The organism is Bradyrhizobium sp. USDA 327, from assembly GCF_041262065.1.
Lineage (GTDB): Bacteria > Pseudomonadota > Alphaproteobacteria > Rhizobiales > Xanthobacteraceae > Bradyrhizobium > Bradyrhizobium liaoningense.
This window is the reverse complement of sequence record NZ_JBGCCW010000001.1, coordinates 4489795-4602131: the sequence shown is the minus strand read 5'-3', so window position 1 is coordinate 4602131 and position 112337 is coordinate 4489795. Positions and strand designations below refer to the sequence as shown.

At 63.0% G+C, this 112337-nt stretch carries 107 protein-coding genes and 4 pseudogenes (2 of these 111 only partly in view); 63 read left to right on the top strand and 48 right to left on the bottom strand.

Going from position 1 to position 112337, the window contains the following annotated elements:
* A protein-coding gene (locus ABIA42_RS21615) for a MoxR family ATPase (RefSeq protein ID WP_035678446.1) crosses the window boundary here: on the bottom strand, window positions 1-347 show its beginning. It extends 601 nt beyond the left edge of the window; only the first 347 of its 948 coding nucleotides appear in the window; it begins with the start codon at window positions 345-347; its stop codon lies beyond the left edge, outside the window.
* A 147-nt stretch (window positions 348-494) separates the two neighbouring features.
* Window positions 495-695, bottom strand: a complete 201-nt coding sequence (locus tag ABIA42_RS21610) for a hypothetical protein (RefSeq protein ID WP_018319162.1) — start codon at window positions 693-695, stop codon at window positions 495-497.
* 225 nt (window positions 696-920) lie between these two features.
* Here ABIA42_RS21610 and ABIA42_RS21605 point away from each other — a divergent pair, with 225 nt between their 5' ends.
* Window positions 921-1895 carry a quinone oxidoreductase gene (locus ABIA42_RS21605; RefSeq protein WP_271533428.1) on the top strand — a complete coding sequence of 325 codons (975 nt, stop codon included), beginning with the start codon at window positions 921-923 and terminating at the stop codon, window positions 1893-1895.
* 43 nt (window positions 1896-1938) lie between these two features.
* Here the strand turns inward: ABIA42_RS21605 and ABIA42_RS21600 are convergent, their stop codons facing one another.
* Together ABIA42_RS21600 and ABIA42_RS21595 are read right to left on the bottom strand one after the other, a co-directional pair.
* Window positions 1939-2214: a hypothetical protein gene (locus ABIA42_RS21600; RefSeq protein WP_271533427.1), complete on the bottom strand. Its 276-nt coding sequence runs from the start codon at window positions 2212-2214 to the stop codon at window positions 1939-1941.
* A 110-nt stretch (window positions 2215-2324) separates the two neighbouring features.
* Window positions 2325-2933 carry a S24 family peptidase gene (locus ABIA42_RS21595; protein WP_027576185.1) on the bottom strand — a complete coding sequence of 203 codons (609 nt, stop codon included), beginning with the start codon at window positions 2931-2933 and terminating at the stop codon, window positions 2325-2327.
* Window positions 2934-3098: 165 nt separating this feature from the next.
* Here ABIA42_RS21595 and ABIA42_RS21590 point away from each other — a divergent pair, with 165 nt between their 5' ends.
* Both ABIA42_RS21590 and ABIA42_RS21585 read left to right on the top strand, forming a co-directional pair.
* Window positions 3099-3632, top strand: a complete 534-nt coding sequence (locus ABIA42_RS21590; RefSeq protein ID WP_370121389.1) for a GcrA family cell cycle regulator — start codon at window positions 3099-3101, stop codon at window positions 3630-3632.
* Between the two features lie 46 nt (window positions 3633-3678).
* The gene (locus tag ABIA42_RS21585; protein WP_271533425.1) at window positions 3679-4254 is read left to right on the top strand and encodes a hypothetical protein; all 576 of its coding nucleotides are present in this window, start codon (window positions 3679-3681) and stop codon (window positions 4252-4254) included.
* 45 nt (window positions 4255-4299) lie between these two features.
* On the opposite strand, the gene ABIA42_RS21580 is transcribed toward ABIA42_RS21585, so the two are convergent.
* The gene (locus ABIA42_RS21580) at window positions 4300-4656 is read right to left on the bottom strand and encodes a hypothetical protein (protein ID WP_370121392.1); all 357 of its coding nucleotides are present in this window, start codon (window positions 4654-4656) and stop codon (window positions 4300-4302) included.
* Window positions 4657-5280: 624 nt separating this feature from the next.
* On the opposite strand from ABIA42_RS21580, the gene ABIA42_RS21575 reads away from it, so the two are divergent.
* Both ABIA42_RS21575 and ABIA42_RS21570 read left to right on the top strand, forming a co-directional pair.
* Complete coding sequence (locus ABIA42_RS21575) at window positions 5281-5466, top strand: hypothetical protein (RefSeq protein WP_131871037.1); 186 nt, start codon at window positions 5281-5283, stop codon at window positions 5464-5466.
* A 132-nt stretch (window positions 5467-5598) separates the two neighbouring features.
* Window positions 5599-5940 (top strand): phasin, encoded by a 342-nt coding sequence (locus ABIA42_RS21570; RefSeq protein WP_271533423.1) that lies wholly within the window; start codon window positions 5599-5601, stop codon window positions 5938-5940.
* Window positions 5941-6130: 190 nt separating this feature from the next.
* Here the strand turns inward: ABIA42_RS21570 and ABIA42_RS21565 are convergent, their stop codons facing one another.
* The 3 genes from ABIA42_RS21565 to ABIA42_RS21555 all read right to left on the bottom strand — a co-directional run bounded on the left by ABIA42_RS21565 (window position 6131) and on the right by ABIA42_RS21555 (window position 9516).
* Window positions 6131-6448, bottom strand: coding sequence for a cytochrome c (locus ABIA42_RS21565; protein WP_370121396.1), 318 nt, complete (start codon window positions 6446-6448; stop codon window positions 6131-6133).
* A gap of 291 nt (window positions 6449-6739) precedes the next feature.
* Window positions 6740-7570 carry an alpha/beta fold hydrolase gene (locus ABIA42_RS21560; protein ID WP_271533420.1) on the bottom strand — a complete coding sequence of 277 codons (831 nt, stop codon included), beginning with the start codon at window positions 7568-7570 and terminating at the stop codon, window positions 6740-6742.
* Between the two features lie 149 nt (window positions 7571-7719).
* Window positions 7720-9516 carry a ShlB/FhaC/HecB family hemolysin secretion/activation protein gene (locus ABIA42_RS21555; protein WP_370121400.1) on the bottom strand — a complete coding sequence of 599 codons (1797 nt, stop codon included), beginning with the start codon at window positions 9514-9516 and terminating at the stop codon, window positions 7720-7722.
* A 130-nt stretch (window positions 9517-9646) separates the two neighbouring features.
* Here ABIA42_RS21555 and ABIA42_RS21550 point away from each other — a divergent pair, with 130 nt between their 5' ends.
* Window positions 9647-10906: a FecR domain-containing protein gene (locus ABIA42_RS21550; protein ID WP_370121403.1), complete on the top strand. Its 1260-nt coding sequence runs from the start codon at window positions 9647-9649 to the stop codon at window positions 10904-10906.
* A gap of 61 nt (window positions 10907-10967) precedes the next feature.
* Window positions 10968-13709: an EAL domain-containing protein gene (locus tag ABIA42_RS21545; RefSeq protein ID WP_370143636.1), complete on the top strand. Its 2742-nt coding sequence runs from the start codon at window positions 10968-10970 to the stop codon at window positions 13707-13709.
* Between the two features lie 15 nt (window positions 13710-13724).
* Here ABIA42_RS21545 and ABIA42_RS21540 read toward each other — a convergent pair whose 3' ends face one another.
* Window positions 13725-13985 (bottom strand): hypothetical protein, encoded by a 261-nt coding sequence (locus ABIA42_RS21540; protein ID WP_028178916.1) that lies wholly within the window; start codon window positions 13983-13985, stop codon window positions 13725-13727.
* Window positions 13986-14195: 210 nt separating this feature from the next.
* Between ABIA42_RS21540 and rocF the strand changes: the two genes are divergently transcribed.
* Both rocF and ABIA42_RS21530 read left to right on the top strand, forming a co-directional pair.
* Window positions 14196-15173, top strand: coding sequence for an arginase (rocF, locus tag ABIA42_RS21535; protein ID WP_370121413.1), 978 nt, complete (start codon window positions 14196-14198; stop codon window positions 15171-15173).
* Window positions 15174-15314: 141 nt separating this feature from the next.
* Window positions 15315-15599 carry a hypothetical protein gene (locus tag ABIA42_RS21530; RefSeq protein ID WP_035676369.1) on the top strand — a complete coding sequence of 95 codons (285 nt, stop codon included), beginning with the start codon at window positions 15315-15317 and terminating at the stop codon, window positions 15597-15599.
* Between the two features lie 3 nt (window positions 15600-15602).
* On the opposite strand, the gene ABIA42_RS21525 is transcribed toward ABIA42_RS21530, so the two are convergent.
* From ABIA42_RS21525 to ABIA42_RS21500, 6 genes are all read right to left on the bottom strand, one after another.
* Complete coding sequence (locus ABIA42_RS21525; protein ID WP_370121416.1) at window positions 15603-16817, bottom strand: mandelate racemase/muconate lactonizing enzyme family protein; 1215 nt, start codon at window positions 16815-16817, stop codon at window positions 15603-15605.
* Between the two features lie 137 nt (window positions 16818-16954).
* Complete coding sequence (locus ABIA42_RS21520) at window positions 16955-18241, bottom strand: NRAMP family divalent metal transporter (protein WP_370121419.1); 1287 nt, start codon at window positions 18239-18241, stop codon at window positions 16955-16957.
* A gap of 229 nt (window positions 18242-18470) precedes the next feature.
* Window positions 18471-18656 (bottom strand): hypothetical protein, encoded by a 186-nt coding sequence (locus ABIA42_RS21515; RefSeq protein WP_035676373.1) that lies wholly within the window; start codon window positions 18654-18656, stop codon window positions 18471-18473.
* Between the two features lie 229 nt (window positions 18657-18885).
* Window positions 18886-19536: a hypothetical protein gene (locus tag ABIA42_RS21510; protein WP_370121422.1), complete on the bottom strand. Its 651-nt coding sequence runs from the start codon at window positions 19534-19536 to the stop codon at window positions 18886-18888.
* Between the two features lie 12 nt (window positions 19537-19548).
* Window positions 19549-19869, bottom strand: coding sequence for a hypothetical protein (locus ABIA42_RS21505; protein WP_271533412.1), 321 nt, complete (start codon window positions 19867-19869; stop codon window positions 19549-19551).
* 153 nt (window positions 19870-20022) lie between these two features.
* A complete protein-coding gene (locus ABIA42_RS21500; protein WP_370121425.1) occupies window positions 20023-20220 on the bottom strand; it encodes a hypothetical protein in 198 nt (65 codons plus the stop codon).
* A 129-nt stretch (window positions 20221-20349) separates the two neighbouring features.
* Between ABIA42_RS21500 and ABIA42_RS21495 the strand changes: the two genes are divergently transcribed.
* The 3 genes from ABIA42_RS21495 (at window position 20350) to ABIA42_RS21485 (ending at window position 21697) form a co-directional block, all read left to right on the top strand.
* Window positions 20350-20577 carry a hypothetical protein gene (locus ABIA42_RS21495; RefSeq protein ID WP_028178924.1) on the top strand — a complete coding sequence of 76 codons (228 nt, stop codon included), beginning with the start codon at window positions 20350-20352 and terminating at the stop codon, window positions 20575-20577.
* Window positions 20578-21009: 432 nt separating this feature from the next.
* Entirely contained in the window at window positions 21010-21258 is a 249-nt protein-coding gene (locus ABIA42_RS21490) for a hypothetical protein (RefSeq protein ID WP_370121429.1), read from the top strand.
* Window positions 21259-21427: 169 nt separating this feature from the next.
* Window positions 21428-21697 carry a hypothetical protein gene (locus ABIA42_RS21485; RefSeq protein WP_271533409.1) on the top strand — a complete coding sequence of 90 codons (270 nt, stop codon included), beginning with the start codon at window positions 21428-21430 and terminating at the stop codon, window positions 21695-21697.
* Here ABIA42_RS21485 and ABIA42_RS21480 read toward each other — a convergent pair.
* A complete protein-coding gene (locus ABIA42_RS21480; protein WP_370121432.1) occupies window positions 21691-21918 on the bottom strand; it encodes a hypothetical protein in 228 nt (75 codons plus the stop codon). The two genes, ABIA42_RS21485 and ABIA42_RS21480, sit on opposite strands and share 7 nt — an antisense overlap.
* Complete coding sequence (locus ABIA42_RS21475; protein ID WP_271533407.1) at window positions 21915-22115, bottom strand: hypothetical protein; 201 nt, start codon at window positions 22113-22115, stop codon at window positions 21915-21917. The genes ABIA42_RS21480 and ABIA42_RS21475 overlap by 4 nt, the downstream gene beginning before the upstream one ends.
* A 384-nt stretch (window positions 22116-22499) precedes the next feature.
* Here ABIA42_RS21475 and ABIA42_RS21470 point away from each other — a divergent pair, with 384 nt between their 5' ends.
* Window positions 22500-23084 (top strand): hypothetical protein, encoded by a 585-nt coding sequence (locus tag ABIA42_RS21470; protein WP_370121435.1) that lies wholly within the window; start codon window positions 22500-22502, stop codon window positions 23082-23084.
* Between the two features lie 151 nt (window positions 23085-23235).
* On the opposite strand, the gene ABIA42_RS21465 is transcribed toward ABIA42_RS21470, so the two are convergent.
* Window positions 23236-24759, bottom strand: a complete 1524-nt coding sequence (locus ABIA42_RS21465) for an FAD-dependent monooxygenase (protein WP_370121438.1) — start codon at window positions 24757-24759, stop codon at window positions 23236-23238.
* A 511-nt stretch (window positions 24760-25270) separates the two neighbouring features.
* Here ABIA42_RS21465 and ABIA42_RS21460 point away from each other — a divergent pair.
* The 6 genes and pseudogenes from ABIA42_RS21460 to ABIA42_RS21435 form a co-directional block, all read left to right on the top strand.
* Window positions 25271-25477, top strand: a pseudogene (locus tag ABIA42_RS21460) (hypothetical protein); the annotation flags it as partial.
* A complete protein-coding gene (locus tag ABIA42_RS21455) occupies window positions 25474-25773 on the top strand; it encodes a hypothetical protein (RefSeq protein WP_370121441.1) in 300 nt (99 codons plus the stop codon). The pseudogene ABIA42_RS21460 and the gene ABIA42_RS21455, both read left to right, overlap by 4 nt.
* A gap of 63 nt (window positions 25774-25836) precedes the next feature.
* Window positions 25837-26265 carry a GNAT family N-acetyltransferase gene (locus ABIA42_RS21450; RefSeq protein WP_370124014.1) on the top strand — a complete coding sequence of 143 codons (429 nt, stop codon included), beginning with the start codon at window positions 25837-25839 and terminating at the stop codon, window positions 26263-26265.
* A gap of 238 nt (window positions 26266-26503) precedes the next feature.
* Window positions 26504-27772, top strand: coding sequence for a CaiB/BaiF CoA transferase family protein (locus ABIA42_RS21445; RefSeq protein WP_370121444.1), 1269 nt, complete (start codon window positions 26504-26506; stop codon window positions 27770-27772).
* Between the two features lie 90 nt (window positions 27773-27862).
* Window positions 27863-29068, top strand: a complete 1206-nt coding sequence (locus tag ABIA42_RS21440; protein WP_271533391.1) for an acyl-CoA dehydrogenase family protein — start codon at window positions 27863-27865, stop codon at window positions 29066-29068.
* Between the two features lie 9 nt (window positions 29069-29077).
* Window positions 29078-29641 (top strand): flavin reductase family protein, encoded by a 564-nt coding sequence (locus ABIA42_RS21435; RefSeq protein WP_370121448.1) that lies wholly within the window; start codon window positions 29078-29080, stop codon window positions 29639-29641.
* 15 nt (window positions 29642-29656) lie between these two features.
* On the opposite strand, the gene ABIA42_RS21430 is transcribed toward ABIA42_RS21435, so the two are convergent.
* Complete coding sequence (locus ABIA42_RS21430) at window positions 29657-30574, bottom strand: NAD(P)-dependent oxidoreductase (RefSeq protein WP_370121451.1); 918 nt, start codon at window positions 30572-30574, stop codon at window positions 29657-29659.
* Between the two features lie 166 nt (window positions 30575-30740).
* Here ABIA42_RS21430 and ABIA42_RS21425 point away from each other — a divergent pair, with 166 nt between their 5' ends.
* The 6 genes from ABIA42_RS21425 (at window position 30741) to ABIA42_RS21400 (ending at window position 37058) form a co-directional block, all read left to right on the top strand.
* Window positions 30741-31724 (top strand): ABC transporter substrate-binding protein, encoded by a 984-nt coding sequence (locus ABIA42_RS21425; protein WP_370121454.1) that lies wholly within the window; start codon window positions 30741-30743, stop codon window positions 31722-31724.
* Window positions 31725-31798: 74 nt separating this feature from the next.
* Complete coding sequence (ilvD, locus tag ABIA42_RS21420; protein ID WP_370121457.1) at window positions 31799-33493, top strand: dihydroxy-acid dehydratase; 1695 nt, start codon at window positions 31799-31801, stop codon at window positions 33491-33493.
* 94 nt (window positions 33494-33587) lie between these two features.
* Window positions 33588-34433: an ABC transporter ATP-binding protein gene (locus ABIA42_RS21415; RefSeq protein WP_051393937.1), complete on the top strand. Its 846-nt coding sequence runs from the start codon at window positions 33588-33590 to the stop codon at window positions 34431-34433.
* Entirely contained in the window at window positions 34430-35215 is a 786-nt protein-coding gene (locus ABIA42_RS21410) for an ABC transporter permease (protein ID WP_370121460.1), read from the top strand. Before ABIA42_RS21415 ends, ABIA42_RS21410 begins: the two co-directional genes overlap by 4 nt.
* Complete coding sequence (locus ABIA42_RS21405) at window positions 35212-35979, top strand: ABC transporter permease (RefSeq protein ID WP_271533385.1); 768 nt, start codon at window positions 35212-35214, stop codon at window positions 35977-35979. The genes ABIA42_RS21410 and ABIA42_RS21405 overlap by 4 nt, the downstream gene beginning before the upstream one ends.
* Before the next feature lie 32 nt (window positions 35980-36011).
* Complete coding sequence (locus ABIA42_RS21400) at window positions 36012-37058, top strand: peptidase M29 (protein ID WP_370121463.1); 1047 nt, start codon at window positions 36012-36014, stop codon at window positions 37056-37058.
* On the opposite strand, the gene ABIA42_RS21395 is transcribed toward ABIA42_RS21400, so the two are convergent.
* The 5 genes from ABIA42_RS21395 to ABIA42_RS21375 are packed head-to-tail and all read right to left on the bottom strand — an operon-like array spanning window position 37055 to window position 42773.
* The gene (locus ABIA42_RS21395; protein ID WP_370121466.1) at window positions 37055-38047 is read right to left on the bottom strand and encodes a 3-hydroxybutyryl-CoA dehydrogenase; all 993 of its coding nucleotides are present in this window, start codon (window positions 38045-38047) and stop codon (window positions 37055-37057) included. The two genes, ABIA42_RS21400 and ABIA42_RS21395, sit on opposite strands and share 4 nt — an antisense overlap.
* Before the next feature lie 3 nt (window positions 38048-38050).
* Entirely contained in the window at window positions 38051-39139 is a 1089-nt protein-coding gene (locus ABIA42_RS21390; protein ID WP_271533382.1) for an NAD/NADP-dependent octopine/nopaline dehydrogenase family protein, read from the bottom strand.
* Window positions 39136-40671 carry a class I adenylate-forming enzyme family protein gene (locus ABIA42_RS21385; protein WP_370121469.1) on the bottom strand — a complete coding sequence of 512 codons (1536 nt, stop codon included), beginning with the start codon at window positions 40669-40671 and terminating at the stop codon, window positions 39136-39138. The genes ABIA42_RS21390 and ABIA42_RS21385 overlap by 4 nt, the downstream gene beginning before the upstream one ends.
* Before the next feature lie 2 nt (window positions 40672-40673).
* Window positions 40674-41963, bottom strand: coding sequence for an acyl-CoA dehydrogenase family protein (locus ABIA42_RS21380; protein ID WP_271533380.1), 1290 nt, complete (start codon window positions 41961-41963; stop codon window positions 40674-40676).
* Between the two features lie 12 nt (window positions 41964-41975).
* On the bottom strand, window positions 41976-42773 hold the full coding sequence (locus tag ABIA42_RS21375) for an alpha/beta fold hydrolase (protein ID WP_271533379.1): 798 nt from the start codon (window positions 42771-42773) through the stop codon (window positions 41976-41978).
* A 211-nt stretch (window positions 42774-42984) separates the two neighbouring features.
* Here ABIA42_RS21375 and ABIA42_RS21370 point away from each other — a divergent pair, with 211 nt between their 5' ends.
* The 4 genes from ABIA42_RS21370 to ABIA42_RS21355 all read left to right on the top strand — a co-directional run bounded on the left by ABIA42_RS21370 (window position 42985) and on the right by ABIA42_RS21355 (window position 48378).
* Window positions 42985-43746, top strand: coding sequence for an SDR family NAD(P)-dependent oxidoreductase (locus ABIA42_RS21370; protein WP_370121473.1), 762 nt, complete (start codon window positions 42985-42987; stop codon window positions 43744-43746).
* Window positions 43747-43787: 41 nt separating this feature from the next.
* Complete coding sequence (locus tag ABIA42_RS21365; protein WP_035672506.1) at window positions 43788-44624, top strand: enoyl-CoA hydratase family protein; 837 nt, start codon at window positions 43788-43790, stop codon at window positions 44622-44624.
* Window positions 44625-44724: 100 nt separating this feature from the next.
* Entirely contained in the window at window positions 44725-47076 is a 2352-nt protein-coding gene (locus ABIA42_RS21360; protein ID WP_370121476.1) for a bifunctional salicylyl-CoA 5-hydroxylase/oxidoreductase, read from the top strand.
* A gap of 51 nt (window positions 47077-47127) precedes the next feature.
* Window positions 47128-48378 carry a flavin-dependent oxidoreductase gene (locus tag ABIA42_RS21355; protein WP_028180307.1) on the top strand — a complete coding sequence of 417 codons (1251 nt, stop codon included), beginning with the start codon at window positions 47128-47130 and terminating at the stop codon, window positions 48376-48378.
* Window positions 48379-48598: 220 nt separating this feature from the next.
* Here the strand turns inward: ABIA42_RS21355 and ABIA42_RS21350 are convergent, their stop codons facing one another.
* Together ABIA42_RS21350 and ABIA42_RS21345 are read right to left on the bottom strand one after the other, a co-directional pair.
* Window positions 48599-49051 carry a cupin domain-containing protein gene (locus ABIA42_RS21350; protein ID WP_271533377.1) on the bottom strand — a complete coding sequence of 151 codons (453 nt, stop codon included), beginning with the start codon at window positions 49049-49051 and terminating at the stop codon, window positions 48599-48601.
* 30 nt (window positions 49052-49081) lie between these two features.
* Window positions 49082-50257 carry an ABC transporter substrate-binding protein gene (locus ABIA42_RS21345; RefSeq protein WP_370121480.1) on the bottom strand — a complete coding sequence of 392 codons (1176 nt, stop codon included), beginning with the start codon at window positions 50255-50257 and terminating at the stop codon, window positions 49082-49084.
* Window positions 50258-50509: 252 nt separating this feature from the next.
* On the opposite strand from ABIA42_RS21345, the gene ABIA42_RS21340 reads away from it, so the two are divergent.
* The 3 genes from ABIA42_RS21340 to ABIA42_RS21330 all read left to right on the top strand — a co-directional run bounded on the left by ABIA42_RS21340 (window position 50510) and on the right by ABIA42_RS21330 (window position 53348).
* Window positions 50510-51028 carry a MarR family winged helix-turn-helix transcriptional regulator gene (locus ABIA42_RS21340; protein ID WP_035672496.1) on the top strand — a complete coding sequence of 173 codons (519 nt, stop codon included), beginning with the start codon at window positions 50510-50512 and terminating at the stop codon, window positions 51026-51028.
* A gap of 148 nt (window positions 51029-51176) precedes the next feature.
* Window positions 51177-52868 (top strand): benzoate-CoA ligase family protein, encoded by a 1692-nt coding sequence (locus ABIA42_RS21335; protein WP_370121484.1) that lies wholly within the window; start codon window positions 51177-51179, stop codon window positions 52866-52868.
* 15 nt (window positions 52869-52883) lie between these two features.
* On the top strand, window positions 52884-53348 hold the full coding sequence (locus ABIA42_RS21330) for a RidA family protein (RefSeq protein ID WP_370121486.1): 465 nt from the start codon (window positions 52884-52886) through the stop codon (window positions 53346-53348).
* Window positions 53349-53375: 27 nt separating this feature from the next.
* Here the strand turns inward: ABIA42_RS21330 and ABIA42_RS21325 are convergent, their stop codons facing one another.
* Window positions 53376-54104 (bottom strand): CBS domain-containing protein, encoded by a 729-nt coding sequence (locus tag ABIA42_RS21325; protein ID WP_370121489.1) that lies wholly within the window; start codon window positions 54102-54104, stop codon window positions 53376-53378.
* Window positions 54105-54314: 210 nt separating this feature from the next.
* On the opposite strand from ABIA42_RS21325, the gene ABIA42_RS21320 reads away from it, so the two are divergent.
* A complete protein-coding gene (locus ABIA42_RS21320; protein WP_370121491.1) occupies window positions 54315-56168 on the top strand; it encodes a PHA/PHB synthase family protein in 1854 nt (617 codons plus the stop codon).
* Here ABIA42_RS21320 and ABIA42_RS21315 read toward each other — a convergent pair.
* From ABIA42_RS21315 to ABIA42_RS21305, 3 genes are read right to left on the bottom strand one after another with little or no spacing between them, the layout of a single operon-like run.
* Window positions 56165-57139 (bottom strand): CHAD domain-containing protein, encoded by a 975-nt coding sequence (locus tag ABIA42_RS21315; RefSeq protein WP_370121494.1) that lies wholly within the window; start codon window positions 57137-57139, stop codon window positions 56165-56167. The two genes, ABIA42_RS21320 and ABIA42_RS21315, sit on opposite strands and share 4 nt — an antisense overlap.
* Before the next feature lie 11 nt (window positions 57140-57150).
* On the bottom strand, window positions 57151-58701 hold the full coding sequence (locus ABIA42_RS21310; protein WP_370121497.1) for an AAA family ATPase: 1551 nt from the start codon (window positions 58699-58701) through the stop codon (window positions 57151-57153).
* A gap of 11 nt (window positions 58702-58712) precedes the next feature.
* Window positions 58713-59696 carry a zinc-dependent alcohol dehydrogenase family protein gene (locus tag ABIA42_RS21305; protein WP_370121500.1) on the bottom strand — a complete coding sequence of 328 codons (984 nt, stop codon included), beginning with the start codon at window positions 59694-59696 and terminating at the stop codon, window positions 58713-58715.
* Between the two features lie 177 nt (window positions 59697-59873).
* On the opposite strand from ABIA42_RS21305, the gene ABIA42_RS21300 reads away from it, so the two are divergent.
* Both ABIA42_RS21300 and ABIA42_RS21295 read left to right on the top strand, forming a co-directional pair.
* Window positions 59874-60707 carry a universal stress protein gene (locus ABIA42_RS21300; RefSeq protein ID WP_370121503.1) on the top strand — a complete coding sequence of 278 codons (834 nt, stop codon included), beginning with the start codon at window positions 59874-59876 and terminating at the stop codon, window positions 60705-60707.
* Between the two features lie 64 nt (window positions 60708-60771).
* Window positions 60772-63465, top strand: a complete 2694-nt coding sequence (locus ABIA42_RS21295; RefSeq protein ID WP_370121506.1) for a GNAT family N-acetyltransferase — start codon at window positions 60772-60774, stop codon at window positions 63463-63465.
* A gap of 37 nt (window positions 63466-63502) precedes the next feature.
* Here ABIA42_RS21295 and ABIA42_RS21290 read toward each other — a convergent pair whose 3' ends face one another.
* Both ABIA42_RS21290 and ABIA42_RS21285 read right to left on the bottom strand, forming a co-directional pair.
* Complete coding sequence (locus ABIA42_RS21290; RefSeq protein WP_271533367.1) at window positions 63503-63991, bottom strand: phage holin family protein; 489 nt, start codon at window positions 63989-63991, stop codon at window positions 63503-63505.
* Window positions 63992-64267 carry a hypothetical protein gene (locus ABIA42_RS21285; protein WP_035704954.1) on the bottom strand — a complete coding sequence of 92 codons (276 nt, stop codon included), beginning with the start codon at window positions 64265-64267 and terminating at the stop codon, window positions 63992-63994.
* 177 nt (window positions 64268-64444) lie between these two features.
* On the opposite strand from ABIA42_RS21285, the gene ABIA42_RS21280 reads away from it, so the two are divergent.
* Genes ABIA42_RS21280 through ABIA42_RS21270 form a run of 3 tightly spaced genes read left to right on the top strand, consistent with a single transcriptional unit; the run spans window position 64445 to window position 67458 of the window.
* Window positions 64445-65581, top strand: coding sequence for an ABC transporter permease (locus ABIA42_RS21280; protein WP_370121510.1), 1137 nt, complete (start codon window positions 64445-64447; stop codon window positions 65579-65581).
* Window positions 65582-65583: 2 nt separating this feature from the next.
* Complete coding sequence (locus ABIA42_RS21275; RefSeq protein WP_370121512.1) at window positions 65584-66351, top strand: ABC transporter ATP-binding protein; 768 nt, start codon at window positions 65584-65586, stop codon at window positions 66349-66351.
* A gap of 3 nt (window positions 66352-66354) precedes the next feature.
* Window positions 66355-67458 carry an MlaD family protein gene (locus ABIA42_RS21270; protein ID WP_370121515.1) on the top strand — a complete coding sequence of 368 codons (1104 nt, stop codon included), beginning with the start codon at window positions 66355-66357 and terminating at the stop codon, window positions 67456-67458.
* A 6-nt stretch (window positions 67459-67464) separates the two neighbouring features.
* Here the strand turns inward: ABIA42_RS21270 and ABIA42_RS21265 are convergent, their stop codons facing one another.
* Entirely contained in the window at window positions 67465-67782 is a 318-nt protein-coding gene (locus ABIA42_RS21265) for a cytochrome c (protein WP_370121518.1), read from the bottom strand.
* A 150-nt stretch (window positions 67783-67932) separates the two neighbouring features.
* On the opposite strand from ABIA42_RS21265, the gene ABIA42_RS21260 reads away from it, so the two are divergent.
* From ABIA42_RS21260 to ABIA42_RS21250, 3 genes and pseudogenes are all read left to right on the top strand, one after another.
* A complete protein-coding gene (locus ABIA42_RS21260) occupies window positions 67933-68646 on the top strand; it encodes a helix-turn-helix domain-containing protein (protein ID WP_370121520.1) in 714 nt (237 codons plus the stop codon).
* 92 nt (window positions 68647-68738) lie between these two features.
* The gene (locus tag ABIA42_RS21255) at window positions 68739-68867 is read left to right on the top strand and encodes a hypothetical protein (RefSeq protein ID WP_370121523.1); all 129 of its coding nucleotides are present in this window, start codon (window positions 68739-68741) and stop codon (window positions 68865-68867) included.
* Between the two features lie 286 nt (window positions 68868-69153).
* A pseudogene (locus ABIA42_RS21250) lies at window positions 69154-69886 on the top strand (Crp/Fnr family transcriptional regulator).
* A gap of 10 nt (window positions 69887-69896) precedes the next feature.
* On the opposite strand, the gene ABIA42_RS21245 reads toward ABIA42_RS21250, so the two are convergent.
* Window positions 69897-70673 carry a cyclase family protein gene (locus ABIA42_RS21245; protein ID WP_370121526.1) on the bottom strand — a complete coding sequence of 259 codons (777 nt, stop codon included), beginning with the start codon at window positions 70671-70673 and terminating at the stop codon, window positions 69897-69899.
* A gap of 286 nt (window positions 70674-70959) precedes the next feature.
* Here ABIA42_RS21245 and ABIA42_RS21240 point away from each other — a divergent pair, with 286 nt between their 5' ends.
* From ABIA42_RS21240 to ABIA42_RS21215, 6 genes are all read left to right on the top strand, one after another.
* The gene (locus ABIA42_RS21240; protein WP_271533360.1) at window positions 70960-71931 is read left to right on the top strand and encodes a TRAP transporter substrate-binding protein; all 972 of its coding nucleotides are present in this window, start codon (window positions 70960-70962) and stop codon (window positions 71929-71931) included.
* A 65-nt stretch (window positions 71932-71996) separates the two neighbouring features.
* Window positions 71997-72548, top strand: a complete 552-nt coding sequence (locus ABIA42_RS21235) for a TRAP transporter small permease (protein WP_370121530.1) — start codon at window positions 71997-71999, stop codon at window positions 72546-72548.
* On the top strand, window positions 72539-73831 hold the full coding sequence (locus ABIA42_RS21230; protein WP_271533358.1) for a TRAP transporter large permease: 1293 nt from the start codon (window positions 72539-72541) through the stop codon (window positions 73829-73831). Before ABIA42_RS21235 ends, ABIA42_RS21230 begins: the two co-directional genes overlap by 10 nt.
* 22 nt (window positions 73832-73853) lie before the next feature.
* The gene (locus tag ABIA42_RS21225; RefSeq protein WP_271533357.1) at window positions 73854-74660 is read left to right on the top strand and encodes an SDR family NAD(P)-dependent oxidoreductase; all 807 of its coding nucleotides are present in this window, start codon (window positions 73854-73856) and stop codon (window positions 74658-74660) included.
* Window positions 74661-74864: 204 nt separating this feature from the next.
* Window positions 74865-76955 (top strand): molybdopterin oxidoreductase family protein, encoded by a 2091-nt coding sequence (locus ABIA42_RS21220; protein WP_370121535.1) that lies wholly within the window; start codon window positions 74865-74867, stop codon window positions 76953-76955.
* 127 nt (window positions 76956-77082) lie between these two features.
* Window positions 77083-77865, top strand: coding sequence for an enoyl-CoA hydratase/isomerase family protein (locus tag ABIA42_RS21215; protein ID WP_370121538.1), 783 nt, complete (start codon window positions 77083-77085; stop codon window positions 77863-77865).
* A 313-nt stretch (window positions 77866-78178) separates the two neighbouring features.
* On the opposite strand, the gene ABIA42_RS21210 is transcribed toward ABIA42_RS21215, so the two are convergent.
* Both ABIA42_RS21210 and ABIA42_RS21205 read right to left on the bottom strand, forming a co-directional pair.
* Window positions 78179-78607, bottom strand: a complete 429-nt coding sequence (locus ABIA42_RS21210; protein WP_370121541.1) for a heme-binding protein — start codon at window positions 78605-78607, stop codon at window positions 78179-78181.
* Window positions 78600-81608: an FAD-binding and (Fe-S)-binding domain-containing protein gene (locus ABIA42_RS21205; protein WP_370121544.1), complete on the bottom strand. Its 3009-nt coding sequence runs from the start codon at window positions 81606-81608 to the stop codon at window positions 78600-78602. The genes ABIA42_RS21210 and ABIA42_RS21205 overlap by 8 nt, the downstream gene beginning before the upstream one ends.
* Window positions 81609-81813: 205 nt before the next feature.
* On the opposite strand from ABIA42_RS21205, the gene ABIA42_RS21200 reads away from it, so the two are divergent.
* Together ABIA42_RS21200 and ABIA42_RS21195 are read left to right on the top strand one after the other, a co-directional pair.
* Entirely contained in the window at window positions 81814-83013 is a 1200-nt protein-coding gene (locus ABIA42_RS21200) for an alanine--glyoxylate aminotransferase family protein (RefSeq protein ID WP_370121546.1), read from the top strand.
* A gap of 61 nt (window positions 83014-83074) precedes the next feature.
* Window positions 83075-83872, top strand: coding sequence for an enoyl-CoA hydratase/isomerase family protein (locus ABIA42_RS21195; RefSeq protein WP_370121548.1), 798 nt, complete (start codon window positions 83075-83077; stop codon window positions 83870-83872).
* A 750-nt stretch (window positions 83873-84622) separates the two neighbouring features.
* Here the strand turns inward: ABIA42_RS21195 and ABIA42_RS21190 are convergent.
* Window positions 84623-85822, bottom strand: coding sequence for an IS256 family transposase (locus ABIA42_RS21190; protein ID WP_370121878.1), 1200 nt, complete (start codon window positions 85820-85822; stop codon window positions 84623-84625).
* A 286-nt stretch (window positions 85823-86108) separates the two neighbouring features.
* On the bottom strand, window positions 86109-87572 hold the full coding sequence (locus tag ABIA42_RS21185; RefSeq protein ID WP_370157162.1) for an AAA family ATPase: 1464 nt from the start codon (window positions 87570-87572) through the stop codon (window positions 86109-86111).
* A gap of 768 nt (window positions 87573-88340) precedes the next feature.
* On the opposite strand from ABIA42_RS21185, the gene ABIA42_RS21180 reads away from it, so the two are divergent.
* Complete coding sequence (locus tag ABIA42_RS21180) at window positions 88341-88484, top strand: hypothetical protein (RefSeq protein ID WP_370121553.1); 144 nt, start codon at window positions 88341-88343, stop codon at window positions 88482-88484.
* A 1808-nt stretch (window positions 88485-90292) separates the two neighbouring features.
* Here ABIA42_RS21180 and ABIA42_RS21175 read toward each other — a convergent pair.
* The gene (locus ABIA42_RS21175; RefSeq protein WP_370121556.1) at window positions 90293-90466 is read right to left on the bottom strand and encodes a hypothetical protein; all 174 of its coding nucleotides are present in this window, start codon (window positions 90464-90466) and stop codon (window positions 90293-90295) included.
* Window positions 90467-90805: 339 nt separating this feature from the next.
* On the opposite strand from ABIA42_RS21175, the gene ABIA42_RS21170 reads away from it, so the two are divergent.
* The 3 genes and pseudogenes from ABIA42_RS21170 to ABIA42_RS21160 all read left to right on the top strand — a co-directional run bounded on the left by ABIA42_RS21170 (window position 90806) and on the right by ABIA42_RS21160 (window position 94021).
* On the top strand, window positions 90806-91852 hold the full coding sequence (locus ABIA42_RS21170; RefSeq protein WP_370121559.1) for a replication initiation protein: 1047 nt from the start codon (window positions 90806-90808) through the stop codon (window positions 91850-91852).
* A gap of 22 nt (window positions 91853-91874) precedes the next feature.
* A pseudogene (locus tag ABIA42_RS21165) lies at window positions 91875-91976 on the top strand (CopG family transcriptional regulator); the annotation flags it as partial.
* A 1592-nt stretch (window positions 91977-93568) separates the two neighbouring features.
* Complete coding sequence (locus tag ABIA42_RS21160; RefSeq protein ID WP_370121562.1) at window positions 93569-94021, top strand: hypothetical protein; 453 nt, start codon at window positions 93569-93571, stop codon at window positions 94019-94021.
* Here ABIA42_RS21160 and ABIA42_RS21155 read toward each other — a convergent pair.
* Window positions 93984-94367, bottom strand: coding sequence for a hypothetical protein (locus ABIA42_RS21155; protein WP_370121564.1), 384 nt, complete (start codon window positions 94365-94367; stop codon window positions 93984-93986). The two genes, ABIA42_RS21160 and ABIA42_RS21155, sit on opposite strands and share 38 nt — an antisense overlap.
* A 33-nt stretch (window positions 94368-94400) precedes the next feature.
* Here ABIA42_RS21155 and ABIA42_RS21150 point away from each other — a divergent pair, with 33 nt between their 5' ends.
* Entirely contained in the window at window positions 94401-95273 is an 873-nt protein-coding gene (locus ABIA42_RS21150) for a metallophosphoesterase (RefSeq protein ID WP_370121567.1), read from the top strand.
* A gap of 1 nt (window position 95274) precedes the next feature.
* Window positions 95275-95691 carry a hypothetical protein gene (locus tag ABIA42_RS21145; protein ID WP_370143635.1) on the top strand — a complete coding sequence of 139 codons (417 nt, stop codon included), beginning with the start codon at window positions 95275-95277 and terminating at the stop codon, window positions 95689-95691.
* Between the two features lie 156 nt (window positions 95692-95847).
* On the opposite strand, the gene ABIA42_RS21140 is transcribed toward ABIA42_RS21145, so the two are convergent.
* The 3 genes from ABIA42_RS21140 to ABIA42_RS21130 form a co-directional block, all read right to left on the bottom strand.
* The gene (locus ABIA42_RS21140) at window positions 95848-97230 is read right to left on the bottom strand and encodes a UvrD-helicase domain-containing protein (protein ID WP_370121573.1); all 1383 of its coding nucleotides are present in this window, start codon (window positions 97228-97230) and stop codon (window positions 95848-95850) included.
* Window positions 97231-97262: 32 nt separating this feature from the next.
* Window positions 97263-98342, bottom strand: coding sequence for an ATP-dependent endonuclease (locus ABIA42_RS21135; RefSeq protein ID WP_370121576.1), 1080 nt, complete (start codon window positions 98340-98342; stop codon window positions 97263-97265).
* Window positions 98343-98455: 113 nt separating this feature from the next.
* On the bottom strand, window positions 98456-98977 hold the full coding sequence (locus ABIA42_RS21130; RefSeq protein WP_370121579.1) for an ATP-dependent endonuclease: 522 nt from the start codon (window positions 98975-98977) through the stop codon (window positions 98456-98458).
* A 202-nt stretch (window positions 98978-99179) separates the two neighbouring features.
* On the opposite strand from ABIA42_RS21130, the gene ABIA42_RS21125 reads away from it, so the two are divergent.
* The 5 genes from ABIA42_RS21125 (at window position 99180) to ABIA42_RS21105 (ending at window position 104019) form a co-directional block, all read left to right on the top strand.
* The gene (locus ABIA42_RS21125; RefSeq protein WP_370157160.1) at window positions 99180-99455 is read left to right on the top strand and encodes a hypothetical protein; all 276 of its coding nucleotides are present in this window, start codon (window positions 99180-99182) and stop codon (window positions 99453-99455) included.
* A 425-nt stretch (window positions 99456-99880) separates the two neighbouring features.
* On the top strand, window positions 99881-100861 hold the full coding sequence (locus ABIA42_RS21120; protein ID WP_370124018.1) for a tripartite tricarboxylate transporter substrate binding protein: 981 nt from the start codon (window positions 99881-99883) through the stop codon (window positions 100859-100861).
* Window positions 100862-100921: 60 nt separating this feature from the next.
* On the top strand, window positions 100922-101464 hold the full coding sequence (locus ABIA42_RS21115; protein WP_370121584.1) for a tripartite tricarboxylate transporter TctB family protein: 543 nt from the start codon (window positions 100922-100924) through the stop codon (window positions 101462-101464).
* A gap of 13 nt (window positions 101465-101477) precedes the next feature.
* Window positions 101478-102995: a tripartite tricarboxylate transporter permease gene (locus tag ABIA42_RS21110; protein WP_370121587.1), complete on the top strand. Its 1518-nt coding sequence runs from the start codon at window positions 101478-101480 to the stop codon at window positions 102993-102995.
* Window positions 102996-103146: 151 nt separating this feature from the next.
* Window positions 103147-104019, top strand: coding sequence for an outer membrane protein (locus ABIA42_RS21105; protein WP_370157158.1), 873 nt, complete (start codon window positions 103147-103149; stop codon window positions 104017-104019).
* A gap of 66 nt (window positions 104020-104085) precedes the next feature.
* Here ABIA42_RS21105 and ABIA42_RS21100 read toward each other — a convergent pair.
* Window positions 104086-104514: pseudogene (locus tag ABIA42_RS21100) on the bottom strand (CoA transferase); the annotation flags it as partial.
* A 148-nt stretch (window positions 104515-104662) separates the two neighbouring features.
* Complete coding sequence (locus tag ABIA42_RS21095; protein ID WP_370121593.1) at window positions 104663-104908, bottom strand: hypothetical protein; 246 nt, start codon at window positions 104906-104908, stop codon at window positions 104663-104665.
* 173 nt (window positions 104909-105081) lie between these two features.
* On the opposite strand from ABIA42_RS21095, the gene ABIA42_RS21090 reads away from it, so the two are divergent.
* Window positions 105082-106277 (top strand): IS3 family transposase gene (locus ABIA42_RS21090; protein WP_370121595.1). Its coding sequence is split into 2 segments (ribosomal slippage): window positions 105082-105334 and window positions 105334-106277, totalling 1197 coding nucleotides; the frame shifts between segments, so codons are not numbered across the junction.
* Here ABIA42_RS21090 and ABIA42_RS21085 read toward each other — a convergent pair.
* The 3 genes from ABIA42_RS21085 to ABIA42_RS21075 all read right to left on the bottom strand — a co-directional run bounded on the left by ABIA42_RS21085 (window position 106248) and on the right by ABIA42_RS21075 (window position 109284).
* Entirely contained in the window at window positions 106248-107588 is a 1341-nt protein-coding gene (locus tag ABIA42_RS21085; RefSeq protein WP_370121598.1) for an O-antigen ligase family protein, read from the bottom strand. The genes ABIA42_RS21090 and ABIA42_RS21085 overlap by 30 nt on opposite strands.
* Before the next feature lie 65 nt (window positions 107589-107653).
* On the bottom strand, window positions 107654-108847 hold the full coding sequence (locus ABIA42_RS21080) for a CaiB/BaiF CoA transferase family protein (protein WP_370121600.1): 1194 nt from the start codon (window positions 108845-108847) through the stop codon (window positions 107654-107656).
* A 131-nt stretch (window positions 108848-108978) separates the two neighbouring features.
* On the bottom strand, window positions 108979-109284 hold the full coding sequence (locus ABIA42_RS21075) for a hypothetical protein (RefSeq protein WP_370124021.1): 306 nt from the start codon (window positions 109282-109284) through the stop codon (window positions 108979-108981).
* 194 nt (window positions 109285-109478) lie between these two features.
* Between ABIA42_RS21075 and ABIA42_RS21070 the strand changes: the two genes are divergently transcribed.
* Window positions 109479-112052: a M10 family metallopeptidase C-terminal domain-containing protein gene (locus tag ABIA42_RS21070; protein ID WP_370121603.1), complete on the top strand. Its 2574-nt coding sequence runs from the start codon at window positions 109479-109481 to the stop codon at window positions 112050-112052.
* A gap of 119 nt (window positions 112053-112171) precedes the next feature.
* Window positions 112172-112337, top strand: the beginning of a protein-coding gene (locus ABIA42_RS21065) for a hypothetical protein (RefSeq protein ID WP_370121606.1). Its footprint extends 233 nt past the window's final position; 166 of the gene's 399 nt are visible here — the first part of the coding sequence; its start codon is at window positions 112172-112174; the stop codon falls past the right edge of the window.

Sequence of the window (112337 nt, the reverse complement as noted above, 5' to 3'; positions counted from 1 at the left end):
TCGAGCGCGGCATGCAGCGTCTGCGCGCCGCCGAGAACCTCGCCGAGCTTGTCCTTCAGGATTTGCGTATAGAGTAGCTGCTTGGCGTATTTCCACTCATAGAGCGCCTTGGCCTCGTCGAGGCCCTCGTAGCATTGCAAGCGGATCATCTTCATGCCGCGCCAGGCCGCGATCGCCTTGGCGAGTTCGGTCTTGCCGACGCCCGCGGGGCCCTCGACCAGGATCGGCTTCTCGATCTGCTGCGACAAATAGACGGCGGTCGCGATCTGCCGGCTCGCGATGTAGCCTTGCGCGGCGAGGCCGCTCTCCACTGCCTCGATCGAGGTCGAGGCCTTCTGATCAGCCACGAAAGGGCGCTCCCAAAGGTCTTGGTTGAGGCTTGTTCTGCCTGCGTTCCAGGCAAAGAACAAGCCTCGTTTGGGAGACATCAGGCCCGCGTGAACGGCGTTTTTTCCGCTTAGCGCAAATAGTTAAGCGGTTCGCCGTTCGTGCGATCAGTGCCGCAGCAACTCCGGCTTGCGGATGGTCTGTCTGACCTCGGCGCCGCAATCGGCGCATTCATACACGAAGTCGATCTTGGCAAGGCTCCAATGCGGCTCGACCTCGCGCACATACATCGGCAGGAACCCCATGCAGGTGGGGCAGTTCACAGGCGCGATCTCGATGTCCTGATGATGCTGAACGTAAGCTGGCATCTCGGCTCTCCTTCGCAGGCGACCACCAGACCCCGCGCGAAAGCTACTGCCGGTTACCCCCGGAGCCCTCATCAACTCTTTCGAACAGAGGCGGAACGGCGGGCGTTTGTCGTTCGCTGTGACATTCTTGTTACGGATGGTACTGGTAAGGGGCGGACCAAATGCCTATTTCGCAGGCCGACCCGGTTCACTGGATTTCACTGCAACGATAAGGGAGTAACGCCCATGACGCATGCCATTCGTTTTCACAGGACCGGCGGTCCGGAAGTCCTGGTCTGGGAGGAGGTCAATGTCGGCACACCTGGACCCGGCGAAGCGCGCATCCGCCACACGGCTGTCGGACTCAATTTCGTCGACATCTACAACCGTTCGGGTCTCTATCCGGCGCAATTGCCGAGCGGGCTCGGCAGCGAGGCGGCTGGTGTCGTCGAGGAGGTCGGGCCCGGTGTCACCGATCTGAAGCCGGGCGATCGCGTCGCTTATGGCGCCTCGCCGCTCGGGGCTTATTCCGAGGCGCGGCTGATCCCCGCCGACCGGCTGTTGAAATTGCCCGACGGCGTCGATGACAAGACCGCAGCGGCAATGATGCTCAAAGGGCTCACCACGCAATACCTGATCCGGCAGACCTATCGGGTGAAGGCCGGCGATACCATCCTGCTTCACGCTGCGGCCGGCGGCGTCGGCCTGATCTTGAGCCAGTGGGCCAAGCATCTCGGCGCGACCGTGATCGGCACCGTCAGCAACGACGAGAAGGCAAAACTCGCCAAGGCGCATGGTTGCGACCATGTGATCATCTACACGCGGGAAGATTTCGTAAAGCGGGTCGACGAAATCACCGGCGGCAAGAAGGTGCCAGTGGTTTACGATTCCGTCGGCAAGGATACGTTCCTCAAATCGCTGGATTGCCTCGCGCCGCTCGGTGTCGCGGTTCTGTTCGGCCAGTCTTCGGGAGCTGTCGAGCCGCTCAATCTCGGCCTGCTGGCACAGAAGGGGTCGCTCTACGTCACGCGTCCGACGCTGTTCACCTACGCCGCCAAGCGCGAAAATCTGGTCGCGATGGCGAACGAACTGTTCGACGTCGTCAAGTCCGGGGCGGTCAAGATCGAGGTGCACCAGACCTATCCGCTGAAGGACGCCGCCAAGGCGCATACCGATCTTGCGGCTCGCAAGACCACGGGATCGACCGTTCTTCTGGTCTGATGCTCGGCCGGGCCGGGCCGTGACGCAAGCTGCTTGGCCTGCGTCACGTCCGCTCGTGCTTGCGCAGATCGCGGGTGTGATCAAGGCGGATTGCCTGGAGGTCGACATCCTCGGGCGCAATCTGGGGCAGGGCGGCCTCGGTCAGGATGGCCTCGGTCACGTCCTCGACGGCATTCTCCACGATTTCGTGGATGAACGAGATGTTCCGGTATTCACCCGAGGCGATGCGGGAGATGACCTCTCGCCTCGTGATTTCGGGATCGACGACCGCCTCGCGGCCCCGCCGCCCATATTCGATCATCACGACGAAGTATTGCATGAAACGATCCTGCCGCGCCCCGTGGTCGGGAACGCGGCAGAGTATTTCCGAAAAACGGAACTTTGTCAACCACGATTTCTATAAATCAGAAATCGCTGGCCGTGTGGCCCTTACTTGCCCTTCTTGCGAGGACGCGCCGATTTCGCACGCAGCCGCTCGAGCTGCCCCTTGGGCATGGACAGGCAAATCTCACCCACCCAGTCGAGCTTGACGCCGACGATCGGCTTGGCATTGAAGCTCGTGAGATTGACGACGGAGGGTGATTTTCCCCGTTCGATGGTCTTCAGATAGCGCTCGCCGGTCTTGAGGCGGACCACCGCCTCTTCGCCGTAGAAGCTCGACAGCGGATGGCGCTGGTCCTTGTAGACCACGATCACGTCGCCGCTCTCGTATTTGGGCAGCATCGAATCGCCCACGATCTCGAATGCGATCGTCTCTTCCATGATAGGAAAGGGCAATGTGATGTCGCCGAGACCTTCCGGAGGAACCTGTTCATAGTCCGGCTCGATCACCGCGCCGGCTCCGACGCGGCCCATGATCGGCGCGAGATTGAGCTCGAGATATTCCATGATTGGAATGATCTCCGAGGCTTTCACCAGACGCTCGCCGCCGAGGATCTCCGAGACCGCGCCGGGCCGCACGCCCATGGCTGCTGCCAGGCCGCCCTTGCTCTTGCCCGTCTTCTCCAGGCCTCGTTCGATCATTGCAACGTCCAACATGGTGATTCCCTCGATTGCGCGCCGTCTCGCCTCTTGTAATCCGAAATTCGGAATTGATGCAATTATGAATATCAGAATTATTGCTTGACACTCGATTCGGAATAACGGAATGTGTGTTTCGCTTTCCGGTCGCGGGATCGGAGGGCGGAATCACGGGACAGCATCATGGAACCGGGCCATTGGCCGTCGGAGCACTCCGACGCGCTTCGCGACTATTTTCTCAAAGGCATGTCTTATGCGGAGATCGGAAGACAGATTAACGCAAGGTTTGGAACGGCTTACACGCGCAGCGCGGTGGTCGGCCGCGCCAAGCGGCTCGGGCTCGTCGTGCCGGAATGGATGACGAGCCCGTCGATCGCACCAGCATTGCCGGGCGAGGCCACTCTCATTTCGCCGCGCCGGTCGGCGTTGCCGAACCTGAGCCTGCCGCCGAAGTCCGCAATGAAGCCTGCGGCGCAGGTGAAGTTGCGTTGCGTCGGCGTCCAGCCGCGCCTGATCCAACTGGTCGAACTCGAGCCGGCCGACTGCCGCTATCCCTATGGTGGCGACAAGGACGGGGAGGACATCACCTTCTGCGGCCACCCGCGCCAGCCGGGCTCCAGCTATTGCGCGCCGCATGCCCGCCTGGCGCGCCGTTCCGAGGCTGGGTCCGCCCGTGCCGCAGGCCCCGTCGTGCTGAAGCTGGTCTCGGCCGGCTGAAGGTGCAGCCGTCCGTTCAATCGTCAGTCTTGCAAGGAGTATCCGAGTGGCTCGTGCCCGACGCAACAAGTCCTACAAATTGGCGCAGATCTACGACCGGCGGTCGCGGGAGGTGCCGTTCAATGCCGAGGTGGCGGAGGTGGAGGTCGACAATCCGCTCGCGCTCGATTCAGGCGAGAAGATACTGGCCATCCGCTCAATCCGCAACGATCCGCTCGGCCGGCTGCACGCACACCACCAGATCGACGACGCGCAATACCGGGGCGGGCGCGCCTTCCAGGACGATTGGGAGCGGGCGGAGCGGGGCCCTCAGGCGGTGGACACGACACGCGAATATGTCGATGGTACAGGTACGCGCGAGCCGGTCACCGAGAGCCAGCGACAGGCGGTGCTGCGGCTGAACCGGGTCGAACGCGAGCTCGGCACCGATGGCGCCGCCCTGGTGCACGACGTGCTGGTGCTGGGTCTGACGATGGATCAGATCGGGCAGCGACGGGCCGTCCGTGCGCAGCGCTGGAACGATTATTTTGGGCGGCGCTTTCGCGAATGCCTGGATCGGCTGGCGCTGGTCTACGGTTTTGCGACGGAGGCCGGGACGCGGCGTGCGGACCGGCGCAGATGATTGCGGCACGCCTGTGGCATCGGCCGCAGGCGTGCCGGCCTGCCGCTACGGATGAGGTACAATCCGGTAAGGCGTCGTGTAGGGCTCGACGCGGAGCGAGGCGCTGGCCAAAAGCCCGATCTTGGCGGTCGGCGCCTGCTGCAGTTCGCCGTTCGGGCCACGATGCACGTTGTATTGCCAGACAGTGAGGTCGCCCTTCTGTGCCAGCGCGCGTGCAACGGCGCTCGCATCATTGCCGCCGAGCGCCTGAAGCTCCTCTTGCGACAATCCGACGACGATTTCGTCCTTGATGGTGACGATCTTGAACAGGTTCATCCTGGTCTCCTGCGCCCATGCGCCTTGTATCGAGAGGGTGAGAAGCGCGACCGCGGCGCCCTTGATGAGATCGCAGCGAGAAAGCATGCCGTTGTCCTTTGGTGCTGACGCGCGCCCAAATCGAAGAGTCTTCAGCCATGGCGCCCGTATCTGCGTGGCCGTGCCGCAACGGCTTGGTCGCTCGCTCGCGGACAGCGGTTCACGGCCGAGTTGTGCCCGGACCGGCGGTTCCGGCTGCGAACAGTCGCGCCAAGATCAGGACCGGCTGCAAGATCGACCTCTCATGCCGGCGATACAACCGCCGAAGGCGGGCTCAACAATTGCGTGTGCATGCTGAAGCATCGCCAATTCGTGCGCACGATGTGCATTCACATCGGAAACAAGCTGAAACGTTGCGCGGATTGACCGCGATCAGGGCTGTGTGCGTGATTGATGCAACTTCTTGACGCAGGTGGGTGACGGCGGTCGATATTCCTGTTATCCGGAATCGCGGTGGTGCGATGCAGACGAGGCGTCTCTACACCCACGGTTGGGCTTGCCGGACGGGTTGTTCCTTGGCATAGTTACAACCAAACGGTTGAGGCCATTGTTCGGATGCAGTTCAGTGTGTGAACTCGGCGGCCACCGGCCGAGGCTTCGTCGCGATAGGTTCTGTTGCGGCGTTCGGTTCTTGAGCGGATCACGAAGGCCGGTGCTTGTCATGGGTGCGAGATGAAAAACCTCGATTTCGCGGCTGAGTTGCATCTCAAGCTCGGTGTGCCTGCAAGCAGCACTGTCGAAAGTCTGCGCCTGCTCCGCGCGTTCCTGAAGCTCGCGCCTCGACAGCGCTTCGAAGTGATCAAGCTGGTCGAAGATCTCGCCGCGGAAGAAGCTTTTCCCGAGCACCCCTTGTCCTAAAGTCCGGCCCTGTGCCGTTCCCTTCCTTTTTCTGCCTGGGCCGCCGCGCCGGCGCCGTTCCCCCGGGGCTGGCCGCTGGAAGGCGGTCCGGCAAGTGTGGTATTCAGTTGAGAAAAAGGGAGGAGTGCGACCATGATCGAACCGAAGCTCGAAGTTCCGGCCGAACTGCGCGACCTGGCTGAGAAGACGATTGACCAGGCGGAAAAGGCATTCGGCATGTTTTTTGACGCCGCCACCAAGTCGATGTCGTCCGTTCCGGGCGCGGGGACGGAGGTGTCGAAGCAAGCGCTGGCTTTCACCGAGCAGAACATGAAGTCGGCGTTCGAGCATGCACGCAAGCTGGTGCATGCCACCGATCTCCAGGAAGCGATGCGAATCCAATCGGATTTCCTGCGCAGTCAGTTCACCAGCGCCGGAGATCACATGCGCCAGATGACCGGCAGTCTCATGCAACAAGGCAAGGGCAAGTCCTGATTCTCGGTGTGTGTACAGGGTGCCCACAAATTGGCCTTGTGTGGCGCGGAGATCCGCGCTTCGATATCGGCGCAGGTCCATGATGGGCCACCGAATGACCTTATTCGCCGTCCGTCATCCTTTCTGCTGATCCCTGCCGGCTTCCGGCAGGGATTTGCGTTTGCAGCAGGTCGTGATCGTCCGGCGACTGCTAACGCAGCGATGAGATATAGGCCGCGATATCGCCGGCTTCGCTCCGGCTCAAGGGAAAATTCGGCATCTTCGGGTGCGGATCGAGCAGGAAGAAGGCGAGCCTTTCCGGGCTGAAGTCCGGCCTGCGCGCAACGGATGCAAAGGATGGGACGTCGGCGCTCGCCTGGGTCTGTCCGTTCGCCACGACATGGCAGCTCGCGCACCAGCGCTTGGCGAGATCGGCACCGTGATCGGCGTCAGCGGCGAGGGCGGGCGACGTGACGACGCCGGAGATTACGCCGAGCAGCAGGCAAATCCGTCTCACATGCCGGGACATAAGGCAATCCTTCTGCGTTCGCACGCGGTCGCCGCGCTCATCCGCAGCATGATCCTGGAAATTGCGAGAGGTCAATGCGGGCGATGATCGACCGCAGCAGCTTGCGGGTCGAACGATAGAGACGCCGTATGAATGCCGGCATTCTCGCCGCGGGCAGGCCAAGATCTTTCGTATGAAGGCTTTTCGTATCAAGAGTTTCGGTATAGTGCGACACGTGTCTCTCCGAGGCCATGTAACTCTTCTATCGTGCCGCTTTGGAGCCGCCTTTGATCTGCCGCAAAGCGTTCCCGGCTAATAGTCGCCTGGGTTCATGATCATCGGGCTCGTCGTATCCGCCGGTGCAAGCGCGCTGCTGGCGCTGTCACGCAGGAAGCGGTCGAGCGTCTCCTGGATCTTCTCCTTGACTGAGTTCGGACCGCGATCGCTCATCTCCGTGTGCTGCGCGCCGGTGTTGATGATATCGATGCCGCGAGCCTTGGCCTCTTCCGGCGTCGGCAGCACGCCGGGATCTGTCACGAAATGGGGGTCCTTCGATCGGAACGACAGAATTTTCATGTGGTCGCTGAGCACGAAAGGCACCCGCAGATTGTCGAGCGTGATCACCTTCGACACCAGCTCCGGGTGCTGATGGGCGACGTACATGGAGACATCGCCGCCGTTGGAGTGGCCGACAAGAGTGATATGGTCGTATTCGACGTTCTCCTGCTGCCTCTTCAGTTCGCCCAATACGAAGAGAATGTTGGCTTCGCAGCGGATGTAGACTTCACGCCGGCCGACATATGGCTGACCGACATGGGTCATCAGCGGCGGATCGCTCGGCAAGTCCTGCTGGATACTGGCGACCAGATAGCCTCGTGCGGCGAGGACGTTGGCGAGGAAGGAATATTCGGTGGCCTTGACGGTATTGCCGTTACTGATGATGGCGAGCGGGAGCTTCCACAGGCCGAGATTGGCCTTGGTCTCGTAGTCGCGCCGCACGGCAATCTGCACCGAGATCGGCCGCTGGCGCGAGGCGTCGAATAGGGTCAGGGCCTCATGGCGGATTGCGAACTGGCTGACGACGAAATACTGCCCGACTCCAAGGACGCAGAGCAAAGCCAGGATTGCAAACACCTTCCTCATGGTTCTGTCTCAAAATCACCTTTGACTGAACATGGTGATCGGGAACTCCCGGTCGAGCGATCGTGAGAAGGTTACAGGATTAAATTCCGGTAAGTCTGTGGGCAAGGCCGCAAAAAGGCCGCGTGCCGGGTCGATCGAAAGGACGGCGGCTAGAGACAGTAGGCCCTGCCGCGCTCGGGGCAGACCCGGAACGCGCTCGACAGTGTGAAGAGCAAGCGTGGGCTGCGGCGCTCGTTGTCCGGCGCCCGGTAGCTCAACGGGACAGCCACCCCGAGATCCGCCTGGAGATCGTACGGCAAGAAGAACCGCACACCGGCCCCGGCTGATGTCAGCGACAAGCCGTCGCTCAGACGGTAACCGTCGTTCCAGACTGCGCCGGCGTCGCCGAAGACGTAGAGCTGATAGCCGGTCCAGTAGTGGAAATTGAGCTTCTGATCGAAGCGCAGTTCGAGCGAGCCGGCGAGGCCGTTGTCGCCGCTGATCTCGGCTGCGCCATAGCCCCGGCCGAAAGCCGCGCCGCCAAGATAGAATTGCTGCGAGGTGAACAATGGCCGCGACGCCGTCTGGCTCGCAGCCGAGAGCTTGAGCGACCAGGCGCCGTTGAGTGTCTGGTAGCGCGTGAACCAGAAGTTCAAGACCGAGAAATTCGACGAGGCGCCCTCGCGCGACAACAGATCGTCGTCGAACTGCGATGCGCCAAAGATGTCGAGACCCTGGCGATAGGTCAGCGTCGCAAGACTGGTGCCACCGAAGCGATCCTGGAGCCGGTAGTCGGCGGTCAGGCTGGCGGTCCTGATGTGGTCGTTGTACCAGGGGCCGTAATTGTCGTGCTCGGACACGTTGCTGAAGCTCCCAGCCGCGGTAAGCGTCAGCCCCGAGGATTGCGACATGAAGGGCACTGTGCTTGCCCGCACCTCGAAAGCTTCGGTCGTGGTGATGTCGCTGTCGAGACGGCGTGAGTCGCCGGGGCGGACTGCGCTGTATAGGACGGAAGCGCCGAGGCGCGCACCGTCAACGCCGATTGGTGCGTCATAGGACAGGCGTGTGAAGCCGAGCTCGCGGGGGTCGTTGGCAATGGTCGACAGGTTGACCGCCAGCACGTCGCCGGGCGCGAGGTAGGAGTTGAATGCGCCGGTCGCGTAGGTTTGCCAGGGGCCGACCGACGACGATCCGAGATTGTCCAGGGCGAGTGAGGAGAAGACGTGCCAGGCCTTCAAATAGATGGTCAGGCGGAAGCGGCCGGTCGTACCGCCGATCTCCTCCAGCGCGGTGTCGACGATCCGGACGCCCGGCCTGCCGTTGATCAGGAAGAGCTGGCGTTCGAGCGTTGCCAGCCGTGACGGTTGTTCGGCAAGAACCGGCCCGAGCATCGGCCTCACGCCGAACGGCTCGGCGCCGTCGCCCTTCAGCTCGGCCTGCACGATGGCGCCTTCGATGACCTGGATCCGGACCCGGCCGTCGACAATGTCCTGCGGCGGCACGATGGCGCGGCTCAAGTGGAATCCAGCTTCGCGGTAGAGGTCGCTGATCGCGCCGGCGATCGCGGCGAGATCCGATTGCGAGACCTTCTTGGCGAGAAAAGGCTGATACACTGCGGCGATGCGCTCGCGGGAGACAGCGTGAGCGCCGATGACGCTGATTCCGCGCAGCACGAACTTCAGCTTGGCATCCCCGCCAGCGCTGGGCCGGTCGACTGTCGGCAGCTCGATCGGAGGCCGGCTCTGCGATTCCCGTTCGGTTTGGTTCTCGAAATATTTCTCAGGCTGACGCGGATCGAAACCCGGCTGGTTCGCCTGTTGTGCGAATGCCTGCGGAACTACCGTGAAAATAGGTGCCAACAACGCCAATACGGTAGTGAAATGCCGCTTCCCGCCGCGTGCAGCAAAGCCGTCTCCGTAGTCTGACGGAGGGATTGCCCTGTGGCGGTAAGGGTTCGTTAGCTGCATGATTTTTCTTAGGTTTTTATGGTCAACGATTGGTTAATGAGGCCACGCCACTGGCTTCTTCCTGCTAATCCTCTCTTGAGTGATTTCGGATACGCCTCAGGCCCGGCTGTAACGCGGACTGAGGATCGTCATGCTCGGCAAAGTTGGAATGCGGTGCGCCTTCGTAGTGGCGCTGGCCCTGGCAACGGCTTCCGGTGCATTCGCTGCGGATGACGGTGTCTGGTCTGTCAGCAAGTCCTCCGGCGAGGTCTGGCTTGCAGCGAGCGGCGCGCAGGCGGTGTCGTTGAGCCAGGAAGGGACGCTGAAGCCGGGCGATACCATTCGTACCGGGCGCAACGGACGCGTCCTGCTTGTCCGCGGCGAGGAGACGATTCTGATCTCTCCCAATTCGGTGGTGGGCTTGCCGGCCGAGAAGAAGGAGGGACTCTCGACCACGATCATCCAGCAGGCGGGTTCGATCCTGCTCGAGGTCGAGAAGCGCAACGTCAAGCATTTCGAGGTCGAGACGCCCTATCTCGCCGCCGTGGTCAAGGGAACGCAGTTCAGCGTGACGGTGGGGGCGGGCAGCACCAAGGTCGGCGTGCTCCGCGGGCAGGTCGAAGTCTCCGATTTCAAGACGGGCCAGATCGCCCAGCTCATGCCGGGACAAGCGGCCGCCGTCTTTGAGCACGGCAAGCCCGGTCTCAGCCTAAGCGGTGCCGGGACGTTCAATCCGATCGAGCACGGCAAGCCGCGCGCTCCCACGATTGAGCGAATTCCCGTGCCGAAATCAGGCCTGTCGGCGCCGCGCAATGCGGCGAACGGCCATGCAATCCACGCGCTCGGCCCGATCGACAAGGGCACGAAGGCGGCCGGCGCACAGAAGCCATCGCATCAGGCGGCTGGAGCCCATGCCTCCAAGGCCGGCGTCGTGCGCATTTCGAGCTCGCTCGGCGAGGTCAAGCTGAACTTCCACAAGGTGACGCGCGGACTCGCCCACGGCGTCGTTGCTCCCGGCCAGGTGCGCAACGCGAACGCCAGCACCGGGGCCGAGACAGTCTGGAGCGACGGCAAGACCGGTACGACAGTATCCAACAGCGCAGTCCAGACTGCGGTGACGACGAGCGGTGCTGCAACGGCTGGCGGCAACGGCTCGGCCGGTGCAAGTGCGGTGATCGCCGCAGCAACAGCCGGAGCATCTAATGACGGCCCCGGTGCCAACAACGGAAACGCCGGCAACAATGGCAACAGCAGCAATAACGGCAACAATGGTAGCAGCAACAACGGCAATGGCCACGGCAACGTTGGGGCCACTGGCAATGGTAGCAGCAACAACGGCAATGGTAACGGGAATGGCGGGGGGAATGGTAGCAACGGCCATGGCAATGGGTACGGCCACAACCGACACTGAGGCAATTCCGTAAGGGGATGAGGGGGGCGCGCCCGATGAAGTGGGTGCTCGGGAGGATCGGGTGAAACGCTATCGGCCGCATATTCTGGTAGTGATCGCGCTTGCGATCGTGCTGTCCACGGGATGGCATGGCTCGCTTCGCAACGCGCTCACCGACCTGCGGTTCGCGTGGCAATCGCGTGACGCCAGCGGCAATGTCGTCGTCGTGGCCATCGACGCGCCGTCGATCGATCAGATCGGGGTCTGGCCCTGGCCACGCCGGTTGCATGCGGAGCTGCTGCGCAGGCTCGATGCGGCGGGGGCGCATGACGTCGCCTTCGATGTCGATTTCAGCACGCCGTCCGACCCGGCCTCCGACGAAGCCTTCGTCGGAGCGCTGCGGGAGGTCGGCGGCTCGACGATCCTTCCGTCCTTCAAGCAGCCGGCGCCGAATGGTGGCGCGGCTCACGTCAACCGCCCCCTGAGGCAGTTCAGCAACCAATCGTGGCCGGCCGTCGTCAATGTCGCAGTCGAATCCGACGGGCTCGTTCGCCGCTATCCGTTTGGCGAGAAGCTCGGCGACGCCTTGATGCCGTCGATGGCCGTTGTGCTGGCGGGACAGGACGTCAATCGACGGCCGCCCTTTCTGTTGGACTTCAGCATTCGTGCGGCTTCCATTCCCGCTGTCTCCTATGTTGATGTGCTGCGCGGCGATACCGCCACGCTCGGCAAGCTGAAAGACAAGAAGATCGTCATCGGTGCTACGGCGCTCGAGCTCGGTGACCGGTTCAGTGTTCCGAACGGCAAGATCATCTCAGGGTCGATCCTCCAGGCGCTGGCCGCTGAATCGATCCTGCAGAACCGGATGCTGCGCTGGACGTCCGATATCGGCATGATCCTGGGCCTGGGTGCGATCTGCCTGCTGATGATGTATTCGTGGCGCCGCTTCGCTCCGGGAATTCGCGTCGCAATCCTCGTCGCAGCCGGGGTGGCCGCCGAACTGGTCGCAGCCCTCGTGCAGGCGAGATGGCCCCTCGTCATCGACACATCGCTGTTCCACATCGCGATCATCGCTTATCTGACGGCAATTGCGCTGGACGAAATCGATTTCCGCGGTCTGCTCGGACGTATCGCCGAGAGCCGCTTCCATCGCATCGCGATGTCGCTCGGCGACGGGCTCGTCTGCACCGACGAGGAGCACCGGATCACGGTCTGGAATCCCGGCGCGAGTGCGATCTTCGGCTACATGCCGGTCGAGATCATCGGCCGCCCGTTCGAAACGCTGTGTGCTTTGCCGGTGGACGGCGGTGCAAGGCCGTCGATGCACGACGCCGCGCGTCAGGCGCTTCTTGTTCCGGGTGGGGCGGTCGTGGTCGAGTTCGAGGGCCGGCGCAAGAACGGGGAAACCTTCCCGGTCGAAGCGAGCTTCTCGGGCTGGCAGGGAACGGATGGCTTTCAATACGGAGCGATCCTGCGCGATATTTCGGTCCGCAAACGTGAAGCCGAACGTATTCGCTACCTGGCAGAGCACGACGCGCTGACGGGTCTTGCCAACCGGACCATGCTGCATGCGGGCCTCGCCGACCTGATCAGCGCGGCGGAGCGGCGGTCTTCCGGCGTCGCATCGCTTGTGCTCGGACTCGACGGCTTCCAAGAGATCAACGACATGCTCGGACACTCGGCCGGCGACGTCGTGCTGCGCGCGGTCGCCGAGCGTCTCCGGCGCGAAGTCGATGGTCAGGCGGTCGTCGCCCGGCTCAGCGGCGACGAATTCGCCATCGCGATAGATTGCGCGGAAGTCGGCGAGTCGATCGAGGCGTTTGCCGAGCGGATCACGCAAGCGTTCGAGGCGCCGCTCGCAGCGGGCACGCGGCAGCACCGGGTCGGGATCAGCGTTGGCGTTGCCGTCCATCCGGAAGGCGGGCAGACGGCTGATGATCTCCTGAGCAACGGCCATCTGGCGCTGAGCCGCGCGAAGGCGACGCGGCGCGGCAGCCATGTGATCTTCGAAAGTGCGATCAGGCAGGAGCTCGAGAACCGGCTGACGCTGGAGAGCGAGCTGGCGCTTGCCGTGGAGCGCGATGAGTTCGAACTGTTCTACCAGCCGCAGGTTCGTCTGATCGACGGCGGTCTTGTCGGGGCCGAAGCACTCATCCGCTGGCGACATCCGGTGCGCGGCTACGTCTCGCCCGGAGAGTTCATGCCGGTGGTCAACACTTCGGCCCTGTCGGAGCGGATCGCAAACTGGGTTATGGAAACCGCCTGCCGTCAGGCGCGAGCCTGGGAACTGTCCGGCAACAATGTGCGCGTCGCGATCAACCTCTCACCCTCGCAGCTCCAATCCGGCGATCTCGCGCATTCGGTTGCAGCGCTGCTCGATGCGACGGGGCTGACGCCATCGCTTCTCGAAATCGAAGTTACCGAAGACATCCTGCTCCATGACGAACGCCGCGTGCTCGCCATGTTCAAGCGAATTCAGGAGCTCGGCGTCCGGGTCCTGTTCGATGATTTCGGCACCGGCTATGCGAGCCTGAGCTATCTCAAGAAGTTTCCGCTCGACGGGCTCAAGATCGACCGGTCGTTCGTATTCGGTCTTCTCGTGAATTCCGACGATGCTGCAATCGTCGGCTCGACGATCGGTCTCAGCAAGCAGCTCGGTCTGACAGTCGTGGCTGAAGGCATCGAGGACAAGGCAACTGCCGACTTCCTGGTCAGCATGGGATGCGAGGAAGGGCAGGGATATTTCTTCGGCCGTCCGATGCCGGCTGAAGCATTCGATCGGCAGTTCCTCGCGGCTGGGCACACGGCTGCCAGCGCTGCCTGAGCGGGGGCTTCGCTTCTACCGCCGGCGCGCCACCGCCATGCCAAAGAGGAACGCAACGAACAGGCTGGCAAGCGGCGCTTCGCGGGTGACCGCTGCGACCGTCGCGAGAGCCCCGCCAGGCTTTCGCGATTCCTCGACGGCAGAGGTCAGGCGGTCGACGCCTGCGCGCAGTCCTCCGGCGACTTCACCGATCGTGCGGGAGACATCCGCCGTTGCATCGATGGCACGCTCGGCCATGCCGGGTTGGGACGTGGATTGCGGTATCTCGGTGCTCAAGGGGGCGACCTCCGGGCCTGATGATGGAAGCCGACACCTCTGGCTATCCGCGACAGGCGCGTGGTTTACGGCGAGTGCCGGCCTTGGATGGGCAATTCAGCGCACGGGATTTTGTTCCGGGATACATCGATGGTGGCTGCCTTCTCCGGGAAACGACGGGTGCGAATCTCTGTTAGGCTGGGTCAACCTTGCTGATGTCAGGAGACAGCCGTGACCGATCGGACCGTGACGGATCGAGCCCGGCGCATCGCCTTGCTCGGTGCTCCCATCGACATGGGGGCTTCGCAGCGCGGCACCTTGATGGGGCCTGCGGCGCTGCGCACCGCCGGCCTGGCAACACTGCTCGAAAGCCTGGATTTCGAGGTTGTCGACTATGGCGATCTTTCCGTAGCCGAAGTCCGGGACCTTACCGACACGCCGCCCGAAAATGCCAATCACTACCGCGAAATCCAGCGCTGGACACGAGTCCTGAGCCGCAGAGGCTATGAGATCGCGACAACCGGTGCGCTGCCGATCTTCCTTGGCGGCGATCACACGCTGTCGATGGGGTCGGTCAATGCGATGGCGCGTCACTGGCAAGAGCGCGGACGCGAACTCTTCGTGCTCTGGCTCGATGCCCATGCCGACTACAACACCCCGGAGACGACGATCACCGCGAACATGCACGGCATGTCAGCTGCGTTCCTGTGCGGCGAGCCCGGCCTCGACGGCCTGCTCGGCGGCGATCCGCGCGCGTCGATCGACCCGGACAGGCTGGACCTGTTCGGTGCGCGTTCGATCGACAAGCTCGAAAAGGAGTTGATGCGCTTGCGTCGGATCAGGATCGTCGATATGCGCCAGATCGACGAGTTCGGCGTCGCCGTCATGATCCGGCGCGTCATCGAGCGGGTCAAGACGAGCAATGGCGTGCTGCATGTCAGCTTCGACGTCGATTTCCTCGATCCCTGCGTGGCGCCGGGCGTCGGCACCACGGTGCCGGGTGGCGCCACCTATCGCGAGGCGCACCTGATCATGGAGCTGTTGCACGATTCCGGCCTAGTCGGATCGGTCGATATCGTCGAGCTCAATCCCTTCCTGGACGAACGTGGACGGACGGCGCGTGCTGCAGTCGAGCTGATCGGCAGCCTGTTCGGCCAGCAGATCACAGACCGGCCGACGCCGAGCAACGCAATCGCTCCGGGGGAGTGAAGCGGCGGACGGCGTTTGTGCGAGGCGCTGGGATTCGGCTGCAGCAGCAGGGTCCGACGCGCTGGCCTGGAACTTGCTTGATGGGGGCGGGGAACCGGGTGGGGCGCGATTGAGTTAACCTGGAAAATAGCGGATCCTTCGATGACAAGTGGTCGTTTCGCAAACTCCATCTCCACCGCCCTTCGGCATCCCGGTGTGATCGCGCTGATCGTGGCGGGTGTGACGATTGCGGCAATGCTGATCGTCGACCACGGGCCGTGGAGCCGCGCCAAGACCCAGCCGGCTCATGTCGCGATGTACGCGACCACGGGAGAAGCGGCGCGCGCCGCGGGCGCCGCCGTGCTTCCGACCGAACCGAAGTCACCGGTCGAGCCGGCACGCCCGGGGCCGAAGACGTCCCCGACCGTCAATCCCGTGACGCCGTAGCTCTCAGCTCCTGCGGCCGTAATTGAGGAGCCCGCCGCTCGTCTTCGGCGGGTGCGCGCGCAAGGCGTCCTCGTTCGGCTCGGTGCCCCAGCCGGGCCGGTCCGGGACGATCAGATGGCCGTCCTGAAGCTCCGGCTCATGCGTGAACAGCTCGCGGTCCCAGGACAGACGATCGATGTCGATCTCCATGATGCGCAGGTTCGGCACCGCGGCACAGAAATGTGCGTTCATCATCGAGCAGAGATGGCCGTAGAAGTTGTGCGGGGCGACGTTGACCTCGAAGGCTTCCGCAGCGCTCGCGATCTTCATCGATTGCCAGACGCCGTTCCAGGGCGTGTCGATGATCGCGACGTCCATGGCCTGTGCGTGGAAATAGGGCAGGAATTCACGCAAGGAGAGCAGCGTCTCGCAGGATGAGATCGGATGCGGGCTCTGCCTGCGGATATAACCGAGCGCCTCCGGATTGAAGCTGTCGATCTCGATCCAGAACATGTCGAGGTCGGCAATGGCGCGCAGGATCTTCAGATAGCCTTCGGTCTTGGCGTTGAAGTTGCAGTCGAGCAGGATGTCGACGTCAGGACCCGCGCCGTCGCGCATCGCCTCCAGATGCACATGCAGGTCGCGCAGGATCTTGCGGTCGACGTTGATCTCGGGCGCGAAGGGTGAGCCGAAGCCGGGACGCCAGCCGGTCGGCCTGCCGTCGTCATAGGAGAAGATGTTGGTCTTGAGCGCGGTGAACTTCTTCTCGCGGACCTCGCGCCCCATGGCCTTGACGCCGTCGAGACTTTCGATCGGCGGCTTGTACCAGGATGGGTGATTGATGCGCCATGTGGCGCAATGCGACCAGTAGACCCGGATACGGTCGCGGATCTTGCCGCCGAGCAGCTCATAGCAGGGGACCCCGAGAGACTTCGCCTTGGCATCGAGCAGCGCATTCTCGATTGCACCGAGGGCTTGCGCCACCACGCCGCCGGCGGCGGGACGCGTCGCTGCGAACAATTCGGCAAAGATGCGTTCGTGCTGGAAGACGTTCTGCCCGATGACACGGGCGGAGAGGCGCTGGATGGCAGCCCCAACGCCGGGCGAGCCGAAACCCTCGTCGAATTCGCTCCAGCCGACGACGCCGTCCTCGGTCGTCAGCTTGACGAAATGATAATTTCTCCAGCCGGCATCGCAGGCAAGGATCTCGAGGCTTGTTGCTTTTGATGATTTGCTCATGTCGCTCCCTGTCGCCCGGGCTTCTTCTTGTGGCTCGATCCGGGCCCGGACCGCATTGTTAGGCCAACCGAGGACCTGCGGGAAGGGCGCAGCGATGCGCCCGCGAGCGCATCCCGGCGGCGCTTTCGCCGGTCTCGTCAGCCAACCACCGAAGAGACGAGCAGGGCGAGGACGGCCAGCGCCATCAGCGCAGTGCCGAGCCAGCCCAGCGCGATCAGCCATGAGCGGCCCCTGAAGCGGCCCATGATCGCGCGGCTCGAGACGATCAGCATCATCATGGCCATGATGGGGACGGCGACGATGCCGTTGAGCACTGCGCTCCACACCAGCATGTGGATCGAGTCGATCCCCGTGAAGCCGAGGCCGAAGCCGATGAGGGTCGCCGCCGCGATGATGGTGTAGAAGCCGACCGCTTCGTCCGGCTTGGCCTCCAGCGTGGCACGCCAGCCGAAGATCTCCGCGACGCCGTAGGCGGCCGAGCCCGCCAGCACCGGGATCGCGAGCAGACCCGTGCCGATGATGCCCATCGCAAACAGGGCGAAGGTGAAATCCCCGGCGAGCGGCCGCAGCGCTTCGGCCGCTTCGGTCGCCGAATTGATGTTGGTGATGCCGTTGGCATGCAGGACCGACGCCGTGGTGAGGATGATGAAGAAGGCGATGCCGTTGGACAGCAGCATGCCGGAGATGGTGTCGGTCCTGATGCGCGCGAGCTCCGGCTTGCCGCCGTGCCTGAGCTCGCGAAGCGGCTTGTCGCGCTGGCCCTGGTTCATCTCCTCCACCTCCTGCGAGGCCTGCCAGAAGAACAGATAGGGGCTGATGGTGGTGCCGAGCACGGCGACCACCATCATGAAATAGTCGCCGCTGACATTTGCCTTCGGCCACACCGCGGCAAGCAGCGCCGTGCTCCAGGGAATGTCGACGGTGAAGGCGGTCGCGACATAGGCGAACAGCGCCAAGGTGAGGAATTTCAGCACCGGCGAATAGCGGCGGTAGGGCAGGAACACCTGGAGCAGGGTGGAGCCGGCCGCGAAGATCAGCGCGTGTTCGTGGTTGAGGCCGCCGATGACGAGCGAGAGCGCCTCGGCCATCGCGGCGATGTCGGCGGCGATGTTGAACGTGTTTGCGGCAACCAGCATGGCGACGAGGGCCAGCACCGCCCAGCGCGGCGCGATCTGCATGACGTTGGCGGCGAGCCCCTTGCCGGTGACGCGGCCGATCCGCGCGCTGACGAGCTGGATCGCGATCATGAACGGCGTGGTCAGGAATACGGTCCAGAGCAGCCCGTAGCCGAATTGCGCGCCGGCCTGCGAATAGGTGGCGATGCCCGACGGGTCGTCGTCGGCAGCTCCGGTGACGAGGCCCGGTCCCAGCCTTTGCATCAGCGTCGGCGCGGATTTCGTCGGCGTGAGGGCGCTGTCGCGCATGTACGGGGACCTCGCAGGGGTGCTGGCGTGTCCCTAGCAAATGCGAATGCGGGAACATAGGTTCCTGCCGCGCGAGCGGCGTCATTTCTGATAATACTAAATTCGCTTGCTCCGTCGGGCAAAACAGGGGTAGATTGCCAGCATCGCAAGACGTCTCGAAATCGGCGGCCATCCGCGGCTCGCAACCGGCGGCGGAAATTCAGTGCGGGATGAAGCTGCCCGGGTCGTCCTACTTCACGCTGACGAACATGCCCCAGGCGGCGGCCAGCGCCGCGCCGGTGAAGAGAACCACCGGATTGTCGCAGAACGTGCCGCCATAGCTGCACACGTCCGCTCCGAATTGGCCGAGCTCATGACGGCTCGCGGAGTAGAACAGTCCCGACAGCACCAGCAATGCAGCGGCGACGTAGTACATTGACGATCTCCCGGCTTGCCCCGTCCAGGCGACATGTCCCAGCATGACGCGTAGAGATTTCACTTCGCCCAATCCGCTTTGCTGCATTTAAGATAAAGTTTGACCCGTCGGGCAAAACACTGGCAAGATCAGACCATGGGCGAGTGCCGGCGTCGCCATGATGACCGGCGTTCGGCATGAAAAAGGCCCCGCATCGCGGGGCCTTTGTCGTGTTGGGCCTGCTGCCGGCTTATCGCCGCGAGCCCGCGCCGTACAGCTCGCGTTCGCGCCGGATATCGTCGGGCGCAAGTGGCGGGCTGGCGGCATCGAAGTCGGTCCAGCCGGACTTCTTCCAGGCTGAGCTGCGATCCTGCAAGTTCACGGACCTCTCGTGCAGAAGCGCTTCGAGGCGTGCGCGATCCTGGTCCGGCACCCTGGCTGTGACGAGCGTGCCGCCACGGCGAACGCCCTCGGCATAGAGCGATGCATCCTCCTTGGAGACACCGGCTTCGGTGAGGGCGCCAACGATGCCTCCGGTTGCTGCGCCGGCGGCCGCACCGACAGCGGTCGCAGCGAGCCATCCGGCAGCGACGACGGGCCCGAGGCCGGGGATGGCTAGCAGGCCGAGGCCGGCGAGCAGGCCTGCCGCGCCGCCGATGCCGGCGCCGATGCCCGCACCGGTCCCCGCGCCCTCGGCGCGATCGTCGGTGCCGTCGCGATCACGATCGACCTTGCCGCCCGATGTGAGGCCGGCCTTGCCGGACGACGAGCCGTACCAATTGTCCGAGTTGTTGGCGACGATGCTGATATCGGAGTGCGGTACGCCGGCGCTTTCGAGCCGCCTGACAGCCTGCTCCGCATCGGAATAATTGTCGTAGAGACGAGAAATGGTGGTCGTCATGCTAATTCCTCCTTACTTGGCGGGATTGACGTTGCCTTGGAAGTCGACGCTGACATCGGTCTTGGTGCCGGCCTTGTCGGCCTTGCCGCGCCAGACGCCTTCGTTGTCCTTCTGCAGGCCGGAGACGTTGGAAAATCCCGCGCCCTCGATCCGCGATTTCGCCTGTCCCTCGGTGAAGCTGTTGCGGCCGGCGACCGGAGCATTTGAGTTGTTCTGGTCCGAGCTGTTGACGGCGTTGTTTCCGGGCCCGCTTTGCGCCGGCTGCGACTGGGCGCCCGCGGGCGCCGCGCCGAGCAGCAACAGGGTTGCTGCCAGCAGAGTTAGACGTGACATGTTTTTGTCTCCTGCAAGTGATTGTGCCGGCGACAACATGCGAGATTCGAATTGGTTGCTACTGTTCTGGAGGAGTCTGCCGCGGCTCTTTGGTCGGCAACGTCGAGCGAGCTGTGGCCGTCGTCTGCCGCAGTGGCGTTCCCCGGCAGGCTGCTACTTTGAAGACTTCACAGGCTCGCCTTGGCTCTGGGTGGTTTCCCAGGGAGCTGGAAGTATGACGCGGATGGGGCGGGCTTCGGCGGAGCTTTGAACGACAGGAGCAGCCTGGTCCTTGACGGGCTCAGCTGCTGCAGCAGCCATCAGCGTGACCAGCATCGCCAGAGAAGTTGTCACGAGCCGCACGTTCAGCATCGAAGCCTCCTGTTGGCGCACCAACGCAGTCCGTGCCGGTTGGTTCGAATCTTGATCCCGGGAACAAGTGGCAATCTGTCCTGTTTGTAGATGACAGGCCTGATGACCGGGCTGCTGGAGGAGGACACGATGAACATCAAAGCCATCATTGCAGCCGCTGTGCTGACGTCGGTTGCGTCTCCCGCGTTTGCGCAATCGTTCTACGTGGTTCAGGACGTCAAGACCAAGAAGTGCACCATCACCGAATCCAAGCCGACGACCACGGAAACGACGGTTGTCAGCGGCGACACCGTGTACAAGACCAGGTCTGAAGCCGAGGCCGGCATGAAGACGGTCAAGATCTGCACCTCGCACTGAGGAAATGTCTGCGCTTTTGCTTCGGGCCATCCCGCTGTGATCCTTCTTGGCGGCGCGCCTACCTGATCGGTCACATGCACTGAGACGGGAAGGCGCGGTGGCCGTGGTCCCCGCCAGGGCTTCGGCGCCTCCCGAGGCAAACGCGATCGATGAAAGCCCGCGCGGAGCAATCCGTCGCGGGCTTTGATTTTGAGGACGCAAACAGGCGGGGCCGTGCGGATGACCTCGATGAAACACGCCTGAAACAGTGCTGAAACCCGATTGTCCTGAACGGCTCGGCTCCGCGCCTCGACCAACGAAGCGAACGGGAGAGACAATCATGATCCAGATCGGTTCGAAGGAAGAAGTCGCGTTCTTGCTGGCGCTGTTCGGCACCCATACCCAGCCGGTCAAGCGCCCGAAGCCGAAATCGCAGCAAAGGTGAGAGAAGCCATGCCCGGCTTGGCCGAATGCCAGAGCCTGTTGCGGCTCCTGATCGCAAGGGGTGATCCCAAGGCCATTCCGCTCGCCAGGGGCGCCATCGATGAGTTCCTGAACACGGCGGCGGCGAGCGTTCGCGGACGCGGCCTGCGCGTGCTCCAGCGCGACGCGCTCGACCAGCACGATGCCGCGGTCGGCGTGCAGCGTTCGTTCGCCGAGACGGTGGACGCCTATATCGAGCGCAAGCTTGCGGAGGAGTGAGGGGCGAGTGCGCGAGCTCACGCACTCCGGTCCCGGCTGAGCGTGCGCGCTCCGGTCCCGGCTGAGCGTGCGCGCTCCGTTCCCAAAACCCTTTGATCCCAAGAGAATTTTTGCGCCCCCTTGGAAACCTTTGTTCGCTCCCTGAGCTATTACGGCAAAGGATGCAACAATGCCCCGATACTACTTCGACCTTCGCGACGAGAAGGGAACTGCGGTGGACGAGGAGGGACTGGAATTGTCCGGCCCGCGCGCAGTTCAGGCCGAGGCGGCCAAGTCGGTTGCCGACATGGCGCGCGACGCCGTGCTGTCCGCGCCGCTCACGGGCGGCCGGCAAGAGATGGCGATCGACGTTCGCGACGCCGGCGGTCCCGTCATGCAGGTGACGTTCTGCTTCGAGATCGAAGATCTGACGTCGCGATCGCGGTCACGCGATCATTGATGCATCGGTGTCGATCGGGATCGCGCGTGCAGCGGTGGCCGGGATTGATCGGAGTCCAGCACGGCGACCTTGCGGCCGAGCTGCCAGACTTCGACCTTGCCCAGCCGCGTGAACTGCTTCGCAAAGGCCAGCGCGGAGGAATCGGACGCGGCTTCGAACGCTTCGGCGGATCGGAAGACGCCATTTTCGCCGACGAGATAGGCGCGATATTGCTGCGTCATGTCGGCGCCCTCAGTCCGGGCGAGCGCAGCCAGGCCTCGATCTGCATGGCGGTCTCGTCCTGTCGCGCCTGGCGCAGCAGCATCTCGCGGCGACGCCCCGGCGTAAGCGTGCGCGCTTCCGCGCGACAGCGGGCGGCTTCGTCCGCGAGTCTGTCGGTCAGGGTCTTGGTCTGTTTGAAACGACGTCGTGTCTGCATGGCGCATCTCCCTCATTCGAGCAGGCGGGAGCGCAACTGGCGTTCTCATCACCGATCTGTGCCACGGGCCTTGCGGTGATGGATCAATCCTACACCGCTTGCGGAGAAGGGGTCTGTATCATTTGGTACGGCCGCAGATTAAATTTTCGGGTGCAAGTTCAGCCGCTTGAGCCACTTACTCATTTTGCGCGCGACGTGATGCCAGGCTCATTTTTGAACCAAAGCGACCTCGGTAGTCGACGTCGTTTCACCGGCCAAGGCTTTTCCTCCGTGGGCGCCGGTGACTGAGAGAGCGATCGTGCTCCCGCCTGCAAAGCGAAGGGAGCCCCGAGATGCGCGTCTGTCGGCCTGCCGAGCACGAGAAGACTGACGCGTGCTGCGGACGTGCGCGAATGCCGCGAACTGTTGAAGCAACCACCACCCGATACGTTTCTTGGGCGCAAGACGCAGGACGCGCCGTCGAAGGAGGAGGCGGATGGCAGCAGCAACTCTTCGGGCTCATCGGCGTTCGTGCCGCGGTTGGGCGAAGCTTCGTCATTTGATCCAGAGACCCCCGCTAGTAGTTTTGCGGATCGCTTCGGCAATTGGGCCAGCACGGCAGTCGGCACCGTGCCTGCCAAAGATTTGCCAGAGGCCGCGGCCGCGTCTGCCGCAGGATCAGTCGCGCCCGAAGATGTCCGACGTCTCACCCGGGTGAATGAGACGAACGCGGGCAGCGTGTTCTCATCCGGGAGTGCGCCAGTCCCGTATCTGCCGTCTACCGAATTCAACGAGCGGTTTGGCAGTTGGACCGTGTCGCCCGCTGACGGCCAGCATCCGCAGCCGAGCAAGCCGATCGGTATATTCGCGGATGAGCCGAGCTACCTCATTCCACCACCGATCTTCGGAGTGGACGGCCCGGGCAATCCGCACAATGACGGTGAGGAATGGTTCTCTCGCTGGATACGGCCTTTGCTTCGGCCGGAATGAAGTTTGTGGCGGACTCCGTCGTGGGCCGCGAGACAGCCATTTGACACGTCGGGCAAAACACTGGCAGAGATGGCATCATCGAAAGAGTTCGTATCAAGCCCGCGAGTATGCCGCGGGCTTTTGTTTTGGCGGCGCATGAGACGTTCGTGCTTTATGCACCACCCGTCCCGAACCACGTCGTCAGCGCCACCGCAAGTCCGCATCGGTTCTCGTCTCCCACCCAGGCCACATGGCCATCGGGCCGCACGAGCACGGCCTTGGGCGCGGCGACTTGTCCAATGGCCGGAAGCTCCCATGCGCCGTCGCAATCGGCATCGACCAACGCGATGCGATCTGCCAAAGGAGCGATGTCGATGCCGCCGCGCTTGCCAAGATTGAGCAACAGGCCGCGCGCGCTGTGCAGCAGCGCGAACAGTCTCAGCTTCTGTCCGTCGACCATCAAATCGAGATCGGGCATGCGGCGTCCGAGCAGGGCGTGGCCTTCACCGAGATCATAGCGGATGTCGAGCCCGCTCATCATCGCGCCAAAACGCTTGCGCGGCTCGTCCATGGCGAGAAGCTCGGACACGACGTCGCGCGCGGCCTTGAGGCCGTCGTCGGCGCGGCGGAGCAGGGCGATCTGCGCCCTGGTGTTGCGCAGCACGCGAGCGGCGACGGGATGGCGCTCGGCGTGGTAGGTGTCGAGCAGGCTGTCAGGCGAAATGCCCTTGACGACCTGCGCTAGCTTCCAGCCGAGATTGACCGCGTCCTGCAGGCCGGTGTTGAGGCCCTGGCCGCCCACGGAGTGATGGATGTGCGCGGCATCGCCGGCGAGCAGCACGCGTTCCCTGCGATAGGATGCAGCCTGCCGCGCCGCATCGGTGAAGCGGGAAATCCAGGTGGCGCTGTGCAGACCGAAGTCGGTGCCGTACACGGCGACGAGGGCCTCACTGAGATCGCGCAAGGTGGGCTGGCCGTTGCGATCGAGCGTCGCCTCCGTCACGACGACCAGCACGCGCCCGCTCTCCGTCTTGCTGAGGCCGTGAAAGCCCAGCGCGTCGTGACGCAGGCCGAATTCCGGCTCCTCGCGCATCTCGACTTCGGCCATGAGATTGCTGAGCGTCGGATCGAAACCGGCGAAATCGATGCCGGCGGTCTTGCGCACCACGCTGCGGCCGCCGTCGCAGCCGACGAGATAATTTGCGCGCAACGTCTCGCCGCCGGAGAGCGTGACGTCGACGCCGGCCTCGTCCTGCGCGAAGCTCGTCACCTCGGCGTTGCGATAAACCGGGACCGCGAACTCCGCGACCCAGTCGGCCAGGAGGCGCTCGATGTGGTTCTGTCGCAGGGCGAGCCCGTAGGCGTGCCTTGTGGGGAGGTCGCTGATGTCGAGCCGCGTCCAGGCGAAGCCTGCAAGCTGGGTGATTTGTCCTTCGCGTAGGAAGCGCTCGGCGACGCCGCGCTGATCGAGGATCTCGATGCTGCGTGCGTGCAGTCCACCGGCGCGCGTCTCGACCAGCTCCTGGTTGGCGCGTCGCTCGACCACGGCGACGTCGATATGCGCCAGCGCAAGCTCCGCGGCCAGCATCAGCCCAGTCGGGCCGCCGCCGGCGATGATGACCGCATGGCCGGTGGCTGCCGCGCGACTTGCGCGCTTTCGGCCGCGCGACAGGGATGTCGGAAGCGATACAGGCATGTCGTGACCCCTCGGCTCGTTGTTGGGTCGAGGCTTCTACGCGATCATCGGGGGCTTGAAGCAAGCCCCTTGCGAACCACATATTGAGCCGGGAGGAGGGGCTTCCGCTTCAGCGCTCGCCGCGTTGACACGTCGGGCAAAACACTGGCAGAATGGCATCATCGAAACGAGTTTGGTTGGCCCGCGCGGAGCAATCTGCAGCGGGCTTTTTCATGTCCGCCTCGTGCGACGACAATCGCGCACAACACATGGTTTGACACGTCGGGCAAAACACCGGCATGATGGCATCATCGAGACGAGTTTGGTTGACCCGCGCGGAGACATCCGCCGCGGGTTTTTTCGTTCTCGATTTCGGAATCGGACGGCGGCAACGCATTGCGGCCACGCACTCGTCAAACTTGGAGCGCCCATCGGCGCGCCGCCGTCCGAACCATTGCTGGCCGTGCACGCGCGAACGTGCCGGCCCGCGGCGCAGGGCCCGCTGCCCGCGCCGCTGCGGTCTCCGGTCGTCGAACTCGGGCGTTGGTACGAGCCGGACAAGCTGATGGGTTATTGCGTCGCGCTCTATTTCGCCAAGCTCCTGGTCTGGGACAAGGTCCTCGGCTTGGGTTCGACGGACGCTCTGGCGGGGTTTGCGGCGATCACAGCCAATCTCGTGGTCTCATTCTATTTCGCCAAGCGCGGCTTCGAGAATGTTGCGAGGATCATCAAGCGATGAAGATGGCGGACGACGAGATCAAGGCCATTGTGGCCGAGACGATGGCCCAGCAGCACAGGCTCCAGCAGGAGAGCATCGATGCGATCGTACTGAAGGCGGTGGCGTCGGTGCTCGCCTCTTTGGGAATCGAAGATGACGACCGAAAGGAGCTGCGCGCAGATTTCCAGCATTTGCGCAGATGGCGAAAGAGCGTGGAGCAGGCGCAGAGCTACACCTTCAAGGCGGTGATCACGGTGCTTGCCACGGGTCTCATGGGAGCCGTCTGGCTCGGTGTCAAGGTCGTGCTGGGCAAGTGAGCTGCCGGCGGTGGTGACGTCGCCGCGCACCCGATCTCGGTCTTTGCCGCAATGAGCCACGCCATGTACAGAATTCGTATCGTCGATTCATCCGATGATGACGTTGCCGACACCTTATGCGATCTGCATCAACTCACGTTCTTCGATGCCGCAGCTATGCCCGAGTTCGATCTTGGTGCGTGGTGGCTGGCTTATCACGGTGATGACGCGGTCGCCTTCGCCGGTGTCGTGCCGTCGACGCACGTTCGAAATGGCGGCTATTTCTCCAGGGTCGGGGTCTTGCAGCGGCATTGGGGCCGCGGCCTCCAGCGCAGGCTTATGCGCGTCGTCGAGGCGCGGGGACGGCGCGTGGGATGGGAGAGCATCGTGTCCGATACGACGGACAATCCGATATCTGCCAATAATTTCATCCAGGCGGGCTATCGGCTCTATGAACCCGAATTACCGTGGGCCTGGTCGCACACGCTTTACTGGCGAAAGTGGCTCCGCTGAGAGAATGGAGCGGGGTTTCCCGTAATGCGGAACGTGGCAACGGTGAATAGCCGGCGCGAGACGTCACGCAGCCAATGTACCCGGAATATCGAAAGGCCCGGCAGCCTGATGGCTGCCGGGTCCTTTTTGCGTATTTGGGCGATGCGGGCGAAGCACTTGCGAAGTCGATCATGCCGGGCTTTAAGTTTGCTCTTGCGGAAATTCGGCGGCCATAAGCCGATGTAAGGGAGCGCTATCGATGCCCACCAAGCCTCAATTGCCGGTGCGTTCGTCGCGAGGGACTGGAGGGCCGACTGCGCTCGATGGTCTGCTGGTCGTCGATTTCACGCGCGTGGTCGCCGGCCCGGCCTGCACCCAGACGCTCGCCGATTATGGCGCCCACGTCATCAAGATCGAGAACCCCGACGGCGGCGACGACACGCGCGTCTATGAGCATGCCGAGATTGGCGGCGAAAGCGCCGCCTATCTCAGCCTGAACCGCAACAAGCGCGGCATTGCGCTCGACCTTGCCGTGCCGGAGGCCCGAGAGATCGCGCTGGATCTGATCCGCAAGGCAGATGTGGTCGTGGAGAACTTTTCGAGCGGGGTGATGAAGAGGTTCGGGCTCGACTATGAGTCGGTCGCGCCGCTCAACCCGCGGCTGGTCTATTGCTCGATCTCCGCCTATGGACGCACCGGCCCGTTTGCTTCGCGGCCCGGCTTCGATCCCATCACCCAGGCGGAAAGTGGCTTCATGTCGCTCAATGGATTTGCCGACGGCCCGGCGGTCCGTACCGGCCCGCCCATCGTGGACATGGCAACAGGGATGTCCGCCTGCAACGCGATCCTGCTGGCGCTGCTGGCGCGGGACCGGCTCGGCCGCGGCCAGCATGTCGAAGTAGCCCTGTTCGACGTTGCGATGGGGATGACCGGCTTCTACGGCATGGCCTATCTCATCAACGGCGAAAACCCCGGCCGGTTCGGCAATTCGCCCAGCGGGTCTCCCACGGTCGGGGTCTATGAGGCCTCCGACGGGCCGCTCTACATGGCCTGCGCCAACGATCGGCTCTACCGCCGGCTCGTGGTGGAGGTCCTGAACCGACCTGACCTCATCACCGATCCGCAGTTTGCCACGCGCAAGGCGCGCTCGGAAAACAAGGAGCTCTTGCGGGCAGCCATTGCAGAGGTCTTTGCAGGCGATACGCTCGAGAACTGGATGGCGAAGATGAAGCTGGCCAATATTCCGGTCGGCTACCTCCGCACGGTCGAGGAGGGGTTCAATGCACCCGAGGCGCGCGAGCGCCATCGCTTGAACCGGATTCCGCACCCTACAGCGGAATGGGTGCCCAACATCGAGCCCCCGATTACCATGGGCCTGACCGGCGCGATCGATCCCGTTGCGGCACCTCTATTGGGTCAGCATACGAAGCAGGTCCTGCATGATACGCTCGGTTACGACGAACGTCGCATTGCCCAATTTGCCGAGAAGGGCGCCTTTGGCTCGGCCAAGCCTCCGACGCCAGCTTGAGGACGTTGCCTCGGCTTGATTTAGAGAAGGTCTCGCCGCATAAATGTGTGAAAGCGAGGGACACGAATGGCGCTCGGTCAGGAGCCGCGCATGATTCAGCCCACCGGACAGCAAGCTGGCGGAGAAGTCTATGCAGCAATGATTGCGAAGGCTCGAGCGCTATTGCCCCGACTGCGCGAGCGCGCCGCGCGGACGGAGGAGCTGCGGCGTCTTCCGCCGGAGACCGAAAAGGACCTCCATGACGCTGGCCTGTTCCGGATGCTCCAACCGGCCCGGATCGGCGGCGCCGAGCTCGACTATGTCGCCCTCGTCGATTGCGCTGAACTGCTCGGGCAGGCGGATGCGTCGGTAGCCTGGAATCTCGCCAACCTGGCGAGCCATCACTGGATGCTCGGGATGTTCGACCAAAGGGCGCAGGATCTGGTCTGGGGCCGTGATCCGGACGCGCTGATCGCATCCTCGTTCATTTTTCCCGCAGGACGCGCCACGCGGGTCGCGGGCGGATACCGGCTGCACGGCAGTTGGCCGTTCTCCTCGGGCGTTGCCTCCTGCGAATGGAACATGCTTGCAAGCGTGGTCTACTCCGAGGACGAGGCGGACGGCATCGAGTATCGAATCTTCCTGCTGCCGAAGGGCGATTACAAGGTGCTGGACACCTGGAATGTCGCAGGATTGCGCGGGACGGGGTCTTGCGACGTGGAAGTCCGGGACGCCTTCGTGGCCGACCACATGACGGTCGCTGTCGGTGACCTCTCAGGTGGCCCGACACCGGGAAGCAAGGTCAATCCGAATCCGCTGTATGCGTTACCCGTGTTCTCGCTATTCCCTTACGTCCTCTCCGGTGTCGCGCTGGGGAACGCGCAGGCGTGCCTCGACGATTACACAGAGGTCGCGCGTCATCGCATTTCAACCTACAATCGCGCCAAGCTGAGCGATTTTCAAAGCACGCAGATCAAGATCGCAGAGGCCTCGGCGAAGATCGACGCCGCACGCCTGATCATGCGGTCGGCCTGCCTCGATGCCATGACGGACGCATGGCGCGGCCATATCCCTGACATGGCGACCAAGACCAGATACCGGCGCGACGGATCTTTCTCAGTGAACTTGTGCACGGACGCGGTCTCGATGCTGTTTGCCGCGAGTGGCGCGCGCGGTCTGTTCACGAGCGGCATGTTGCAGCGGCAGTTCCGCGATGCGCACGCGATCAACTCGCATCTCGCGTTCAACTTCGATGCGGCTGGCACCAACTATGGACGGGTGGCGCTCGGCCTGCCGTCCGAGAATCTCACGCTGTGAGGTCGGCCGATGAATGATCTGCCGAAGCAGCCCCGCGCTCCCGATCCCGCTAACGAGTTCGCGAGCGACAGCTCGCTGATCGATCCCCGCGATTTTCGCAACGCGCTCGGAACCTATGCAACGGGCGTGACGATCATCACGGCGGCAGCGGCTGACGGCAAGCCCTACGGACTGACGTGCAATTCGTTCGCCTCGGTCTCTCTGAACCCGCCGCTGGTTCTGTGGAGCCTCGTCGTCTATTCCTCGAGCCTGACCATCTTCCAGAACGCCAGCCATTTCACGGTCAACGTGCTTGGTGCTTCGCAACAGGCGCTTGCGAACAAATTCGCAAAATCGTCGGACGACAAGTTCACCGGCGTGGACTGGGCGCCAGGCCTCGGCAACGCGCCAGTGCTCGCCGAGAGCGTTGCCAACTTTCAATGCCGCTCCGTGAATCGCTACTATGGCGGCGACCACGTGATCTTTCTCGGCGCGGTCGAGGCCTACACCTACAATGCGAAGGAGCCGCTGCTCTTCGCACGGGGGGCGTTCGGCCGCTTCATGGCCGACGATGAACGCAAGAAGGCGCCGTAACGCGCTTCAGGTCGCCTAGACGGCCTGGCGCTCCGGCCCCGAAAGCTTGTAGATCTCCAGCGCGTCCGCTTCCGCACCTCGCGCGGCCTTCGCCAGCCGGAAAAGTTGTCCGGCAAGGGTGGCCATCGGCACCGGGGTCGACGTCGCCTGGGCGACATCGGCGACCGTATCGAGGTCCTTGAGCATCGTGGCGATGTGACCGAGCGGCGGGTTGTGAATGCCCTGGACCATCCGCGGAACGAACAGCTGGAGCGGGATGGAATCCGCAAAGCCGCCGGCGAGCGCTTCAGGCAACCGGTTGGCGTCAATTCCGGCGTTCACGGCAAGGCGCGCTGCTTCCGCGAGGACGGCCATCGCGCATCCGACGATCACCTGGTTACACAGCTTTGTGGTCTGGCCGGCGCCGACCGGGCCCATGTGAGTGAACCTGCGCGCCATGGCCAGCACATAGGGCCGCACCCTCTCGATGTCGCCAGCTTCCCCGCCCGCCATGATGGCGAGCGTGCCTTCCTCGGCGCCCTTCGTGCCCCCGGACACCGGCGCATCGATCCAGCCCGCGCCGTTCGCGTCTTTCAGTCGCGTTGCGAGATCGCGCGCCGCGTCGGGATGTATCGAGGAGAAGTCGACGACAAGCTTACCTGCGCCAGGCGCCGCCGCCAGACCTTCAGGCCCGAAGATCACCTCTTCGACCGCCGCCGCATCCGTCACGCACATGAAGACGATGTCCGAGTTTACCAGAAGATCACGAGGCTTGACCGCACGCGCGGCGCCGGCCTCGGCGAGCGGAGCGATCTTGCCCTCTGAGCGGTTCCAGACTGCGACCTGATAGCCGGCTGCGAGCAGACGTCGGGTCATCGGCGCCCCCATGAGTCCAAGGCCGAGATAGCCGAGCCTCTCGGTGCCTTGCGGGTTTGCCTTGCTCTCATCAGCCATAGGTTGCCTCCTTCTGTCGCAATGCGACGGCCCCTTTACCATACATTGTGCATCCGAGGGCAAAACCGCCCGGCTCGCATGGCTTGCCTGATTGTTTGAACCATGAAACATTTGAGGCGGTCGGGTTGGGGGCGCCGGTCGGCGCCAGAGCAGCGGAGTGGGTACGATGCGAACCGTGTCGAAATGGATCCTGGCTTTGGGGGCGGCAGCAGCCGTGAGCGCGGGGGCAAGCCCGTCATGGGGGCAGCAGACGATCCGCGTCGGTTGGACGATCCCGGCCGAGGAATCCAAGTACTGGATGATGCGCCGGCCGACCGAATTTCCCAGTATCGGTAAGACCTACAACATCGAATGGACCCAATTTCAGGGCACCGCGCCGATGACGCAGGCATTGGCGGCCGGTGCGTTGGATTGCGCGACACAGGCGCCGCTGTCGCTCGCCAACGGCGTGGTCGGTGGCAATCTCAAGGCCTATATCGTGGCGCAGCACGTTTTCGAGAAGCCCGGCGGCTTCTCGGTCTACTGGGCGGTCAAGGATGACTCGCCCATCAAGACAATCGCCGATCTCAAGGGCAAGACGGTCGGCATTTCCGTGATCGGTGGCGGCACGCAAGGGCCATTCAACCTGCTCTTGAAGCAGCATGGCGTCGATCCGGCCAAGGACATCAAGCTGGTCGAGGTCGGCTTTGCCGTCTCCGAGGACGCGCTGCGCCAAGGCCGCGTCGATGCGGTCAACATGAACCAGCCGTTTGCCGCACGCGCGGAGGCCAAGGGCGGCACAAGGAAGCTGTTCTCGCTGTCCCAGGCAATGCCGAACATCGTGCACATCCTGGAAGCCTGCCGTGCCGATTTCGTCGACAAGAATCCGGAGTTGGTCAAAGCCTATGTCCGCGACATCACGTCAGGCATGAAGAAGGCGCTGGCGAACCGTGAAGAGACCTTGAAGGTCGTATCGGAGGTGCTGAAGGCGCCTGTTCCGGTGCTCGAGACCTATCTGCTCAAGGACAATGATTTCGGTCGCGATCCAGGCGCAGCACCAAACTTCCCCGCGATCCAGAAGATGCTGGACATCTATGCGGAGACAGGAATGCTGCCTAAGTTGGATGTCGCGCAGTTCAAGCATCAGACGATCGTCGCTCCGCTGCAATAGAAGCGGGCGAACGATCGAGCGTGAGATCGCAGCGTTCCGGATCATCCGGGACGCTGCAGGAAGAAGATGCACATATGAAGAAGTTGCGATCACGCGTCACCACAGACGGGCTCGACCGAGCCCCGCATCGTGCATTCATGCGCGCCATGGGGCTGGACGACGCTGCGATCGCCAAACCGATGGTGGGCATCGTCAGCATGAAGGGCGAGCAGACGCCCTGTAACATGACGCACGACTTCCAGGTGGCTGCCGCCAAGACCGGGATCGAGGAGGCCGGCGGAACGCCGCGTGAGTTCTCGACCGTCTCGGTTTCCGATGGCATCAGCATGAACCACGAGGGAATGAAGTTCTCCCTGTTCTCGCGGGAGCTGATTGCCGATTCGATCGAAGCCGTCGTGCATGGGCTGGCCTACGATGCGCTGATCGGGTATGGCGGATGCGACAAGACGCTTCCCGGCGTGATGATGGGTATGGTTCGCTGCAACGTGCCGTCCATTTTCATCTATGGCGGCAGCTCGCTGCCGGGCCGCGTGGACGGTCGAACGTTGACCGTGCTGGACTCCTACGAGGCTGTCGGCAGCTTCATGACCGGCGAGATCGACGGCGCCACGCTCGAGCGGATCGAGCGCGCCTGCTTGCCGACGATCGGCGCATGCGCCGGTCAGTTCACTGCAAACACCATGGGAATGGTGTCGGAGGCGATGGGCCTGACCATTCCCAACGTCTCGATGGTGCCTGGTGTCTATGCCGAGCGGGCGCAGATATCACGACGAGCCGGGCGGCTGATCATGGCGATGCTGGAGCGTGGTGGACCGCTGCCGCGCGACATCGTGACGCGCAAATCCCTGGAGAACGGCGCGGCGATCGTGGCCGCGACGGGCGGCTCGACCAACGCCGCACTGCACCTTCCTGCCATCGCGAACGAGGCCGGCATTGCATTCACGATCGAGGATGTGGGCGAGGTATTTGCCAGGACGCCGCTGATCGGAAATCTGCGGCCTGGGGGCAAATACACGGCGAAAGACGTCTACGACATCGGCGGCGCGGCGGTGGTGATCCGCGAGCTGATCCAGAGCGGGCATATCGAGGGCAGCTGTATCACCATCACGGGCCGAACGCTTGCCGAGGAATATGGTGCGGCCAATGCTCCCGATGGCGAGGTCGTTTACGCGTCTCGTGCGCCTATCATGCCAGATGGGGGCGTTGCAGTTCTGAAGGGCAACCTCTGTCCGGACGGTGCGGTGATCAAGGTTGCCGGTTTGAAGAACCAGTTCTTCGAGGGCGTCGCACGCGTTTTCGAGGATGAGGAAGCCTGCGTCAAAGCGGTTCGTGACCGTAGCTACAAGGCGGGCGAGATTCTTGTGATCCGCAACGAAGGGCCGGTCGGCGGCCCCGGTATGCGCGAAATGCTCGGCGTCACCGCGCTGATCTACGGGCAGGGCATGGGCGAAAAAGTGGCGCTGATCACCGATGGCCGGTTCTCCGGCGCGACCCGCGGCATGTGCATCGGCTATGTGGCCCCCGAGGCATTTGTTGGTGGTCCGCTGGCGCTTGTCCGCGACGGTGACAGGATCCGGATTGATGCCGCAAATCGGCGGATGGATGTCCTGCTCGACGAGCAGGAGTTCGCCGCGCGGCGGCGCGATTGGAAGCAACGTCCGCCCCGTCACCGTGCAGGTGCGCTCGCAAAATATGCGCGACTGGTCGGCCAAGCGCCGGGCGGAGCCGTTACGCATGAGGGCCCGGCAGAATGGCCGTGGTTCGAATGACGCACCGCACGTGTGCGAAGGCGACGGCCTGTCTGGCAGGTTTCTTGCTAAGCTCGTGCCGCTGAATGTTCGCGCGAGTGAGACGAGATACGGGATGACGGTAGTGGCTGCGAGATCGAGCGAATGGATGAGACCGGTGACATCACAAGAGCCGGCTTCCGCAATCATCGAGATCGATCGCGTCTCGCAGGTGTTTCAGACCTCGGCGCGCAAGGATCATTTGGCGCTGTCGGACATCTCGCTGACGATTGAGGAGGGAGCCTTTGTCTCAATCCTTGGTCCGTCCGGCTGCGGCAAGTCGACACTGCTCTATATCGTCGGCGGCTTTGTCAGCCCGACCAGCGGCATGGCGAAGATCAAGGGACATGCGATTACCGGGCCCGGTCCGGATCGCGGACCGGTGTTCCAGGAGTTTGCTTTGTTTCCCTGGAAGACCGTGCTGGGAAATGTGATGTATGGCCCACGCCAGCAAGGTGTGCGCGCCGCCGAGGCCGAAGCGCAGAGCCGGGCCCTGATCGAGATGGTCGGTCTCAAAGGCTTTGAGAGTTTCTACCCCAAGGAATTGTCCGGCGGCATGAAGCAACGCGTGGCGCTGGCGCGCACGCTCGCCTACCATCCCGAAGTTCTGCTGATGGACGAGCCGTTCGGCGCGCTCGACGCGCACACCCGGACTCGCCTGCAGAACGATCTTCTGACCATCTGGGAGCGCGACCGCAAGACGGTGCTGTTCGTCACTCATTCGGTCGACGAGGCCGTCTTCCTCTCGGACAAGGTTGTCATGATGTCGAAATCTCCGGGCCGCATCCGGCAGGTCATCGACATTGATCTGCCGCGGCCGCGCCGCCGCAATGAGCTGTTGCTCGATCCCCGCTATCAGAAGTACGTCGTCGATATCGAGCGCATGTTCGATGAGAGCGACGAAGCCGGGCCTGTCTCATGATGACACCGGCTGCGTTGACCAAGCGGGCTGCTCCGGTGCTAGCCTGCATCGGATTGTTGGCGGTGTGGCAGGTTGCCTCGCTGGCGCTGAAGAACGACAGCTTCCCGACGGCGATTGAAGCGATCCGGGCAACTCCGGACATTCTCGGCGACAAGGAGTCCCTGATCAACATCCTCGCTTCGCTTCGGCGCATGGCGGTCGGGTTCGGTGTGGCGGTGCTGGTTTCGATTCCACTGGGCCTGTTGATGGGACGCAGCCGGGGCGTCGCGGCCTTCTTCAATCCACTCCTGATGGTGATTTATCCGGTGCCGAAGGCCGCCTTGATGCCGATTATCATGCTTTGGCTGGGCGTCGGCGACGTTACCAAGACACTGGTGATCTTTCTGGGCGTCAGCCTCCCCGTGATCTACCACAGTTTCGAGGGTGCCAAGGCCGTCGAAGAGAAGATGCTGTGGTCAGGTGCTGCGATGGGGCTTTCGCCCGCACAAAGGCTGGTGCGGATCGTGCTGCCCGCGGCGCTGCCGGAAATCCTGACCGGATGCCGCACGGGATTGGTGCTGGCGCTGATCACGATGATCACAAGTGAGATGATTGCCCGTCAATCTGGCGCCGGCAATATCCTGTTCAATGCGCTCGACATGGGCCAATACGACACCGTCTTCGCGATGATCATCATCGTGGGGGCGATGGGAATTTTCCTCGACGCGATTTTTGAAAAGGCTCGTGCCAGACTTGTGCGTTGGTCCGAACCGCAGTTCGACATGCCGCTGAGCTTCTCATGATGTCGCGCTTTCTCTCTCCGAACGTCTTTCTTGGGATTGCCCCGATCCTGCTGGTGATCGCGGTATGGCAGGGCCTGGTGTCATTCGGCTTTGCGCCCGCGGTCTTGCTGCCGCCGCCGGGGTTCGTCTTCGGCCGGCTGCTTCAGCAACTCGTGACGTTCGCGTTTCAGCAGGAGATCGCGGCAACGCTGATCCGGCTGTTTGCGGGGTTCGCGATTGCGGTCGTGCTAGGCGTGAGCATCGGTATCGCGGCTGCCGCCAACCCCGCGATCAACGCCGTGGTCCGTCCTATCGTCCGCGTATTGGCGCCGTTGCCCAAGGTTGCCCTCTATCCGGCGCTCCTGCTCTTGCTCGGGTTCGGCCACGGATCCAAGATCACATTGGTGGCCGCGGACGCGTTGTTTCCCATTCTGCTTTCCACCTATTACGGTGCATCGACCGTCGAGCAGAAGCTGATCTGGTCGGCCATGGCGGCAGGAACGCCGCGCTATGAAATCCTCTTCAAAGTGGTGCTGCCGGCCGCGATGCCGTCGATTCTGACCGGATGCCGGATCGGCCTTGTCATTTCCTGCATCGTGGTGTTTCTGGCCGAGATGATCACGTCGACGGACGGATTGGGCCATGCACTTGTGACGGCGGCCCGAACCTTCCAGGCCGTCGATATGTTCGTGCCCCTGATCACGATCTCGCTGCTGGGTCTGATCCTGAACGGCCTGCTGGGAGCGCTGCGCTCGTACTTGCTCCGGGGCTTCCCCGAAGCGTAACAAACAAGAACTCTGTAGACCGGGAGAGAACCATGCTGGCCGATCGCATCGAAGCGAAATGGATTGACGCATTCTGCGAGATATTCGAGCGATGCGCCGTCAAGGCCGGCGATACCGCGGCGATCCTCTCGGAAACCCAGTCGCGTGCGTTGAACGTGCATCTGGCGGAGCTTGCCCTGCTGCGGATGGGAGCGCGGCCGTTTCATGTGGTGATGCCGACGCCGCGTAACCGGAATATCGTTCCGGTTCGTTCGACCGGAGCGAGCGAGGCGATCCAGCGCCTTGGACCGGTGATCGGCGCACTGCAGCAGGCCGGTTTCGTGGTGGATTGCACCATTGAAGGCCTGATGCACGCGGTGGAGACGCCTGAGATCCTCAAAGCCGGCGCGCGGATATTGGTGATCTCCAATGAGCATCCCGAAGCGCTGGAGCGCATGGTGCCGGATTCCGCGCTTGAGAAGCGCGTTCGTGCGGCGGCCAAGATGTTGCGCGCGACCAAGCGCATGCGGGTGACCTCGAAGGCTGGCACGGCGCTCGATGTCGACATGGTCGGCGCCTCCACGGTCGGTGTGTGGGGTTGGACCGACAAACCCGGCACCCTGGCGCATTGGCCCGGCGGAATCGTCGTCAGCTTTCCCAAGAGCGGAACCATCAACGGTACGCTGGTGATGGCGCCCGGCGACATCAATCTCACTTTCAAGCGCTACCTGACGTCTCCTGTGAAGATGACGTTGAAGGACGACTATGTCGTTGAGTTGGAAGGGGAGGGCACGGATGCTGCGATGATGCGTGCCTATCTCGCCGCCTGGGGCGATCGCGAGGCCTACGCCGTGTCGCATGTCGGCTTCGGCATGAATCCGGGTGCGCGCTACGAGGCGCTGTCGATGTACGACCAGCGCGACACCAACGGCACCGAGATTCGGGCCGTCTCCGGCAATTTCCTGTTCTCGACCGGAGCGAATGAATTCGCAGGGCGCTACACGGCAGGACATTTCGACCTGCCGATGATGGGGACGACGATCGAGCTCGACGGCGTTGCGGTGGTCCGGGAGGGCGTGCTCCAGGACGTCTTCGGCTAATTGCGGTCGAGCACCGGGGGGCGCGCCAGTCCGAAATGCCGGAGCAGGTCGACCATGGCCTGGAGCCGCTTCGCGCGATAGGCGTCGACGTCGAGCCCGGAATAATCGAGAAAGCCTGCGCCCGTGCGCAGGCCGATCCGGCCTTCATGCATGTTGCGTGAAATGACGTCCGGCGCCCGATAGCGCTCGCTGCCGAGCGCGCCTTCCAGATACCGGCTCGCGTAGTACAGGATGTCGCCGCCGCCCCAATCGATGAATTCGAGCAGCCCGAGCACGGCATAGCGGAAGCCGAAGCCGTAGCGGATCGCCTTGTCGATCTCTTCCGCGCTGGCCACGCCCTCTTCGACCATGCGCGCGGCTTCGTTCATCGCCAGCGCCTGGATGCGCGGGACGATGAAACCGGGTGTGGCGGCGCAGACAACCGGTACCTTGCCGATGCCCTCGAGCAACGCCTTGACCTCGTCGATGACGGCCGGGTCGGTGGCCTTGCCGGGTGAAATCTCGACCAGCGGGATCAGATAGGCCGGGTTGAGCCAATGCACATTGAGGAAGCGGCGAGGATTCACGATCGCGCCGGAGAGATCATCGACGAGGATCGTCGATGTCGTCGATGCAATGATGGTGTCCGGGCCGACTTGTCGCGACGCTGCCGCCAGTACCTCGCGCTTGAGTTCGACCACCTCAGGAACGCCCTCGAAGACCATGCCGGCCTCGGACAGAGCTGCACCGCTTCCGCCGACCGCGACCACCGAGACGCGCGCGATGAGCGGATCGACATCCGCCTCGGTCAAGAGCCCCAGCTTAGACAGGCTGGCAAAGGTCTTCCTGACCTCGCCGAGCGCGTCCGCTTCCAGCTTGGTGAAATCCTCCGCGGAGCGCGCCTTGACGTCGATCATCGTGACCCTGTGGCCTGCATAGGCGAATGCGACGGCGATGCCGCGCCCCATGCGGCCAGCCCCGAGACAGGCGATATTGACGCGACTGGTCATCGATCAGAATCCGTTGCGAAGCAGCGTCTGCAATTCAGCCTTCCTGAGATTGCCGAGCCCCAACGTTTCGAGCGTTCGGCCACCTTGCGCGAAATCCTCGCCGCAGACCGCGCCGCCGATTGACAGGAACGCTTTGGCCAGCGGTGTGGCTACGCCAGCAAGGCCTGCGACGGAGACCAGCAGCGACAGCCCGAGCCGCAGATCCTCGCGCATGTAGCGGTGCTCGCTCAGCACGATCCGTTCGCGCCAGTCGCCGGAATCGGTTAGCCGGTCGTGCGAGCCGCGGCCATACATCCAGATCTCGCCTTCTCTCGCGTAGTGATGAGCGAGCGGGAAATGTGGTGCACTATAGCCGAGCGCCTCACGCACGGCGATCCGCTCGGCATCGAGCGCGTCGGTGACCCGCCGGATCGCGGCTTGGGTACCTTCCTTGTGTATGTCCCAACGTTCGAAATGTTCGATCGGCCCCGCGTTCATCACGATCAGCGGCGGATGGATAATGGGTCCTGCATTCATCAGCGCGCCGGACAGCGCATCCCCGCACGGCTCGATGACGCCCGGGAAAGCGCGTCCAATGACTTCGAGCGCGTGGGGCGCCTGGTCGAGCGGGAACACACCGACTGGCAATCGCTTGGCGCGGATGGTGATCGCGACCTCGAATGGTCCGTGCTTGCGGGTCAGCCACGGCAGGGTGCCGGTCTCCGCAAAGCTCACCTTGGCATGGTTGCCGGCATCCCGCGCCGCTTGGGCGAAGACCATCGAGCCGAACGTCGCCGGCGGCAGAAACACGACGTGGCCGTCTCGCAGATGCGGGGCGAGCAGGCGGGCGATATCCGGCTGTGCGAAGGCAGGGGCGGGGCACAGGATCAGCTCCGTGCCGTTGACCGCCTCGGCGATATCGGTCGTGACCAGCGCGAGCTTCACGTCGTGGCGGCCGTTGTGATCCTTGACCAGGATGCGCGCCCCCGCGGCACGATGTGCCGCGACCTGATCGGCATCGCGGCGCCATAGCCGCACCTCATGCCCCGACAGTGCAAAATCGCCCGCGGCCGCGAAAGAGCCGTTCCCCCCGCCCAGAACCGCAATCTTCAAGATGCTTCTCCTTGCGTCCGGGACTGCGCATCAAGCTGCTTCAGCAGGAAATGCTGGACCTTGCCGAGCGCCGTCCGCGGCAGATCGGTGACGAAGACGATCTCGCGCGGAACCTTGTAGCGCGCGAGTTGCGCTTGAAGGTGCGTCCTCAATTCGTCCACCTCGAGCCGGCAGCCGGATCTCGCAATGACATAGGCGATCGGCACCTCGTCCCAGCGCGGGTCCGGCCGGCCGATCACGGCGCATTCGCTGACATCAGGATGTTCGAGCAGGACGCGCTCGACCTCGGCCGGGTAGACGTTTTCCCCGCCGGATATGATCATGTTCTTCTTGCGGTCGCGGACCCAGAAGTAGCCGTCTGCATCGCACAGGCCGATATCGCCGGTGCGATACCAGCCGTCGTGCAAGGCGTCGCGCGTTGCGGCCTCGTTGCCCCAATATTCAAAGAACACGTTGGGCCCGCGCACCGCGATCTCGCCCGGCGTGCCCGCCGGCATCTCATTGCCAGCCTGATCGACCACCTTCGCCTCGCAACACAGGCCGGCAAGGCCGGTCGATCCCACGCGCGAAAGATCGCCGCCGAGCCTCGTGTAGATTGCGATCGGGCAGGTTTCGGTCGAGCCGTAGACCTGAAGCACCGGGACATCGCGCGCGACAAAACGCTCGATCAGGTGTGGAGGCACGATGGTCGAGCCTGTTGCGACGGCCTTGAGTGACGAAAGATCGGCGGTCGCCCAGGCGGGATGCTCGCTCACCGCCTGGATGATCGCAGGCACCAGCACCGTGAGCGTCGGCCGCTCCTGTTCGATGGCCGCAAGCGCGGTATCCGGGGTAAAGCGCGCATGGATCGTGACCGCCGCGCCCAGTTGGAGCGCCGGCGTCGTCTGGATGTTGAGGCCGCCGACGTGGAAGAATGGCAGCACGGTCAGCACGTGGTCGTCGGACGTCATGTTGTGCATGTGCTGGCTCATGACGCCGTTCCAGAACAGCGCCTCCTGGCGCAGCACTGCGCCTTTCGGCCGCCCGGTCGTTCCCGACGTGTAGACGATGAGCAGCGGACACGAGAGATCGGTGTGCGGATTTCGGCTGGTGCCGTCGCTCTTGGCGAGCAGGCCTTCGAACGTTGTGCCGTCGGGCGGTGCGAAATCGAGGCCGACGACGGCAGTCCCCGGTGCGGATTGCGCGAGTGTGGAAAGAAGTCCCTCAAAGGCTTGCTCAAGCAAGAGAACCTTGGCGCCGGCATCGCTGAGAATGAACAGCTGCTCGGCGATAGCCAGCCGCCAGTTCAGTGGCACCAGGATAGCCCCGAGCCGCGCGCACGCGTAGAGCAGCACCAGATAATCCGGCCTGTTCAGGCTCAGAATCGCGACGCGGTCGCCGCGGCCGACGCCAAGCTCCTGCTTCAATGCTGTCGCGGTCCGCTCGATGCGTGCGGCGAATGCCGCATAGCTCAGCCGCTTCCCTTCGAAGGAAATAGCCGTCTTGTCTGGAGCGAACGCCGCGTTGCGGTCTATCAGGCTACAGAGGTCCACCGTCAGTCGTCCGTTTCACCGGCCTCGTACAGCGCTTCGCGCCCGATCCGGTCGAGGCAGAGTTCGGCGGTCCAGGGCAGCATCAGCGAGCCGCAGCGGCTGTCGCGATAGATCCGCTCGAGCGGCAGCGACCTGAGCATGGCCTGACCGCCGCAGGTGCGGATCGCGAGCGCGGCGAGCTCATTGGCGCCTTCCATCACCGAATATTGCGCGGCATAGGCCCGGAGCACCTGCTCCTTGCTCGGATTGGCGCAGGCTTCGGTGACGGCCTGGAACCAGATCCCCTTGATCTGCTCCAGCTTGATCTGCATCTGCGCGACCGCGATCTGCTTGGTCGGGTACATCCGCCGCTTGACCGGAGGCATGCCCGGCACCTCGCCGCGCAAGTAGCGCACGGTGAAGTCATAGGCGGCTTGTGCGAGGCCCATATAGGTCGGCGACAGCGTCAGGAACATGTGCGGCCAGCGCATCGCAGCCTGGAAATAGACGCCACGCGGCATCAGCGCGAAGTCCTCCGGCACGAAAACGTCCTTGAACAGAAGCGTCCGCGAGACCGTGCCCCGCATGCCGAGCGGATCCCAGTCGCCGACAACCGAGACGCCTTGCGACTTTGCGGGGATGGCGAGGTAAAGCGTGTTGCGGCGCGAGGCCTTCTCGCCTTCTTCGATCTCGGTGCAAAGCACGCCGTAATAGTCGGCGTGGCCGGAGAGCGAGGCAAAGATCTTCTTGCCGTTGACGATCCAGCCCCCCGCAACCGGCTTCGCTTCCGTGCCGAACGCGACACCGCCGGCCGCCGCCGCGCCACCTTCGGAGAAGGGTTGCGAGTAGATCGCACCGTCCTCGACGATGCGCTTGTAGTGAACCGCGCGCCGCCGCTCGTGCTCCGCGCGCGTTTCTGCATCCATGTCGAGATCGTCGGCGAGGGGGCCCGACCACAGGGTCGAGCAGACATGCATGTTCCAGGTGAGCGCGGTCGCGCCGCAATAGCGGCCGATCTCGGCGGCCGCCAAGGCATAGGTCTGGTAGTTCGCGCCAAGTCCGCCGTGCTTCTTCGGGACGGCAATGCCGAGCAGGCCGACGCGATGCAGGTCGCGATAATTCTCGGTCGGGAAGATCGCCTCGCGATCGTAGGTCGCGGCGCGAGCGGCGAACACGCTCTGGCCGATCTCGCGGGCGCGCGTAACGATGCCGGCCTGCTCGTCGCTCAGGCGGAAGGCGACAGGATCGAAGATCGGCGCATCCAGCGCGACCTTGGTGGTCGTGCCAATAGTCTTGCTGACTTGCATGGTCATCGCGCAGTTACCTTAGGCTTTGGTCGCGAGAGAGTTCAGAAACCGGCCGAGAGCTTCGTCAAAGGCGGCGGGGCGTTCGAGATTGGCAAGATGGCCCACGCCGGCTAGCTCGACATATTCAGCCCCAGGGATATAGGTCGCGGTCTTTGCCATCATCGGGGCGGGCGCGTTGTTGTCCTTGGAGCCGGACAGCAGCAGCGTGGGGACGGAGATATCCCCAAGCGTATTGCGCTGATCGAAGCCGATGAGAGCCAGCATCATGGCGCGATAGCTTGCCTCAGGCACGCTCCCCATGCATTCGCGCGCCAGCTCCATCCCGTTCGGATCGGGATCATCGCCGACCAGCTCCTTCACCAGCGTTGGCGCCAGCGACTTCATGGTCTCCCCGCGATCGAGCGGCCCGAGCCGTGCCGCGATGAATGACTTCTGCCAATCGCCGTCGGCCTTCCCGAAGGCAGGGCTGGTCTGCGCCAGCACGACCGCGCGTGCCAGTTTGGGGGACTGCACCAGCCACTTCTGGACGATCATGCCGCCGATGGAATGGCCGACCAGAATAGGCTTGGCCGCGCCAAGCTGCTCGATGAATTGCTGAAGCGCATCGGCCAGGGCAGCGATGCTGACGCTGGCGAGCGGCGCCGATCCGCCATAGCCCGGCATGTCCCATGCGATCGTGTGGAAGCGGTCGCCGAACGTGGCAAGCTGCCGCCGCCAGCTTCGCGCCGCGCCGCCAATGCCATGCAAGAAAATCAGGGGTATCGCACCCGGATCGCCCGCGGCTTCATAGGCGAAGCGTCCGTCCTTTGTTATCATTGGCGCAGGCTGCGACACGCGACATCCTTTTGCTTGGCCCGGGGATGCTAACAGGCCTGTGGGGGATGGGAAGAGATAATTTTATACTTAAAGCAATTTCCGGGCCGCTTCTGTGCGGCGGCATTCCGGGGGCGAGCGCCGCTTTCGTTGCAAAAATTTGAAGGTTAAAATATATCGGAAGAGCGATCACAAGATCCGAGGGAGTCGCCGCATGTCCGGATTGCCGCACTCGCCGCACGCGCTGGTGACCGGCGGCGGTCGCGGCATCGGCCGCGCGATAGCTGCTTCTCTCGTCGGCGCTGGCGCGACCGTAACCGTGCTTGGCCGGAACGCGGCGGTTCTCGAAGAGGCGGTCAATGCAGGTGCGGCGCACTTTGCGGCCGTCGCTGATGTGTCGAACGAAGCGTCCCTGAAAGCTGCCATTGCCGGAGCGAGTGCGCGCAAGCCGATCGACATCCTGATTGCCAATGCGGGCAGTGCTGAATCGGCGCCGTTCGCGAAATCGGACGCCGCCCTTTTTGCGCGCATGATGGATGTCAATTTCATGGGCGTTGTGCATGCCGTCCAGGCTGTGCTGCCGGGCATGAAGGATCGCCCCTATGGCCGTATTGTTGCGGTCGCGTCGACGGCCGGGCTCAAGGGCTATGCCTATGTCAGCGCGTATGCTGCTGCAAAGCACGCCGTAGTCGGTCTCGTGCGTTCGCTCGCCCTCGAGATGGCTGGAAGCAATGTGACCGTGAATGCAGTGTGTCCCGGCTTCACCGACACCGATCTCGTCGCAAGCAGCATCGAGAACATCATGAAGAAGACGGGGCGGACGCGCGAGCAAGCCATCGCAGAGCTCGCGAAACACAACCCGCAAGGACGCCTGATCACGCCGCAGGAAGTGGCAGACGCGGTTCTTTGGCTGTGCGGTGAGGGCGCTAGCGCAATCACAGGGCAGGCGATTGCCGTGGCTGGGGGCGAGGTCTAGCGTGCCTGGTGCAGTCGCGAAAAAAAAGCCAAGGAGATCGCATGAGCAGACCCGCCAATCCCGTCACCGTGCCGCTTGCAGACTACTCGCCGCAACACTTTATGCTGGCTGTGGTCGACGGCGTTGCGACGGTCACGCTCAACCGCCCCGAACGAAAGAATCCGCTGACGTTCGAAAGCTATCGGGAGCTGACCGATTTCTTCCGTGCCTGCGCCTTCGACGACGCGGTCAAATCTATCGTCGTCACCGGTGCCGGCGGCAATTTCTCGTCGGGCGGCGACGTGTTCGAGATCATCGGCCCGCTCGTGAAGATGGACACCAAGGGGTTGACCGCCTTCACGCGGATGACCGGCGACCTCGTCAAGGCGATGCGGGCGTGCCCTCAGCCGATCGTGGCCGCGGTCGAGGGCATCTGTGCCGGGGCCGGGGCGATCATCGCCATGGCATCCGACATGCGCCTTGCGGCGAGCGGGGCCAAGGTGGCGTTCCTGTTCAACAAAGTGGGGCTGGCCGGCTGCGACATGGGGGCCTGCGCGATCCTGCCGCGGATCATCGGGCAGTCGCGCGCCTCGGAGCTCCTCTACACCGGCCGGTTCATGACCGCGGAAGAGGGCGAGCGCTGGGGCTTCTTCAGCCGCATCGTCACGCCGGAGCAGGTGCTGCCCCAGGCGCAAATTCTGGCGAAGCAGATCGCGGAAGGTCCGACTTTCGCCAATACCATGACCAAGCGGATGCTGGCCATGGAATGGGCGATGTCGGTGGAGGAGGCGATCGAGGCGGAGGCCGTTGCCCAAGCGTTGTGCATGACCACGGCGGATTTCGAGCGGGCCTTCGAGGCATTCGCCAACAAGGTCAAGCCGGTCTTCAGGGGCGACTAGGTCGATCGTCTTGACGCGGCCAAGCCAGCAACGGGGACTTGCGCGAAATTATTTTAGGCTTAAAATAGTTTCCATGGCCGGGTGAATTGGCGAGGCTCCCATGAAAGTCGCGATCATCGGTGGCGGACCTGCGGGTCTCTATGCTGCGATCCTGCTCAAGAAGCAGCGCCCGGCCGCCGACATCACGGTGTACGAGCGCAATCGGGCCGACGACACTTTCGGCTTCGGCGTGGTGTTCTCGGATGCGACGCTCGATAACTTCGAGAAACACGATCTTCCGAGCTACCGCCGCATCACCCAGGAATTTGCCTATTGGGACGACATTGCCGTGCATTTCCGTGGCACGGTGCACCGGGTCGGCGGCAACGGCTTTTGCGGCTGCTCGCGACGCAAGCTGCTTCTGATCCTTCAGGAGCGGGCTCGCGAGCTTGGCGTCGTCCTGCATTTCGAGGTGGACATCGACGACGAGTCCCGCTTCGCCGATGCCGATCTCATTCTCATCGCCGACGGCATCAACAGCCGCTTCCGCGAGAAGTACGTCGACCATTTCCAGCCGGAGGTCGACATCCGCTCCAACAAATTCGCCTGGATGGGATCGACCAGGCCGCTCGATGCCTTCACCTTCATCTTCCAGGAGACCGAGTGGGGGCCGTTCATCGCCCATGCCTATCAGTATGAGGCCGGGCATTCGACCTGGATCTTCGAGACCGATCCGGAGACGTTCGAGCGGGCGGGGCTGACGGGGCTGGACGAAGCTCAGTCCGCCGCGCGGATGGCAGACATCTTCGGCTGGTTTCTCGGCGGGCATCAATTGCTGACCAACCGCTCGATGTGGCGCAACTTCCCCATGATCCGCAGCAAGCGCTGGGTCAAGGACAACATGGTTCTGCTCGGCGACGCCAAGGCCAGCGCGCATTTCTCCATCGGCTCGGGCACCAAGCTCGCGATGGAAGACGCGATCGCGCTGGCCGAAGCGATGGAGAAGGCGCCCAGCATCGAGGCGGCGCTGGAAATTTATGAGCACGGTCGCCGCGAGGAGGTCGAGAAGACGCAGCATGCCGCCGACGTCTCGCTGGTCTGGTTCGAGCATGTCGACCGCTTCTGGGATTTCGATCCGGTGCAGTTCGCCTTCGGCGTCATGACGCGCTCGAAGGCGATCACCTATGACAATCTGAAACTCCGCGCCCCGGATTTCGTGGCGGAGGTCGAGAAGTCGTTTGCAAGGCAGGTGCGCAGCAGCGGCTTCGATGTCGATACCGATCGACCGATGGTGCCGCTGTTCCAGCCGTTCCGTCTGCGTGAGATGAAGCTCGCGAATCGTGCGGTGATGTCGCCGATGTGCATGTATTCGGCGAAGGAGGGTGTGCCGACAGACTTCCACCTGGTTCATTACGGCTCGCGCGCGATCGGCGGCGCCGGGCTGATCTTCACCGAGATGACCTGCGTTAGCCGCGATGCCCGGATCACGCCCGGCTGCGCCGGCCTGTGGAACGACGAGCAGGAAGCCGCATGGCTGCGCATTGTGGATTTCGTCCACGGCAACTCGGCGGCAAAGATCTGCCTTCAGTTGGGGCACGCCGGTCGCAAGGGCGCAACCAAGCTGATGTGGGACGGCATGGACCGGCCTCTGGATGAAGGCGGCTGGGAAACCGTTTCGGCATCGCCGCTGCCCTATTTCCCCGACAGCCAGGTGCCACGCGAGCTCGATCGCTCCGGCATGAACGCGGTGAGGGACGCTTTTGTTGCGGCCGCCGAGCGCGGCGAGCGCTGCGGCTTCGACATGTTGGAGCTGCACTGCGCCCACGGCTATCTGCTCGCGAGCTTCATCTCGCCGCTGACCAATACCCGCACGGACGAATATGGCGGTTCGCTCGCCAACCGGCTGCGTTTTCCGCTTGAGATCTTCGAGGCGCTGCGCGCGGTGTGGCCGTCGCACAAGCCGATGTCGGTGCGTATCTCCGCAACCGATTGGGCTGACGGCGGCGTCACCGGCGATGATGCCGTCGCCATTGCGCGGGCCTTCGCCGAGGCGGGTGTCGATCTCGTCGACGTCTCGACCGGCCAGACCGTGCGCGATGCGCAGCCGGTCTACGGGCGCATGTTCCAGACGCCGTTCTCCGATCAGGTCCGCAACGAGGCGCGGGTAGCCACCATGTGCGTCGGCAACATCACCACGGCGGACCAGGCCAATACCATTTTGGCCGCTGGCCGCGCGGATCTCGTCGCGCTCGGCCGTCCGCATCTCGTCGATCCCTTCTTCACCATGAGGGCGGCGGCCTGGTACGGGGCCGACGACGCATTCTGCCCGCCGCAATATCTGCCCGGAAAAGATCAGATTTTCCGCAACAGCGTGCGCGACCGGCAGGATCTGGAGGAGCTGAGAATTAAGGCTAAGCCCAAGACACGGGCCGAGCTCAAGGCGGAGGCGACAAAGCCGCTTGCGGCGGAGTGACCGCCCGTGCGACGTTAACCCGTTGCCTGTGTTTCGAGTGGAGTTAGGGCGATGAAGGCGATTATCGTCGGTGGCGGTATCGGTGGTCTCACCACGGCGTTGATGTTCCGCTCGCGGGGCCTGGATTGCGAGATCTACGAGCAGGCCGACACCATCCGCGAACTCGGCGTCGGCATCAACACGCTGCCGCATGCAATGCGCGAGTTGGCCGGGCTCGGTCTTTTGCAGAGGCTCGACGACGTCGCGATCCGCACCGATCAGCTCTATTACCTCAACCGCCACGGCCAGGAGGTCTGGCGCGAAGCCCGCGGCATCGACGCTGGTCACGACGTGCCGCAATTCTCGATCCATCGTGGGCGCCTTCAGGGCGTCATCCATCGCGCGGTCGAGGAGCGGCTCGGACCGGACGCAATTCACACCGGCTGCCGGCTCGGGGCCTTCACGCAGGATGAGGGCGGCGTCACCGCTTACTTCTTCGATCGTGCCGGCGCGCACGTCCACACCGCCCGTGGCGACATCCTGATCGGCGCCGACGGGATCCACTCACGCGTCCGGGAGACGCTGTTTCCGAACGAGGGGCCGCCGTGCTGGAACGGCTTGATGCTGTGGCGCGGCGCCCGCGACTGGCCGCTGTTCCTCACCGGCAAATCGATGATCGTGGCCGGCGGTCTCAATGCCAAGGTGGTGATCTATCCGATCGCGGAAGGATCGAGCCCGGCGAGCCGCCTGACTAATTGGGCGGTGCTGGTGAAGGTGGGCGAAGGCAATGCGCCGCCGCCGCGGAAAGAAGACTGGTCGCGGCCGGGGCGGCGTGAGGAACTGATGCCGCATGTGGCACGCTTCTCCGTGCCGTATATTGACGTCAAGAGCCTGATCTCGGCGACGCCCGAATTCTACGAGTATCCGACCTGCGACCGCGACCCCTTGCCCTATTGGTCGTCCGGGCGCGTCACGTTGCTCGGCGATGCCGCGCATCCCATGTATCCCGTCGGCTCGAACGGCGCCTCGCAGGCGATCCTCGACGCGCGCTGCCTTGCGGATGCGCTGGTGCGTGCCGAGCATCCGCGCCAGGCGCTGCTGGAATACGAGAAGAAGCGCCTGCCGATGACGGCGGATATCGTTCGCTCCAACCGGCGCGGCGGCCCTGAGGGCGTCATCGACGCCGTCGAGCAGCTTGCGCCCGACGGCTTCGACAATGTCGATAACGTCCTGAGTTATTCCCAGCGCGAGGCGATCGTGCGCGGCTACGCCACCAAGGCCGGCTTTGCCGCGGTCCCGGGACTTGCGGCGGTACGCGCCTGAAACCGCCGATTGAGCGGACCGAGTTTGAGAAATCTACGCTAGCCAGGAGCCCAGATCACCTCTCCCATAGGGAGAGGTCGGATCGCATCGAAAGATGCGATCCGGGTGAGGGGTTACAATCTCACTGATCGCTGCGGCCCCTCACCCGGATTGCTGCGCAACCCGACCTCTCCCCGCTGGGGAGAGGTGGCCCAGCCGCACGAGCCTCACATGATCCATGCTAGCCGGGCGGCGGCGGCAGGAAGTGGATGTTGAACTCGGCGGCCATCGTCACCACGTCCTCCGGCTTCTGCTCCTTCATGTTGTGAAGGCCCCAGAACAGGTCGAACAGCCTGCGGCTTGGGGAGACCCAGAACAGCACTTTTGCGGTCTGCTCCGACTTGTTGAAGATGCCGTGAGGCACGCCCATGCCGAGCCGGATCAGGTCGCCGGCGGTCGCCTGCGACTCCGAATTGCCGAGCATGAAATCGAGCTTACCTTCCAGCATGTAGAGATACTCATCCTGATCAGGATGAATGTGCGGCGGCACGAATGTGCCCGGCGGCAGTGTCGCATGCCAGGAGAAGCTGTGCTCGGCGTAGCTCTTCGGCACATAGGTCTGGCCGAGGATGTTCCAGGAAATGCCCTGGATGCCCTCATTTGCCCGGGTGATGCCGGTGATTTCGCTCTTCATTGCAGTCCTCCCGTAACGCGATACGCGGCCTTAATTCGCCGCCTTGCAGTCCTTGGCATAGCGGTCGCCGTAGTTCTCGAAGACCTTCTGGACGATCTCGGTCTGGAACTTGCCGTCCGGACGCTTGGCGACTTTGGTCAGGTAGAAATCCTGGATGGGATAGCCGTTGGTGTTGAACTTGAAGGTGCCGCGCAGCGAGGTGAAGTCGGCCTTCTTGAGCGCCGCGCGAACGGCGTCCTTGTTCGATAGATCGCCCTTCACCGCCTTGACCGCGCTGTCGATCAGCATCGCGGCGTCATAGGCCTGAAAGGCGTAGGTGCCGGGCACGATATTATAAGCGGCCTCATAGGCGGCAACGAACTTCTTGTTCTGGGGATTGTCGAGATTGGGCGCCCAGTTCGCGCCGCCGAACATGCCGACCGCGGCGTCCTGCTGCGCCGGCAGGGTCGATTCATCCACCGTGAAGGCCGAGAGCACCGGAATGGTGTCGGCAAGGCCGGCCTGCCGGTACTGCTTGACGAGATTGACGCCGAGGCCGCCGGGCATGAACGTGAACAGTGCATCGGGCTTCTGCGACGAGATCTTGGACAACTCCGGCTGGAAGTCCAGCGTGTTCAGCGGCATGTAGGATTCCTCGACGATCTCGCCCTTGTAGTCGAGCTTGAACCCGGCAACCGAATCCTTGCCGGCCTGATAGTTCGGCACCATCAGGTACATGCGCTTGTAGCCGCGATCCTGCGCGACCTTGCCGAGGATCTCGTGCACCTGATCATTCTGATACGAAGTCACATAGAAGAACGGGTTGCAGTCCTTGCCGGCGAAGGTCGACGGCCCGGCATTGGGGCTGATCAGGAAGGTCTTCGATTCCGTGATGGGCCGGTGGATCGCCTGGAGGATGTTGGAGAAGATCGGTCCGACCACGAAGTCGACCTTCTCGCGCTCAAGAAGGCCCTTGGCCTTGGTCACCGCTGCATCCGGCTTCAACTCGTCGTCGACGACGACGACCTCGACATCACGGCCGCCCATCTTGCTGCCGAGATCTTTCACTGCAAGCGCAAACCCGTCCCGAACCTGTTGGCCAAGCGCGGCGGCAGGCCCCGACAGGGTCACGATCACACCCAGCTTGATTTTTTCCTGGGCAAGGGCAGGGGTCACCACGGTGCCGAGCAGCACGGCGGCTGCGGCCAAGGTCATTTGCGTCTTCATGATCTGTCCCTCGTGACGATTGGCTTGCGCTGCAAGCCACGTACTCCAAATTCAAACTTATGCCGATGATGGTCGCCGCGGCAAGCCGAGCTCGAGGCGTCGCATTCTGCAAGGAGCGCCGCATGCAAGCGGCGCGCCAATTATTTGAAGCCTAAAGAAACTGGTGGTGCGGTCGATTGTTGCAGCTTTGGACTTGCAGCCGGCTCCGATTTATTTGAAGCTCAAAACGTTGGGGAATCCGTGCCGGCGGCAATGCCGGCCGTGAGTGACTGCATCAACATGCTCGATTCCGAGACCAAGGCCGTCGAAACGCCGGAGGACCACGCCGAAGAGCTTCGGCTGTGGCTGCGGCTCCTGACCTGCACGACGCTGATCGAGGGCGAGGTGCGCGGCCGGCTGCGGCAGCGGTTCGACGTCACGCTGCCCCGTTTTGACCTGATGGCGCAGCTCGACAAGGCGCCTGACGGCATGACGCTGTCCGATGTCTCCAAGCGCATGATGGTATCGAACGGCAATGTCACCGGCCTCGTGGAGCGGCTGGTGGATTCCGGTCATCTCGACCGGCGGACCTCGGAGACGGACCGCCGCGTCCAGGTGATCCGACTCACGAAGCTCGGCCGCGCCGAGTTTCGCCGAATGGCTGCGGAACACGAAACCTGGATCGCCGATCTCTTCGCCGACCTGACCCCGAAGGACGTGCGCGAGCTGATGCGGCTCCTGGCCAAGACCAAGGCGTCCGCGCAGAAATCGGCCGCGCGCCGCCGGTCGTAGGCCCCGCCGCTGGGACGGGCCGCCAATCCCTCTTGCCGCAGGAAAAAGCACGGCGTGCCCAAAATCCGCTATTGCGCCGAATTGTTTTAAGCCTAAAATGTTTCCAGATCGTGCTGCCGGGTGCAATCCATGCTGAAAGGAGCGTGCGATGGCCAACGCCGCCAAGATTCAAATATCGGGTTCGTGTGACGGCAACGCCTCGACGGCCCATGTCGATACGTTCGCGCGGCAACATCTGCCGCCGCGCGAGCTCTGGCCCGAATTCATCTTCACTCGGCCGGAGCTGCACTACCCCCCGCGACTGAACTGCGTCAGCTATTTCCTGGATCGCTGGGTTGAGCAGGGACATGGCGAGGCGCCCTGCGTCATCAGCCCTTCCGTCAGCTACACCTATCACGAGCTGCAGGCGCTGGTGAACCGCATCGCCAACGTGCTGGTCGGCAAGCTCGGTCTCGTCCCCGGCGGCCGCGTGCTGTTGCGCTCTGCCAACAACCCCATGATGGTTGCGACCTATCTCGCGGTGATCAAGGCCGGCGGCATCGTCGTGGCGACGATGCCGCTGCTCCGCGCCAAGGAGCTGTCCTATCCGATCCAGAAAGCGGCGATCACGCTGGCGCTGTGTGACGGAAAACTCGCCGACGAGATGGAGAAGGCGAAGGCCGCTGCGCCCGGTCTCGAGCGTGTCGTCTATTGGGGCAATGACACCGACAATTCACTCGAGGCGCTGATCGCCGATGCCAGCTCTGAGTTCACAGCCGTCGATACCGCGTCCGACGACATCTGCCTGATCGCTTTCACATCGGGCACGACAGGTGATCCCAAGGGCACCATGCATTTCCACCGCGACATGCTCGCGGTCTGCGACGGTTACGCGCGCAACATCCTGCGCGCCGGGCAGAAGGATCGTTTCATCGGCTCGGCCCCGCTCGCCTTCACCTTCGGCTTCGGCGGCGTGCTGTTTCCGATGCATATCGGCGCCTCCTTCGTCGTGCTGGAGAAGACGACGCCCGACGACCTGCTGTCGGCGATCGAGCAGTACAAGACCACGGTTTGCTTCACGGCGCCGACCGCATACCGCGCCATGATCGGCAAGCTTCCGGGCCGCGACATCTCCTCGCTTCGCAAATGCGTCTCCGCAGGCGAGACGCTGCCCAAGCCGACATTCGATGCCTGGTTCAAGGCGACCGGGATCAAGCTGATGGACGGCATCGGTTCGACCGAGATGCTGCACATCTTCATCAGCGCGACCGAGGACGAGATCCGCCCCGGCGCCACCGGCAAGCCCGTGCCGGGCTATGAGGCCAAGATCGTCGATAATGAGGGCCGCGACGTGCCGCCTGGAACGATGGGTCGTCTCGCCGTGCGCGGGCCGACGGGCTGCCGCTATCTGGCCGACGAGCGGCAGCGGAAATATGTCCAGAACGGCTGGAACATCACTGGCGACACCTATCTGATGGATAGCGACGGCTATTTCTGGTACCAGTCGCGCTCCGACGACATGATCGTGTCGGCCGGCTACAACATCGCAGGGACCGATGTCGAAGCGGCGCTGCTCACGCATCCGGCTGTCGCCGAGTGCGGCGTGGTCGGAGCGCCGGACGAGGCGCGCGGCATGATCGTGAAGGCCTATGTCATCGCCGCGCCCGGCGTGACTGCGGACGCGCAGCTCGTGGCGGAGCTGCAGGAGCATGTCAAGCGCGAGATCGCTCCTTACAAATATCCGCGCGCGATCGAGTTCGTGACGCAATTGCCGAAGACCGAAACCGGCAAGCTGAAGCGCTTTGCCCTGCGACAGCTGGCGCAGGCTGTGGCGACGTCCTCAGGCGTCGCTGCGGAATGAGAGAAGGATAGAGAATTGTCCGTGACGCCCCCGAAAGGCTCGCAACTCGCGGTGCTGCCGGCAGCAGCCGAGGACGGAACGCGCATCAAGGCGCAGATCCTCCAGCCGTCAGGCTGGCCGGTGCCGAAAGGTTATGCCAACGGCATGGCTGCCGAAGGGCGCATCGTCGTCACCGGCGGGGTGATCGGCTGGGACGCAGAAGAGCGCCTCGCGGAAGGCTTCGTCGCGCAGGTGCGCCAGACCTTGGACAACATCGCCGCGATCCTGGCCGAGGCCGGTGCCCGGCCCGAGCACCTCGTGCGCCTGACCTGGTACGTCGTCGACATGGACGACTACCTCGCCAACCTGAAGGAACTGGGCAGGGTCTATCGCGACGTCTTCGGAGCGCACTATCCTGCGATGGCGCTGATTCAGGTGGTCCGCCTCGTGGAGAAGGCGGCGCGCGTCGAAATCGAAGCCACCGCCGTCATTCCTGGCTGAACTTCTTCCGTGATCGGCTCGCCTTGATCAACTCGCCTTGGCGAGCTCGTCGTCCTCGGGCGAGTTCAGATAGACGCCGGACATGGTGTCGACCCAGCACAGATGGTCGTGCACCTTCTTCACGCCCTCGACGTTCTCCGCGGCGACGATCGCGGCCTTCCGTGCGCGCTCTTCGGTGATGACGCCGCTGAGATGAACGATACCGTTGCGCACGATGACGTTCAGCCCGAATGGGCACCAGTCGTTCTTCTCCATGGTATCGATGATGCGGCTGCGAATGTGGTCGTCATCCGCGGTCGGATCCGGCACTTCGCGGGCGAGCCCCGCCACCGCCTGCAGCAGATTGGCGCGGGAAACGATCCCGACGACCTTGTCGCCGCGCATGACGGGCAGCCGCTTGATGTTGTTCCGCTCCATGAGAGCGACGATCTCCGCGAGCGCCGTATCCTCCGTGATCGTCACGGGCGAGTCGGTCATCACTTCCGAGACCTTGCGGCCGTGCTCGTGGACGAAGTCGCTGGCGGATTTGCCGGGACCAAGGATGAACCGCAGCCAACGCCCGCGCTTGCGCCCGGTGCCGATTTCGCTGCGGCGGATGAAGTCTCCTTCCGACACGACACCGAGCAGCTTGCCGGTCTCGTCGACCACCGTGAGTCCGCTGACATGCCGCTTCAGCATGATATTTGCCGCTTCGACGATGCTGGTGTCGGGGGTTACCGAGATGACCGACCGGGTCATGATCTGGTGGGCGCGCATGGACAACTCCGCTGGCTTGTTGAATTTCGATGCGCGAAAACTAACTCGGGTATCGAGGTGCGGTTTGACTCAAGTCAATCGGGCGAACATGGATCGAACCCGATTGAGCAATTGTGATCCGGACCCGGATTTGATGCAGCTCAACACGTCGTCGAGGCCGAGCCGTATCCTGTTGCCGACGTTGAACTGAAGCCCGCAGGAATTTGAGCCATGAGCGTCGTGCAGATATTTCCACGGGCAGAAGAGCCGTCGGTTCAGGTTCTCTCCACCCATCCCGTCGCTGGTCCGGAGGCCTCGACGGCGAGCCCCGAAAGGCTCGAACACATGCCGGTTGCCGCCGGTCCTCTGCCTGGATCGGAACCATATGCTTTTGACCGCGCTTTTCACGCGATGCTGGCGCGGTTCACGGGCGGGATATCGCCGCTTGCCTTGTCGCTCGCCTGGCTCGATTGGAGCTCGCATCTCGCCGCGGCGCCGCAGCGCCAGATGGAGATTTCCCGTAACATCGTTCGCGACAGCGGCCGGCTCGTGGAAGCTGCTGCGCACGCGATGTCGCCTGGGCAAAAGCCGTGGGCTGTGATCGCGCCGCAGCAGCGGGATCGCCGTTTCAGCGGATCGCAATGGGAGACCCCGCCGTTCAACCTGCTGGCGCAGGCGTTTCTGCTCGCAGAGCGCTGGTGGCGCGATGCTGCGACGGGCGTACGCGGCGTGTCGCACGCAAATGAAGCGATCGTCGAGTTCTCGATGCGCCAGTTGCTCGACATGCTGGCGCCGTCGAACTTCGCTGCGACCAATCCGAAGGTGCTGGAGAAGGCGTTCCAGAGCGGCGGGGAGAATTTCGTCTTCGGCTGGCAGAACTGGTGCAGCGACCTGATGCGCCTGCTCTCCAACTCGAAATTGGCGGACGACGGGCAGTTCGTGGTCGGCAAGACGGTGGCGGTTTCACCCGGCAAGGTCGTCTACCGCAACGAGCTGATCGAGCTGATTCAGTACTATCCGACCACCGCGCAGGTGCGGCCCGAGCCGATCCTGATCGTGCCGGCCTGGATCATGAAATACTACATCCTCGATCTGTCGCCGCATAACTCGCTGATCAAATATCTGACCGGTCAAGGCTTCACCGTGTTCGCGATCTCCTGGCGCAACCCGGATGCGAGGGATCGGGATCTCGCCTTCGACGATTATCGCAGGCTGGGCGTCATGGCGGCGCTGGACATGATCGGCCTGATCATGCCGGGTCGGAAGACCCATGCGCTCGGCTATTGTCTGGGAGGCACATTGCTGTCCATCGCCGCCGCCGCGATGGAGCGCGACGGTGATAACCGCTTCGGCACTGTCACTCTCCTGGCGGCCCAGACCGACTTCACCGAGGCCGGAGAGCTGACGCTCTTCATCAACGAGAGCCAGGTGGCCTTTCTCGAAGACATGATGTGGCAGCGCGGCTATCTCGACACGACGCAGATGGCCGGCGCCTTCCAGCTGCTGCGCTCGAACGAACTGATCTGGTCGCGGCTGTCACATGACTATCTGATGGGCGAGAGCGCACCGCCGAGCGATTTGATGGCCTGGAATGCCGACGCCACGCGGCTGCCTTATCGCATGCACTCGGAGTATTTGCGCAAGCTGTTCCTCGACAACGATCTGGCGGGAGGGCGCTATCTCGTCGGAGGCAGGAGCATTTCGCTCTCCGATATCCACGCGCCGATGTTCGTGGTCGGCACGCTCGCCGATCACGTGGCGCCATGGCGATCAGTCTACAAGGTCCACTATCAGGTCGATGCTGACGTGACGTTCCTGTTGACCAGCGGCGGTCACAATGCCGGTGTCGTGGCGCCTCCGGAGGAGCCCGGCCACAGCTATCAGGTGATGACCAAGGCTGCTGATGCGCCCTATGTTGGTGCGGATGAATGGCTGAAGCTGGCTCCGCGAGCTGAAGGGTCGTGGTGGCCGGAATGGGCCAAATGGCTCGCGGCGCGCTCCGGCGCGCCCTGCGATCCGCCGCAGATCGGGCTTGGAGGTGCACCCGGCCTGCCCGATGCGCCGGGAGACTATGTTCACACCTAAACCTCCGGCTCGGAGCTCGGCGCGAGGTCCGAGGAGCGGAAGGGCTTGGCCTTGTCCAATTTCCGGTAGGCCACTGACGCGGTTCGCAACAGCTGCTTTTCCCGCTTTCGGTTGAGGAAGCGATTGGCTGCATCGAGGCCGGTGCCGTTCAAGGACGCGGCCAGCGCCTGTCCTCGTGCATCGTCGTTCAATTGTCCGAGTGCTCTTTGTGCCTTGCGCAATTGCTTGAGGATGGACTTGTGTTTCGTCGGCGTTTCCGCGGCGAACAGGTCCTGGAGCGATTCGATCGAATAGGTCAGCCGCTTGTTGAGAAGCCGCAGCTTGTGTCGCTTCTCGACGTCGAGCTTGCGGAGTTTTCGCGCTTTCTTGAGCAGCCTCGTCTCCCACTCGGTCAGCCGCTCCATCGCGTGTTCGGCGAGCGTGCGGCGGCGCAGTCGAATGGCTTCCTTGCTGCGCCGGGTCGACCAGGGGCCGCTTTCGATCCACGTCGAGGTCTGCTCGACCAGGCGGCGGTACCGTGCGGATTGCAGCGCGCGCGCCAGCAGCCGGTGGCTCTCGGCCCGTTTCTCGTCCCAGTGCTGAAGCTCGGCGACAACGGCGAGCTCGTCGCCACTCTCGGCGACGACCCGCTCGATCGCCACATCGAGATCCCGCACCATGCCGAGCTGGCCGTTCAGCCATTTCAGTTCAGCCCAGACGTGCGGGCGCAGCGCGTCGTCGACCATCGGCGAGAAGAAGCGGATGGCAGTACGCAGATGCGTCAGTGCGATGCGGATCTGGTGCAGAGCTTCGGGATCGCCGCGGCAGGTCCCGTCGTGCTGAGCGATCACGGCGTCGAGGTGACGGCGGGCGATGATCCGGAAGGCCGTGTCGCAGGCCATGCCGGGGCTGAGGCGGCCGGGCAGGGTATTGCGGCGCGTCGCCGGCTTGGCACGCGTGGTCGCCCTCGAGCTTGTGGTGGGTCCCGACATCCTTGCCCGCATCAATCAGGTTGCGTTGTTTGCCCCTTGGCGATCGCGTTCCGGCAGTTCTGCAGCGTCTGCTCTTCTGTCCCGGATGCATCGATGGTCGCCCAGCCGACATGGCCGATCTTATAGTGCTCTTGCAGCGCGGCAACCTCTTGCGTGGCGTCCGATGCATCTCCCCGGCGGCTTCCGATCCGCGCCTGCCGGGTCGCGAGGTCTGCGACCAGGAATAGACCGTTCAGCGCCACGTTGCGCTCGCGCGCCAGCGCGGCGATCGCGTCGCGTTCGTCCTCGCGGGCGAATACGCCGTCAATGAGCGCCGAATGACCTTGCGCCAGCACCCGCCGGGCGTGCTGAGCCAGCGTGTCGTAGACGCGGGCCGTGACCTCCGGCGTATAGGCGGATGGCGGCAGGCGGTGCGTGTCCTCGACCCCGAACATTTGCTTGCGGACGAGATCGCTGCGCAGCACGACGGCTCCCGGATGCGGCGCGACCAGCGGCGCGAGCGCGTGCGCCAGAACGGTCTTTCCGGTGCCGGACAGTCCCCCGACCGCAATCAGACGCGGAGCAGGAGGACGGATCAGCATCCTGGCGAGGTCAAAATAGCGCTGTGCCTGGTCGAGAATGCCGGGACCATCGGAATGCGGCCGCTTCAGCCGTGCCAGGGCCACCTGGGCGCGGATCGCCGCACGGATGGACATGAACAGCGGCAGGGCCGAGAGCGCGTCGAGATTGTCGGCCGGCGTCGCTGCAAGATAGCGGTTCAGGGCGATATTGGCCGCGCGCAGTTGGTCGTGCTGCAACAGGTCCATGAGGGTGAACGCGAGGTCGTAGAGCACGTCGACCGTCGCCATCTGCGCATCGAACTCGATGGCGTCGAACAGCACCGGCCGATCGTCGATCAGAACGATGTTTGCGAGGTGCAGATCGCCATGACAGCGGCGCACGAAGCCCTGGCGGCCGCGCTCCGCGAGCAGGGGACGAATACGCAGAAATGCCTCGTGCGACGCCTTGCCGAGCCTTTCGATGTCTTCCGCGTTGAAATGTCCGCCGGTCCGCAGACCGTCACTGTTGCCGTCGATCAGGGCCGGGATGGATGAGACCCAGGCTTCTCCGTCGGCGCGTGTCGCCGCCGCGTGCGCCGCCGCGATTGCGTCAGCGGCAGCCGAGGCGAGCTTCGCCTCCAGCGGACCGGCCTTTGCCAGATGATCCAGTGTCCTGTTTTCGTCGAAACGCGACATGTCGACCGCATACTCGATTGCCCGGCCGGCGCCGTCGACCTTCAGAGATCCATCCGGCTCTTCGGTGATCGCCACGACGCCGTGATAGATCTGCGGCGCCAGCGGCCGGTTGATCCTGATCTCCTCCTCGCAGGCCGCCTTGCGCTTCTCGAGCGTCGAATAGTCAAGGAAGGGAAACCGGACGGCGCGCTTGATCTTCAGCGCGCGCTTTGCGTCCAGGAACACCGAGGCTCCATGCGTGTCGATCCGCGTCACGCCGGGATGGTCGGTCAGCATCTGGAAGATGCGCTCCTGGGCCGCCGTTTCATCCTCGATCGAAGAGGGCATTCGAAGCACCATCACGGCGTCAGCACGGCTGCGCCGAGAATCTGGCCATTCCGCAGCATGCCAAGAACCTCGTTGGCCTGATCAAGCGGAAACGCCGTCGTCTCGGTACGCACGCCGGCTTGCGGGGCGACCTTTAGAAAATCGAGGCCATCCTGCCGGGTCAGATTGGCGACCGAGACCAACTGCCGCTCCTGCCAGAGCAAGTCGTACGGAAAGCTTGGAATGTCGGTCATGTGGATGCCGGCGCATACGACGCGCCCGCCTTTGCGGACGGCGCGCAACGCGGCCGGAACGAGCTCGCCGGCTGGTGCGTAGATGATGGCGGCGTCGAGCGGCTCGTCGGGCGCTTCGTCCGATGACCCCGCCCAGACCGCGCCGAGACGACGTGCAAGGTCTTGTGCAGCGGCGTCGCCGCGTCGCGTGAATGCATGGACGGATCGTCCTTGCCAAACCGCGACCTGCGCAATGATGTGGCCGGCTGCGCCAAAGCCGTAGAGGCCGAGCCGGTCGGCGGGGCCGGCCAGAACGAGCGAGCGCCAGCCGATCAGCCCTGCGCACAGCAGGGGCGCAATCTCCACGTCGCTGCCGCCCTCACCGAGCGGAAAAGCGTAGCGAGCGTCGGCGATGGTGTGGGTCGCGTAGCCGCCGTCGCGCGTATAGCCCGTGAAGAGCGGTGCGTCACAAAGGTTTTCCATGCCCTCCCGGCAAAATCGACACGTTCCGCAGGTGAAGCCGAGCCAGGGAATGCCGACCCGGTCGCCAGGCGCATGTGTTGTCACATTCGGCCCAACGAGGTCGACCCGGCCGACGATCTCGTGGCCAGGCACGATCGGATAGCGAATATCGGGCAGCTCCGCGTCGACGAGATGAAGGTCGGTCCGGCATACGCCGCAGGCGCTGATCTTCACCCGGAGCTGACCCTCGCCCGGAATCGGGTCAGGCCGCTCCTCCATCTGGAGCCGCGCTCGTGGGGCCGGCAACACCATCGCACGCATGAGTCTCTCCGGGGCGAACCGCTCCGATTGAGCTATTCATAGAATGACTAAGCGGCCAGTCCTTGACGCCGGTCAACGCCTGTTCCCGCGGTGACCGGATAGAGTCTCTCTGCCCTTGACGAGGATCAAGCGCCTCGACGAGCGCCGGCCTATCGTGGCGACCCCAGGAGAATGCGGATGCCCATCAAGGACGTCTTTCTGCCCCTTGTCGGCGAGCCGCGCGGGCCGGCTGTGGTCGCGATAGAGAAATGCGTGGCCGTTGCCGCCGATCTCGGCGCCAGGATCACCGCGCTCGCGCTCGAGGAAGAAGTCTTCGAGCGACCGAGGGTGATGCTGCCTTACGATCGCGATTCCGAGCACGCCAGCCCCGAGGCCGGCGACATGCAACAGCTCCTGAATGCCTTCACCAGCGCAGCTTCCCGCGCCAACATTCGCGCCCAGAGCAGATCGGGCAAGGTGCCTGCGGATCAGATCGGGGCGATCCTGGCCGAGCATGCCCGCTTCAGCGACCTCACGCTGGTTCCCGTGAAACCGCACGACAGCCGAACAGAGAGCATTGTCGAAGCCTTCTTGTTTGGATCCGGCCGGCCGCTTCTGCTCTGTCCCGAACATCTCGCGGACGAACTTCGGCCTGAATTCGAAAACGTCTTGATTGCCTGGGACCACTCTGCGCGCGCCGCGCGTGCGGTCGGTGACGCATTGCCCATTCTTCGGGCTGCCACCTCGGTCCGCGTGGTGACCGTGGCGGAGGACAAGACCGAGGTGGTCGTGCAATCCGGCGCAGCTCTCGTCGACTACTTGAGGGAACATGGGGTCTATGCTTCGTTCGAAACGACGAAAGGCGGCGGCAGCTCGATCGGCAAGGCACTGGGAAGCTGGGCGAATTCCCATGGCATCGATGCGATCGTCATGGGCGCCTATCATCATTCGCGCCTGAACGAGATCCTCTGGGGCGGTGTGACAAAGACCGTCATTGGCCAGCCACCGTGCTGGGTTATGATCTCGCACTAGGCTCCTTCTTTCGGCTTGATCGTCAACCAATCGGAACCGCCGCTGACCCGGCGCATTTTCTTTCATGTCAACCTATCGTCTGAACAACCTGCTGTCGCCGCGCTCGGTCGCGCTCGTCGGGGCGAGCGCCCGTCCGGGGTCCGTGGGACGCGCCGTCCTGGACAACATTCGCAAGGCCGGATTCAAGGGGCAGTTTGGCCTCGTGAATCCGCGCCATGCCGAGATCGGCGGCGTCGCGGCGGTGAAGAGCCTGGACAGACTGGACTTCGTGCCCGAGCTCGTGGTCATCACCGCCCCCGCAGGCGAGATTCCAGGCATTGTCGACCAAGCCGGGCGTCGCGGGTCTGCGGGCGCGCTGATCGTCTCGGCCGGGCTCGGCCAGGGACCGGGATCGCTGCACGAGGCCACAAGCACTGCTGCCCGAAAATACGGCATGCGGCTGATCGGACCGAACTGCCTCGGCATCATGATGCCCGGCGTCAGCCTGAATGCCAGTTTCGCCGCGCATATGCCGGGGGCGGGTAACCTCGCGCTGATCTCGCAATCGGGCGCAATTGCCGCTGGCATGGTGGATTGGGCCGCGCAGCGCGGCGTCGGCTTCTCTGGCATCGTCTCGATCGGCGATCAGATCGACGTCGATATCGCCGATCTGCTCGACTATTTCGCGATGGATCACAAGACCCGCGCGATCCTGCTCTATATCGAGGCCATCAAGGACGCGCGCAAGTTCATGTCGGCGGCGCGCGCCGCGGCGCGTGTCAAGCCCGTCGTCGTGGTGAAGTCCGGCCGTATGGCGCAGGGCGCAAAGGCGGCTGCCACCCACACCGGTGCGCTCGCCGGCGCCGACGCTGTCTACGACGCGGCGTTCCGCCGCGCGGGTGTCCTGCGGGTCTCCGATCTGCGTGAGCTGTTCGACTGTGCCGAGACACTTGGCCGCGTCGAATCGCCGACGGGAAAGCGTCTCGCCATCCTGACCAACGGTGGCGGCATCGGCGTCCTTGCGATCGATCGATTGGTTGAACTCGGAGGAATTCCGGCAACCATCTCGGCTGAGGCGCGCAAGAAGCTCGATGCAGCGCTGCCGCCGACCTGGTCCGGTGCGAATCCCGTTGACATCGTGGGCGATGCCGACGCCGCGCGCTACGCGGTGGCGCTGGAGGAACTGCTGGCCGATCGTGACAACGACGCAGTCCTGGTCCTCAACGTGCAAACGGCGATCGCCTCGGCCGCCGAGATCGCCACGACCGTGACGGAGCTCGTCAGAAAATACCGCGAGCAGCACCGCAGCTGGGCGAAGCCCGTATTGGCGGCCTGGGTTGGAGCCGATCAGCACATCATTCAGACACTCTCCAGCGCCGGTGTGCCGAACTATCCGACCGAGGACGACGCCGTGCGCGGCTTCATGCATCTGGTCCGGCACCGCGAAGTGGTGGAGGAGCTGAGTCAGGTTCCTCCCGCGATGCCTGATACTTTCGTTCCGGACGCCCGGGGAGCGAGGCAGATCGTCACCGCCGCGATCGCGGACGGCCGCGAATGGCTCGAGCCTGTCGAGATCAAGCACCTGCTCGAAGCCTACGACATCGCGATGGTGCCGACCTATGCGGCGACCGATGTCGAGCAGGCGGTGGCCTATGCGAACGACATCTTCGCACAGGGCGACACCGTCGTGCTGAAGATCATGTCGCGGGACATCGTCCACAAATCCGACGTCGGCGGCGTCGTTCTCAACCTGACCACGCCTGAAGCAGTCCGAGTGGCCGCCACGAGCATTATCGCGCGCGCGAAAAAGCTGCGTCCGGAGGCGCGCATCGGCGGCGTCATCGTCCAGGCGATGGTCGTCAAGGCGAAAGCGCGCGAGCTGATCCTGGGCCTCGCCGACGATCCGACCTTCGGCACCGTGGTCGTTTTCGGCCGGGGCGGGACGGCGGTAGAGATCATCAATGACAAGGCGCTCGCTCTGCCGCCGCTCGATCTGCAGCTGGCCCGCGACCTGATCGAGCGCACGCGCGTGTCGCGGCTGCTCCGCGCTTACCGGGACGTGCCGGCTGTGAAGCCGGACGCCGTCGCCATGGTGCTGGTCAAGCTGGCGCAGATGGCGGCCGACATTCCCGAGATCCGCGAATTCGACATCAATCCGTTGCTGGCGGACGAAACCGGCGTGACTGCGGTCGATGCCCGCGTGGCGGTCGGGCCGCCGCAGCGGAAGTTTGTCGGCTCCGGCCCGGCCAATTTCGCCGTTCGCGCCTATCCGTCGCAATGGGAGCGCCGCCTCAAGCTCAAGGACGACTGGCGCATCTTCGTGCGGCCCATGCGGCCCGAGGACGAGCCGATCATCCACGAATTCCTGGGCCACGTCACCCCGCATGACCTTCGTCTGCGCTTCTTCGCACCGATGAAGGAATTCACCCACGAATTCATCGCACGCCTGACCCAGCTCGACTATGCGCGCGCGATGGCCTTCATCGCATTCGACGAGGCCAACGGCGAGATGGTCGGCGTCGTCCGGCTCCATTCCGACTCGATCTACGAGAGCGGCGAATACGCGATCCTGCTGCGGTCCGATCTCAAGGGCAGGGGGCTCGGCTGGGCGCTCATGCAGCTGATCATCGACTATGCGCGGTCGGAAGGACTGAAGGCCATATCGGGTGACGTGCTCCAGGAGAACACCGTGATGCTCGATATGTGCCGGCAGCTCGGCTTCGAGGTCAAACCGGATCCGGCCGAGCCTGATCTTTGCGACGTCAAGTTGAAGCTCTGAGCGCGCGTTGGAGCATGTCAGCGCAAAGTGCGAGGCTTCAAGAGCGCGCTTCGGCCGATGTTGCATCGGCGGACTTCTTGGCCGGCGTCCGCAAGTTCTTGATGATGATTGCGATCAGCGGCAGCAGCATCGGCACGATCGTGCTGAGCGGATGATGCACCGCGCCCGACACCTGGGCCTGGAGCGCGCGCGCCTCGAGCTGGAGGGCTTCGATCGAGGCGCCGTGAATTTCGTTGGCAAGCTCGATGTCACGTCCTGACGGAGCGCGGCCGGCGATCACGAAGAGAACGGCCGCGATGACAAAATTGACGGCGCCGAGGATGCCGGCCGCGGCAATTGCGCTCCAGATCTGCACCAGCGCGAAATAGGCGGACAACTCCAGCATCAGGAGCCCGAACGCGGCGATCAGCGCCGCGAAGGCGCGCAGGCCGAGGCCGATCAGCAGATGGCGCAGCCTGATGTCCGCGATGATCCTATCGGTACGCCACAGCACGCGCAGATGTTTGACGACGTTCTCGGTATTCACCTAGTGTCTCCTCAACATGAAGCCGACGACCACGCCCAGCGCGAAGGCGGAGGCGAGCGATGTGATCGGACGCTCCGCGACGAGGCCCTGGAGCTGCTCCTGCTCCTGTTCGACGGTCTCGCCGAGCTCGGTGAGCGCGGCCCTGATCTGATCGGCGAGCGCCTCGGCGCGGTCTTTCGAGCTCTCGAACATCTCCTCGCCGGCGGTGCTCAGCAGGCGTGTGACGTCAACCTTCAGCGCCCGCAATTCTTCGCCCATCCTGTCACTGTCGAACATGAATCTGGTATCCTCGTTAAATTGAGACCAAGTCTAAGATCCGTCCGTGCGACCGCGCTTGATTTGCGTCAAGAGGCAGGGCGTGTTCTGGGTCTTGAGACAGGTCAAACCGGCCGCCACATGCTGGCCTAGAAATGCCGGCTGAATGGGGACCGATTGTCCCGATGAGGTGGAAGCGTGAACCACGAACCGCTGTTGCTCGCGACGCCGTCCGGCGACGAGCTGAAATTGCGCCCGGAAGGGCCCTGGACTGCCGCCAACGTGGTGACGCTCGAAACCTTGTCCCGCTCGGTCGGAGCCGACGTCGATCGGTCGCGCGTCGTAACCCTGGACATGTCGGGCATCAGCGCGCTCGACACGCTCGGCGCCTGGGTCCTGGAAAAGCTGTCGCGCAGGGCCGCATCGTCAGGCAGATCGGCCGAATTCGTCGGCGTCGCCGACCATTTCAGCGGGCTGATGGACGAGGTGCGCCAGGTCAACCGCCACACACCGGCGCCGGCGGCTGCACCCAATCCGGTTCTCGCGAGGCTGGGCGATCTCGGCAAGTCCACGGTCGGGGCGCGGGAAGACATCACGATCTTCCTCCAGATGCTCGGCGCATTGTTCATGGCCGTGATCGGCGTGCTGCGCCGGCCGCGTTCGCTGCGGCTGACGTCACTGGTCTATCAGCTCTACCGCATCGGGTGGCAGGCGATCCCCATCGTCGCGCTGATCACCTTCCTGATCGGCGCCATCATCGCGCAGCAGGGCTTTTTCCACTTCCGCAGATTCGGCGCGGAGTCGTATACCGTCGACATGGTCGGCATCCTGGTGCTGCGTGAGCTTGGTGTGCTGATCGTCGCCATCATGGTCGCGGGCCGGTCGGGAAGCGCCTACACCGCCGAGCTCGGCTCGATGAAGATGCGCGAGGAGATCGACGCGCTCTCAACCATGGGGCTCGATCCCGTCGACGTCCTGATCCTGCCGCGCGTTGCGGCCCTGGTCATTGCCCTGCCGATCCTCACCTTCATCGGATCCATTGCCGCGCTCTATGGCGGCGGCCTCGTTGCCCAGTTCTATGGCGACATGGGGCCGCCGATCTACATCGCGCGGCTGCATGAGGCCATTTCGGTCACCCACTTCGAGGTGGGCATCCTGAAGGCGCCGTTCATGGCGCTGGTGATCGGGATCGTGGCCTGTAGCGAGGGATTGCGAGTCAAGGGCAGCGCCGAGTCGCTGGGGCGGCAGACCACGACGTCGGTCGTGAAGTCGATCTTCCTGGTGATCGTGCTCGACGGCCTGTTCGCTGTCTTCTTTGCCTCGATCGGAATGTGACGATGGACGGACCGCAAGACGAGTTCGCGATCCGCGTCCGTGACCTCGTGGTCGGCTTCGGTCGTCAGACCGTGCTCGACCATCTGTCGCTCGACGTTCGCCGGGGCGAGATCCTCGGGCTCGTAGGGGCGTCCGGCGGCGGCAAGTCGGTGCTGATGCGGACCATCATCGGCCTCATCCCGCGCCGCGGCGGGACCATCGAGGTCATGGGGCAATCCGCCGGCGACCACGGTCGAGGCGCAGCGATGGCATGGGGCATCCTGTTCCAGCAGGGCGCGCTGTTCTCCTCGCTGACGGTGCGCCAGAACGTCCAGTTTCCGCTCCGTGAGAATCTCGTCCTGTCGCAGGAGCTGATGGACGAGATCGCGATCGCCAAGCTCGAAATGGTCGGCCTGCGCGCCGAGGACGCCGACAAATATCCGGCGGAGCTGTCCGGCGGCATGACCAAGCGCGTGGCGCTGGCGCGCGCGCTCGCGCTCGATCCGCCGATCCTGTTCCTGGACGAGCCGACCTCGGGTCTCGATCCGATCGCCGCCGGCGATTTCGACGTGCTGATCAAGACGCTACAAAGGACGCTGGAGCTCACCGTGTTCATGGTGACCCATGACCTCGCGAGCCTGACCACGGTCTGCGACCGCGTCGCCGCGCTCGCCGACGGCAAGATCGTGGCGATCGGCCCGATGCGCGAATTGCTGCAATCCGAGCATCCCTGGGTGCGCGCCTATTTCCACGGCAAGCGCTCGCAGATGCTGCAACACGAAATGAGATGAGAGATGGAAACCCGCGCTCCCTACGTGCTGATCGGCAGTTTCGTGCTGGCCGCGATCCTCGCGGTGTTCGGCTTCGTCTATTGGCTGAACAACACCGGCGGCATCGGGCCGCGCACGAACTACCACGTGCAATTCCAGGGGCCGGTGCCCGGCCTCCTGGTCGGCGCCGGCGTGCTGTTCAACGGCATTCGCGTCGGAGAGGTGACCCAGCTCGGGCTCGCGCCGGACAACCCGCGCTTCGTCAATGCGACGATCTCGGTTGCCACCGCGACGCCGGTCCGCTCCGACACCAAGGTCGGCCTCGAATTTCAGGGCCTCACCGGTGTGCCGGTGGTGACGTTGGAGGGCGGCGTGATCGTCGCCAAATCCGGCGAGCCCTTGACCTTGATCGCGGAGGCCGGCGCCGGCCAGAGCATGACGCAGGCGGCGCGCGACGCGCTGCGGCGGGTCGACACGGTGCTTGAGGACAATTCCGGCCCGCTGAAGGACACTATTGCGAATTTCAAGACCTTCTCCGACGGGCTCGCGCGCAACACCGGCAAGATCGACGGGATTCTGGCGGGCCTCGAGAAGATGACCGGCGGCGGCACGCCCGCGCCGAAGGTCACCTACGACCTGCGCACGCCGCAGAACCTCGGCCCGGCCGGCAAGACTCTGGCCGCTTCACTGGCGATTCCCGAGCCGACAGCGGTCGCAATGCTGCAGACCCAGCGGATGCTGTTCGCGCCCGCCGGGGACAGGCCGGGCTTTGGGGATTTCCTCTGGGCTGACAGCATTCCGAAACTGGTGCAGGCGCGCCTGATCGACAGCTTCGAGAACTACGACATCGCCCACGCCCCGCTACGCACGTCGGACCTCGGGCAGGCGGATTACCAGCTCCTGATCGATATCCGGCGCTTCCGGATTGCCACGGAGGGTGAGATTCGGGCCGAGATCGGACTGTCGGCGCGAATCGTCGACAAGAACGGCAAGGTGATCGCCTCGCGCCTCATTGAGACCAGCGAAAAGCTCGACAAGGTCGAGCCGGCCGCGGCCGTCGCCGCCTTCGATGCGGCCTTCGCGCGCATCGTAAAGGAGCTGATCGGTTGGACCGTGCAAGCGGTGTGAGGCCGACTATTCCAGCGTCTTCAGGTAGGACAGGAGGTCGTGGATCTGGTCCGGATTGAGCTCGAAGACCGGCATTTCGGCATGACCGGCGTAGATGCCCTCGGCCAGCGCCTCGCCAAGGCTGTCGATCGGATAGCGGCGATGCAGGGTGCGCAGCGGAGGCGCGATCTCGACCGGACTTTTTGAGATGCGGTCGATGGCGTGACAGCGCGCGCAATTGGCCCGAGCAAAGGCCTTGCCGCGCTGTTCGGCCGTGGGGGCCGCCAGCGCAGGCGTAGTCAGAAGCAGCCCGATCAGGCCGTGACGCAGAGCGTTTTGCAGCATGGAAGGTGATCCCGTCGAACCGTGGAGGCAGAATAAGACGGGGATGCCACTCAAATTTGATCTGAGTCAATCAGCTTTGGCGCGATGCAGTAAAATGCAACAGCGCGGTGGACTCGGCCTGGTGTGGGCAGCCCGCGCGAGGAGCGGTGGATGAAGCCTTCCGTGGTCACGATTGAGCCGAACGGACATTTTTGCGACGATTGCGCCGTGCGCGGAGCTGCGGTTTGTTCGTCGCTGGATGCGGCCGAACTCAGGGAATTCGAACATCTCGGCCGCCGCGTCCATTTTAGCTCGGGCGAGACCGTGTTTTCCGAGGAGGACATCACGACCTCGTTCTACAACGTTCTCGAAGGCGTCATGCGGCTGTACAAGCTGCTGCCCGATGGCCGGCGGCAGATCGTCGGTTTTGCCTTGCCCGGTGACTTCCTGGGGATGAATCTATCCGGCCGGCACAACTTCTCGGCCGATGCCATCGGCGCGGTGACCGTGTGCCAATTCGCAAAAGCGCCCTTCACCCGTTTCGTCGAGGATCGGCCGCAGCTGCTCAGGCGAATCAATGAGCTGGCCATTCGCGAGTTGAGTCAGGCTCGCGACCATATGGTTCTGCTCGGCCGACGTTCGGCCGACGAGAAGGTCGCGACCTTTCTGCTCGGCTGGCGCGAGCGGCTGGTCGCGCTCAAGGGGCTCTCCGACACGGTGCCGCTTCCGATGAGCCGTCAGGACATCGCCGATTATCTCGGCCTGACCATCGAAACCGTGAGTCGCACCTTCACCAAGCTGGAGCGTCAGGGCGTGATCGAGATCATCCACGGCGGCATCAGCCTGCTCGATCCGGCTCGCGTCGAGGCCATGGCTGCGGCCTGACCTCCTGTCCACAACGCTCTCGGGCATTTGATCCCGATCAATGACGCCGGCCGTGCGCAGCAAAATAATGCTGCAAACAATCCGGGAGGAGCATGATGCCCGCTGACGCGTTGCTGGTGACCGTCGTCGTCGTCGCGATCTTCGTCGCATTCGCCGCGGTTCTGGCTTGGGCAGACCGGCAAACCAGCGCGGGTCGGCTCGATCCGGATTCCAAGCGCTGAAGCTGAAGCGCCGCAGGTCTTCGTCCGCTTCCGGCGTGTCGATCGTCGACTCTTGGCGGGCCGGGGCTGACCCTCGGCGGCAGCTCGACGCAATCACAGCCTGTGCTGTCCGCAACTCTGCGTCGGCCGAGACGCATTTATGCATCCTTTGGATGTGAATTCTCGGCTGTACTACGTCCTTTTGGGGGCATTTGCCTCGAATCGCGCGCGTGCTTTCCGGTTGAAAAGCCTGATAACGTTGACTACGCAGGAACCCAATGCCTCGTAGTCTTAGGAGCCCCGCGGCGTGCCTCAGGACAAGACCGGCGATCCCCGACAGTCGGCGGGCAACAAATTATCGGTCCTGCGCAAGCACCCGATCTTCGCGGATCTGGAGCCGGAAGCGCTCGATCAGCTCTGCCGCTACGCCAAGCACACCACCGTCAAGCGCGGCGCGACGATCGCCGCCAAGGGCGATCCCGGCAACAGTCTGTTCGCGGTGGTCGCGGGGACGGTGAAGATCTCGTCCTCGTCGCCCCGACGACGGACGGAACGCCATCCTCAATCTGATCGGTCCGGGTGAAATCTTCGGCGAGATCGCGGTGCTCGACGGCGCCCCCAGGTCGGCGGATGCGACCGCAAACACCAATTGCGAACTCTACGTCATCGATCGCCGGGACTTCCTGCCCTTCGTCAAGAGCCAGCCGGCGCTGGCGATGAAATTCATCGAGCTGCTGTGCGCGCGTCTGCGCTGGACCAGCCAGCAGGTCGAGCAGGTGATCCTCCAGAATCTGCCGGGCCGGCTCGCGAGTGCGCTGCTCGGCCTCACCGAGGAGCGCAAGCTCGATTCCGGCAGCGGCACGCTCGCCATCACGCAGCAGGAGATCAGCGAGATGGTGGGGATGACGCGCGAGAGCATCAACAAGCAATTGCGCGCCTGGGCCGGACGTAACTGGGTTCGCCTCGAGCACGGCGCCATCGTGGTGCTGGATACGGACGCGCTGCGCGAGCTCGCCGAGAGCGGCCTCCACGGCGAGTGACGCCCCTGAGCTAATTGTCGATGATGGCGACGGCGCGGGTCCAGCCCGCGGACGCGCGCTCGATCTTCACCGGAAAGCATGAGATCGTGAATCCGGTCGATGGCAGCTGGTCAAGATTGTGCAGCTTCTCGAGATGGCAATAGCCGATGTGCCGTCCCGCCTTGTGGCCCTCCCAGATCAGGCCGGCATCTTTTGTCTCGGCATATCTCTTCGCGGTGTAGACGAACGGCGCGTCCCAGCTCCAGCCGTCGGTACCCGTCAGCCGCACGCCGCGTTCGAGCAGGTACATGGTGGCTTCATAGCCCATGCCGCAGCCGGAATTGACGTACTCGGCCTTCCCGAATTTCGCGCCGGCGCTGGTGTTGACGACGACGATCTCCAGAGGCGACAGCGTGTGCCCGATGCGCTTCAGCTCCTTCTCGACGTCGGCCGCACTTGCCACGTAGCCGTCGGGCAGATGCCGGAAGTCGAGCTTCACGCCGGGCTGCAAGCACCATTCGAGCGGTACCTCGTCGATCGTCCATGACCGCTCGCCGCGGTTCATGGTCGGATGGAAGTGCCAGGGCGCATCGAGATGCGTCCCGTTGTGGGTCGACAGCGAGACCTGCTCGACGGCCCAACCCTGACCATCAGGCAGCTCCTGCGCCTTGAGGCCGTCGAAGAACTGCAGCATGCGCGGCAGCCCCTGCTGGTGATCGATGTACTGGATCGTCGGGTGATTGCCCGGCGGATCGGCGGTCACGTCGTTTGTGAGCGGCACCGAGATATCGATCAGCTTCCGCGGCATGGGCATTCCTCGAGGTGGTCCGGAGTCTCTGATATCTTGAGGGGCCGTCATTGGTTGGGTCAAGTCACGTGCCGGCGACGTCAACCCGGTCCGTCGCCTCCGTGAATTGCGTCAGATCGATCGATGCAACTCTTGCATTGATCGATGCCGGATTTGGCTTGGACAGAGATTGCCGCCCGCCCTAGGGACGACATTGGCGCTTGACTTCACACCAGAAGGGGAGCGACCCAAGGCGGCCGAGCATCTGCCCCGACAACGACATAATCGATCCAGGAGGAAAGCCCAGATGAAGACACTCGCCGGCATCATCACAGCCGTTGCACTGGCGGTTTCAGCGCCCCTGGCGACCGCACGCGACTTCCGTTCCGCCGACGTTCACCCCGCCGACTATCCGACCGTCGAGGCCGTCAAGTTCATGGGCAAGCAGCTCGCGACGGCGAGCGGGGGCAAGCTCGGCGTGAAGGTGTTTCCGAACGGCGCCCTGGGCTCCGAGAAGGACACGATCGAGCAACTCAAGATCGGCGCGCTCGACATGATGCGGATCAACGCATCGCCGCTCAACAACTTCGTGCCTGAGACCATCGCGTTGTGCCTGCCCTTCGTCTTCCGCGATACGCAGCACATGCGCACCGTCCTCGATGGGCCGATCGGCGACGAGATCCTGGCGGCGATGGAGCCCGCTGGCTTGGTCGGTCTTGCCTATTACGACAGCGGCGCCCGGTCCATTTACACCGTGAAGGCGCCGGTCAAATCGCTTGCGGATCTGAAGGGCTTGAAGATTCGCGTCCAGCAGTCCGACCTGTGGGTCGGCATGATCCAGAGCCTCGGCGCCAACCCGACGCCGATGCCGTATGGCGAGGTCTATACCGCGCTCAAGACCGGCCTCGTGGACGCAGCCGAGAACAACTGGCCGTCCTACGAATCCTCGCGTCACTTCGAGGCTGCCAAGTTCTACAACATCACCGAGCACTCCCTCGCTCCGGAAGTTCTCGTGATCTCGAAGAAGGTCTGGGACACGCTGAGCAAGGATGATCAGGCCATGATCCGCAAGGCGGCGAAGGAATCGGTGCCCGTTATGCGCAAGCTCTGGGACGAGCGTGAGCAGGCTTCCCGTAAGACCGTCGAGGCCGCTGGCGTTCAGGTCGTCACGATCGCGAACAAGGCGGAATTCGTCGATGCGATGAAGCCGGTGTACCAGAAGTTCGCCGGCGACGAGAAGCTCCAGAGCCTCGTCAAGCGCATCCAGGACACCAAGTAAGACACGGCGGCGACCGGGTCCGGCGTCGCCGCGAGGCGGCACCGGACTCCGCATGGAGGCGCGGGATGACAGACCCACACGTCGCAAGCCACGAGCAGGGCACCGTAGCGGTACGCCCGTCCACTGGCCTGCTGTCGCGGATCAACTCCCCCGTTGCGCGCGTGGGGATGTATTTGTCGGTGACCGGCCTGCTCGTCATCGTCACGATTGTCTTCTACCAGGTGTTCGGTCGTTACGTGCTCAACTCCAGCCCGACCTGGACGGAGAACCTGGCGCTGGTCCTGATCCTCTACGTCACGCTGATCGGCGCCGCGGTCGGCGTGCGCGATGCCGGGCACATCGGCATGGACAGTCTGCTGGTCATGCTTCCGGATCACATGCGGGAGAGGATCGAGATCGTGATCCACGTTCTGGTCGCTGTGTTCGGCGTCGCGATGGCCTATAACGGCTGGATCCTCGGCGCGTCGGTCGGCACCGTGAAGATCCCCAATCTCGGTCTGCCTGAAGTCATCCGCTACGTGCCGCTGATCGCTTCCGGCGTCCTGATCGTCTCCTTCTCCATCGAGCACATCATCGCTCGCCTGCGCGGCGAAGAGGTCGTGCCCTCATGGAACTGATCATCCTCGGCGCCACGTTCTTCGGCTTCCTGATCCTCGGCGTCCCCGTCGCCTTTGCGATCGGCCTGTCGGCGATCTGCACCATCCTCTACGAAGGCCTGCCGGTCGCCGTCATCTTCCAGCAGATGATGTCGGGGATGAACATCTTCTCCTTCCTCGCCATTCCGTTCTTCGTCTTCAGCGGTGAGCTGATGCTGCATGGCGGCGTCGCCGACAAGATCGTGCAGCTCGCCAAGAACCTCGTCGGACACATCCGCGGCGGGCTCGGCATGTCGAACGTGGTCGCCTGCACGCTGTTCGGCGGCGTCTCCGGCTCGCCCGTGGCCGACGTGTCGGCGATGGGCGCGGTGATGATCCCGATGATGAAGAAGGAAGGTTTCGACACCGACTACGCCGTCAACGTCACCACCCATGCCTCGCTGGTCGGAGCCTTGATGCCGACCAGCCACAACATGATCATCTATGCGCTCGCCGCCGGCGGCAAGGTCTCGATCGGTGCGCTGATCGCCGCGGGTCTGCTGCCGGCACTGGTACTGATGGTGTGCATGCTGGTCGCCGCCTACGCGGTCGCGGTGAAGCGCGGCTATCCCGCCGGCAAGTTCCCGGGCTGGCCCGAGGTGTTCCGCTCGCTCGCGGCCGCGCTACCGGGCCTTCTGATCGTCGGCATCATCCTGGCTGGCATCCTGTCCGGCGTCTTCACGGCAACTGAATCGGCGGCCATCGCGGTCACCTACACGATCCTGCTGACCTTCCTCATCTATCGCACCATGACCTGGGGCAACTTCCTGCGGGCCGCGGCCAAGGCGGTGAAAACGACAGGCGTGGTGCTGCTGCTGATCGGCGTCTCCACCATGTTCCAGTACCTGATGGGACTTTACGAGGTTGCCGACCTCGCCGGCGAAATGATGAGCAAGGTCTCCACGCAACCCTGGATGATCTTCCTGCTCATCAACGTCATCCTGTTCGTGCTCGGCACATTCATGGACATGGCGGCGACCATCCTGATCTGCACCCCGATCTTCCTGCCGATCGCGATGAAGGCGGGCATGGATCCCGTGCAGTTCGGCATGCTGATGCTGATCAACTGCGCCCTCGGGCTCAACACGCCTCCGGTTGGGACTACGCAGTTCGTCGGCTGCGCCATCGGCGGCATCTCGGTCGGTGCCGTGATGCGCACCATCCTGCCGTTCTATGCCGCGCTGATCGCAGCACTGATGTTCGTGACCTATGTCCCTGCATTCTCGCTGTGGCTGCCGCGCCTCTTGATGGGCTACAAGGGCTAGCTGTACCAGGGAGAAGCTATCAGTGACCGACTATCGCAAGCTCTTCGATCTCACCGGCAAGACGGCCGTGGTGCTCGGTGCCGCCTCGGGCATCGGCAAATCGTCGGCCGAGGCGCTGGCCGGGCTCGGCGCCCGCGTCGTTTGCGCCGATCGCGCGCTTGACGCCGCGGAGGCGACCGCCGCCGGCATTCGCGAGAAGGGCGGCTGGGCGGAGGCGGCTAGCTGCGACGCCGCAAGCGCTGCGGAGGTCAACGCGCTCGCCAAGACCGTGATGCAGAAGTTTCCGCGGCTCGACATCGCGGTGACGACGCCCGGGCTCAACATTCGCAAGACCATCCTCGACTACACCGAGGAGGATCTCGACCGCGTCCTCAACCTCAACGTCAAGGGCACGGTCTGGTTCTTCCAGGCCTTCGGTCGCATCATGGTCGAGCAGAAGGGCGGCAGCATCATCGCCTGCTCCTCTGTGCGTGCGGTCACCATCGAGCCAGGCCTCGGCGTCTACGGCTCGACCAAGGCGGCGATCGGCCTGCTGGTGAAGGGCTTTGCCTCCGAGGTCGGCCACGTAGGCGTGCGCGTCAACGCGATTGCGCCGAGCATCGCCGAGACCGCGCTGACCGGCCCGTTCAAGCAGCGCCCCGACATCTACAATCTGTATGCCGGCCACACCGTCTTCAACCGCTGGAGCAGCGCCGACGAGGTCGCCACCGCCGTCGCCTATCTCGCCTCGGATGCCGCGAGCTATGTTAGCGGCAGCACACTGTTCGTCGACGGCGGCTGGACGGCGGTCGACGGCCCGCCGACTGGTCTCACCCAGCTGCACAAATAGGGAAGGCATTCGCATCTGGCCGCAGAGCTGGCAGCGCGCGTCCGTCGGAAATCGGCCGGCGCGCAACCTCCGCTTCTTTCCCTGACCAAGCCGTCTTCGCGGTTGCAGCAGGAACCCGCGGCGCGTGCGCTTTGAGCAAATCGCATGGGCCTTGCCGGATAAATGCGCTCGGCTGGCTGGTATTTTGGTGTTACGAACTGGGACATGAACCAGCACGCCAAGATCGAAATCCGCCATTCGACCTGTCCGCATGACTGCCCCTCGGCCTGCGCCCTCGATGTCGAGGTGATCGAAGGCCGCAGCATCGGCCGCGTCCGCGGTTCGAAAAAGCAGACCTACACGGCCGGCGTGGTCTGCGCCAAGGTTGCCCGCTACGCAGAGCGCATCCATCATCCCGAACGGCTGATGTATCCGATGCGCCGAACGGGTGCGAAGGGCTCAGGGCAATTCGCGCGGATCTCGTGGGACGAGGCGCTGGATGAGATCGCGCACCGCTTCAACGAGGCCGAGCGCGAGTTCGACGCGGAATCGATCTGGCCCTACTACTACGCCGGCACGATGGGGCTGGTGATGCGCGACGGCCTCAACCGCCTCACCCATGTGAAGAAGTATTCGCGCTTCTATCAGACCATCTGCGCCAATGTCGCGCGCATCGGGTTCGCGATCGGCACCGGCAAGATTGCCGGCGTCGATCCGCGCGAGATGGCGCTGTCCGACCTCGTCGTGATCTGGGGCACCAACCCGGTCAACACCCAGGTCAACGTGATGACGCACGCTGCCCGTGCGCGCAAGGAGCGCGGCGCGAAGATCGCCGCGGTCGACATCTACGACAACGAGACCATGAAGCAGGCCGACATCAAGATCATCCTGCGTCCGGGCACCGACGGCGCCTTCGCCTGCGGCGTGATGCATGTGCTGTTCCGCGACGGCTATGCCGACCGCGCCTACATGGACAAGTACACGGACTGTCCTGCCGAGCTCGAGGCGCATTTGAAGACGCGCACGCCGGAATGGGCGTCTACCATCAGCGGCGTGCCGGTGGCGGAGATAGAGGCCTTTGCCAAAGCCGTCGGCGAGACCAAGCGGACCTTCCTGCGCCTTGGTTACGGCTTCACCCGCTCGCGCAACGGCGCGACGCAGATGCATGCGGCGTTGTGCATTCCCGCAGTGACGGGCGCCTGGCAATACGAAGGCGGCGGTGCGTTCTTCAACAATTACGCGCTGTGGCACTTCAACGAATCCATCATCGAAGCCCACGACGCCATCGACAAGTCGACGCGCGCGCTCGACCAGTCTCAGATCGGCCGCATCCTCACCGGCGATGCCGAAGCCCTGCAAGGCAAGGGCCCGGTCAAGGCGATGCTGATCCAGAACACCAATCCGATGACGGTCGCGCCGGAGCAGGCGCTGGTACGGCAGGGCTTTGCGCGCGAGGATCTGTTCGTCGCGGTGCACGAGCAGTTCATGACCGAGACGGCCCAAATGGCCGACATCGTGCTGCCGGCGACCATGTTCATGGAGCACGACGATCTCTACTACGGCGGCGGCCACCAGCACATCTCCGTCGGACCGAAGCTGATCGATCCGCCTGGCGAATGCCGCTCCAACCACGAGGTTTTGCAGGCGCTGGCGCCGCGGCTCGGCGCGAGGCATCCGGGTTTCGAGATGACGCCGCGCGAATTGATCGATGCGACGCTGAAGCTGAGCGATCACGGCAACATCGCCGGCCTCGAAGCCGATCTCTGGCGCGACCTGCAGCCGGATTTCCGCACCTCGCATTATCTCGATGGCTTTGCTCATGCCGACAAGAAGTTCCACTTCAAAGCTGACTGGGCGCATCCGCCGTTCGGTGTGACCATGGGCGATATCGACAAGATGCCTGATCTCCCGGACCATTGGGCGGCGATCGAGCACACCGATCAGTCCCACCCATTCCGGCTCGCGACCAGTCCCTCGCGGAGCTTCCTCAACACCACGTTCAACGAGACGCCGTCCTCTCAGGCGCGCGAGGGCAAAGCGAGTGTGATGATCCATCCCCTGGATGCGGCCGCGCTCGACATCGCCGATGGCGACGCCGTGACGCTCGGCAACGACCGCGGCGAGACTACGCTGGTCGCAACGCTGTTCGAGGGCGTGCGGCGCGGTGTGCTGATCGCAGAGTCCGTTCATCCCAACAAGAACCACATCGGCGGCCGCGGCATCAACATGCTGACGGGCGCAGACACGATCGCGCCGATCGGCGGGGCCGCGTTCCACGACAACAAGGTCTGGATCAGGAAAGCGGTCACCGCCTGAGCGCGCGGCAATCGGCCGGCAATTTGTGTCGAGGCGCTAAAGCAGCCGGCGCGCCGCAGTTTGCGCTTGCACCTCCCGCCCGAGCTGCCGCAAATGGCTGCAAGCGGACCAAGGAAGCGAGCGTGCCATGACCGACACCACAGCCGTCATTACCGAGAAGCGCGGGCAGGCGTTCTGGATCACCATCAACCGGCCGGAGAAGCGCAACGCGCTGAACGGCGACGTGATCGCCGGCATCAGCAAAGGTTATCGCGACGCGCATGACGACAAGGACGTCCGCGTCATCGTGCTGACGGGCGCGGGCGACAAGGCGTTCTGCGCCGGCGCCGACTTGCAGAACTCCGGCGCGGCTTTCGCGATGGATCATTCCAAGCCAAATGTCGACTATGCCGATCTGTTGCGTCTCTCACAGAACGCGACCAAGCCGGCGATTGCGCGGGTCGGCGGCGTCTGCATGGCCGGCGGCATGGGCCTTCTGTGCATGACCGACATGGCGGTCGCGGCCGATCACGTCATCTTCGGGCTGCCGGAGGTGAAGGTAGGCGTCTTCCCGATGCAGGTGCTGAGCCTGCTGCAGAGCATCGCGCCGCCGCGCCTCGTCAACGAATGGGCGCTCACGGGCGAGCCGTTCGACGCCAAGGCCGCGCAGGCCGCGGGCCTCCTCAACTACGTCGTGCCCACCGCCGAGCTCGACGCCAAGGTCGACTGGCTGATCGGCCGCATCGTGGACAAATCGCCGACCGCGATCCGCCGCGGCAAGTACGCCATGCGCGCGATCGCCTCGATGTCGTTCGACGAGAGCATCGCCTATACCGAAAGCCAGATCGCGCTCCTGGCGATGACCGAGGACGCCAAGGAGGGGCTGAAGGCGTTCAGCGAGAAGAGGAAGCCAGTCTGGACGGGACGGTGAGGGGGCTCGATCTCGTGTCCCGGACGCGCTGCAACGCGTGAGCGTTGCTGCGCAAAGCCGGGACCCAAGGGCGGCACGGGACCATCCGGTGAGATGGGCCCCGGCTCTGCAGCGCACCGCCAAGGCGCTGCGCTGCGTCCGGGGCGCGAGCGGGGTTTACCACCTCAGTTCGATTTCAACGTGAATGTAGCCGAATCCTCCGCCGTCATTCCGGGGCGCGCGTAGCGCGAGCCCGGAATCCATCGTGCAACAAGCAATACGGAGAAATGGATTCCGGGCTCGCGCCAAGTGGGCGCGCCCCGGAATGACACTCTCACCCCGCATTCGCCTTCAGCCCCGCCGCGTGGATACCCGCCACCGCGCAGGCCTCGTCATTGTCGGAAGTGTCGCCGGAGACGCCGACGGCGCCGAGCAGCGTCGTGCCGTCCATGATCAGCACGCCGCCGGGGACCGGCACCAGCGCGCCTTTTGCAATCGTGTTCACGGCGTCGATGAAATACGCCTGCTCCTGCGCACGCTGGAACAGGGCCCGCGAACCCATGCCCATGGCGAGCGCGCCATAGGCCTTGCCGTGCGCGATCTCGGCGCGCATCAGGCTGGTGCCGTCCTGCGCGGCGGCAAGCTTGAGCACGCCGCGCGCGTCCAGGATGGTGACGACCAGCGGCTTCAGCTTGAGCTCGCCGGCTTTCGCGAAGGCGGCGTCGAGGATCTTGCGGGCGGTATCGAGCGGGAGGTCAGCCATGGCTGGGTTCCTTTGCAGCTTGAGAGGAGGAATGGGTTTCAGCGCGATCGAGGCTCATCGCCAGCACGCGCGCGACGTGAAGCGCCTCGCGTTGCGTGCCGTCATGGATCTGGTGCCGGCACGAGGTGCCGTCGGCGACGACCAGCGTATTTGGGTCCGCGCGCCGCACGGCAGGCAGCAGTGACAGCTCGGCCATCTCGATCGAGGCTTCATAGGTATCCGCGCCGTAACCGAAGGCGCCCGCCATGCCGCAGCAGCTGGACTCGATGGTCTCGACCTTCAGGCCGGGGACGAGGCGCAGCACCTGCTCGACCGGCTTGAAGGCGCCGAAGGATTTCTGATGGCAATGGCCGTGCACAATGGCCTTCTCGGCCACGTTACCGAGCGGCAGTTGCAGACGGCCGGCCTCTGCCTCGCGCACCAGAAATTCCTCGAAGGTGAGTGCATGGGCGCCGACGGCCTTGGCGTCGTTGTCCTTGCGCAGCGAAGCGAGCTCGTCGCGCAGCGTCAAGAGGCAGCTCGGCTCGAGGCCGACGATCGGCACGTCGCGCGCCGCGAAGGGCGCGAAGGTGGCCACCAGCCGGTCGAGCTCGGCCCTGGCTTCGTCGACGAGGCCGGCGGAGAGAAACGTGCGGCCGCAACAGAGCGGCCGGCCGCCGCGCGCAGGCTTCGGCAGATGCACGCGATAGCCGCCGGCCACCAGAACGCGCAGCGCCGCGTCGAGATTCTCGCGCTCATAGATGCGGTTGAACGTGTCGGCGAACAGAACGACTTCGCGGCCAGCGTCCGGGCCGACGCTGTCGGCCGACGGCACGAACACGTCGCCGCGGAAGGTGGGCAGGGCCCTGCGCGCGCTGATGCCGGCGAAGCGCTCGAACAGCCTTCGCAAGAGTGGGCTGCGGTTGCGCAGATTTGAAAGCGGCGAAAAGCGCGACGCGAGTCCGGCATAGCGCGGGAGGTAGCCCACAAGCCGATCCCGCAACATCAGGCCGTGCGTGGCAGCGCGCGCGGCCAGCACCTCGATCTTCATCTTGGCCATGTCGACCCCGGTCGGGCACTCATGGCGGCAGGCCTTGCAGGAGACGCAGAGCTTCAGCGTCTCCATCATCTCGTCTGATGCCAACGCGTCGGGGCCGAGCTGGCCCGAGATCGCAAGGCGCAGCGTGTTCGCACGCCCTCGCGTGACATCCTTCTCGTTGCGCGTCGCGCGGTAGGAGGGGCACATCACGCCGCCCTCGAGCTTGCGGCAGGCGCCGTTGTTGTTGCACATCTCGACCGCGCCCTGGAAACCGCCGCCGGCGCCGGGATAGGCCGACCAGTCGAGCCTGGTCTCCAGCTCGCCGATGCGATAGTCGGGCCGATAGCGGAACAGCGAGCGGTCGTCCATTTTGGGCGCATCGACGATCTTGCCGGGATTGAGCACGCCCTCGGGATCGAAGCGCTGCTTCACCTCCCTGAAATCGGCGACGAGGCGCTCGCCAAACATGGTCTCGTGGAATTCCGAGCGCACCAGCCCATCGCCATGCTCGCCGGAATGCGAGCCCTTGTACTTGCGCACCAGCGCGAACGCCTCCTCGGCGATGGCGCGCATCGCCTTGACGTCCTTCTCCAGCTTCAGGTTCAGCACCGGACGCACATGCAGGCAGCCCTCCGAGGCGTGCGCATACATCGTGCCGCTGGTGCCGTGCCTGGCGAATACCTCGTTCAACCGTGCGGTGTACTCGGCCAGATGCGGCAGCGGCACGGCGCAGTCCTCGACGAAGGAGACCGGCTTGCCCTCCTGCTTCATCGACATCATGACGTTGAGGCCGGCGGCGCGGAAATCGGCAATGCCGCTCTGCAGCGCGGGCTCAATGACCTCCACCACGCCGCCCCATTTGCGCTTGTCGTTATTCCAGCCGAAGCCGAGGTCCCCCATCAGCTCGCCGAGCTGCTCGAGGCGGGCCAGATTGTCCGCCTGGTCCTCCTCCGCGAATTCGACCACCAGCACGGCGTCCGGATCGCCCTTGATGGCGGCGGAGATGATCGGGCGGAACATCGCGATGTCGCGGCCAAGCGCGATCATGGTGCGGTCGACCAGCTCGACCGCGATCGGCTTGAGTTTCACCAGATGCTGGGCCGCATCCATCGCCTCGTAGAAGCTGCCGAAGTGGCAGACGCCGAGCGCCTTGTTGCGGATCACGGGCCACAGCTTCAGTTCGACCTTGGTGGTGAAGGCGAGGGTGCCTTCGGAGCCGACCAGGAGATGCGCCATGTTGTTCGGCGCATTGCGCGGCACCAAGGCGTCGAGATTGTAGCCGCCGACGCGGCGCTGCACCTTTGGAAAGCGTGTCGCAATCTCGTCGGCCTCGCGGGCTCCGAGATCGAGCATGTCGCGGAACAAGGCGCGGGTGCTGTCCCCGGCTTTGAGATCGGAGAGATCGCGCGATACCTCGCCGAAGCGGCTCAAAGTGCCGTCGGCGAGGGCGGCCTCCATCGACAACGTGTTGTCGCGCATGGTGCCGTAGCGCAAGCTGCGGCCACCGCAGGAATTGTTGCCGGCCATGCCGCCGATGGTGGCGCGCGAGGCCGTGGAGACGTCGACCGGAAACCACAGGCCGTGCTTTTTGAGCTGGCGGTTGAGGTCGTCGAGCACGATGCCGGGCTCGACCACGCAGGTGCGGCCCTCGACGTCGAGCGACAGGATCCGGTTGAGATGCTTGGAGAGATCGATCACGAGCCCGTCATTGACGGTCTGGCCGCATTGCGAGGTGCCGCCGCCGCGGGGGGTGACCTTCAGCCCTTCGTCGCGGGCGATCGCCAGTGTCCGCAGCGCCTCGTCCATGCTGCGCGGCACCACCACGCCGGCCGGCATGATCTGGTAAAACGAGGCGTCGGTGGCGTAGCGGCCGCGGCTGAAGGGGTCGAACAGGACGTCGCCGGTGATTTCCCGGGCCAGACGTGCCGCCAGACCGTCTTTTCGGACCGATTCCGGTGATTTTCCAGCTACTTCCGCCGCCATGGTCCGCTCTTGCCCGTTCGCCTGCACCGTCTTTGCCTCCCGTCACGGCCCTTGGCAAGCGAGCCCTGCTTCTTGTGCATTGACGGACTCCGCCGGGCGAGGGACAAGCCCGGCGAATAGTGATATGCGAGCGGCTCGCCGGAGCCTCAATGCGGGCTGACGGACGCCAGAGCCAAGACAGCCTCAACGACCGGGAAGGACGCCGATGACCGTGCATAGTGGAAGGCATTTCCTACAGATTCCAGGACCGACCAACGTGCCCGACCGGGTGCTGCGGGCGATGGACATGCCGACGCTGGACCACCGCGGTCCGGAGTTCGCCGAACTCGGTTTCGCCGTTCTCGCTGCGATGCAGCGCGTGTTCCGCACCAAGCAGCCCGTGATCATCTTTCCCTCGTCGGGCACCGGCGCCTGGGAAGCGGCGATGGTCAATGTGTTCGCGCCCGGTGACAAGCTGTTGATGTGCGAGACCGGCCAGTTCGCCGTGCTGTGGCGCGGCATCGCCGACAAGTTCAAGCTCGACGTCGACTTCATTCCGGGCGACTGGCGCCACGGCGCCGATCTCGCCGAGATCGAGAAGCGCCTTGCCGCCGACAAGCAGCACAAGATCAAGGCGGTCTGCGTCGTCCACAACGAGACCTCGACCGGCTGCGTCACACCCCCGCTCGAAGTGCGCAAGCTGCTCGATCGCGTCAAGCATCCGGCGCTGCTGATGGTCGACACCATCTCCGGCCTTGGCTCGATGGAATACGAGCACGATGCCTGGGGCATCGACGTCTCGGTCGCCGGCTCGCAGAAGGGCCTGATGCTGCCGCCTGGCCTCGGCTTCAACGCCGTCTCGGAGAAGGCGCTCGCGGTGGCGAAAGCCAATCCCGGCATGCGCTCCTATTGGGATTGGCAGGAGGTGATCACCTTCAACAAGCTCGGCACCTTCCCCTATACGCCCGCCACCAACCTGCTCTACGGCCTGCGTGAAGCGGTCAAGATGCTGGAAGAGGAGGGGCTGGAGAACGTCTGGACCCGCCACAAGCGCCATAGCGCTGCGACGCGCGCCGCGGTCAAGGTCTGGGGCCAGGAGACGCAATGTGCCGATCCCGCCGCGCATTCGCCGGCGCTGACCGGTGTGCGCGTGCCGGAAGGACACGATGCCGACGCCTTCCGCAAGATCGTGTTGGAGAACTTCGACATGTCGCTCGGCACCGGCCTGAACAAGGTCAAGGGCAAGGTGTTCCGCATCGGCCATATCGGCCATTTCAACGATCTGATGCTGATGGGGACGCTTGCCGGCGTCGAGATGGGCCTGGATCTTGCAAAGATCCCGCACCGGAGCGGCGGCGTGCTCGCGGCCATGGACGTCCTGAAGGGACGCGACGCGGTGCCGATGGCCAAGGCCCAGGTGGCTTGAGGCCTGAATAGCTTGAAGGTTCAGGCGGCCTGAACCGGCGCAACGAAGAAGAGAGCGCGCGATGAACGCACCGACGACTGCCAACGAAGACCTGCTCTACTCCGTCGAGGACGGCATCGCGCGGATCACCTTCAACCGCCCGCAGGCGCGCAACGCCATGACCTTCGCTATGTATGACCGCATGGCGGAGATCTGCCAGGAGATCAATGCCGATCGCTCGATCAAGGCGCTGATCCTGACCGGCGCCGGCGACAAGGCGTTCGCCTCCGGCACCGACATCTCGCAATTCCGTGCCTTCAAGACCGCGCAGGATGCGCTCGACTACGAGGCGCGGATCGACCGCGTGCTCGGCACGCTCGAGCAGTGCCGTGTGCCCGTGATCGCGGCCATTGCTGGCGCCTGCACCGGCGGCGGCGCCGGCATCGCCGCCTGCTGCGACCTGCGCATCGGCACCGAGACGACGCGAATGGGCTTTCCGATCGCGCGCACGCTCGGCAACTGCCTGTCGATGTCGAACATCAGCCGCATCGTCGCACTGGTCGGCCCCGCCCGCACCAAGGATATGATCTTCAAGGCGCGCCTCGTCGAGGCAGAGGAAGCGCTGGCGCTCGGCCTGCTCAACGAGGTCGTGCCCGACGTCGAGACGCTGCAACGCCGCGCCGACGAGACCGCAAAGCTCGTTGCCAGCCACGCGCCGCTCACGCTGGAGGCGACCAAGGAGGCGGTGCGCCGCATCCGCCGCACGCTGTCGCGCGAGGAGGGCGAGGACCTGATCGTGAAAGCCTATATGAGCGAAGATTTCCGCGAGGGCATGGATGCCTTCCTCAACAAACGGGCGCCCGTCTGGAAGGGCAAGTAAACTCACGCGCTATCGGCGTCGTCCGTCGAAAGAAAAGTACTATTGGCATTTTTCTCAATGAAGTCAAGGTTTTCGGTTTACAATCTGAACCCGTTTCCGAGCTCAAACGGGGTCCAAAAGAGGGGTATTGTAAACCGCTGAACCGACGATCCGCAGCAACTATGCCTTCCACCATCTCGCGATCGACCAGGGCGACGCGGCCTTCGAGAAGGCGGCCGGCGAGGATGGCGATCGGCGCAGGGCGGCTCGCAAGGTAAGCGGCCACGGCGGCGCGGGCGAGATACTCGCCGCGCTTGACGATGTCGCCGTGGACCGCCTGCTGCTGCGCGCGCGGAGCAGAGCTCGCCAAGAGCGAGAGCAGAGGGGAAGGTCGCGCGCCTGGTCTGTTGCATCCTTGAATGTCCACGACCAACTGCCGGTTTCAGACCTGAGGGCTTCTATCCGTGCCAGCTGACCGACGCGGCGGGCAAATCCTTCGGTCAGCGGCTCGTCGAGGATCCGGACGCGCTGCCATTCACGCTCGGTCCAACGGAATTTGCTGAAATAGAGGTACCGCCGCCCGTTGGGTTTGCTGATCGCGTGGATGTGTTCAGGCAACGCCACGACGCCGCCCCCCGTCCTCGGTCTGCCCCCGTTTCGCGGCAAGGAACCGCTCCGCTGCGCTGGTTGGCGCCCCCCGTGGCGATCGTGTCCCTTAGCGTGGTGTAGCTGGCGGCGGGTCACCGCGTTCGCCGGCGAGAGCCGGGCAGGTCAGCTGGCGATTGCCTGGAGGCTGACGGCGGGATCATCGCTCAACGGCGCGATGGTTTCCAGCGTCATGTAGCGGGCGCGCTGGACGGCCCATTCATCGTTCTGCTCGAGCAGGATCGCGCCGATGAGGCGGACGATGGCGTCTTCGTTGGGGAAGATGCCGACCACTTCGGTCCGGCGCTTGATCTCGCCATTGAGGCGCTCAATCGGATTGGTCGAGTGCAGCTTGGTCCGGTGCTGCGGCGGGAACGTCATATAGGCGAGCACGTCAGTCTCGGCCTCGTCGAGGAAGCCGGCCAGCTTGGGCAGCTTGGGGCGGAGCTGATCGGCGACCTTGCGCCATTGAGCGCGGGCAGCCTCGGCATCGTCCTGGGCGAACGCGGTGGCGATGAAGGCGGAGACGACGCGACGGCCGCTCTTGCCGGCGTGCGCCAGCGCATTGCGCATGAAGTGGACGCGGCAGCGCTGCCAGCTGGCGTTGAGCACCTTGGCGACGGTGGCCTTGATGCCCTCATGAGCGTCGGAGACGACCAGCTTGACGCCGCGCAGGCCGCGGCGGGCAAGCTTGCGCAGGAACGCGGTCCAGAACGTCTCGGCCTCGGAGGGGCCGATGTCCATTCCAAGCACTTCCCTGCGGCCGTCACTGTTGACGCCGACGGCGACGATCACCGCGACCGACACGATGCGCCCCTGCTGGCGCACCTTCACGTAGGTGGCGTCGATCCACAGATAGGGCCAGTCGCCCTCGATCGGGCGGGCGAGGAAGGCCTTCACCTTGTCGTCGATCTCGCTGCACAGCCGGCTGACCTGGCTCTTGGAGATGCCCGTCATGCCCATGGCCTGCACCAGGTCGTCCACCGAGCGGGTCGAGACGCCCTGCACATAGGCTTCCTGCACCACGGCGGTCAGCGCCTTCTCGGCCATCCGGCGCGGCTCTAGGAAGGCCGGGAAGTAGCTTCCCTTGCGCAGCTTGGGGATGCGAAGCTCGACCGCGCCGGCCCGGGTCTCCCAGGTCCGGTCGCGGTAGCCGTTGCGCTGGGCCAGGCGCTCCGGGTTCTTCTCGCCATAGCCCGCCCCGGTCTGGCCTTCGACCTCCAGCTCCATCAGGCGATGGGCGGCAAAGCCGATCATCTCGCGCAACAGATCGGCATCAGGGGTCTTCTCTACGAGCGTGCGCAGGTTCATCATGTCGTCGGTCATCGGTGGTTCCTCGGTTGCGTTGGCGTGTCGCAACCCGATCCTACCGGAGAACTGCCGGTGACCACCGCAAAGCCACCCGCCCGCTACGGCGCTATGTGAGGCGCGCGTCCGGGCGGCTTTGCTCTAACCAGTTACACCACCACCGGGGACACGACCTCGATCATCGATCAAGCGGCCCGAGTCAGCTCTGGCGAGTTCGAATACTCTGTTGAGGCAGGACTAAGGTCGACTTTGAGGCCAAGTGCTCTCGTTTTTCTCAATTGCTGGCTCCCGATATTACATGGGATCAATGCCTGACTGCCGTTTGATAGCGGAGTTCTAGTGTCGCGGAGATAATCAACCGCAATTTCCGTAGGCTGAAGCCGGACGCGCTCCAGGCACGCGCGATGACGTCCAGCTCATCGTTCGCAAGCGACTGAACGAACGCTTCCTCTCCGATTTCGATAGCAAGCTCGCGCATGACATTTGCGGCCAGCAACGGCAGGTCGGCTAGCCGAGGGGGAGGGATGTTGATAATGCGGTACCTATCGGTCAGGGGCTCTGGCAGATCCTTGGTTGAATTGGCAGTGGCGATGTGTACGACCCAACTCAGGTCGAGCTCGGCATCAAGCGAGCTATCCCTGTAACAACAAGCAGTTTCGCGCTCGAGATGGGGCAAAATGGCATGGACCAGCCGGCCGTTGTGCTGGGATGTGGCAGACTTGTCGATCTCATCCACGAAACAAATCACGTTCGCGATGCGCGTCTGGCAAATCGCGCGAGCTGGCGCGCACGGAACTGTGTTGGACCACGCTTTCGGCGTTCCGCCGAACGCAACTGCGTCCGTGGAACTTGAACCATCGATCCGGTAAGCTTCCAGTCCGAGTAACTGACCAATTCTTCGGACCAGACGGGATTTACCATTTCCTGGAGGGCCGACAAGCAGGAGAGGCTTGAGGCGGACCGGATATCCTTCGCGCAACTCGCGAAGCACCACATCGATAGCGTTCACGGCGTGAGGATACTCAGCCGACAACACGTCTCGAACACCCCGCACTTCGCGGGCAATCACGAGAGGAAGCTTAGCGTCGACCATGTCCTTAAAGTCTTCGTGGACGGCGCCGAGCTTCGAACTCTTGGCTTTGGGCATGACAACAACGCTGAGCCCTTCAGGCTCCGCCGCCGACGTCCAATTCTGTGGTTGAGGCGACGGCCAGACCGGCTGCGCCACCCGGTTGGTTCCGATCAGCTGCAGATGCGCAATCCAAAAGATGCTGCGATGATCGCCTTCAAAATGTCCCTCCGCAGCCTTCGACCAGGTGCTCAGCCTGCAGCGAATTTCCGCCATTTCGAGCTCTGAATGGGCATCCCGCCATAGGTGCTCGGCACCGGAGTCGAGGAGCGGAAGCACGTCGTTAAAGGTCTTGGGTTGGCCGGCATCAACGGAGAGCATCAGCGCGCAGAGTGCCGCCTCACCAGCGCCGAGATCAAAGAGTCTCTTGGCCAGCTTCCTGCAAGCTTGCTTGCAGCGTTCTTTTTCGCCAGACCAGAACTCAGCCGCCACGTCGTCCAGTCGAAGTCCTTCGATTTTGCTCAACTTGGCCCAGGTCCATGCCGCCGCGGATGGCCAGGTGTTGAATAGTAATAGAGCGGTTGGGATCGGCTTAGCCGAGGTTGACAGGGAGGGCGAATCCCCAACATTTCGCGGTGTACAGTCAGCGCGATCTTCCTGAACGAGTCGTTCCCAGGCTTTGAGGTCCTTGTCAGTCATCCGAGGATTGTACACCATTAAATGTACAAGAAAACCCGAGGGCGCGATCGTGGTTAAGGGTTCGAAAAAGGGGAAGGGACCCCAGCAGGCACTTCGGGGCGTCAAGTTGGGACGCCCGTTCGGCGACCCTCTGGATGTTCGCACCAAGCGCCTGGCGCAGCGCGTTCATCCCCACCTGATGAGCGTGCTCGACCAAAGAAGCAGAGAGTATGGAATAACGCGCTCACAATTTGTCGAGCGGATTCTAGTAGACTATTGCAACGCCCACGAAGGGGCGCAGCTTGACCCCATCGGTCGATGGATGTCTCGCAAAGAATGGAATCCTCGGTTGGCAAGGCGCCTTGATACCTTACCGGTTTCAGGGAAGCCCCTTGAGATCGGCAAGCAGGTCGAGGCGGAAGCCGACCTAAACGAAAAAGGCCGGCGGGGAGACACCGAGGTGCCCGAGGAAGCCACAGCTTCTGGTCAGAAGGGAAGTCGTCGTCGGGGGACAAAGTAAGTCTTCCGGCTTGCTAGCCAGGATGCGACGATACCCGTATGAGCGTAACCCGCGAAACAGTGGAATCTATAGATCGCGAGCGCCAGGAAACGTGGTGGCGCCCTGGGGTGGACGGCGTACGCCGGAAGGGAGTTCGGCAACCTGCCGCTGTCGTTAAGGCGAAAGCTCGCCTTCGGACAGCGAGGTGGCGCGTTCAGAATGACCAGGTGAGGCGACCAGAGGCCGCTCTCATAGGTATGGCACTGCTCCGTGCCTTGGTTGGATCAGATTTGGGCAAGTTGACCAAGCAGGAGCATGGACTTGTAGGTGTGGCGCTGGTCGATCTGCAGCAGCAGGGTTATTCCCTTCCTGAAATTCTGAAGGTCTGCCGGAGATTTCGTCAGCGCCTGCTGCGGGAAGATGATCGCAGCTAGCTACGTCTAACCGCCGACCAACGGATGGTGCTGGGCTCCGCGCAAACGTTCCTCAAGCAGACGGTCGACGTCGACCTTCAGGTCATCTGCAGCGCGTAGCGCCAAAGCTCAGCGCAGACCCACCGGGATTACACAGCCACCACCGTTCAGGGTTTGGACCGCGCTAGTGCAGGAATGCTATGTGGCGCAGTGCAGGAATTAAAAGCGAGCATCAGCGGGATCGCATGACGCACGGGCAGGTGATGGACAAAAAGGCAGCCGGAAAAGTCGGGCCGTAAGGCTCCCGACGGCACCAAGAAGCATTCTGTCCTCCCTGAACCCGGAGGTAATCCGAGCACCAAGGTCGCAGCAGCAGAGCTGGACAAAAACGCGTCCCAGGTGCTGGAAACGGCCGCCAAGGAGTGGCTCGAGCGGTATCGCGCGAGCAAAAAAGGGCGCCGGGCAAATGACTAAGACCGTGAACGCTTGCAAGTTCGATCCGAAGGCGACTACGCACTGAGCGAGCAGATCGAGAATTGAGGACCTGGTCGCACGAGAAGGCCGGAAGGCCTCCTTCGACCTTACGTCACCGGCGGAATGAAGACCTTGCTGCGGCAGGCCTGCACCGGCTCGCCGGCACGTCGAGCCAGGCCGTGTTCGAGCTCAAACAGGCGATGCGCAGCGGCGGAAGCTCGAAGACGCCTGCGCGAGTAGACGGAGCGGCGAAAGCGCGCGGATGCCTTCGACCTCAGGTACGCCGGGGACGTTGCTCCGAAGGGCAAGCGCTGGGAGCTTGCGAGAAAGTCCTCGCCCGCCACGACGTGAAACAAAGGCTTTCCGGTGGATGGGGTGAGCGGGAGTGAACAGAGGCTCCGCCACCGCGTAGTGCCGTTAAGGGCTGCAGCGGGCGGGCTGATCAGGCAGCCGATTGAGAAAATGCCCCCGCGAAAGTCCTCATGTGCGTAGCCAGCCCACTGCATGCGCCACATGACCGCAAGAAGGATCTTTCGATGAGCTTCGCGTAAGAAACTAGGGACATGGAGGTTTGATTGGCCGGCTAGGGGGCCCGGCAGAGGACCGGGTACAGGAATGGTGTGAATGGAATGCAGGACTGTGGTGAGCGCTACAACAGGATTCTAATGGGCGACAGCCTGGACGTTCTATTTCTATAGATTCAGGAGATTCGCGTAGCCCCGTAGCGGATTGAAATTAGACCGTTTTTGGGAACGGCAACTTCGACTAGTGCTCAGTGTACGACATCTACTGCTCAGGCCTTCCGTCACCATGTTGGAAAAAGGGCCGTTCAAGCCACCGACGATTCCGAGGTTTGCAAGACTGTGGTGAGCGCTACAGGATTCGAATGGGCGAAAACCTAGACGTTCTATTTCTATAGATTCGGGAGCTTCGCGTGGCCAAGTAGCGGATTGAAATTAGATCATTTTTGGGAACGGTAGCCTCGACTAGTGCTCAGTGTACGACATCTGCTGCTCAGGCCTTCCGTCACCATGCTGGAAAAAGGGGCCGTTTAAGCCACCGACGATTCGTATCCGTCCGTGACGTCGGGTGAAGGCAGCCTTGCCGAATGAGGAGAGTTGTTGAGAACTGTCCTTATGGACAGTGATAGGCTCAGTGCCCAAGTCGAACGGCTCGAAGTAGTGGACACAGGCCGGCGGCGGCGCGGGTCCGAGGACGAGAAGCTCAAGATCGTCCTGGAGAGCTTACAAGGCGCCGCACCAGGTCGCTGCGACGGCGCGGTGATATGGCGTTTCGCGCTCATTGCTGCTGCGATGGCGACGGTCGTTTCGGCCTGAGCCGAAGGATGCCGCCCATCAAGCGGGCTTCGTGCCGCCAATGGTGGTCGCGGAATCGGAGCCGACGTCTGGTCCGGTCGGGCCGGCCGGCATCGGCGCGATCGAGATCGAGTTTGCGGCGGGGCTCGGATGCGGATCACGGGCACGGTCGACGCGGTGACGCGGCAGATGGACGTCTTCGGTGATCCCCATTGCGCGGGCGTGGGGTGTCCTGTTCGCAAGTACGGCCTGCACCTGCCGCTCAATCGACGATTCCGAGGTTTGCAGAACTGTGGTGAGCGCTACAGGATTCTAATGGGCGACAGCCTGGACGTTCTATTTCTATAGATTCAGGAGATTCGCGTAGCCCCGTAGCGGATTGAAATTAGACCGTTTTTGGGAACGGCAGCTTCGACTAGTGCTCAGTGAATGACGTCTGCTGCTCAGGCGTTCCGAGGCCAGTGTTGGAAAAAGGGCTGTTCAAACCACCGACGAACCCTCTTGATATGAGCGGTGGTCCGAGCAATAGACGCGGTTACTGGAGCAGTAGACATGTCAGTGATCGATGTCCCAAGATTCCGGGCCGACAAACTCGGCCGGGTGAAGAAAGCGCGCAGCATCATCATGCATCGGGCAGAGGGTGAGCTGAAGGCGATCGATGGGAAACTATTCAATTTACTTCTGAGGTTGGCGGCCAACCGCAAGCATCATCGCGGCTACCGGGTGTACCGGGTACCCTTGGCGGATGTTGTCGCGTTCCTGAATGGCGCCACCCCGCTGGCCGTAATCGAGTCTTTGCGTCGGCTGGGAGAGGTCAGTATCGAGATCGATTACGAGGATGCGGCCCCCAGGCAGATGCACTTCTTGTCCTTCGACGACACGACTTCCGGGACCGGTATGCTCAAATGGGCCTTCGACCCCGGGGTCGTCGAGCTCGTGGACCGGCCCGGGGTCTACACGCGCCTGGACCTCATGACCATTCGGAAGTTCGACACGTTGGCCGCTGCTCGCCTGTACGAGGTGATGATGCTTCATATCGGCAGGAAGTACGCCAGGACTTGGCGGGTCCAAGTGCCGGAATTCTACAGGTTCTGCGGCCAGTTCAATGAGCGCGCCAGGTTCACCAATTTCAGGTCTCGCGTGCTCGAACCGGCCGTCAGCGAGGTGAACGAGCATGCGCCGTTCACGGTCGATGTACAGTACATCCGTGACAACCGCCGCGGCCGTCAGGTGGACTGGATCGAGTTCACACCCGTCCGGAAGTCCGCTCAGGATCTGACGCTCCTTCGAAAGCCTGGCCGCGTGCGCCGTGTGCCGAGGGACAAACGGTCCATCGATCTGTTCGATAGTCGCATGGTCAATAATCGTGGTCCGAACATCGTGCTCTCTGAGGCGGTCTACCCTGCCGCGCAGGGTATGATCGAGGGTACGGGCCTCGAGCTTGCGAAGATCGAGTGCGACTTCAAGGATTACGTTGGGCCGAGGGTGATCAGGGACGCCGATCAGGAGTTCCTGAATTTCGTCGCGCTTCTGGTGGAGGAGACGAAAGATACGATATCGCCTTCGTTCGATGACGTCCTCGATGAATTCATCAAATGAGCGATTCACTCGTGGATATGACGAGGACGTCACTCTTGCGTTGGCCCGTGCCACCCTGGCTTCGGTCTCGGTACTGGGGGCCCTTCATGCCATTACAGCGGTCAAGGCTGTGAATGCCGACTAGGACGACGGATCGCGCACCGCTGACAGCCGGTGTTTTGACGAAGCCGGTGCCGACTACCGGCACCGAGACCCGGCCAGCGCGAAGATAGCGGTTTTGAGGTCGCTGTTGCGTCAGCTTGACCGGCGCATTGTCGCAAGTGTCGCGCGGCGATCAGGTCCTTGATCTTCTCGTCCTTGATGCCCGCGAACGCCATTTTGGTGCCCGAGGACATCTTTGATGTACTCCTGAAGGTTCATCAAGCAATGCCTGACCTCTTGTTGGCATCGGAGTAGTTGTAGCCTCGACCGAGCCTGCCTTGCGACCAATCACCCCGTTGAGCACCGGGTCGACCGCGATCTTGGAGGTGTCGCGGATCTGAGCTCGCCTTACAGACGGCGAAGCTGGACACGTCTTCTCGAAACATCAATATCTGCGGGAAGTTGATCAGTTGATCCCGTGAGTACGCGCTGCGTGCTGTCCATCTCCACGCGCGCGACAGCTTGAACCCTGTGAGGCGCACGCCTTTTCGCAAAATTCTCTAGCACCATTGAATGGCGAAACGGCGCTCGGCATTCCTTTGGATGGACAGGTTTCGATTCAGGAGAATCCCCGTAGCTTATCAATTGAAAGGAGAATGCTGCTCTGGACTTGGCGGGTCAGCGCGCCGGAATGCGAAGTCCAATTCAAGGCCGTTTGGCGCGGCCATCAGGCGAAGGCTCGGGCCATTGGCGCTGAAGTCGGTAGTCCATTTCAACAAGGGCGCCTCAGATCGATCAACAAGAACCCAGGTGTTCTCGACGACCCGTTGCACCGAACAGTCAAGGCACGCGACCGAATGGGAGGGCGTTACAGCGCCGCGCCGAGGCTCCGAGGAAGCTCCGAGCAAGGGTCCTCGTTGTATTGTCCTGATTGCCGCACATTAGCGATCCTTGCTTTCGTCAAGTCGCTTACAGGCTAGTCGTCGACATGCTGCGCATCACCCAAAGGCCGCCCGAATGAGGCTCGAGAGACTTGTCGCAATGATCTATGGCTTCAGCCCGACAGGACCGGCTAGCGACTGGTCGTTGGACTCCGTTTGACGTGACCGCAGATCGTGCCGGCATAATACGGTGCGATCGCGCATTCACCAGCGTTTCAAAGTACTTGCGAGCGTCAACTCGACCGTACAAATAGGGCATCATCCCAGGGTCCTGCACGAAAATAGGCCAAATTCGCTGCGCGGATAGACGTTCCTTTTCACACCAACATCTGTTCCTTTTTGCACCATGTAATGGGGGGCCGCGAAAATTTAACGCGCACAAGTACGAACGCACATGTGCGTCTCAAACGTGGCTACTAAAACTCAACTGATCATTGCGGCGACGCGCCTACGGATCTCCAAGTCCATGACAGGGCCGCTCTGCGATTGCCCAGTTTCGGCCGCCTAAGGTAATCTTCCGGCAGCTCACAAACTCGACAGAATTGCTTCTTGCGGGTTGCCGCACGGCCAACGACATTGTTGGTGTTTAAAAGGCACTCCCAATCTACAGCGACAGGGTTTTCGCATGCTTCGATCTATCTTGGCCGCGGTGGGCCGGGCGTTCGCTTGGGCCGCCAACGGGTGTGTAGCACTGATGTTGACGCCCGTGCACGCAATCCTCGGCATTTTGTTCCCGGCGGCCTATGGGCCGCTGTTTAGCGACCACAACATTGGGGATGCCGGATCCGACGAATTATTTGCCAACGACCCGAGCTTTGATCCCTTTGCGGATGCTGAACAGCTGCGACAAAACAGGGAGGTGGAAATCAGTCGCATTTTAACGTGGGCCGCGGAGTCCTCCTGCGCCGATGCCAGAATGAAGCTTCCTGATGTCCGGCCAGAACTACTTCCTTGGCTCGCTTCGTTGTATAGGGACCATCTGGATGCATTGGTCCGCGCAGGGAAGGGTGCGGTTTATGGCCATCTGTACTGGTCCATTCCAATCCCGGGGGTGCCGAGCATCTTAGGCTCGGATGACCGGCCGAAGATGGGTGGCCGGGATCAGACGTTCAGCTCCGCTGAGCCCGGGCCTGCTCCAGCTTTTTGAGGTGCCATCGAGCGATCGCCGCATCGCACCGGGCGATGGCAAGCTCAAGCTCCAGCTTGCGTCGCTCGTCTTGCCAGCGTCTTGCTGCTTGCAAGCGCGAGTGATTTCCTCTGGCGAGCCGGGCGAGAGCGATCGAGCGATTAACCCGGTCGTGTGTGACGCCCAACGCTGCGCTCGCGAATATCGACGTAAGTGCAACGGTACCGGTGATGTAGGAGTACGGGTTCGTGCTGAAATCGGACAATCTGTTCTCCAATCTGCTGGCGATGGGATACTTAATGGTGTACGGTTCATATCTTAGCAAAGCGTAAGCGCACTCAGGAATGACTTTCAGGAAAGACTTCATGCAGAAACTCAATCGGCTGGAGGTGCTCGTCTGATGCGCATCCGCGTTCTCTCTGACCTCCATATCACCCACGAACATAACGATTGGAGGGATGTTCCGGACGTCGAGTGCGACGTGACCGTTGTGCTCGGCGATGTCGCCAATCCGATGACCTCTGGGCTCGAATGGGTCGGACGGTCTTTTTCGAGACCGCTGATATATGTTCCTGGTAATCACTGCTTTTATAGAGGTCTTCCCGGTAGTGGAGAGGAGAGCACGTTCTATCAGGCGCAGATGGAACGTGGACGCGAGATGGCGAAACGCCTTGATCTGATTTTGCTGCAGAACGAATCTGTCGAGATCAACGACGTGAGATTTGTCGGCGCGACTCTCTGGTCGGATTTCTCAATCTTGCCTCCCGGATTTTCGATGCGGGATGCGATGTCGCAAAGCCAGAAGGGCTGGAGTCCGGCTGGCGGTCGCTCCTGGGATAGCTACCATAACGACTTTCGCGAAATTCGATTTGGAGGCGGGTCAAACAGGCATCGCTTCACGCCCTCTCAGATGCTGTCGCTGCACAGGGATAGCCGCGCGTTCCTGGAGTGCGAGCTCGCAACACCGTTCGCCGGAGAGACGGTTTGTCTGACCCACATGTCGCCCAGTCGTCGGAGCCTTGAAAGCGGCATGGACGAGCACGACTGGCTGTATGCCTGCTCGCTGGAGTACCTGATGGAGGGCGAGAGCGCTCCGGCACTATGGTGCCACGGCCATATTCATCGCAACCGCGACTACGTGGTTGGCAACACGCGCGTTGTCTGCAATCCGAGAGGATACGCAGCAGGGTCACGCGCTCGCGAGAACCCGAATTTCATCCCGGATCTTGTTGTCGAAGTGGAGCCGAGTCCAAAGCCATCATTTGGGGTGTGACATGCTTGCGTTTTTCCGTCGCCTCTTTCAGGACGCCCCCGCGCCGCAGGTGCAGGTCGATCAATGGGCGAGATGGGAATCCTGGCTGGCCGAACAGCGAAAGCACGAGGCAATTCAAAAGAAGGCGCTCGAGGCGGATCGCACTCGAATATCCATTGTTGTCTGGAGCTGGTCGCGCGACTGCGTGACTGAATGGCGCCAGCTCGAGCCGCCCAAGAAGGTGCCGCGCGACGTTCGCGTCTGGCTCGCTGGCTTGACCGTGCTTGAGATCGTGGCGATGGAGAGAGCCGGCGACGCGGCCGTTCGCCAGCACATGTATGGGCGCGGCGAACTCGTCCCCGGCGTACGCAAGGTGCAGCCTTTGTCGCCAATCGCGCTGCGCTTCCCGCCGCGCAAGCGCAAGACAGAGGGCAGGTGATTTCTCATGTCGACTTTCCTCATCTCTGACACCCACTGGGACACGGCGCCATTATCAGGATGTGCGGCCGTCCATTCGACGATGTCTGTCCTACGGGTTTGGGTTCAGGTAGGTCAGAAATCGGCCAAGGTACAGACTGCGAGCCGCGCGCAAAATCTACCAGGTCGGATTTAGCGTCGCCTTGCGGCTGCAGATGACGAGGCGCTTGGCGCCTCTCGTCATCGCCACGTAGAGGTTGCGCGCATTCAGGTCGCTTGCGTCGAGAATCACGGCAACATCAGCCTCGAGGCCCTTGAGGGTTAGGGTGCTGCCTACCGATCGGCCGCTTATCTTTCGCCCGGTCGCGCGGCTCTGTTCACGAATGCGGACTGCAGCCTCCGCAAAGCTGACCTCGCCTAGTCCGCATGATAACTCAAGTGCCCGCATGCAGGCCCGCAATATGGCAGGCCGGAATACGCGCACGCCGGCATCCTTGTTGATCTCTACCAGCAGATCACGCACCCGTTGTAAACACGGATCGCGGCGAAGCGCGATGGCGGCATACTCTACGCTGCTCGCTTGCCGTCGCGCGGCCCCGCGCACGAGGGTGTCGACGCGGCGCACGAGGTCGGTTGCGCCTACGTTGGTCATAAGGCTTTCGGCAAAGTCCGCCACCACCTCGACGGCATCAGGCGATGTCACATCCAGTCGCTGCGAAAAACCGACAAGGTCTCTCAGATCGACAGCCTCGACCGTTACTGCGCCCGGGATTGCACTAGCGAACCTCTGCTGGCTGGCCGGACTCGTGCTTTCTCCGATGATGAGAACCGACCCGTTATTCCCCGGCGGCCTCGCCCGGGCGGAACGGAGCATCTTTGGATAGTCGTCGGCTGACCCATCGAGCTGAACCCATGTGACTTCGGACGGCGCGCTCCGCAGATCAATCGCCTCGTTTGCGATTAGCTTTTTTCGGACATCAAGCAGCCAGTGCCCAAGGTCCGGCGCCTCCGCGTTGTGCCAGCGCCAGGGGTAGGAAAGCTCACCGGCCAATGGAAAATGTTTGCAGACATGCTTGTTCCAGTCGGCTAGGTCATCATTGCCGAAATCGAATATTGCCTGCACCTGATCACCCACGACACAGGTCGGCAGAACCTTCGCGGCATAATAGACGATGGCGTGCTGACGCAACGAGCAATCCTGGTATTCGTCAACGAGCAGACGCGAGTAACTGGCCTCGATGACGTCGTTGACGTGAGCAGATTTCAGCAACGCTCCGGCGGAGTTCCTTATCGCTGGATAATTTGGCCGTTCTTTTTCGATTATGTGGGGATCATGTCCCGACCGGAGGGGGAAGGTTGAGATTAGGCGAATCGCCCAGCCATCGATGGTCGAGAGCCTGTATCGCGACGGCTCAACACCGGCGTTTTCCAGACGATTTCGTAAAGCGGCAACTCCAGAATTTGTGTGGGTCAGGACGAGGATGGGCTTGCTGTGGCCGTGTTCACCCAGCGCGTTCGCGATGAGCTGGGTTTTGCCCGCACCCGGCCGGCGCAATGACAAGCCCCAGGTCGATGTCGAGCAGGCTGATCTTGCTAGACATCCCTGACCCAACGAAAGATCGAAATAACCTTCGCGCGGAGGCCCCGATCCGCGTTCCCGAACGTCGGCCCAATTACGTCGCGGGCGGTCCGCTCCATCGCCGACACGGTCTTGAACCAGCCCGCGCCGCTCTTCGCCGCTCTCGCGAGAATCTGTCGAGTCTCGCGGGGGATGACCCCGCGCTGGATCTGGCTCTGGATGTCGGCAAGGCTGAGTCTATTGGCCGACGCAGAAGTGATATGATCCTTGACCAGCTTTTCTTCCCTGAACTCGATGGCCTTGTCCAGAAGGCCGTCAATCGCGGTGTCAGGCAGGCATTCGAATAGTTCATCCTCGATGGATCGACCCGGGCTCCACGCAAAGATGAGCCCGCCATTTTCCACGAAGCTTTTCTCGGCGGCTGCGTTTAAGGGGGCATCGCTGTCCCTCAGTACGGCGGTTCGATAGCCGAGCGACAGAAAGGCGTTGGCGCGCCGGAACGTGTTCGAGCCGCCCCCGTCTACAAGCGCGACCCCATGTGCTGCGAGAGCTGTCTTACCCTCTGAAACGCGGTGCTGGTCCATGCCACGCATGAAACCCACCTCCGTGGCGCCTTCACAGACGAGAATGGACGGAGCAAGGAGTGCCTCCGGGTAGGCGCGGATAGTTCCCTGCACGTAGTTCTCGGTGCCGACCCGATTGGCAGAGTGTTTTCCGTGCCGCTCTCTCACCACGAACAGTTGGTCGCCCGAAAGCTCTCGAACTGCCACCGGCGAATGGGTCGTGATGAATACCTGCAGCGGCGGGTCCGCCTCCTTTGCGCCGAGTGCATCCACGAGGCGAATGATCCGGTGTGGCTCAAGTCCGTATTCGAGTTCATCGACAAGGGCGATCGGGGAGCTGGCGGAAGCCCTGCGTTGCAGGCCGGCAATGAGAAGCCGGGCCGAGCCCAAGCCAAGCTCTCTCAGCGGTACACCGTTCTCGTCGTGAAGCGAAATGGTGCCGCCACTGACGGAAACCGAATGCGAGTCGAAGGAGGGCCTTGACGTTTCCGCCCACGGAAATGCCCAGTTCGTTTGCAGCGTCGGCAACAATCTTCAAAGCCTCGCTCAACTGTTCCTCTGCTTGTTCGCCGAACGCCGCTCGCATCTCTCTTGCCGCCGCAACAAGTGCGGCTGACGAGTCGGGCCGCTCCTCGGATAGGCGGTTAAGGATTGATCCTCTGCGCCAGCTCAGATTGTAGTCCGAAAATGCTCCAAGCCGTGTCGGTGCAATCTTCACACGGTCCTGCCAGCCCAGATTGCGGGTTAGCCCCTGTGCGGCCGCGCGCGGAAACCAGCGTCCACCGCGGTTCCAGATCGGATGCTACGATCATCTGCAAGGTGAGAGCAGTCTCAAGCGATGCCTCCGGCTCTTCGGCGAGTTGACCTGTCGTCGCGTCAAAGCCACGCAAGAAGGGGCCGTAGGCCTCGATGCCTTTCAATGCGTCATCCAGTTTGCCTAGCGTGATAGTGATATTAATGGGCTGAGAGACGTCGAGGCAGTGAAAGTCGGTGTCAGCAAGCTGCAGGTTGCGCCGCGCGCCCAGGCAATAGTCTATAGCGTCGAGAATTGTGGATTTGCCGCTGTCGCCAGGCCCAATAAGTCCGTTGATCCCGGGCTGCGGCTCCCAGCTAAAGCTCTTCAGGCACCTGAAATTCGTGATCTCGATTTTGCGAATGATCGACATAATCTGCGTTTCAAATCAAATAATCGGTCCTGAAAGTCAGAAGTTCGCCTGTTCAGGCGTTTGGTTCTCGGTGCCCCGTCTCTTGAACAGCTTCATAACTCGCACCCGGTCCGACCGCCAAGCGAAGCGTGATCCGGAATTTGTTGCTCCTTGCAGCCTTCTCGGCGACTCTTCCGACACTCGGATGGAGGCTAGGGCGAGGATGAAGGTGAGGCTGCACGACATCATAAAGCCGCTGCTTGAAGAGGGGTTTAGACTCTCGGTCAATGCCGGGGAGCGTGGTCGCGTCTTATTGATGGTGACCAAGGTTCGCTCCGATGGTGCCGAGGACCAAGTGGCTATGCTCCCACTTCATAACAACGTCGTCGGCTGCAACAAGGAAATGGACTTTTGGGATGAGGTCGGTCGTTACCGGCGTAAGAAGGACGGGGCAGCCGACAGACAAGGGCGTTATCCCCGTTTCACTGTTGGTGGGTAGGCTGCCCACTGGTGCACGGAAAGACCGTGAGCACAGTCTAGAGCGCGCCCAGACCGGCCGAGGACCCGAAGCTGAGGAAAATGTACCGTACGCGCTTAGCGCGAACCTTCTCCGGTGATCACTGACCGTCGCTAGCCAATTGCCATGATCTAGATGGGCGAACGTAATCCGAACGCGGTTTGTAAACTTCGGCTCGTCGGTTGTAAACTTTGTGGAGTGCTTTTCGAAGGTGGGATTCTAAGTGCCTGCTTTTGATGTGGTTTTTGGTGAGCGCGCTGGGGCTCGAACCCACGACCCCGTGATTAAAAGTCATAGGCGCCGAATTGCCGGGCTGCTTGCACTCGTCAGCTTTAGTCCGCACTATGCAGGGATAGAATTCTTCCGCACTACAACTCAAAAAACATCAGGGGGCGAAACTCGTGCGAATTCCATTGAAAGCCGTCGGCGCCGCGGCGGCGCTGTTGTTGAGTACGCCAGCCCTCGCCGGCTGGGAACCGACGAAGCCCGTCGAGATCGTGGTGGCCGCGGGCGCGGGCGGCGCCTCCGACCAGATGGCGCGGATGATGCAGGCCGCGATCCAGAAGAACAATCTGATGAAGCAGCCGATGGTCGTCTCGCTCAAGGGCGGCGCCTCAGGCGCGGAAGCGCTGATGTACATGAAATCCAGCGAGGGCGACCCGAACAAGGTGCTGATCGCCTATTCGCTGATCTACATGCTGCCGCTGTCGGCCAAGATCCCGTTCAACTGGCGTGAGCTGACGCCGGTTTCCGTGGTCGCGCTTGACCAGTTCGTGCTCTGGGACAACAGCGCCGGTCCCAAGACGGTGAAGGAGTTCGTCGCAGCCGCGAAAGCCGCGAGCGCGCCGTTCAAGATGGGCGGCACCGGCTCCAAGCGCGAGGACCACGTGCTGACCGTGTTCCTGGAGCAGAAGACCGGCGCGAAATTCTCCTATCTGCCCTACAAGTCCGGCGGCGAGGCCGCGACCCAACTGGTCGGCAAGCACACCGAAGCCAACGTCAACAATCCGTCTGAAAATCTGGAAGTCTGGCGCGCGGGCCAGGTGCGTCCGCTCTGCGTGTTCGACAAGGAACGCATCTCCTACACGACGAAGGTGACGGAGACGCAGTCCTGGGCCGACATCCCGACCTGCAAGGAGGAGGGCGTCGACGTGCAGTATCTGATGCTGCGCGCGATGTTCCTGCCCGGCAAGGTGACGCCGGAACAGCAGGCGTTCTATGTCGATCTGTTCCACAAGGTGACGCAGACCACGGAATACAAGGAGTACATGGAGAAGCAGGCGCTGAAGCCGATCTTCCTCACCGGCAAGGACATGCTGCAGTTCCTCGAGGAGGACGATGCGCTGAACAAGTCGCTGATGACGGAAGCCGGTTTCATCGCGAAGTAGCTGGTCTTCGCCTCGCCCCCGCAAGCGGGGAGAGGTGATCGGCCACAGCATCTGCTCACCATGTCCCAAACCGAACTTGAAATCGTCGTCGACGATCCGACCGCGCCTGAAGACGCCTCCCCCTCCGTCGTCTCTTCCGGCACGATCGAGATCGTCGTCTGTCTCCTGCTGCTCGCGCTCGCCGCCACGCTCGGCTGCGACAATTGGCGTACCGGCGCGTCCTGGGATGCGACCGGGCCGGAGCCGGGCTATTTCCCGTTCTACCTCGCCATCATCCTCGGTGGCGGCAGCCTCTACGGCCTGATCACGGCGCTCCTCGCGCGGCGCGCGGCGCGTGAGACCTTCGTCACGCGGGCGCAGGCCCGCCGCGTGATGGCAGTGTTCGTGCCGACGCTGCTGTTCTGCGCGGCAACACAGTTCCTCGGCCTCTATGTCGCGAGCTTCCTCCTGATCGCGGGCTTCATGCGTCTCGTCGGCAAGATCGCGCTGTGGAAGTCGCTGCTCACCGCCTTCGTGTTCACGGCGATCATGTTCGTCACCTTCGACGTCGCCTTCGACGTCATCATGCCGAAAGGGCCGCTCGAAGCGGCCCTCGGCCGCTAGGCGGGCCCGCGCGATGGAAGCTTTCGGGCTCCTGCTACACGGTTTTGCCGTCCTGCTGACGTGGAAGACGCTCGTGCTGATGATGGTCGGGCTCGTGCTCGGCATCTTCGTCGGCGTGCTGCCGGGGCTCGGCGGCCCCAATGGCGTCGCGATCCTGTTGCCGCTCACCTTCACGATGGACCCGACCTCGGCGATCGTGATGCTGTCCTGCATCTATTGGGGTGCGCTGTTCGGCGGTGCCATCACCTCGATCCTGTTCAACATCCCGGGCGAAGCCTGGTCGGTCGCGACCACCTTCGACGGTTATCCGATGGCGCAGCAGGGCCGGGCGGCGGAGGCGCTGACCGCAGCGTTCACCTCCTCCTTCATCGGCTCGCTGGTCGCCGTGCTGCTGATCACTTTCCTCGCGCCGATGATCTCGTCCTTCGCGCTGAAGTTCGGCCCGCCGGAGTTCTTCGCGGTCTATCTCCTAACCTTCTGCTCCTTCGTCGGCCTCGGCCGCGAAGCCAAGCACAAGACGGTCATCTCGATGTCGCTGGGGCTGCTGCTCGCCGGCATCGGCATGGATACCGTGTCCGGCAATCTCCGCATGACCTTCGGCTCGCCGGAGCTGCTTCGCGGCATCAACTTCCTGGTCGCCGTCATCGGCCTGTTCGGCATCAGCGAGATCCTGCTGACGATGGAGGAGCGGCTGGCGCTGCGGGGGCATGCGGCGGGCATTTCGCTCCGCGTCGTGCTCAGCGTCTGGAAGGACCTGCCGAAATACTGGATGACGCTGCTGCGCTCCTCCTTCATCGGCTGCTGGCTCGGCATCACCCCCGGCGGCGCGATCGCGGCCTCCTTCATGGGCTACAATCTCGCCAAGCGCTTCGCCAAGGAGCCCGAAAGCTTCGGCAAGGGCCGCATCGAGGGCGTGTTCGCGCCGGAGACGGCGGCGCATGCCTCCGGCACCTCGGCCCTGCTGCCGATGCTGGCGCTCGGCATTCCCGGCTCGGGCACCGCGGCGATCCTGCTCGGCGGCCTGATGGTGTGGGGGCTCAATCCGGGGCCACTGCTGTTCGTCGAGCACAAGGATTTCGTCTGGGGCCTGATCGCCTCGATGTATCTCGGCAACGTCGTCGGCCTCGTGCTGGTGCTGACGACGGTGCCGATCTTCGCCTCGATCCTGCGGGTGCCGTTTGCCGCAGTGGCGCCGATGATCGTGGTGTCTTGCGCGATCGGCGCCTATGCGATCCAGAACGCGATGTTCGACATCTGGCTGATGCTCGGCTTCGGCCTCGTCGGCTACGTCTTCAAGAAGATCGGCATTCCGCTGGCGCCGTTCACCCTCGCGCTCGTGCTGGGCAACCGCGCCGAGGATGCCTTTCGCCTGTCGATGATTGGCGCCGGCGGCGACCTCAAGGTGTTCTGGTCGAACGGTCTGGTCGGCTCGATCACGACGCTGGCGATCGTGCTGCTGTTCTGGCCGATGATCGACGGCTTGCTCGGCCGTGTCGGCTGGCGGCAGCGGGACAAAACGGCGACGCAATGAAAGGTGATCTGTGTCGTAGTTTTATTGTGTCGCCATAGTCCGGTCGCTGACGCCCAGTGGTTGTTCCCAAATGTTGCTGTCGCGCGACAGCCTGAACTAGCCCTGGCGCCTATGCTGCTCGTGGATTTCTTGTTTTTCACGGGGCATTGCAATGAAGCAGATTGTGACGGGAGTTGTGGTGGCATCGCTGGTCGCGACCAGCGCATTGGCAGCTGATCTGGCATCGAAACCTTACGTGAAGGCTCCGGCCGTCGTCGATCCGGTCTGGAGTTGGACGGGCTTTTACGCCGGATTGAACGCCGGATACAGCTGGGGCAGGGCGGAGACGACTGTGGCGCCGATCGCACCGCCGTTCCCGGCCACACAATTCAGCGCGTTTGGCCAGAACGTCGACGGTTGGCTGGCCGGAGGTCAGCTGGGCTACAACTGGCAGGTGGATCCGAAATGGGTCGTCGGCCTCGAGGGCGACATTCAGGCGACCGGCGAGCGGTCGTCGCGGACGGTGACCACGACGAGCGCGCGCTACGGTTCGAATATCATCGGTCTCCCATTCGGCACCGACTTCAACTCCATTGCGACGCTCACCGCAAATCTCTCCTACGACCTGCAGTGGTTCGCGACATTCCGCGGGCGCGTCGGTGTCCTGTCGGATCCGCAGACTCTCTGGTACGCGACCGGTGGTCTCGCCGTGGGCCAGTTCAAATATTCGTCCGCGACCGCGCTTGGAATCCAGGTCTTCGGGCCGGGTCTCGGCGGCACGACTCCGCTCGGCGGTTTCAGCTTTCCGATCGGGGCTGGGGCAACTAGCACTGACACCCGGGTTGGCTGGACGGTGGGCGCGGGCGTCGAACGCAAGTTCACCCGGAATTGGTCGGCCAAGCTCGAATATCTCTACATGGATTTCGGGAGTAAGACTTACTTCGCGGGCACCGCCAACCAGGCAGACGTGAGCTTCCACGATCACGTGCTGCGCGCCGGGTTCAACTATGCGTTCACTCCAACGCCGGTCGTTGCAAAATACTGAGCTGTCCAGCGCGAACGGCCTTCGATGCCCGGCAATCTTGCCGGGCATTGTCGTTTGCGACCTGGGTCACACCACCTTGGCGTCCCTGAGCCCCGCAATCTCGTCGGCGCCGAAACCGAACTCTTTCAGCACCTCGTCGGTCTGCTCGCCGAATTCCGGTGGCCGCGCCACCATCCTGCTCGGCGTGCGCGACAGCGTCACGGGCTGGCCGACCAGGCGGATATGACGGCCCTCGTCGTTCGGCACGTCCTGCGCAATGCCGAGATGCTTCACCTGCGCGTCCTTGAACATCTGGTCGATGGCATAGATGGGACCGCAGGGCACGCCGGCCTCGTTGAGTTCGCGGACCCAGGTCTCGGTCGACTTCGTCACGGTGCGCTTCTCGATCTCGGCGTTGAGCGCATCACGGTTCTTGGAGCGGGCAGGGGCTGTCGCGTAGTCGGGATGGCCAAAGAGCTCCGGCGCGCCGATCGCCTGCGCACAGCGCTCCCAGATCGCCCGCGCGCGTGGTGGCGAAGACGGACGCTGTCGTCAACAAGCGGGTGCCGGTCTGGAAGGGCAAGTAGCTTGCTAGCTTGGAAGAGCGTAACCTCGGGTAAAGGGCTTAAGAGCCATTCTTCGCGCCGACAACACTCCCCGGATGCTACACCTCTGCCTCGCGAGTTTCGTGATAATCCGCAGCTTCATCAATGAGGCGCATCATATCCGAACGTTCGAGCTGCTTGGCGACAGCTCCGGCGCGGTTCGCAATTGTGCGCTGAGTAGCCTTTAGGAGCCCGGCATCTTGGGCGCGCGCAAAGACGTCGCAGACCTTTCGGAGGAAGTTTGGCGTGTAACCAAACGCCCTAGTGCCTTGCTTGGTGCGGAACTCGATCTGGCCGGCTATCATAAGGAGATCTTCACCGACAAAAGGCTTCAAATTTGCGACAGTCAAGAAAGCAGGGAGATTGGCGCCGTTCCGGTAATACTGACGCCCTTTGGGTGCCCGGATACAACCCTGGTCTGCGCCCCGCAAACTCCTCCAAGAATGGGTAGAGTCCGTCACCTCTGAGGAGATGGACCATGAAGCCAAGTCGGTTCACGGAAGAGCAGATCATTGGGATTTTGCGGGAGCAGGAGGCGGGTGTGGCGACGGCTGATGTCTGCCGCAAACACGGGATCTCGAGCGCAACGTTCTACAAATGGAAGGCCAAGTACGGTGGCCTGGAGGTATCCGATGCCAAGCGGCTGAAGGCATTGGAGGACGAGAACGCCAAGCTGAAGAAGCTCCTGGCCGAGGCAATGCTCGACAACGCCATGCTCAAGGACGTTGCGTCAAAAAAATGGTGACGCCCGCCGCGAGGCGAGAGGCCGTCGCTCATCTGCGGACCACCTTCGAGGTGAGCGAACGGCGGGCGTGCAAAGCCTTGGGGGCAGATCGCACATCGGTGCGCTATCGCAACGGGCGAGCCGATGATGCGGCCGTACGCGCCCGCCTGCGCGAACTGGCGGCGATCCGCCGCCGGTTCGGCTACCGTCGTCTGCTGGTGCTGATGCGCCGCGAAGGGCTGGTCATGAATCACAAGAAGTTCCGACGTCTGTATCGCGAGGAACGGCTGCAAGTCCGCCGGCGTGGCGGCCGTAAACGGGCGCTCGGCACCAGGGCGCCAATGGCGATCCCGCAAGGCGCCAACCAGCGCTGGAGTCTCGACTTTCTGTCGGATGCGTTCGCCGATGGCCGACGGTTCCGGATTCTGGCTGTGGTCGACGACTTCACCCGCGATTGCCTGGCGCTCGTCGCCGATACTTCGCTGCCGGGCCTGCGGGTCACACGCGAGCTCGATGTCATCATTGCCTGGCGCGGCCGGCCAGCGATGTGCCTGTCCGACAACGGCACCGAGCTGACCGGCATGGCCGTGCTGCGCTTCAGCCAGGAAAGGCAGATCGAGTGGCACTACATCGCGCCCGGCAAACCGACCCAGAATGCCTTCATCGAGAGCTTTAACGCCCGCCTGCGCGATGAACTTCTCAATGATACGCTGTTCACTTCGCTCGCACAGGCGCGAGCCGTGCTGGCGGCCTGGAAAGACGACTACAACAACGCCCGGCCGCACAGCGCCTTGGGCAACCTCACGCCGACCGAATACGCCAAACGCAACGCTCTTGGGCCGCAACGGGATGGGACGCCGCGCTATGCCGAGGGCTCCGCGCCCCGCCCCGTTGCTTCACCGAGCCCCTTGGGCTCATATTCAACCAGGACTCTTTCCATTGCTGGATGAAGCGCGGGGCTCAGACCAGTTCTTGCCATCGAAGATCTGAGAGGTCTCATCGAATCGCTGCAAAATCATGCCTGCTGCGAGACTAACGCCAATCACGTATATCCAGCCTGGCACAAAATCGAATAAATGCGAATTGAACAAAGAGCTAACTATGTTTTGTACGATGACGATGAAGCCAAGCCATGGATAGAATCCTGGCCCGCGAAAGAGGGTCAGCTGGCCAAGCCACATTGTGAACAAGATTGTACAGCCGATCACCCCCCATTGTACCGCGACACTAAGAGTTTGATTGTGTGGGTTACTGATAGTTTGTGCTGCAAGGCCGGTTTGGCCTTGGGCGGCGCGATCGAACACCATCTGCACTGATCCTGTGCCATGTCCAAGAACTGGAGCCTCTCGAAAAGAAGCGAGAGACTTGCGCCAAAACTCTAACCGCATACCGGCCGACGTTATCTCATTGCTTACGCCGTATTTTGAATATTCGAGCAAGATGCTGTTCGTCCTGTCTCGAAGTGTAGAAGAGCCAAGCCAAGCAGATCCAGCTAAGAAGAGAAAACAGACAATTGCTCCGTAGAATGTCGAGCGTGGTAGATAGAACACTGCAAAAAAGAAGAGCATTATAGGAACATATACTAGAGCTGTTCGGGCAAGTACAACGAAGGATAGATTCAGAAGAAAGGCGATCGATAATGCCAGCAGAAGGATCGCCAGACTGACTCTTTGAGATCTGATTAACTCAAGGATCGGCCACGCCAAAACGACGGCGCATAAAGCAAACGATTGGCTTTGATCGATATAGTTTTTCACAGGGATGCCGGGCTGCAAACTTGCAGTCCAAGTGAGGGTTGGCGCAGCAGCTGTGACTGAAGACAAGATTAAGAGGACGGTGCACGACGCAAGGAATGCGGAAAGTATCCAGATCGCGCGCGATGACCTTTGGATATGGTATATTAGAATCGGCATTATAAGAAATTTTACCGTGGGATTTACACCGCGCAGTCGAGCGGTCCAGGGGACGTCAGTCGCCCACAGAGTGCCTGCCAACGCGAGTATAAACAGCCCCACTGCAAAGCTAGTTCTGGAACGGCTAACTGTATCAAGGAGCTCTTTGATATGTATTCGCGGACACACACTGAGTGCCCAAAGTGCGCTGAATAGAGAGGTAATGGTTGTGGACCACGGCAGCGAGGCCACGGTGATAATGGCGAGAATATCGCTCGCTATTACCGAACTCGATAGAGCCAGCCACCAATTTCGCACGCCGCCTGCCGGTTTCGCGTCGACGGTGATCCTACTAAACTTGTTTTCCATTTTGTCTCAAGCAGCGCAAGTCCGGGTTTTCGATATCCAACATGTAACTGGAAAGGCAGTACGCCTTAGAGGACGCGGGCTTCTCTTAGTTTGGCAATCTCGTCCGCACCGAACCCGAACTCTTTCAGCACCTCGTCGGTCTGCTCGCCGAATTCCGGTGGCCGCGCCACCATCCTGCTCGGCGTGCGCGACAGCGTCATGGGCTGGCCGACCAGGCGGATATGGCGGCCCTCGTCGTTCGGCACGTCCTGCGCAATGCCGAGATGCTTCACCTGCGCGTCCTCGAACATCTGGTCGATGGCATAAATGGGACCGCAGGGCACGCCGGCCTCGTTGAGCTCGCGGACCCAGGTCTCGGTCGACTTCGTCACGGTGCGCTTCTCGATCTCGGCGTTGAGGGCATCACGGTTCTTGGAGCGGGCAGGGGCCGTCGCATAGTCGGGATGGCCAAAGAGCTCCGGCGCACCGATCGCCTGCGCGCAACGCTCCCAGATCCGCCCGCCGGTGGTCGCGATATTGATGTAGCCGTCGCAGGTCTTGAACACGCCGGTCGGAATGCTGGTCGGATGGTTGTTGCCGGCCTGCCTGGCGACCTCCTTCTCCATCAGCCAGCGCGCCGCCTGGAAGTCGAGCATGAAGATCTGGGCCTGGAGCAGCGAGGTCTGCACCCACTGGCCCTTGCCGGAGACCTCGCGTTCGAGCAGTGCGGTGAGGATGCCCATGGCGCAGAACAGGCCGGCGGTGAGGTCGGCGACGGGAATGCCGACCCGCATCGGGCCTCCGCCCGGCGCGCCGGTGATCGACATCAGCCCGCCCATGCCTTGCGCGATCTGATCGAAACCGGGGCGCTTATGGTAGGGGCCGTCCTGGCCGAAGCCGGAGATGCTGCCATAGACGATGCGCGGGTTGATTGCGGCGAGACTGTCATAGTCGATGCCGAGCTTCTTCTTCACGTCGGGCCGGAAATTCTCGACCACGACGTCGGCTTTGGTGGCCAGGCGCTTGAATACGGCGAGCCCGCGTTCGTCCTTCAGGTTCAGCGTCATCGCCCGCTTGTTGCGGTGCAAATTCTGGAAGTCGGAACCCCGCCGGGGGCCGCCCGGCTGCTCGCCGCCGGCGTCCTCGGTCAGCGCGTCGATCTTGACGACATTGGCGCCCCAGTCCGCGAGCTGCCGCACGCAGGTGGGCCCGGAACGGACGCGGGTCAGATCGAGCACGGTGAAGCGCGACAGGGCTTCCGAGGCATGCGGAAAGGGCATCTTGAGAGGCTCCGGGACAGATTGCGGGCCTACCATAGTGCCGAAAGCCCTTGCGGCAACCCTGGTCCAATGCGGATGCCGCCTGCCGAAATGCCATGCCTGACGCGGCTTTGCTGCGGTGCGTAGAGGGTTCAGCGCGACAGGCGATTCAATTCCGCGCGCGCCTGCTCGGCCAAGGGATCATCGCCGTGCCGCGCAATGAAGAGCTCGAAGGCCTCCCGCGTTCCCTTCCGGCGGGCGGCTTCGTATTCCTCCGCCACCGCGACGGCAGGATCGCGGGCCATTGGCATGGAGCGGGTGCGTCGTCCTGCCTTGCCGTTGTCATCCGCGTTGGCCTTTTCCACCATGACGGGCAGTCCTCCGAGGGCGATGTGATCGAGCCCGGCGAGCATTATAAGGGCTCCAAACAGGCCGGCTGAGTGTGAACGTCGTCTCATGAAACCCTGCCGATGACGGACGCTGCGCGAGTTCCTGTTCGCGCCCGTATGATTACGGGATTCCATGGCTAACGGTGTATTATGGCAGGGGTCCGGGCGGGCTCGCCAAATTTAAACCAAACGTTCAGCTCTCTAGCTAGAATGATCCGTTAACGCCTCGAATAGGACGGGGCTTGCTGTTTCGGAGCTTCTCTTTGGCCACCGCTGTCACGGTCACCAAGACCAACAACGCCGAGATCGACGGCCTGCTGTCGGGCTACAAATGGTCGGGCACGATCACTTACAGCTTTCCCGACTCGCCCGGCGACTACGCCAATTCGTACACTGGCGGCAGCAGTGAGCCGACCACCTCGGGTTTTGCCTCGGTGCCCAGCCAAATCCAGGGGGCGATCAACTACGCAATCGGACTGATCCTCAGCTACACCAACGCCGACATCCAGTACGCGGGCACGAACGGCGCCGATATCATGATCGCGCAGTCGCCGGCGGCCAATCCGACTGCCTACGCCTACTACCCCGGCAATTATGCGTCCGGTGGCGACATCTGGTTCGGCAATCAGTACAATTTCTCGTTGGCCAAGCTCGGCAATTACTACTTCACCACGGCGCTGCACGAGCTCGGCCATGCCGTGGGCCTCAAGCACAGCCAGGAGACTGGCGGCCCCGCCAACGTCGCGGTGCCGAGCGCGCATGACGACAGCGAATACACCGTCATGAGCTATCGCAGCTATGTCGGCGCTTCGACCACGAGCGGTTACACCAACGAAGCGTACGGATATCCTCAGACCTACATGGCCAACGATATCCTCGCGCTCCAGACGATGTACGGCGCGGACTACACGACCCAGAGCAGCAACACCGTCTACACCTGGAATCCGACCACAGGGCAGGAGTTCGTCAACGGCGTCGGGCAGCTCGCGCCGGGCGGAGGCGTCGGCGGGTCGGCCAATCGCATCTACGAGACCGTCTGGGACGGTGGCGGCGTCGACACCTATGATCTGTCGAACTACACGACGAGCCTGAGCATCAATCTCAACCCCGGTGCCTCGTCGCTGTTCTCCTCCGTGCAGCTGGCCTATCTCGGCGACGGCCATTACGCGTCCGGCAACGTCTACAACGCCTATCTCTACAACAACGACGCCCGCGCCTACATCGACAACGCCATCGGCGGCTCGGGTAACGACACGATCATCGGCAACGCGATCGCGAACGCCCTCAACGGCGCCGGCGGCGGCGACACCATCACGGGCGGCGGCGGCAACGACACTATCGTCGGCGGCTCCGGCACCGATACCGCGGTGTACTCCGGCAACAAGGCGAATTACGGAATCAGCTACAACTCGACCACGCAGGTTTTCACGCTGGTCGACCTGCGCTCCGGTACGCCCGACGGCACCGATACCGTGTCGGGCGTTGAAAATTTCCGGTTCGCCGATGGCACGGTATCGAGCACTACGCTTGCTAGCCCGCCGGTCGCGATCGAAGCTTTTGGCTCCGTCGAACTCGTGCAATGGGGAGGTTATTACTATCTGGACTCTATTTCGACTGGCACTGGCCCAACTCTCAAATCTGGAGGTGCTGCGATCGCGGTTGGACAGTGCGGATCTTATGTACCGATCGGTGCGGAGCAGACGGGATCTGGCTACGACGTCGTATGGAGGAATGGCAGCGCCGACCAGTACGTGGTGTGGAGTACCGATAGCAACGGGAATTACGTCTCCAGCCTTACCGGCGTTGTTTCAGGCACGAGTGCGACACTACAATCGTATGAAGCCGTTCTCCATCAGGATCTGAATGGCGACGGGACTGTTGGCGTAACGGCGACCACGACCGCGATCGAGTCGGCAGGCTCCACCACGCTTTCGCAGGTTGGATCCAACTATTACCTCTACACGGGCGGCATCGGCCTCTCGCTCAAGTCTGGAGGTGCGGCGATCACGGTCGGACAGTGCGGGGCTTATGCACCGATCGGTGCGGAGCAGACGGGGTCCGGCTACGACGTCGTTTGGAAGAACGGCAGCGCCGACCAGTACGTGGTGTGGGGTACCGATAGCAATGGAAACTATGTCTCCAGCCTTACCTCCGTTGTTTCAGGCACGAGTGCGACACTACAATCGTATGAAGCCGTTCTCCATCAGGATCTGAATGGGGACGGGACCGTTGGTGCAGCGCCGACCACCACCGCGATCGAGTCGGCGGGCTCCACCACGCTTTCGCAGATTGGGTCCAATTATTACCTCTACACGGGTGGCGCCGGCCCCTCACTCAAGTCTGGCGGCGCGGCGATCACAGTTGGACAGTGTGGGTCTTATGTACCGATCGGTGCGGAGCAGACAGGATCTGGCTACGACGTCGTTTGGAAAAGCGGCAGCGCCGACCAGTACGTGGTGTGGAGTACCGATAGCAACGGAAATTACGTCTCCAGCCTTACCTCCGTTGTCTCAGGCACGAGTCCGACGCTGCAATCGTATGAATCCGTTCTCCATCAGGATCTGAATGGAGACGGGACGATCGCCGCAGCCTCTACCGGTCAAGGAGCGGTCGGCGACGATTTCGCTTTTCGAGCAGTGCTCCGGGAAGGAGGAGGTATGATCAGCAGGGTCGAGCCGGCGTCTGGCGACCTCACGTCGTTCTTTTACGCGGTGCAGGATTCGTTCGTAAGGAGTATTGAGGAGTCTGTCCTGAAATCGGTCGAGGGAACAAAACATGCCGATACCGGTCCTGCGGCTCGGTTTGTCGATCCGATGGACCACTTCCATCTTATTTGAAGTCTTCGATGTCGTTCACTCATAGATATGATGAATAGTTAGATGGTCCTTACCCAATGCTCGTCAGCTGACGGTTCTTGAGTCAGGTCATTGGGGCCCCAGTTGAGAAGTCAGCGAACATGACTGGCCGTCTTCACCGGCTCATCCACGGCTGGTCCGCGAGTCTGGTTCAGATCCTGCTTGGCTTGACGCAGCAGCTGCTTCTGATTCCCGCTTTCCTGCATTTTTGGACCGTTGACGTGCTGGCGGCTTGGCTTGCCATTTATTCGGCCAGCTCCCTTCTAG

Bases quoted from the DNA above. Each gene is read 5' to 3' on its own strand.
- ABIA42_RS21275 (WP_370121512.1), top strand. From the start codon at position 65,584: ATGGACGGACCGCAAGACGAGTTCGCGATCCGCGTCCGTGACCTCGTG.
- ABIA42_RS21265 (WP_370121518.1), bottom strand. From the start codon at position 67,782: ATGCTGCAAAACGCTCTGCGTCACGGCCTGATCGGGCTGCTTCTGACT.
- ABIA42_RS21170 (WP_370121559.1), top strand. From the start codon at position 90,806: ATGTCAGTGATCGATGTCCCAAGATTCCGGGCCGACAAACTCGGCCGG.
- ABIA42_RS21455 (WP_370121441.1), top strand. From the start codon at position 25,474: ATGAAGATGGCGGACGACGAGATCAAGGCCATTGTGGCCGAGACGATG.
- ABIA42_RS21365 (WP_035672506.1), top strand. From the start codon at position 43,788: ATGAGCAGACCCGCCAATCCCGTCACCGTGCCGCTTGCAGACTACTCG.
- ABIA42_RS21210 (WP_370121541.1), bottom strand. From the start codon at position 78,607: ATGGCTGACCTCCCGCTCGATACCGCCCGCAAGATCCTCGACGCCGCC.
- ABIA42_RS21285 (WP_035704954.1), bottom strand. From the start codon at position 64,267: ATGTTCGACAGTGACAGGATGGGCGAAGAATTGCGGGCGCTGAAGGTT.
- ABIA42_RS21490 (WP_370121429.1), top strand. From the start codon at position 21,010: ATGCCCGGCTTGGCCGAATGCCAGAGCCTGTTGCGGCTCCTGATCGCA.
- ABIA42_RS21560 (WP_271533420.1), bottom strand. From the start codon at position 7,570: ATGAGGAAGGTGTTTGCAATCCTGGCTTTGCTCTGCGTCCTTGGAGTC.
- ABIA42_RS21350 (WP_271533377.1), bottom strand. From the start codon at position 49,051: ATGAAGAGCGAAATCACCGGCATCACCCGGGCAAATGAGGGCATCCAG.
- ABIA42_RS21105 (WP_370157158.1), top strand. From the start codon at position 103,147: ATGAAGCAGATTGTGACGGGAGTTGTGGTGGCATCGCTGGTCGCGACC.
- ABIA42_RS21245 (WP_370121526.1), bottom strand. From the start codon at position 70,673: ATGCCGCGGAAGCTGATCGATATCTCGGTGCCGCTCACAAACGACGTG.
- ABIA42_RS21085 (WP_370121598.1), bottom strand. From the start codon at position 107,588: ATGGAAAACAAGTTTAGTAGGATCACCGTCGACGCGAAACCGGCAGGC.
- ABIA42_RS21430 (WP_370121451.1), bottom strand. From the start codon at position 30,574: ATGGCTGATGAGAGCAAGGCAAACCCGCAAGGCACCGAGAGGCTCGGC.
- ABIA42_RS21425 (WP_370121454.1), top strand. From the start codon at position 30,741: ATGCGAACCGTGTCGAAATGGATCCTGGCTTTGGGGGCGGCAGCAGCC.
- ABIA42_RS21110 (WP_370121587.1), top strand. From the start codon at position 101,478: ATGGAAGCTTTCGGGCTCCTGCTACACGGTTTTGCCGTCCTGCTGACG.
- ABIA42_RS21150 (WP_370121567.1), top strand. From the start codon at position 94,401: ATGCGCATCCGCGTTCTCTCTGACCTCCATATCACCCACGAACATAAC.
- ABIA42_RS21610 (WP_018319162.1), bottom strand. From the start codon at position 695: ATGCCAGCTTACGTTCAGCATCATCAGGACATCGAGATCGCGCCTGTG.
- ABIA42_RS21380 (WP_271533380.1), bottom strand. From the start codon at position 41,963: ATGACCATGCAAGTCAGCAAGACTATTGGCACGACCACCAAGGTCGCG.
- ABIA42_RS21465 (WP_370121438.1), bottom strand. From the start codon at position 24,759: ATGCCTGTATCGCTTCCGACATCCCTGTCGCGCGGCCGAAAGCGCGCA.
- ABIA42_RS21370 (WP_370121473.1), top strand. From the start codon at position 42,985: ATGTCCGGATTGCCGCACTCGCCGCACGCGCTGGTGACCGGCGGCGGT.
- ABIA42_RS21125 (WP_370157160.1), top strand. From the start codon at position 99,180: ATGAAGGTGAGGCTGCACGACATCATAAAGCCGCTGCTTGAAGAGGGG.
- ABIA42_RS21480 (WP_370121432.1), bottom strand. From the start codon at position 21,918: ATGACGCAGCAATATCGCGCCTATCTCGTCGGCGAAAATGGCGTCTTC.
- ABIA42_RS21190 (WP_370121878.1), bottom strand. From the start codon at position 85,822: ATGACCGACGACATGATGAACCTGCGCACGCTCGTAGAGAAGACCCCT.
- ABIA42_RS21160 (WP_370121562.1), top strand. From the start codon at position 93,569: ATGTTGACGCCCGTGCACGCAATCCTCGGCATTTTGTTCCCGGCGGCC.
- ABIA42_RS21185 (WP_370157162.1), bottom strand. From the start codon at position 87,572: ATGACTGACAAGGACCTCAAAGCCTGGGAACGACTCGTTCAGGAAGAT.
- ABIA42_RS21415 (WP_051393937.1), top strand. From the start codon at position 33,588: ATGACGGTAGTGGCTGCGAGATCGAGCGAATGGATGAGACCGGTGACA.
- ABIA42_RS21145 (WP_370143635.1), top strand. From the start codon at position 95,275: ATGCTTGCGTTTTTCCGTCGCCTCTTTCAGGACGCCCCCGCGCCGCAG.
- ilvD (WP_370121457.1), top strand. From the start codon at position 31,799: ATGAAGAAGTTGCGATCACGCGTCACCACAGACGGGCTCGACCGAGCC.
- ABIA42_RS21440 (WP_271533391.1), top strand. From the start codon at position 27,863: ATGATTCAGCCCACCGGACAGCAAGCTGGCGGAGAAGTCTATGCAGCA.
- ABIA42_RS21450 (WP_370124014.1), top strand. From the start codon at position 25,837: ATGTACAGAATTCGTATCGTCGATTCATCCGATGATGACGTTGCCGAC.
- ABIA42_RS21525 (WP_370121416.1), bottom strand. From the start codon at position 16,817: ATGAGCAAATCATCAAAAGCAACAAGCCTCGAGATCCTTGCCTGCGAT.
- ABIA42_RS21200 (WP_370121546.1), top strand. From the start codon at position 81,814: ATGACCGTGCATAGTGGAAGGCATTTCCTACAGATTCCAGGACCGACC.
- ABIA42_RS21400 (WP_370121463.1), top strand. From the start codon at position 36,012: ATGCTGGCCGATCGCATCGAAGCGAAATGGATTGACGCATTCTGCGAG.
- ABIA42_RS21235 (WP_370121530.1), top strand. From the start codon at position 71,997: ATGACAGACCCACACGTCGCAAGCCACGAGCAGGGCACCGTAGCGGTA.
- ABIA42_RS21305 (WP_370121500.1), bottom strand. From the start codon at position 59,696: ATGCGTGCGATGGTGTTGCCGGCCCCACGAGCGCGGCTCCAGATGGAG.
- ABIA42_RS21515 (WP_035676373.1), bottom strand. From the start codon at position 18,656: ATGTACTACGTCGCCGCTGCATTGCTGGTGCTGTCGGGACTGTTCTAC.
- ABIA42_RS21445 (WP_370121444.1), top strand. From the start codon at position 26,504: ATGCCCACCAAGCCTCAATTGCCGGTGCGTTCGTCGCGAGGGACTGGA.
- ABIA42_RS21495 (WP_028178924.1), top strand. From the start codon at position 20,350: ATGAACATCAAAGCCATCATTGCAGCCGCTGTGCTGACGTCGGTTGCG.
- ABIA42_RS21595 (WP_027576185.1), bottom strand. From the start codon at position 2,933: ATGTTGGACGTTGCAATGATCGAACGAGGCCTGGAGAAGACGGGCAAG.
- ABIA42_RS21240 (WP_271533360.1), top strand. From the start codon at position 70,960: ATGAAGACACTCGCCGGCATCATCACAGCCGTTGCACTGGCGGTTTCA.
- ABIA42_RS21580 (WP_370121392.1), bottom strand. From the start codon at position 4,656: ATGCTTTCTCGCTGCGATCTCATCAAGGGCGCCGCGGTCGCGCTTCTC.
- ABIA42_RS21410 (WP_370121460.1), top strand. From the start codon at position 34,430: ATGATGACACCGGCTGCGTTGACCAAGCGGGCTGCTCCGGTGCTAGCC.
- ABIA42_RS21310 (WP_370121497.1), bottom strand. From the start codon at position 58,701: ATGCCCTCTTCGATCGAGGATGAAACGGCGGCCCAGGAGCGCATCTTC.
- ABIA42_RS21300 (WP_370121503.1), top strand. From the start codon at position 59,874: ATGCCCATCAAGGACGTCTTTCTGCCCCTTGTCGGCGAGCCGCGCGGG.
- ABIA42_RS21550 (WP_370121403.1), top strand. From the start codon at position 9,647: ATGCTCGGCAAAGTTGGAATGCGGTGCGCCTTCGTAGTGGCGCTGGCC.
- ABIA42_RS21575 (WP_131871037.1), top strand. From the start codon at position 5,281: ATGAAAAACCTCGATTTCGCGGCTGAGTTGCATCTCAAGCTCGGTGTG.
- ABIA42_RS21405 (WP_271533385.1), top strand. From the start codon at position 35,212: ATGATGTCGCGCTTTCTCTCTCCGAACGTCTTTCTTGGGATTGCCCCG.
- ABIA42_RS21395 (WP_370121466.1), bottom strand. From the start codon at position 38,047: ATGACCAGTCGCGTCAATATCGCCTGTCTCGGGGCTGGCCGCATGGGG.
- ABIA42_RS21095 (WP_370121593.1), bottom strand. From the start codon at position 104,908: ATGATAGCCGGCCAGATCGAGTTCCGCACCAAGCAAGGCACTAGGGCG.
- ABIA42_RS21375 (WP_271533379.1), bottom strand. From the start codon at position 42,773: ATGATAACAAAGGACGGACGCTTCGCCTATGAAGCCGCGGGCGATCCG.
- ABIA42_RS21555 (WP_370121400.1), bottom strand. From the start codon at position 9,516: ATGCAGCTAACGAACCCTTACCGCCACAGGGCAATCCCTCCGTCAGAC.
- ABIA42_RS21230 (WP_271533358.1), top strand. From the start codon at position 72,539: ATGGAACTGATCATCCTCGGCGCCACGTTCTTCGGCTTCCTGATCCTC.
- ABIA42_RS21435 (WP_370121448.1), top strand. From the start codon at position 29,078: ATGAATGATCTGCCGAAGCAGCCCCGCGCTCCCGATCCCGCTAACGAG.
- ABIA42_RS21335 (WP_370121484.1), top strand. From the start codon at position 51,177: ATGGCCAACGCCGCCAAGATTCAAATATCGGGTTCGTGTGACGGCAAC.
- ABIA42_RS21215 (WP_370121538.1), top strand. From the start codon at position 77,083: ATGACCGACACCACAGCCGTCATTACCGAGAAGCGCGGGCAGGCGTTC.
- ABIA42_RS21590 (WP_370121389.1), top strand. From the start codon at position 3,099: ATGGAACCGGGCCATTGGCCGTCGGAGCACTCCGACGCGCTTCGCGAC.
- ABIA42_RS21345 (WP_370121480.1), bottom strand. From the start codon at position 50,257: ATGAAGACGCAAATGACCTTGGCCGCAGCCGCCGTGCTGCTCGGCACC.
- ABIA42_RS21115 (WP_370121584.1), top strand. From the start codon at position 100,922: ATGTCCCAAACCGAACTTGAAATCGTCGTCGACGATCCGACCGCGCCT.
- ABIA42_RS21510 (WP_370121422.1), bottom strand. From the start codon at position 19,536: ATGACGACCACCATTTCTCGTCTCTACGACAATTATTCCGATGCGGAG.
- ABIA42_RS21205 (WP_370121544.1), bottom strand. From the start codon at position 81,608: ATGGCGGCGGAAGTAGCTGGAAAATCACCGGAATCGGTCCGAAAAGAC.
- ABIA42_RS21605 (WP_271533428.1), top strand. From the start codon at position 921: ATGACGCATGCCATTCGTTTTCACAGGACCGGCGGTCCGGAAGTCCTG.
- ABIA42_RS21565 (WP_370121396.1), bottom strand. From the start codon at position 6,448: ATGTCCCGGCATGTGAGACGGATTTGCCTGCTGCTCGGCGTAATCTCC.
- ABIA42_RS21260 (WP_370121520.1), top strand. From the start codon at position 67,933: ATGAAGCCTTCCGTGGTCACGATTGAGCCGAACGGACATTTTTGCGAC.
- ABIA42_RS21295 (WP_370121506.1), top strand. From the start codon at position 60,772: ATGTCAACCTATCGTCTGAACAACCTGCTGTCGCCGCGCTCGGTCGCG.
- ABIA42_RS21315 (WP_370121494.1), bottom strand. From the start codon at position 57,139: ATGTCGGGACCCACCACAAGCTCGAGGGCGACCACGCGTGCCAAGCCG.
- ABIA42_RS21360 (WP_370121476.1), top strand. From the start codon at position 44,725: ATGAAAGTCGCGATCATCGGTGGCGGACCTGCGGGTCTCTATGCTGCG.
- ABIA42_RS21155 (WP_370121564.1), bottom strand. From the start codon at position 94,367: ATGAAGTCTTTCCTGAAAGTCATTCCTGAGTGCGCTTACGCTTTGCTA.
- ABIA42_RS21075 (WP_370124021.1), bottom strand. From the start codon at position 109,284: ATGAGACGACGTTCACACTCAGCCGGCCTGTTTGGAGCCCTTATAATG.
- ABIA42_RS21080 (WP_370121600.1), bottom strand. From the start codon at position 108,847: ATGCCCTTTCCGCATGCCTCGGAAGCCCTGTCGCGCTTCACCGTGCTC.
- ABIA42_RS21475 (WP_271533407.1), bottom strand. From the start codon at position 22,115: ATGCAGACACGACGTCGTTTCAAACAGACCAAGACCCTGACCGACAGA.
- ABIA42_RS21270 (WP_370121515.1), top strand. From the start codon at position 66,355: ATGGAAACCCGCGCTCCCTACGTGCTGATCGGCAGTTTCGTGCTGGCC.
- ABIA42_RS21175 (WP_370121556.1), bottom strand. From the start codon at position 90,466: ATGGGGATCACCGAAGACGTCCATCTGCCGCGTCACCGCGTCGACCGT.
- ABIA42_RS21485 (WP_271533409.1), top strand. From the start codon at position 21,428: ATGCCCCGATACTACTTCGACCTTCGCGACGAGAAGGGAACTGCGGTG.
- ABIA42_RS21220 (WP_370121535.1), top strand. From the start codon at position 74,865: ATGAACCAGCACGCCAAGATCGAAATCCGCCATTCGACCTGTCCGCAT.
- ABIA42_RS21570 (WP_271533423.1), top strand. From the start codon at position 5,599: ATGATCGAACCGAAGCTCGAAGTTCCGGCCGAACTGCGCGACCTGGCT.
- ABIA42_RS21530 (WP_035676369.1), top strand. From the start codon at position 15,315: ATGACAAGTGGTCGTTTCGCAAACTCCATCTCCACCGCCCTTCGGCAT.
- ABIA42_RS21255 (WP_370121523.1), top strand. From the start codon at position 68,739: ATGATGCCCGCTGACGCGTTGCTGGTGACCGTCGTCGTCGTCGCGATC.
- ABIA42_RS21340 (WP_035672496.1), top strand. From the start codon at position 50,510: ATGCCGGCCGTGAGTGACTGCATCAACATGCTCGATTCCGAGACCAAG.
- ABIA42_RS21505 (WP_271533412.1), bottom strand. From the start codon at position 19,869: ATGTCACGTCTAACTCTGCTGGCAGCAACCCTGTTGCTGCTCGGCGCG.
- ABIA42_RS21355 (WP_028180307.1), top strand. From the start codon at position 47,128: ATGAAGGCGATTATCGTCGGTGGCGGTATCGGTGGTCTCACCACGGCG.
- ABIA42_RS21600 (WP_271533427.1), bottom strand. From the start codon at position 2,214: ATGCAATACTTCGTCGTGATGATCGAATATGGGCGGCGGGGCCGCGAG.
- ABIA42_RS21325 (WP_370121489.1), bottom strand. From the start codon at position 54,104: ATGCGCGCCCACCAGATCATGACCCGGTCGGTCATCTCGGTAACCCCC.
- ABIA42_RS21520 (WP_370121419.1), bottom strand. From the start codon at position 18,241: ATGCGCGACAGCGCCCTCACGCCGACGAAATCCGCGCCGACGCTGATG.
- ABIA42_RS21195 (WP_370121548.1), top strand. From the start codon at position 83,075: ATGAACGCACCGACGACTGCCAACGAAGACCTGCTCTACTCCGTCGAG.
- ABIA42_RS21320 (WP_370121491.1), top strand. From the start codon at position 54,315: ATGAGCGTCGTGCAGATATTTCCACGGGCAGAAGAGCCGTCGGTTCAG.
- ABIA42_RS21130 (WP_370121579.1), bottom strand. From the start codon at position 98,977: ATGTCGATCATTCGCAAAATCGAGATCACGAATTTCAGGTGCCTGAAG.
- ABIA42_RS21500 (WP_370121425.1), bottom strand. From the start codon at position 20,220: ATGCTGAACGTGCGGCTCGTGACAACTTCTCTGGCGATGCTGGTCACG.